The organism is Microbacterium saperdae (assembly GCF_006716345.1).
Classification (GTDB): Bacteria; Actinomycetota; Actinomycetes; order Actinomycetales; family Microbacteriaceae; genus Microbacterium; species Microbacterium saperdae.
The window spans coordinates 558,023-672,015 of sequence record NZ_VFOX01000002.1; the positions used below are offsets into that span (position 1 = coordinate 558,023).

The following is a 113,993-nucleotide window of genomic DNA, read 5'->3' on the forward strand; positions in this document are numbered from 1 at the left end:
CGAGCAGCTGCAGCGCACTGCCAAGTTCACCGTCACGCGCAGCATCCGCCGCGGCTGATCCTCTCCGCGAGGGGTCACGAAACGCCCCCTCCGACCCCCGGGTCGCGGCGTGTCTCGACCCCTCACGGCACCCGGAACCAAATCCACGCAATCCCCGGTCAGACGACGAAACCCGAGCATCCTGCGCGGGCGGGATTTGCCCCTGACCGGCCATTTCGTTACGTTGGAATGCGGGCCTGACGGTCCGAAGACCAGTCCGCGGTCACGTCCTTCTTTCGATGAGCTGTGCTGCGAAGAGGCGTGGGCGTACGGTCGATGCTCTATCGCGGTGGATCCGAAATCCGCCGTCCGCGCCGCCACAGCACCTTTCTCGAAACGGCCGGGAGGATCACCCGGGCGTAACCGAAGCAGGCTCAGCCACCCGAAGGCGAGCCGCAGGGGAAACGTGTCCGAAATCGCTCTTGAAGCGCGCAATCTGTACAAGGTGTTCGGGAAGAATCCGAACGCCGCCGTCCGTCGACTGAAGGCCGGTGAGAGCAGAGCCGACGTCACCGATTCCGGAACCGCCGCCGTCATCGACGCCAGCTTCACCGTGAACCGTGGAGAGATCTTCGTGATCATGGGGCTCTCCGGCTCCGGCAAGTCGACCATCATCCGCATGCTCAACGGCCTGCACGAGACCACCGACGGCTCCGTCATCGTGAACGGCGACGCCATCACCGGCATCCCGGCCTCACGACTGCGCGAGATCCGCCGCGATCGCATCTCGATGGTGTTCCAGCACTTCGCCCTGCTGCCGCACCGCACGGTGGCCGCGAACGTCGCCTACCCGCTCGAGCTCAAGGGTGTCGGCAAAGCCGAGCGCCTGGCGAAGGCCGAGGAGATCCTCGGACTCGTCGGCCTCGAAGGACAGGCCGAGAAGCTGCCGTCTGAACTCTCCGGAGGCATGCAGCAGCGCGTCGGCATCGCCCGCGCGCTCGCGGCAGACAGCGACATCCTGCTCATGGACGAGGCGTTCAGTGCGCTCGACCCGCTCATCCGTCGCGAGATGCAGGAGCAGCTGCTCGAACTGCAGGAGAAGCTGCAGAAGACCATCGTGTTCATCACGCACGACCTCAACGAGGCGATGTTCCTCGGTGACCGGATCGCGGTGATGCGCGACGGTCGCATCGTGCAGATCGGCACGCCGGAGGACATCCTCACGGACCCCGCCAACGACTACGTCGAGCAGTTCGTGCAGGACGTCGACCGCGCCCGCGTGCTCACGGCGGCGAACGTCATGGAGCGCGCTCGCCCCGTCGTCCCCGACACCGCCGGACCGCGCACGGCACTGCGCCAGATGCGCGACGCCTACATGTCGGCCACCTACGTCACCGGCCGTGACCGCAAGCTGCTGGGCATCGTGACCGACCGCGACGCCGTGAAGCTCGTGCGCAACGGCACCTCGACGCTGCGTGACGTCATCAAGCCCGTGCCGCAGAGCGTGAGCGAGGACGAGGTGCTGATGAACCTGTTCGTGCCCTCGGTCGAGTCTCCGCTGCCCCTCGCGGTGACGGATGCCGAAGGCCGTCTGGTCGGCGTCATCCCTCGCGTCACGCTGCTCGCCGCCCTGGGCCCCGGCCCCGGTGCGACCGGTGAGTTGACGCTGCCCCTGCTGCCGATGCCCCAGGCCGAGATCGACGCCGTGCTGGATGACGGATGGACGGCGGATCCGCCCCCTTCGACGAGTTCAGGGACCCAGGCCGGTTTCGGTTCTGGCAGCGACAACATGATCGGGGAGGTGCGCTGATGGATGGTTTCCGCATTCCCATCGGAACCTGGGTCGCGACCGGCGTCGACTGGATCAAGGCCAACCTCGACGGACTGCTCGACGTGGTCTCGTTCGTCGTCAACTTCCTCGTCGACTCGCTCACCCGCGCGCTGCTGAGCCCGCACTTCGCGGTCATCATCGTTCTCGCCGCCCTCATCGCCTGGGTCGTGCGCTCCTGGCAGCTCGCGATCGGCACGGTCGTGTCGTTCGGACTGATCGTCGCCATGAACCTCTGGGTGCCGGCGATGCAGACGCTCGCCCTGGTGCTCGTCGCCGCGGTCGTCGCCGTGCTGATCGCGGTGCCGCTGGGCATCTGGTCGGCGCGCAACTCCTCGGTGCGCGCGGTGCTCAAGCCCGTGCTCGACTTCATGCAGACCATGCCGGCGTTCGTGTACCTGATCCCCGCGATCGTGTTCTTCGGCATCGGCGTGGTCCCCGGACTCGTCGCCACGGTCATCTTCGCGCTGCCTCCCGGCGTGCGACTGACCGAGCTCGGCATCCGCGGCGTCGACTCAGAGACCGTCGAGGCCGGCCAGGCCTTCGGCGCGAAGCCGGGTCAGATCCTGCGCGGCATCCAGCTTCCGCTCGCGATGCCGACCATCATGGCCGGCGTCAACCAGGTCATCATGCTCGCCCTGTCGATGGCGGTCATCGCCGGAATGGCGGGCGCCGACGGCCTGGGGAAGATGGTCGTCGAGGCGATCTCGACCATCAACATCCCCAAGGGTGTGGAAGCCGGCCTCGGTGTGGTGCTGATCGCGGTCTTCCTCGACCGCGTCACGGCCGCCCTGGGCTCTGCGGGCCAGAACCCGTCGTCCCTGCTCGGCGTGCTCGCACGCCGCCGCACGAAGCAGCGCGTCGATGCGGCATCCGCTGCGTCGCACGAGGAGCAGCCGGCCGCCGAGCGCACCCCCGCCCTCACGCCCTGACCCCCCCGCAACACCGCAACACAGCACGCAGCACCGACGAACGAATATCCATACGGAACCAGAAGAGAGATCACTATGAAGAAGAAGATCCTGACCATCGCGGCGCTCGGCGTCGCGGCATCCCTCACCCTCGCCGGCTGCAGCGGCGACGGCGCGGGCGGAACGGGTGGCACCGGCGGCGGCGACGGCGCGACGGGTGACAAGGGCACGATCACGCTGGGCTTCCTGCCCTCGTGGACCGACGGGCTCAGCACGGCGTACCTGCTGCAGGACCAGCTCGAGAAGATCGGCTACACGGTCGAGATGAAGACGCTCACGGAGGCGGGCCCGCTCTACACCGGCCTCGCGCAGGGTGATGTCGACATGTACCCGTCGGCGTGGCCCGACCTCACGCACGCGTCGTACATGAAGAAGTACGGCGACGACATCGAGGACCTCGGCACGTACTACGACAACGCCAAGCTCACCATCGCGGTGCCCGAGTACTCCGAGCTCACCTCGATCGAGGACCTCAAGGGCAAGGGTGCCGACTTCGACGGCAAGATCATCGGCATCGAGCCGGGTGCGGGCCTGACCGAGCAGACCGAGAAGATGATCCCGGCGTACGGCCTCGAGGACGAGTACCAGCTGGTCACGTCGTCGACCGCCGCGATGCTCACCGAGCTCAAGGCCGCGACCGACAAGCAGGAGGATCTCGTCGTCACGCTGTGGCGTCCGTTCTGGGCCAACGATTCCTTCGGCATGAAGGACCTCGAAGATCCCCAGGGCGCCATGGGCGAGGCCGAGGGTCTGCACTTCCTCGGCACCAAGGGCTTCGCGGACGAGTTCCCCGAGGCGGCTGAGCTGGTCGAGAAGATCAAGCTCGATGACGAGCAGTACGGCGCGCTGGAGGACCTGGTCGTCAACGAGTACGGCGAGGGCAAGGAAGCGGACGCCGTGGATGAGTGGCTGAAGCAGTACGGCGACCAGTTCGACTGGGTCGTCACCAGCTGATCTGACCGGCACCCGCCGCGCGGAGACTCGCTCCCGTCGCACTGCTCGTCGTTCCCGGTCCGCCGGGTGTCGAGAAGTGCGACGGGAGCTTCTGCGTGCGGGGCGGAGAGAGCTGTCGGTGTCAGAGCGGCAGCACGATCGTGGCGATGAGACCGCCGCCCTTGCGGGCGCGCAGGCGCACCTCGCCGCCGTGGGTCTTGGCGATGCTCTGCACGATCGCGAGCCCCAGTCCGGTGCCATCGGGACCCGCGGAGGTGCGGCTCGCGTCGCCGCGGTAGAACGGCTCGGTGAGCAGCTCCAGGGTGGCCGGGGTGATCGGGGTACCGGTGTTCTCGACCTCGATGAGGGCGCGTCCGCGTTCACGGCGGCAGCGCACCCACAGCTCGCCGCCGGGCACGTTGTGACGGATGCCGTTCTCGAGCAGGTTCCGCACCGCCCTGGCCAGCAGCACCGTGTCGCCCTCGACCGTGAGTTCCCGCACGTGCGTGTGCACCGCGATCTCCTGGGCATCGAGCTCTTCGATCTGGTCCTCGACGAGCGCGCGGAGCTCGACCGGTTCGACCTCGTCAAGCCCGGTGCGGGCGCGCGCGAGGGCGAGCAGCGCCGTGATGAGGCGCTCGCTCTGCTCGGTGGCGCGCAGCGCCCGCTGCATGTTGGCCTGCAGGTCCGCCGGCACGGCACCCTGTTCGAGAGGGATCTCCAGTGCCGTCCTGGTCGTCGTCAGCGGGGTGCGCAGCTCGTGCGAGGCGTTCGCCACGAAGCGGTCCTGCGCGGCGAAGGCGGACTGCAGCCGATCGAGCATTCCGTCGATCGTGTCGCCCAGCTCCTTGATCTCGTCGTCAGGGCCGGGGAGGTCGAGTCGACGTCCGAGGTCGCGCTCCGAGATGTCGCGCGCGGCGGCCGTGACCTCCCCGATGCGGTCGAGCGAACGCCGGGCGAGCCAGAACGCGATCGCGGCGGCGACTCCGGTGAAGCCGACCAGCACCACGACCGACCACAGCAGCAGACCGCCGCCGACCTCGTCCGCGAGGAACGTCGACTGCTGCAGCACCGCCCCTTCCACGGCGTCCAGCGACAGGCTCTGCATGGGCGTGGCGATCGTGAAGTCGGCGACATCGGCGGTCTCGGCGAAATAGGCGCATCCGGTGCTGATCGTGCCCGACAGCATGCTGCCGTCGGTGAGGGGCGAGACCTCGGTGAAGTCGGAACCATCGGTCGGGCCCGTCCCCTCGGTGAGGGACGCCACCCCGGAGCCGGGGAGACAGCTCGCCGCCGTCGTGTCGATGGCCGAGGCGAACAGCTGCTGCACGACCAGATACTGCACCGTGAGCAGCGCGGCGCCGGCGGCGATGAACACTCCGGCGATGATGATCACCAGCCGGGTGCGGAAGCTCATGCGCCTCATGACGTCCCCACTCGATAGCCGTGCCCGGCCGCGGATCGGATGACCTCGGGCGACCCGAGCTTGCGGCGCAGCGTGTGGACGGCGATCTTGACCACGCCGCGGGTGCGTTCGTATGGCTCATCCCACACCTCGTCGAGCAGATCGTCGGCGCTGACGTACCCGCCTTCCGCAGCGAGCAGCGTCTCGAGCACACCGAACTCCTTGAGTGTGAGCCGGATCGGGGTGCCGTCTCGCTCGACGATGCGCCGCCCGACGTCGAGGCGTACTCCGGCGAACTCCAGGACGGCGGTCGCCCGCCCGGACTGCCCGCGGCGGCCGAGAGCGCGGAGACGGGCCAGCAGCTCGACGTAGGCGAACGGCTTGGCGAGGTAGTCGTCGGCACCGAGGTCGAGGCCTTCGACCCGGTCGTTGAGGGTTCCGGCTGCCGTGAGCATCAGGATGCGGGCCGGGTACTCCTGCGCGACGAGTGTGCGGCAGACGGCATCGCCGCTCAGCACGGGGAGGTCGCGGTCGAGCACGATCACGTCGACATCGTTCGAGGCGGCGGCGGTCAGCGCGCTCGCACCGTCGCGCGCGACGTCGACGAGGTATCCCTCCCGGCGCAGGCCGTCGGCCAACGTGTCCGCCAGATCGGCCTCGTCTTCCACCAGCAGCAGTCGCATGGCACCTCCCGTCTCCGAGGGTGCGCTCTGCGCGGTTAGTTTCCGGTTAGGCGCCGTCATACCGACAGCAAACCACCGCATCCGTAGAACTGACTGCACGTCGTGGATGAGCTGCGACCGCGAGAAAGGGAAAGTCATGTTCGACTCGAAAGCACGCCGTGCACTGGTGGTGATGCCCGCTGTCTTCGCGCTCTTCGCGCTCTCCGCGTGCAGCGCTCCGTCCGGGGGCGACAAGGCGGGTGACGGCGCGAACGACGCGGCCGCCGCCCGATTCGTGAGCTGCCTCACCGACGAGGGCCAGACGGCGAAGATCCTCGAGGGTGGCCAGGTGGGCCTGTTGATGCCGGATGCTCCGCTGGATGGGGAGATGGGCGCACTGAGCACCGGCTCGACATCGCTCAGCGCGGGCGAGGGCGAGGAGATGGCGATGTCGATGATCTTCTCGGACGACGACGGCACCTGGCTCGCATCGACGGCCGCCTCCGGCTATCCGGAGGACGGCGGCCAGCGCGCCGCCTGGGAGGACTGCGAGGAGGAGGTCCCCGAGTTCGAGCAGCCCGAGCCCGACATCTCGGCGTCGGAGGGCGCCCAGACGCAGATGTTCTCGCCCGAGGAGTTCATGGATGCGGGACTCGACTTCGCCGCCTGCGCCAGAGAGAACGGCTTCACCGATTTCGCCGACCCTGATGCCGATGCCATGCTGACGCTGCCCGCCGGCATCACCGAAGACGAGGCGCGCACCCTCCTCGAGGCGTGTGCGGATGCCGCGGGCGACATGCCGCCGATGTTCTCACCGGAGAGCGTCGAGGCCGTCGACTTCGACTTCTACGCCCTCATCGGAGAGTTCTTCGAGGGCGCCTTCATGTCGGCGACGGTCCTCCCCTCCGGGGGCGACGAATGAGCCGTCGGCTGACGAAGGTGCTGCTGCCGGTCGGGGCGCTGCTCGTGGCTGCCGCGGTGGCGCTCGCGGTGCTGCAGCCGTGGAGCTCGGTCGCCGAGTCGCCGGCCGAGGCCGAGGACCCGGTCACCGCCAAGGCCGAGCTCACCACGCTCACCTCCGATCTGCGGTTGAACGGGACTCTGAGCTATGGAGCATCCATCGCCCTGCCCGGCAGAGGGGGGACCATCACGCGTCTGCCGACCGCCGGTGACGTGATCGGCGTCGGTCAGGCGATCTACGAGGTCGACGGGAAGCCGGTGATCGCGATGCGCGGCGACCGCCCGTTCTGGCGCGACCTCGGCGTCGGCGTCGAGAACGGGCCGGACGTGCGTCAGCTGGAGCAGGCACTCGCCGACCTCGGCTTCGGCAAGAACATGACGGTGGACGACGAGTTCACGGCGGTGACGGAGGCCAACGTCAAGGCCTGGCAGAAGTCGCTCGGCGTGACGAAGGACGGCGTCGTGAAGCTGGGTGACGTGGTGGCGATCACGGCGGCATCCGTGCGCGTCGAGTCGGTCACGGCGAAACTCGGGGACCCGGCGGGCACGAGTCCTCTGAAGTACACCAGCACCACCCTGCGCGTCGTCGCCAAGCTCTCCGACGCACAGGCGCGGGAGATCCTGCCGGCGACGCCGGTGACGGTCGTGCTTCCGGACGGCACGGAGGCACCGGCGACGGTGACCGCCGTCGACCCCGGCGGGCAGCCGACAGAGAAGGAGGGAGAGACCACACCTCCCACCGCGAACGTGGAGTTCACGGATCCCGCTGCCGCGGAGGGGATCGGGCTGCGCGCGGTCAAGGTCGTGTTCGCGGCGTCCGAAGTGAAGGACGCACTGGTGGTGCCGGTCACGGCGCTCGTGGCGACCACGGACGGCGGCTACGCGGTCGACGTGCTCCGCAAGAAGGGCAAGGTCGAGCGGGTGGTGGTGGAGGTCGGACTGATCGCCGACACCCGCGTGCAGATCGTCGGCGGCGACCTCGCCGAGGGCGATGCCGTGGTGGTGGCGCAATGACACCCGACACGGTGGTCGAGCTGGTCGACGTGGTCAAGGAGTACCCAGGAAGCCCGCCCCTGCGCGTGCTGCACGGCATGAGCCTCGCGATCGAGCGCGGAGAACTGGTGGCCGTCGTCGGCGCATCCGGATCGGGCAAGAGCACGATGCTCTCGATCATGGGCACCCTCGACGACCCCACGAGCGGCACCGTGCTGATCGACGGGACGGATGCCGCGGCGCTCGCCGAGAGAGAGCGTGCGGTCCTGCGCGCTCGCCGCATCGGATTCGTGTTCCAGCAGTTCTTCCTGCTGCCGGCGCTGAGCGCGGTCGACAACGTCGCGCTCGGACTGCTCTACTCGGGCGTGCCGGCGGCGGAGCGATCCGCACGGGCGGCTGCCGCTCTGGAGCGCGTCGGCCTCGGCACCCGCATGACGCACCGCCCCGGTCAGCTCTCGGGCGGGGAGCAGCAGCGGGTGGCCATCGCGCGGGCGATCGTCGGGGAACCGTCGGTGCTGTTCGCCGACGAGCCAACGGGGGCGCTCGACTCGACCACGGGCGAGCGCATCCTCGAGTTGCTCACCTCGATCGCCGATGCGGGAACGGCGGTCGTGATCATCACGCATGACCCCCACATCGCGGAGCGCACGCAGCGGCAGGTCAGCATCCACGACGGACGCATCGTGAGCGATACCGGATCGCGTGAGAGGGAAGAGGTCGCGGCATGAGACGCAGAGGAGAGCGGATGCCCCGGCTCAGCGTCGCGGACAGCATCCGCACGGCCCTGATCGGCCCCCGCAGCCGCAAGATGCGTACGGCGCTGTCGGCGCTCGGTGTCGCGGTCGGCATCGCCGCGTTGACCGCCATCACGGGCATCGCGGCTTCCAACCAGGCGGAACTGCTGGCGAAGCTCGACGCGCTCGGGGCGAACATGATCGTCGTGCAGCCCGGATACGGACCGGACAACAAGCCGGTCGCGCTGCCCGAGACGGCCGCCGGGATGATCGAGCGGGTGACGGGGGTGGAGCAGGTCGGGGTGCTCGAGAAGGTGCCGGACGGCATCGGCGTGTATCGCAACGACCTCATGCCGAAGAGCCAGGGCAACGGGCTGACCGCCGCGGCGGCGAGCCCCGATTTCCTGGCGTCGGTGGAAGGCTCGGTGGCGAAGGGATCCTGGTTCGACGAGACCGACCGCTCGCTGCCGGTGACCGTGCTCGGGTCCGCCGCGGCCGCGCGCATGGGGATCACGGAGCCGGGCGTGCGGGTGTGGATCGGCGAGCAGTGGTACACCGTGATCGGCATCCTCGATTCGGCCGGTCTCGCCGAATCGATCGACGCGAGCGCGTTCCTCGGCGACCGCTGGGCCGCCGAGCACGTGTCGGCGGCGGAGGATGACACCATCGCCTCGATCTACGTGCGGATGGCCGACGGCGGCACGGGCGAGAAGGTTCGCGACGCGATCGCCCGTGCCGCGAACCCGTCGTCGCCGTACGTGCAGGTGACCGGACTCGGCGACCTCGCCGGGGCGCGGGACACCGCGGACGACTCGCTGCCCGGCCTCGCGGTCGGTCTCGCGGCGATCGCTCTGCTGGTCGGAGGGATCGGCATCGCGAACACCATGGTGGTGGCGGTGCTGGAGCGTCGCGGCGAGATCGGGCTCCGGAGGGCGCTCGGTGCGCGTTCGGGGCAGATCGCGGGCCAGTTCGTGGCGGAGGCCATCGTGCTCGGAGGCCTGGGGGGCATCGCCGGGGTGATCTGCGGAGCACTGGGCGTCGTCGCCTACGCCTCGATCCAGGGGCAGGCGGTGACAATCCCCGTGGTGGTGCTCGTCGGCGGTCCGGTCGTGGCGTTGGTGGTCGGCGTGATCGCGGGCCTCTACCCCGCGATCAGTGCGGCGCGGCTGTCGCCGACCGCGGCGCTGCGGACGGTGTGAGCTCGCGGGTTCGGAAGGAGAACGCGTGGAATGAAGGACCCTTCCGCGCGGAACCTCCTTCATTCCGCGAGATCTCCTTCGTTCCGTGTGGCCGCACCGCCGCACACGTCGGCGGCCGAGCGCGGCGACCTTCGTCTCGCTGCGCTCGCTCAGGTACCAACGGGTCGGTTCCTGAGCGAGGAGCGGAGCGACGAGACGAAGGGCGCTCGGCGACGGTCACCCGACCTTCTTCCGGTAGGCGATGATCGCGAACACGTACGCGACCACGAGGATGCCGACGCACCAGGCGAGGGCGACCCAGATCTCGGTGCCGACAGGCTTCTCGGCGAAGAGCGCCTGGATCGTGTCGACGATCGACGTGACCGGCTGGTTCTCCGCGAACCAGCGCACCGGGCCGGGCATCGTGTCCGTGGGCACGAACGCCGAGCTGATGAACGGCAGGAAGATGAGCGGGTAGGAGAACGCGGTCGCTCCGTCGATCGTCTTCGCGCTGAGTCCGGCGATGATCGCCAGCCAGGTGAGGGCCAGTGTGAAGAGCAGCAGGATGCCGATCACGCCGAGCCAGGCCAACGGGCTCGCTCCGGTGCGGAATCCCATCAGGAACCCGACGCCGAAGATGATCGCGAGGGTGATGCCGTTCGCCGTCAGCGACGTGAGCACGTGGGCCCACAGCACACTCGACCGGGCGATCGGCATGGAGTGGAATCGTTCGAACAGTCCGCTCTGCAGGTCGTTGAACAACCGGAACGCCGTATAGGCGATGCCGGATGCCACGGCGATGAGCAGGATGCCCGGCAGCAGGTAGTTCACGTAGTTCTCGGTGCCGGCGCTCTGCTGGAGGGCGCCGCCGAACACGTACACGAACAGCAGCATCAGCGCGATCGGGGTGACCGCCGTGGTGATGATGGTGTCGGGACTGCGGAAGATGTGCCGCATGGAGCGGCCGGTGAGTGTCGCGGTGTCGGCGACGAAGTGCGTGCTCATGCTGCGTCCTCCTTCTTGGACGGGGCGCCGACGAGGGTGAGGAAGATCTCCTCGAGCGTCGGCTGCTTCTCGACGTACTCGACCTTCGCTGCGGGCAGCAGCTTCTTGAGCTCGGCGAGCGTGCCGTTGGCGATGATGCGGCCCTCGTGCAGGATCGCGATGCGGTCGGCCAGATGCTCCGCCTCATCGAGGTACTGCGTGGTGAGGAGCACCGTCGTGCCGGTGTTCGCGAGTTCCTTCACGACCTGCCACACCTCGAGGCGGGCCTCGGGGTCGAGGCCGGTGGTCGGCTCGTCGAGATAGATGACCTCGGGGTGCCCGACCAGGCTCATCGCGATGTCGAGCCGACGTCGCATGCCCCCGGAGTAGGTGCCGACCTTGCGCGATCCGGCATCCGTGAGGCGGAACGTCGCCAGCAGATCGTCGGCGATCGCGCCGGGGTCGGCCAGGTGGCGGAGCTGGGCGACCAGGACCAGGTTCTCGCGTCCGGTGAGGATCTCGTCGACGGCGGCGAACTGCCCGGTCAGGCTGATCCGCTCCCGCACTCCGAGGGGATCGGTGGCGACATCCACACCCTGCACGGTCGCCGTGCCGGCATCCGCTTTCAACAGCGTCGAGAGGATGCGCACCACTGTGGTCTTGCCGGCGCCGTTCGAGCCGAGCAACGCGAAGATGCTGCCCTTCGCGACCTCGAAGTCGACGCCGCGGAGCACGTGCAGGTCCTTGTAGGACTTCTCGATGCCCCGCACGCTGATCGCGGCGGTCATGATTCCTTCTCCGTCTTCGTTGCCTCTTCGACGGCCTTGATGAGGCGGGCGCGCTCCTTGTCGATCCACTGCTTCCCGCTGTACGCCCTGGCGAAGTTCTCGGCGAACTCGACGGGGTCGTCGCCGACGATCGCGCTGATCGGGGTGCCGTCGATCGCGGCGCGCTCCCACAGGTCGGCGTAGTCGACGATCATCTGCACGAGGGTGTCTCCCTCGGTGATGCCGCCGTAGTACATGAAGTACCGGTGGAAGGCATCCGCCGTCGCGCGGTAGGGCTCGGGCAGAGCGTCGAGGCGAGCTTTCGCCTGCCGGTACTGCTTCTTCTGATCGAGCGATCCGGTGAGGGTTTCGATCCATTTCGCGGCCATGGTCAGTTCTCCTTCTGGATGGTGTCGGTGTGTGTCGTGTTCAGTTCTTCGATGCGCTGGGCGAGGACGTTCCAGGTCTTCCAGAACTCCGCCAGCTCGTGCGTGCCCTGCGCGTTGAGGGTGTACACCTTGCGGGGTGGCCCCTTCTCGCTCGGCACCTTCTCGACGTCGACGAGACCGCGCTGCTCGATCCGCACCAGGAGCGCGTAGACCGTGCCCTCTGCGGTGTCTGTGAAGCCGTGGTCGCGCAGACGCGCGGTGATGTCGTATCCGTAGGCGGGCTGCTCGGCGAGGAGGGCGAGAACGATGCCCTCCAGAGTGCCTTTGAGCATCTCGGTCATCTGCTTGCCCATGGATGCTCCTCTCATTCGATGTTCGGTACTCAGTGATGCTGGGTACTGGTATAAAGTAACACTAGGTACCGGTACTTAGCAACACCGAATACTGAAAGAGCAACGACGGAGGACGAAGGGGGCGGGAAGACGGGGGCGGGGTCAGTGCCGACGCCAGGGCAGCAGTCGCTCCCAGAGCCCGGGCGCTCGGGCGACGACCGTCGGTGCCGCCACCGCGAACTGCACGATCTCCTCGGCCCCGTGGTGCACGACCCGATACAGGGCCGTGCCGATGAGCACGCCGAGCGCGATCGACATCACCGACACGAGTGCGGTCAGGAAGTCGGTGAGGCCGCTGTCGGTGGCGACCGCCTCGGTGAGTCCGACCAGGCCGGCCGCACCCGGCACGAGCAGCCAGAACGCGGGCAGGAACGTGATCTGCGCGGGGACGCCGTGACGCAGCGACGCGATCCAGAAGACGACGAGGGTCATCGCGACCGCGCCGATGAAGCCGCCCATGGTCGGCCCGAGCAGCTCTGCGCCCGCCCACTGGCCGGCATAGGCCACGATCAGCGCGAGCAGCACCCATCCGAACGTCGATGCGGGAGCGGAGAAATGCAGATAGTTCCCGAGGGCGAACACCAGGATGCCGATCAGAGCCACCCACCACGGCAGGAAGGATGCCGCCGCCAGCGGCTCGTACGACCGCGACTCCACGCCGACCACGCTGCCGGCGGCGAGGATGCCGAACGCCAGCAGGGCGAGCTGCACGAAGCCGTAGATCAGGCGCGAGGCTCCCGAGATCATCTGGCCGGCCGCGAGCTCGACGGTCGCCGTCGTCAGCACGCCGCCGGGAAGGAAGGTCACGAGCGGAGCGATGAGCAGTCGGATGGGGTCGCCGATCTCGATGACCTCGGCCAGCAGGAAGACCGCGGAGGCGCACACGAAGGCCGCGGCGATCGGCAGCACCAGTTGCAGGGTGGGCGAGCGCACGAGCTTGAGCAGTCCGATGCCGGCGCCGAGCACGAACGCGACGATCGCGCCCTGCCAGGTGGGGGTGAGCAGCAGGGCGAGGCCGGTCGTGAGCACGGCATGCCCGAAGGTGCGGGTGACCCAGCCGAGGCGCGGGCGCATCGCCCCGATCTCGTTCAAGCGGGCGATGCCGTCGAGTGGCGGGACCGACCCGGTGCGCGCCTGGGCGATGAGCTCGTACAGCGCCGCGATCTGGTCGAAGCGGAACGACGCATTGGTCGCCGACCGGATGGCGACGCGCGACTCCTCGTCGTCGCCGGTCTCGACCAGGATGATCGTCGGCAGCACGACGAAGTCGGTGTCGTCACCCCCGTACGCGGCAGCCACCTCGGTCATGGTGTCGCGGATGCGATCGACCGATTCGGCGGAGGCGTTCATGCCCTGCGCGAGTCCGAGGAGGAACTGGCGCAGGGCCGAGCGTGCGACGGCATCCGGCATGTCAGCCGCCCGTCCCGTCCGACGCGGTCATGTCAGGCGAACAGGAACGAGAGCGTCACTCCGACGATGATCGCGACACCCACGTAGACGAGGTTCGGCAGTTGGAAGGAGTGGTCGAAGACGAACTTTCCCATCTTCGTGGTGCCGGTCTGGTCGAACGCGACGGTCGCGACCTGGCTGCCGTTGGCCGGCAGCGTGTAGATGCCCATGGTCGACGGCCAGAGTCCCACCAGGAGCGGTGCGGGCAGACCGATCGTGATGCCGATCGGCACGATCGCGTTGGTCGCGCTCGATTGGCTGGTCGTGAGCATCGCGACGGCGAACAGGGCGAGAGCGAACAGCAGGGCTCCCAGGAACGCCGAGGAGCCCGAGACGACCGAGCCGAGCCCGTCGACGATGAGCGTCTGGTTCGCCGCGACGAAGGTGTTCGCGAGCCAGGCGATACCGAAGAGGGCGATCGCCCCGACGAGGCCGGCGGGGAACGTCGGCTGCTTCGGCACATCCGCTGCCTTGACCTTGCAGAACACGAAGATCAGGGCCGCGATCACACCCATGACCACCTCGATGATCACGGTGACGCTCAGACGCACGGGGTCGCCGGCATCGTCGGTGCCGATGACGGGGCGCAGTCCCTGGAAGAGCCCGAACAGCACGATCACGCCGACGCCGATCAGGAACAGCGCGGCCGACAACACCGCGGTGCGCGGGAGCGTGGTGTCGTGCGCATCGACCACCGGCGGCTGGATCCGCTTGTCGGCCAGGCGGCGCTGGAACTCGGGGTCGTCCTCGAGGTCCTTGCCGTGGCGCATCATGACGAGAGCGGCGACGAAGAGACCGGCGATGGATGCCGGCCACATGATGAGCAGCAGACCGCCGAGGTCGACGCCCTGCGGCGCGAGCAGCACCACCATCGAGGCCGTGGCCGCGGAAACCGGAGAGCACAGGATGCCGACCTGAGAGGCCACAGCCGAGACCGACAGTGCCCGCTCCGGGCGGATCTTCTGCTGGTACGAGACGTCGTAGATGACGGGGAGCAGCGGGTAGAAGATGTTGCCCGTGCCGGCGCCGACGGTGAAGAGGAACGACATCGCGGGCGCGAGGAACACCACGGACTTCGGTTTGCGTCTGATCACCTTCGCCGCGACCGAGACCATCCAGTCGATGCCGCCGGCGGCCTGCATGGTGGAGGCCGCGGTGATGACCGTGATGACGATGAAGACGGCATCCACCGGGGCGTTGCCCGGGGCTTCGCCGAACACGAAGATGAGGACGGCGACGCCGACCAGGCCCCAGACGCCCAGGCCGATCCCGCTGGTGCGGGTGCCCATGTAGATCGCGAGGATGACGACGATCAGCTGGGCGATCAGGATCCACACGTTGTCGTTCACGACGACGGCCCCTGGGTGACGGGAGCGGATCCGACGAGGATCTCGGTCGCGAGTTCGGTCTCGACGATCCGGCCGCCGATCGCCTCGACACGCAGAGCCAGAGGATTCTCGACCGGACTGATCGCCGTCACGAACTCCGAGTTCTCGAAGTGCAGCGACTGCAGATTGCCGACCGCATAGCCCGTGGCGAGCTCGCCGGTCAGGAGCGAGTCGTGGAACAGTGGTCGTCGCTGATCCTCCGCGTCGTAGTGCGGGCAGAAGCTGCCGTGCAGGAATCCGAGCCCTTCGGGGAGCACCTGGAGGGTCGGGCCGTAACTGTCGGTCGTGCCGCCCTCGAACCAGCAGATGCCGCCGGCGCTCCCGCCCGTGAAGACCACGTTCGAGTCGGGGTCCTCCCACATCTCGCGCATGATCTCGTCGAGGCCCTGCCGCTTCCACACGTCGAGCATGTTGGCGGTGTTGCCGCCTCCGACGTGGATCACGTCGAAGCCCTTCACGAACCCGGCGAGGTCGTCGACCGCGCGATGGAAGAGCGGCAGATGGTGCGGCGCGCAGCGGTCGGAGTCGTACGTGGAGTAGAAGCTCACGATGTACGCCGCGTCGTCCCCGGTCGCCGTGCCGACGAAGAGCACCCGCGGTCTCTTCTTCCTCGTGAGCTCGAGGATGTAGTCGTGCGTCGGATCATTCCGACGCTCCATCATCGCCTTGCCCGCTCCGGTTGCCACCACATGAGACATGAGCCACCCCGCTCTCGACTGCAGATGCGGCCAACATATCGGTGTGCCGGGAGGGCGTCTAGGCCTTCTTGGAAACGGCTGTGAGGTCGGCAGCAGTCATGGACATCTGCGGCGGGGAGGGGGCGATGGTCTCCATTCTTTTACTTGACGACGTAACTTAACCTTGTAAAGATAATCCCGCCACCGTGACGATGCGATGGCGGAAGGAGCCATGATGGCTGCACTCAGACGTCTTTCCTTGGCCGCGGTGGCCGCACTCGTGCTCTCGGGGGCGGTGGTGACGGCCTCTCCGGCGGCGGCCGTGACCGACCATACGGTGACATCTCCTGACGGCGGGACGACCCTCACCGTCCGCAACGAGAACGACGGGACCCTCACCTACAACGTGGTGCAGGACGGGGTGACCGTGATCGCCTCATCGAAGATGGGCGTCGTCACCGCCGCTTCCGACCTGTCGACCTCGCTCGCCTTCGACTCCGAGACGAACACGGCGGTCACGCAGAACTACACGCTGGTCGAGCATTTCAACGGACCGGTCTCGTCATCGGCGAACCAGATGACGTTGCGCTATCACCGGGGAAGCGCCCAGCTCGCCGTCGTCGTGCAGGCACACGACGACGGGGTCGCATTCCGCTACGAGGTGTCCGGCGTCGGGAGCACGAACATCACCCGTGAAGCCACGACCTTCGCGCTCCCGGCCGACACCGGCCTGTGGGCGAGCGACTACCGCAGCGCCCGCGACTACGAGGATGCCTACCCGTACGTGTCCGCCGCGTCGATGGGGACCCGGCACTTCTCGATGCCGACGCTGGCGAGCATCGCGAACAACGCCCGCTGGGCCCTGATCTCGGAAGCGGCGGTGTACGTCAACCCGACGTATCCGGCGACCCGGCTCGACGCACAGGGCAACGGCAATCGCACGCTCAAGGTGCAACTGCCCGGCCCGGACAACGATGTGTTCAACACCTCGACCGCCGCCACGCAGGTCGCGACCAGCGGATCGTTCGTGACCCCGTGGCGCGCGATCGCGGTGAGCTCCTCACTCGACGAGATCGTCAACACGAGCCTGATCACCGATCTCAATCCGGCGCCGGCAGTGGGTACCGACACCTCCTGGATCCGTCCGGGCAAGGCGCTGTGGTCATGGTGGTCGAACGAGGAGAAGGCCTCGGAAGGCGACGACATGGCGCGCTCCCAGAAGGAGTACATCGACATCGCCGAGCAGCTGAACATGCAGTACGTCACGGTCGACTGCTGCTACAACGACACCGACGGGTCGATCGAGCAGCTCGTCGCGTACGGGGCCAAGCGTGACATCGGCATCTTCATCTGGAAGAACAAGGGCGACTATGTCAACGGTGACGGCTCGTACTTCACCCAGGCGCAGCTCGATGCCGCGATGCAGGCCATCGCGAACCGCGGCATCGCCGGCGTCAAGATCGACTTCATGCAGAGCGACCGCCTCGACACGATGGCGCTGTACGACCGGATCGCGAAGGCGGCAATGAAGGCGAAGGTGCTCGTGAACTTCCACGGCAGCACCAAACCGTCGGGGGAGAACCGCACCTACCCGAACATCATCACCACCGAGGCGATCCTCGGCAACGAGCAGTACAAGTACGGGCGTCCCCCGACAGCCGTCGACAGCGCGACGTACCCCTTCACGCGGAATGCGGTGGGAGGGATGGACATGACCCCCGTCATCTTCTCCAACCCGAACCTGCTCACCACGCACGCCCACCAGCTGGCCCAGAGCGTGCTGTTCAGCTCGGCGATGCAGCACTTCGCCGACTCGGCTGCCGCATACGAGACCTGGGTCGGTCGTCACCTGCTCAGCAAGGTCCCCACGGTGTGGGATGAGAGCAAGCTCGTGGAGGGATTCCCTGACGACTTCGCGACCATCGCGCGGCGTTCGGGAACCGAGTGGTACATCGGATCGGTCGCCGACGCGGCACGCACGACCAGCATCCCGCTGACGTTCCTCGGCGCGGGGACGTTCACCGCGACGCTCTTCAAGGACGGGGCGAACGACCGCCAGATCGTCACCCAGACGCTCTCGGTCACGTCGGCCACGACCCTGGCCGTGCCGATCCGCGCGCACGGCGGCCTCACGGTGCACATCAGCGCGACGCCGCTGCCGTTCAGCGGCACCGGCGACCGCGTGCTCGAGGCGGAGGCGAGCGGGAACACGCTCGCCGGCGGCGCGAGCGTCTCGGCCTGCCCCGGATGCTCGGGCGGTTCGAAGGTCGGCAGTCTCGGCAACGGCGCGACGGTGCGGTTCAACGGGGTTCAGGCGCCGGTCGCCGGGGCGTACGTGCTGCGTGTCGGCTATCTCGCCGAGGATCCTCGCTCGTTCACGGTGTCGGTCAACGGCGGCGCGGCGCAGACGGTCTCGCCGCCGCGCTCCGGCAAGGGCAATGCGGGCAACCCGAGCGGATGGGACATCGTGCGCGACGTCGAGGTGCCCGTCACCCTGACGGCCGGCGCGAACACGATCACGATCGGCGGGTCGAGCTACGCGCCCGACATCGACCGGATCATCGTGCTCCGCTCGTATGAGGCGGAATCGGCGGGCAACACCCGCACGGGTTCCGCGGTGGTGGCCTCCTGCACGGGCGCGGAATGCTCGGGTCAGAAGGTCACGGGGCTGACGGGGTCGTCGACCCTGGTGTTCGCAGGGGTGCAGGCGCTGCAGGCCGGTTCGACGACGGTGCATCTCCGATACGCGGCGGCGACGGCCACGACCGCGCAGGTGCGTGTCAACGGAGGATCGCCGATCACGGTCTCGTTCCCGGCCACGGCGAACGCGAACGATGTGAGCACGCAGACCGTGCATCTCCCGCTCACGGTCGGGGCGAACACGATCACGTTCGACGCAGCGGGTGGGACCGGCCCTGATGTCGATCGGATCATCGTCCGTCAGTAGCGCTGCGGGGATATGCAGAAGACGGGGGTCGCGATCGCGGCCCCCGTCTTCTGTGTCTCTTCGCCCCGGACGACTAGTCCTCGACAGCCGTCAGGTGCAGCAGCAGTGCGTTGCCGGGATTCAGGAGCGGCAGCGGGAGCCCCTGCGCGAGCACCGCGCCCGTGACGGTGAGGTCGCCGGACATCCAGGCGGGATCCGCCACCTGGTGACGGCTGGCCGAACCGACCTCTTCTCGCACCCGGACCCGGTACGTGGCCACGGGATCGAGTCCGGGGATCGGGACGCGAGGGGTGTTCGCCACGCCGCTGGTCTCGGTGCGCACCCAGGCGAACAGGGCTTCGTGGCGGTCTGGGCCCACCACGCCGTGCAGCAGCGCGCCGTGATCGACGTCGTCGCCGCGCACCGTGACGCCCGTATGGATCAGGCCGCGCAGCTCGCGGTAGAGCGCGGTCCATCGCGTGATCGCTGCGCGCTCCTCGTCCGTCGCTGTCGTCAGATCCCATTCGAGACCGGCATGGCCGAACAGCGCCGTGATCGCGCGGAACGAGAAGTCCGCGTGGCGATGCGTGGTGTGCGATTCGCCCGGACCGATGTGTGCACCGATGAGCTCGGGCGGCAACAGCGTCTGCGTCCACCGCTGGATCTGCTGACGTTCGATCGGGTCGTTGCAGTCGGATGCCCAGACGCGATCCGTGCGGGCGAGGACGCCCAGATCGGTGCGGGCACCTCCGCTCGCACACGATTCGATCTCGAGACGCGGGTGCCGTCGGCGCAACTCGTCGAGCAGACGGTAGAGGCCGAGAGTGTGCGCATGAACCCGTCGCGCACCGCCCGCGCCGATGGCGGCGTGCAGATCGCGGTTGTGATCCCACTTGACGAAGTCCACACCGCTCTCGGTGATCACGCGGTCGAGCCGGTCGAGCAGATGGGCCACCACGTCATCACGCGACAGATCGAGCACGAACTGGTGCCTCCAGGCGAGCGACGGAGCTTCCTGCAGGAACCACTCCGGGTGCTCTCGCGCCAGTTCGGAGTCGGGGTTCACCATCTCGGGCTCGAACCACAACCCGAACTGCATGCCGAGCGCGTGCACGCGCTCCGACAGCGGTGCGAGCCCCTGTGGCCAGACGTCGGGGTCGACCCACCAGTCGCCGAGCCCGGCATGGTCGTCGCGGCGTCCGCGGAACCAGCCGTCGTCGAGGACGAACCGTTCCACACCCACCTCGGCCGCCGTCGTCGCGAGCCGGGTGAGGGTCTCGAGGTCGTGGTCGAAGTACACCGCCTCCCACGTGTTCAGCAACAGCGGGCGGGGAGTCTGCGGATGATTCGGCCGGGCGCGCATCGAGGAGTGCAGTCGTGCGGTGATCCCGTCGATCCCGGCGTCGCTCCAGGTGGACACGACCTCGGGCGAGGTGTACGTCTCGCCCGGCTGCAGTGCGATCTCTCCCGTGTCGACCAGCTCGCCGCCGCCGAGGATCGAGCGATGGACCCCTGCTCCTTCCGGGAGGCGCTCGACGAGCATCTCCTGGTTGCCGCTCCAGGCGACGTGCGCCGCCCAGACTTCTCCGGCGCGAAAACGAAAGCCCTCCGTGCCCACGAGCGTGAGGAATGAGGAGTCGTGACCCGGGCGACCGCGGCGCGAGGAGCGCAACCAGGTCCCGTCGTTGATCGAGGCGCGCTGGGGGAGGCGCTCCTTCGTCCATCGCCCGGTGAAGTCGAGGATCTCCGTGGCCCGACTCGGCAGGGGCAGCAGTGTCCGGGCGGCCATCACATCCACGCGCGGGGCGTCGCCGATGTGCGAGACCGAGACCGAGGAGTGCAGCACGCCGGCGGCATTGATCCGATAGGAGAGCGCGAGCTCGATCGTGGCGGAGGCATCGCGCAGCACGAAGCGCGCGTGCGTGTCATCGCTCTCTCCGCCGACCGGGGTGAAGCCGTCGAGGATGCGGTCCCCGGCGTGCGCCTCGATCGCCGGCGTGCCCGACCAGCCGTGGGCGCGACCCGCGGTGATCGAGAAGGTGCGGGATATGTCGAAGGAGCTGTTCATCACCGCGGGGCCGGCTGTGGCGAGGATCCCGGGGACATCGGCGTCCCGCAGCTCCACGCCCCAGTGGGCGATCGCGGGTACTCCGAAGGCGTCGACGGTGAACAGGACGCTCACGCCGCCGTCGCGAAGATGCGCGAGGCCGCTGCGGGCGACTTTCTGAGCATCGTGAAGTTTGATACTTGACGTCATGAATTAATGATGCGTATTCTCATCCAAGACCGCAACTCGAACCCGATCGACAACGGAGTCCTTCCCGTGACGCATGCCCTTCCCGAGATCGCCGTGGACGTCATCCACGGCGATCGCCGCGCCATCCTCACCTCGAACGCCGAGCGCCCGACGCTCGTGTGGGAGGTCGCCGGCGAGCGCATCGCGACGGTGGCGCTCGGCGTCGACGTCGACGGTGCCGACCTCGGCATCGGTGCCCGGATCGTCTCATCCGTCGAGAACAGCGTGCGCGAGGAATGGACGGCGGCGTTCGGGAAGTCGACGGGCGTGCAGAGCGCCGTGCACGCCGAGACCACGGTGGTGCTGCGCACGGGGGAGCGGGAGTGGGCGGTCGTGATCCGCGTCGCGGCAGACGGTTTCGCCTTCCGCTACCGCCTCCCTGACGACGCCCGCGTGCTGGGCGATGAGCACACGCTGGTCGGAGTCGCCCCGGAGTCCCGTTCCTGGGTGCTCGAGTACCAGACCTGGTACGAGACGCCTCGGTTCGGTTCCGACCTCGCAGACCTCGTCGCCGGGGACTACGGGTTCCCGCTGCTGCTGGAGGTCGCCCCCGAGCGGTTCCTGCTCCTCTCGGAGTCGGACATCGACGGACGCACCTCGGGTGCGCACGTCGCGTTCGACGGCGAAACCTTCCGGATCGTCGCCGCCGACCCTCTGATCGCCGTCGCGAGCGGGCACCTGACCCCGTGGCGCGTGGGTATCGCGGGAACGACGGCCGAGATCATCGCCTCGACCCTGGTCGACGAGCTCGCCCCCGCTGCCGCCGCCGATGCGTTCGTCGCCCGCCCGGGGCGCGCCGCGTGGTCATGGTGGTCGAGCCAGTACTCGGGTGCGTATCTCGAGGTGCAGAAACGATTCACGGACTTCGCCGCCGAGCAGGGCTGGGAGCATGTGCTGGTCGACTGCGGGTGGGATGCCGCATGGGTGCCCGAGCTCGTCTCCTACGCGAGTGCGCACGGCATCCAGGTGCACCTGTGGAGCTCGTGGAGCGACCTCGACGGCGAGGAGAGCCTGCGCAAGCTGGAGCTGTGGCGCTCGTGGGGTGTCGCGGGGATCAAGGTCGACTTCATGGAGTCCGAGGCGCAGGAGCGCTACCGCTGGTACGACGCGATCATCGGCGAGTCCGCGCGGGTGGGACTCGCCGTCAACTTCCACGGCTCCGTGATCCCCCGCGGCTGGGCCCGCACGCATCCGCACGTCGTCAGCTACGAGGGCATCCGCGGCGCGGAGTACTACGTCTTCTACGGCAATCCGCTCTCGGCAGCGCACAACGTCATCCAGCCCTTCACGCGCAACGTGGTCGGGTCGATGGACTACACGCCGGTCACCTTCAGCGCCCCGGAACGCGAGACGAGCGACGCCCACGAACTCGCCCTCGGCGTCGTCTACGAGAGCGGCATCACGCACTTCGCCGACGATCCCGATCAGTACCGTGCGCGTCCGCTCGCCGCGCGGTTCCTCGCCGAGCTGGCACCGACGTGGCACGAGGTGCGGTTGCTCGACGGGCACCCCGACACGCACGCCACCCTCGCCCGACGGCACGAGGACCGCTGGTTCGTCGGCTGCATCGGGGCCGCGCAGAGCGAGACCGTGGTCTCGTTCGACCCGAGCATCCTGGTCGACGGCCCGGCCGACGTCTGGATCGTCCGTGATGGCGACGCCGGATTGATCGACGAGCGTCGGACGGATGCCGCAGGGGTCATCGAGGTCTCGCTGTCCGCCCGCGGCGGTTTCGTCGCGATCGTGGTCCCCGCGGGGACGGCGGTGCACCGTGCCGAAAGTCGAGTCGCGCTGACACCGCCCACGCACGACGGCGGACTCCGCGTCCTCACCGGAGACCGCGTCGTGATCGAGACCGACGCCGACGGCATCCGTCTTCCCCTCGGATGGACGGCGGTCCGCGAGGGCGACCACGCCTGGTCGGTGGCGCCCACGGCGCCGGTGGCACCAGGCACCCTCGTCGTCGTCACGCTCGAGAAGCCCGGCCATGATCGGGTGCCGGTGACGTCGCATGTGCGGATCGTTGCCCCGTTCGACGGCGGGCCGCACGACGTGTCGGCGCTCGCATTCGTCTCGGCGCGCAACGCGATCGGCCCGGTCGAGCGCGGTCTCGCGAACGGCGGAGGCGACCCCCGTGACGGCGCCGTGCTGACGGTGTGCGGCGAGGTCTTCGCCGAGGGGCTGGGCGTCGCGCAGGAGTCGTCGATCGTGTTCGCGATCCCCGGCCCCCTGCGTCGGCTGACCGGATCGGTCGCGGTCGACGACGAGACCCCGTCAGCCGACGCGCACGCCGAGATCGTGCTCGACGGCGAGGTGGCGGCGCGCTTCGCCCTCGCGGGCGGGAGCGCCCCGACGACCTTCGAGATCGATGTCACCGGCATCACCACCCTGGAACTCCGCACCTCCCCCGGTGCGGCCGAGGAGACGCACGTCGACTGGCTCACGCTGCGACTCGCTGATTGACGACCTGGCAGGGACGCCAGGCTGACCTAGAGGAGAAGAACACATGCGCAGAACGACCACAGCATCCGGTGTGGCAGCTCTCGCTGCCATCGCCCTGCTCGCCGGATGCTCTTCCGGCACCCCGACGGGCGGCGACGCGCAGGGAGGCGATGTGACCCTGACGTACGGGGTCTGGAGCCAGGACGAGACGATGCAGTCCCTGATCGACGCCTTCGAGAAGGAGAACCCGGGCATCACCGTCGACCTGCAGGTCAACCCGTGGAACGACTTCTGGACCAAGCTGCAGGTCGGCGCGCAGGGCGGCACCGCCCCCGACGCCTTCTGGATGCTGGGTGACCGGTTCCAGGTGTACGCCGCGAACGACCAGCTGCTCCCGCTGAGCGATGCGATCGAGGATGCCGGTGTCGACCTGGGCGTCTACCCCGACGCGCTGGTCGATCTGTTCACACTGAACGATGAGCTGTACGGCCTCCCGAAGGACTTCGACACGGTCGGGCTCTGGTACAACAAGGAGCTCTTCGACGCCGCCGGTGTCGACTACCCGACCGCGGATTGGACCTGGGATGACGTCAGCACGGCGGCCGCGGCGCTGACCGATGCGGATGCCGGTGTCTACGGCATCGCCGCCCCGCTGAACCGTCAGGAGGGCTTCTACAACACCGTCGCCCAGGCCGGCGGATACATCATCGAGGATGGAGCGTCGGGCTACGACGACCCGAAGACGCAGGAGGGCATCCAGTTCTGGACCGACCTCGTCGCCGCCGGCTCCTCGCCGACACTGGAGCAGTTCGCCGACACCGAGGCCGTGGCCCAGTTCGAGAACGGCAGCGTCGCGATGTACTACGGCGGCTCGTTCTACGCGCAGCGCTTCTACGAGAACGCTGACCTGCGCGCGAAGATCGACGTCACCGTGCTGCCTCAGGGCACCGAGCGCGCGACCGTGATCAACGGCATCCAGAACGTCGGATACGCCGGCACCAAGCACCCGGAGGAGCTGAAGAAGTTCCTGCTGTTCCTCGGCGGCAAGGAGGCGGCGGAGATCCAGGCCGACACCGGCGCCGTGATCCCCGCCTACGAAGGAACGCAGCAGGCGTGGGTCGACTCGATGCCCGAGCTCAACCTGCAGGCGTTCATCGACGAGGTGCCCTACGGTGTCGTGTACCCCGTGTCCGCCGACACCGCGGCCTGGAACGCGCTCGAAGACGAGTACCTCCCGGCCGCATGGAACGGCACCGACAGCGTCAAGGCGGTCGCCGACAAGCTCGCCGCCGCCATGAACGACGCGCTCGCGAAGGAAGAATGAGCACTCTCACGACCGGGCGGGGCGCTGCAGAGCGCTCCGCCCGCACCACCCGCTCCCGCAGCCGACTTCGGCGCAACGCCCCGGGGCTGGCCTTCATCGCGCCCGCCCTGGTGGGCCTGCTCGCGCTGTACATCGTGCCACTGCTGACCACGATCTATCTCAGCTTCACCAAGACCAAGCCCTTCGGCGGCGAGACCTTCACCGGGATCGACAACTACGCCCGGCTCGTCGCCGATCCGCAGTTCTGGTCGGCTCTCGGCAACAGTGCGGTGTACACCGCCATCGTGCTCATCGGCATCCCGATCAGCATCGTCCTCGCGACCCTCATCCACGCCGTGCGGCGGGGCAAGAACATCTACCGCGTGCTCTTCTTCCTCCCGATCGTCACGCTTCCCGTCGCGGTGGGGATGGTGTGGCGCTACATCTTCAACGGCGAGTTCGGGCTGCTCAACCAGGCGCTCGGAGTCATCGGCATCGACGGACCGAGCTGGGTCGCCGATCCGAGCGTCGCGATCTTCGCCGTCGCGATCGTCGGCATCTGGATGAGCCTCGGGACCAGCATCATCATCCTCGGCGCCGGTCTGCAGGGTGTCCCTCCCGAGCTGATCGAGGCATCGTCCCTGGACGGCGCGGGCCCGGTCCGCCAGTTCTTCGCGGTGACGCTGCCTCTTCTCTCTCCGAGCATCTTCTTCGTCTCCGTGCTCTCGGTGATCTCGTCGCTGCAGATGTTCGACCTCATCTATGTGATGCTCGTCCGTGGATCGCAGGCCGAGACGGCATCCCAGACGATCGTCTACTACTTCTTCCAGCAGACCTTCCTGCGCTTCGACCGCGGCTACGGCGCCGCGATCGCGATCGTCCTGCTGCTGGTCATCATGCTCGTCACGGCCCTGCAGTTCCGACTGCAGAGGAAGGCGGTGTTCTATGGCTGAGACCGCCACTCTGGTCGCTCCCCACTCCGCGCCCGGTTCGCACGGGGCCCGACCGGCGGGACGCCGTCGCCGCCGCTCGCAGTGGCCGCTGCACCTCGTGCTCATCGTGTGCGCCTCGCTCATGGTGCTGCCCTTCGTCTGGCAGCTGCTGACGGCGTTCAAGTCGGTGGCGGAGTCGCGCGCCGTGCCGCCGGTGCTGTTCCCCGAAGTCCTCGACTTCGGAGCGTTCGAGCGCTTCTTCGCGACGGTCCCCTTCGGCAGCATGCTCGGCGTATCGGTGCTCTCGCTGCTGTTGCGCGTGGCCGGTCAGCTGCTGATCTGCACGCTCGCCGCCTACGGGTTCGCGCGCTTCCGCTTCCCCGGTCGCGACGCGCTGTTCCTCTTGTTCCTCGTCATGCTGATGGCGCCGAGCCAGCTGTTCCTGATCGCCCAGTTCGACCTGATGAAGGCGTTCGGGCTGCTGAACACCGTGCCGGCGATCGCGATTCCGGGGATCTTCTCGGCGTTCGGCACCTTCCTGCTGCGGCAGGCGTTCCTGGCATTGCCGAGCGACTATGAAGAGGCGGCCAGGCTCGACGGGGCGAACGCTTTCCAGGTCTTCTGGCGCGTGATGCTGCCGATGGTGGGCCCGACCGTCGCGGCGCTGGCCGTGCTCACGTCGCTCTACTCTTGGAACGACCTGCTCTGGCCGCTCATCGTCACCTCGTCGCCCGACACCATGACGCTCCCGGTCGGTCTCGCCAATCTCCAGGGCCAGTACGGCACCGACTACCCGACGTTGATGGCGGGGTCGTTCATCGCCTCCCTGCCCCTCGTCGTGATCTTCATCGCCCTGCAGAGGCAGTTCTTTGCGGGCATCGCCTCCAGTGGTCTGAAAGGCTGACGTTGTGAATCGCATACCGGTGACCTCGCCCGCTTCCGTGGCGGTCTTCCGTCGCATCCTCACGCACGGCCCACTCGGACGCGTCGACATCTCGCGCGCCACGGGGCTCTCGCAGGCAGCCGTGACGAAGGCGGTGACTCCGCTGATCGGCGCCGGGTTCGTCGTCGAGACCGACGATCCGCGCGCGGCGCCGACGATCGGTCGTCCGATCAGCCCGCTCGCGGTCGCCCGTGATCGCGCCCACATCATCGGGATCAAGATCACCGCCGAGCGCACGTACGGCGTGTTGACCGACCTCGGTGCGAGCGTGCTCGCACGCACCGACGAGGTCAACCGCAGCTCGGCGGTCGACCATGTCATCGAGGCGGTGCGCGCCGTGGTCGACACTCTGAGCGCGGCCTCTCCCACGCCGGTCGACGGCATCGGCGTCGCCGTGTCGGGCGACGTGGATCGCGAGAGCGGGATCGTGCGCGACTCGCCGCTGCTCGGATGGCACGGCGTGCCGCTCGCGCACATCCTCGAGGAGTCGATCGGTATCCCGACGATCCTCGAGAACGACGTACGCGCCCTGACCACCACCGAGGTGCTGTTCGGGTCCGGCCGGGATGCCGACTCGTTCGCCGTCGTCACCATCGGCACGGGTATCGGCTGCGGACTCTACCTGAACGGCAAGGTCGTCCAGGGGGCGCACGGTGTCGCCGGAGAGATCGGTCACCTGCCGCTCGGCCCGGTGGACGCGGTCTGCAGCTGCGGTCGGCGCGGATGCGTCGAGGCGGTCGCATCCACCGCCGCGATCCTGAACGACATCCGTGCGGGGCACGACGACCCCTCGCTGACCGTCGAGGACGCCTTCGCGCTCGCACACGCCGACGACGCGGTCGCCCGAGCCGCCTTCGAACGCGCGGGCGGGGTGATCGGATCCGCACTGGCGGCGCTGGTGAACCTCACCGGCCCTGAGCTCGTCGTCATCGCGGGCGAGAACGTCACCGAGTACGGTCTCTACGAAGACCGGTTGCGCGAGACCTTCGCCGAGCACGCCTTCGGTGCCGCGAGCGACTGTGCGATCGTGCTGCGTCCGCATGTGTTCGACGACTGGGCGCGCGGTGCGGCGGCCTGTGTGATCGAGGACATCGCGAGCGGGATCGCGACCGGGCGGTAGATCGGCGTCGGGAGGAGAATTCGGTCTCGGGAGGAGCCTGAGCCGAGGATCGTCCTCCCGAGGCGGAGAACTCCTCCCGACCGCTCGCCGAAGCGGCGGTCAGCCCCGGGCGCCCGCCGCCTCGACCAGGCCTTCGAGACGGCCGAGGGTGCGCGAGCGCAGCGGCTCGGGGCGGATGCCGAGGGCTTTCGCGAGCTCGACGGCGAGGGCGGCGTGGCCTGTGGCGTTGGGGTGGAAGGGGTCGTCCATCAGGCCCCAGGGCACCCGGCCGCCGCCGAGCTCGGTGAAGCGGGCGAGCTGGTCGACCAGGATCACGTCGTCACGTGCGGCGACTGCGCGCACGGCGTCGGCGAACTCGACGACGCGGGCGCGCTCCGGGGCGTTCAGGGCGTCGATCGACGGAGGGGTCTGCAGCACCGGGACGGCGCCGAGCGCCCGCACCCGCGAGACGAACTCGTGCAGCGACGCCGCGTAGTCGTCGGCCGAGATGATCGGCCACACGCCGCCCGTCGACATGTCGTTGGTGCCGATCATGAGGGTCACCACGTCGGGTCGCCACGACGAGACCCGTCGCTCCCAGTCGCCCAGGATGTCGACGATGCGGTGACCGCTGATGGCCGAGTTGATGACGATGTCGCGCACGCGTCCGAGCTCCCCGCGGATCAGCTCGTGCAGGTGCTCCGGGTAGCTGCGCCCGCCCTGCGTGTGCACGAGGCCGTGCGTGATCGAGTCGCCGGTGATGACCCAGTTGAGCGGCTCCGCGCCCGCGAGAGCGTCGGCGAGCCGGCGAAGATCGGATGCGGCGGAGGCGGGGGATTCGGCGTTCGGCACGAGGTAGAGCCTATCGGCCGCCCCGCTCCGGGTCCGGATGCGAAAGACTGTTCTCATGACTTCGCCTGTGCTCGACGCCCTTCTCGCCCGCATCGTCGAGAGCGGCCTGCTCGACGAACCCGTGGCCGAGAACGGTCTGGTCTACGGCCGGGCGAGCATCGACGCCGCGGGCACCGTGGTGACGGTGAACGTCGACCCCGAACTGGAGGACCACGGTGACGACGTCGACCTCGACGCACTGCTCGAGGCGATCTCCCGCATCCTCTCGGTGAACGAGACGACCTGGCGGGCGGTGATCGACGAGGTCGTCGCCGACATCGAGGACGCGGTGGACGACGAGCCGGTGATCGAGCAGGTCGAACTGCGCGATGACCTGGAGGCGACGTCCGCCGTCGTGTTCGCTGACGCCGTGCTGCTGGCCTTCGACGCCCCGCGCCAGTTCCCCGACTCGCGGATCCTGGTGCAGCTGGATGAGGACCTCGAGGTCTCCGGCATCGAGGTCAGGGACCGTGACGGCGTGGAGACCGTCGAGTTCGATTCGCTCGACGATCTCCTCGACCACATCAGCGGTGTCGACGAGGACTGACCCCGCAGGTCACAACCACTTCTTGTACTTGAAGACCCCGTAGAGCGCGACGGCGAAGGCCGCCATCGCACCGAGCGCGAGCGGGTAGCCGGCGGCCCAGTGCAGCTCCGGCATCACGTCGAAGTTCATGCCGTAGACGGTGCCGACCAGGGTCGGGGCGAAGATGATCGCCGCCCACGACGAGATCTTCTTGATCTCGTCGTTCTGAGCGAGGCTCACCTCGGACTGGCGCCGCGCGACCAGCGCGGACTGCACGGTGAGGGCGTTGTCGAGGATCGCGCGGAACGAGTCCACACGCTCGTTCACGCGGATGGTGTGGTCGAGCACGTCGCGCAGCGACCGCTGCAGCTCCTCATCGATGCGGTACTTGTCGGAGCCCCGACGCAGCCACTCCAGCATTCCCGTGAGCGGATGCACGGCCCGCTGGAAGTTGATCACCTCGCGCGACAGTTCGTAGATACGACGCGAGAGGGCGTCGTCGTCGCTGTCGCCGAAGAGCTCGTCCTCGATCTCGTCGATGTCGTTGAGGAGCCCGGCCACGATCGGCTCGTAGCCGTCGACGACCTCATCGAGGATCGCGTACAGCACGGCCTCCGGCCCCATCGCGAGCAGGTCGGGGTTGGCCTCCATGCGCTTGCGCACGGCGACGAGGTTGGGGGATTCCGCGTGCCGGATCGTCACCACGAAGTCGGGGCCGATGAACAGGTGCAGCTCGCCGAACTCCACCGACTCCTGCTCATCGCGGTAGCGGGCGGGCCGCAGCACGGCGAAAAGGGTGTCGCCGTAGCGTTCCACCTTGGAGCGCTGGTGACCGGAGAGCGCGTCTTCGACGGCGAGCGGATGCAGGTCGAATTCGCGCGCGACCGACTCGACTTCCTGCGGGCTGGGTCGGTACAGGCCGATCCACGCGGTGCCACCGACGGCATCCAGGATGCGGTAGGTGTCGTCGAGGTTCTTCGGGGTCTCCACGCGACGTCCGTGGACGTACACGCCGTTGTCGATGAGGGCCATGATCAGGCTCCGTTCTCGCGCGCGCACGCCCGGAGAGGGTCGTGCGCAGAATTCGTCAGGGGGCGGATGACGCCGTCGACGGCTGCGGAGAAGGACGTGCGATCGCGGAGCGGATGCTCAACGGGCGATCACAGGGAGTCGCGACGCAGCGGTGGCGGCGCCGTAACTATCATCGGACATCGCCATCACCGCCTTCCGGACTCTCCTCGGGGTCAGATGACCCAACGGCCGAGCATACTCCTGGTTCCTGAGCATCCGCACCTGGGGCCACGCAGCCGGGGCGGCTGCTCAGGCCAGAGCGACGACCTCGCCGCCGCGCGATGCGGAGGCCTGGGCGGCCTTCACGATCTCGACGGTGCGGATACCGACGCCGGCATCGGGCTGCGGCTGCCGGCCCTCGCGCACCGCGGCGACGAACTCCTCGAGCAGCAGCGCGTCGAGATCGGCGCCGACCGGGTCCCAGGTCTCTCCCCGCGCATCGTGGCCGGCGACGCCCTTGGCGAAGGGGCTGACGGTGACGGTGCCGCGCTCGGCGACGATCTGCAGCGTGAGGCCGCCCCAGGTCGGCGAGCTGAGCGGCCAGCTCCATGAGCAGTCGATCGTCGCGATGACGCCGCTCGGGTACTGGATCGTGACGAGGCCGCCGGTCTCGACGGCGAGGTCGCGCTGCGCGTGCAGGATGCCGTTCGACACGGCCCGCACGGACTGCGCCCGCTCGCCCAGCAGCTCATCCAGCAGGTCGGCGCAGTGCACGACGTGATCGACGAGCGCGCCGCCGCCGGCCAGTTCCGGATCCGTGAACCAGGCGCGGTCCTGGGGGAGGGTGCCGTTGTTGATGCCCGTGACGCCGAGGATGCGGCCGAGCCGTCCGCTGCGCAGCTCGCCGATGGCATCGCGCACGGCCGGGGCGAAGCGCACGGGGTACGCGACCATGAGGATCACGCCCGCTCGCTCGCAGGCGGCGCGCATGGCCTCGGCGTCTTCGACGGTGGTGGCCAGCGGCTTCTCGCACAGCACGTGCACGCCGGCGGCGGCCGCACGTTCGACCAGGGCGCGGTGGCGTGAGTTCTCTGCGGCGATCACGACCGCATCGGGCCGCCAGGCGAAGGCCTCGTCGTAGCTGTCGACGTAGGCGACGCCGAGCTGCGCGGCGAGCTCGGCGCCACGGGGCGCGTCGTCGGGGGCGCTCGTGCCATCGGGGTCGGCGGCGATGAGCTCCACCCCCGGCATGCTCTTCAGCGCGTGCACGTAGCTGAGCGCGTGCGTGTGCGCGAACGACAGGACGGCGATGCGCAGCGGGGTGGCGGCGTTCATCGGGTGGCCTCCTCGGCCTCGGAGACGGGCAGGGAGACGGGCAGGGAGACCGCGGCGCCGGCGGCGATCGATGCATAGGCGGCTTCGGCGACGGCGACGGCCTCGATCCCATCTGCCGGAGTGACCAGGGCATCGCGCCCCTCGCGGATCGCCGCCACGAAGTCGACGATCTCGGCGTAGTACGGGCTCTCCTCCGGCGACATCGGCGGCAGGTAGTCGGCGGCGGTGCTGTCGAGCACGGCATCCGTGCGCAGCGTGTGGTCCTCGGCGCTGTCGTAGCGCAGACGGCCCTCGGACCCGGCGACCTCGACGCTGGTGCGGAACGGCATGCCCGGTGCGACCCAGCTGCCATGGATGTGACTGATCACGCCGCTGCGGTGCGTGAGCACGACGTGCGAGGTGACGGGAGCGGGCACGCGGTCGTCGGCGGTCGGGGGGTTCTGCACCGCGTAGACCGCGGCGACGGGCCCGGCGAACCAGATCGCCTGGTCGATGTCGTGGATCATCAGGTCGCGGATGAGCCCGCCGCCCGTGCTCTCGGAGAAGAACCACGGCGTCTGCGGCGCGGAGCCGGCGCGGCTGAAGCGCTGCACCGCGACGGTGCCGATGCGTCCCGACTCGATGCCCTGCTTGATGCGCCGGTACTCGCCCATGTAGCGCACCACGTGCGCGGGGAAGAGGCGGACGCCGGCGTCGGCGGCTGCCTGCGCGACCGTCGCCGCGATCTCGGCGGTGGCCGCGAGCGGCTTCTCGCAGATCACGTCGCGGCCGCGGGCGATCGCGCGAAGGGCGAAGTCGGCGTGGGTGCTGCTGGGGGTCACGATGTCGACGATGTCGACCAGCTCGATCAGCGCGTCGACGTCAGCGACGACCGTGAAGCCGTACTCCTCGGCGATCTCCTCGGCCCCGACCAGGGACGTCACGTATCCGACCGCGCCGAGCGCGCGCCAGGCGTCGGCATGCACGCGGGAGATCCCGCCGGCGCCGATGAGTCCGACCGTCAGGGTGCTCACTTGTTCTCCTCGGGGGAATCGGGGGACGCCGCGGATGCTGCGGAGTCGTGGGGATGTTCTTCGGGGGGCAGGGGAGTGATCGGCGGCACGGGCATGTCGTCGATCCGGTAGATCGGGCCGGAGTGCCGCTGGAACGCGTGCACGAGTGCGCCGTGCGCCGCCGCATCGGCACCCAGGCGGGCCTCGGCGAGCGGCACCTGGAAGGGGAGGCCGAGGTGGCGGGGCAGTGCATCGCGGAGCGGGTCGAGCAGCTGCTCGTGCGCGGCCGAAAGTCCGCCGCCGATCACGATCATGGCCGGGTCGACCGTCATGATCAGGGTCGCGATGCCGTGCGCGAGCTCGTCGATGAACGCGTCGAGCTCGGACTGCGCCTCCCCGTCGCCCGCGCGCGCGGCTTCGAACACCTCGGCGGCGGTCGGTGCCGTGCGCCAGCTGATCTGGCCGGTCTCGGTGTCGAGACCGCGGAAGGCCAGGCGGCCGATGTCTCCGGCGGCGTTGTGGATGCCGCGGCGAGGGCGTCCCCCGAGGATCAGGCCCATCGCGATGCGGTTGCCGACCGAGAGGTAGATCACGTCGTCCACGAGCTGGGCGACGCCGAGGTGGTGCTCGGCCACGGCGGCCAGACGCACGCCGTTGTCGACCGCGACGGGGCATCCGAACGCCTGACGCAGCTGCGCGCCGATGTCGACGCCCGACCATTCCGGGATCACGACCGAGGTCGTCACGCGCCCGGAGTCGTCGACGATGCCCGGCAGCGAGACGCCGATCGCGCGCACGTGCGACGCCGGGATCGACGAGGACGAGAGGGAGCGGCGCACGTCGTCGATCACGGCGGCCAGTTTCGCTGCGCCGTCATCGTGCGCCGCGACGCCGGGGTAGCTGTGCTGGGCGATGACGTGCCCGGCGAGATCGGCGAGGACGACTCGCACGCTGGCGACGCCGATGTCGAGGCCGACGACCGTGCCGGCGGCGGAGTGGAAGGAGTAGCGTCGCGCGGGCCGCCCGGCGCCGACGCCGGCGCGCACGGGGGTGTCGATGATCGTACCGGCGTCGCTCAGAGCGGTCACGGCGGTCTCGACCGATGTCCGCGAGACCTCCAGAGACCTCGACAGCTCGTTCACGGTGGCCGGTCCGACGTCGCGAAGATGCAGCGCCGATCGGGTCACGATCGACAGCGGGTTCAGCACGACCATGTGCGGTCCTTCCTTCTTCGCCGTCTGCGGTGCGATCAAAATAGCACACCGGATTTTTGAATCAACTTGCGCTGGTTTCGGCCCGGAAACACAACCGTAACAACCGCGTGCAAACCTGCACTTGACCAATTATCCCACGCTGGTGTCATAATAGGACGACCCAGCACGGCATTAGCAAAGGAGCACCATGCGCGTCAGCAAGTTCACCGGCGTCGCCGCAGGCATCGCGGCCGCCACGTTGTTGGCCGGATGCTCGGCCGGCGGCGGCAGCACCCCGTCCGGCGAGCAGGACATCACCGTCTGGCTGTACCCCGTGATCGCCGATGAGGCGGTGCACAAGGACTTCTGGGACACGACGATCGCCGCGTTCGAGAAGGACAACAAGGACGTCAACGTGAAGTACGAGATCTTCCCGTGGGCGAATCGCGATGAGTCCCTGCAGACGGCGATCGCGGCCGGCAAGGGTCCCGACCTCGTCTACCTCGTGCCCGACCAGCTCGCGGCGTACCAGAAGTCGATCCTCCCGCTCAACGATCTGCTGAGCGAGGAACGTCAGGGCGACCTGCTGCCGAACGTCAAGACCTCGGTCACGATCGACGGCGACATCCTCGGTGCCCCCGTGCTCACCAGCGCGCAGCCGCTCATCTGCAACGCCGCGGCGTTCGAGGCGGCCGGCGTCACCGAGTACCCGGAGACGTGGGACGACATCATCGAGATGGCCCCGAAGTTCACCGAGAAGGGGATGTACGCGCTGAACTATCCCGCCTCGGCCGAGAACACCCTCAACCTCACCTACTACCCGCTGCTGTGGCAGGCCGGTGGCGAGGTCTTCACGAAGGACGGCGACGTCGGCTTCGACAGCAAGGCCGGCGAGCAGGCGCTCACCTTCATCACCGACCTGGCCGAGTCCGGCGCACTCGACCCCGAGGCGCTGACCACCAACGTCCCGCTCGAGCAGACCGCGATCGCCCAAGGCAAGGTCGCCTGCACCTGGAACAACGGCGTGACCGAGGTCGCACCGTTCTGGGGCGAGGAGAACGTCAAGGTCCTCGCGCCGCTGACCGACAAGAAGACCGTCGCCTACGGCACCGTCGGCTCGCTCTCGGTGCTCAAGGGCTCCAAGGCTCCTGAGGCCGCCGCGGCCTTCGCGGAGTACGCCACCAGCGCCGACGTCATCGAGCCCTACCTCACCGCTGCCGGGTACTTCTCGGCGCTCAGCACCACCGAGCCGCTGTACGCGGACGACCCGCTGCTGGGCGAGGTCGAGAAGTACGTGCCCGACACGACGGTCGGCGAGCTCAACGCGAGCTCGCGTGCCCTCATGGGTGTGCTCGCCCCGGAGATCCAGGCGGCCCTCCTCGGCCAGAAGGCCCCGGCGGATGCGCTCAAGGATGCTGCGGCCGCCGCGGCACCGCTGCTGAAGAAGTAAGCAGGATCGGGGGCGTGCGGGAACCCGCCGCACGCCCCCTCTCTCCTTCTCTCCTGAGAGGTATCGACTGATGACGACCGCAACCACGGTGAAGAGGCCCGCAGGCCGCGTGACCAGGGTGCTCGCCCGACGGGAAGCCCGGGTGGCGTTCCTGTTCGTGCTCCCCGCCTTCCTCCTGTTCATCGCCTTCCGATTCGGGCCGAGCATCGTCGGTGTCGCGCTGAGCCTGTTCGACTACGACATCACCGGCGAGATCGCCTGGCGCGGTCTCGACCACTTCCAGCGCCTGGTCGCCGATCCACTGTTCTGGCGGGCGCTGGGCACCACGGTGATCTACACGCTCTTCGCCGTGCCGATCTCGCTCGTGCTCTCCACCGTGATGGCGTTGGGCGTGCGCCGCGCGTTCCGCGGAGCCCGCTTCTTCCGCTCCATCTTCTTCCTGCCCGTCATCACCTCCCTGGTGCTCGCCGGATCGATCTTCGTCTGGATCTTCTCGGCGAACGGCCCCTGGTCGGCGCTGATGTCGCCGCTGGGTCTGGGCGGATCGTGGCTCGGCAGCACGGTCCTCGTCATCCCCGCCATCATCGTCGTGGGCGTCTGGTCGCGATTCGGCTACGGCATGATGATCATGATCGCGGCCCTGCAGGACGTCCCTCGCGAGCTCGAAGAGGCGGCGCTGGTCGACGGCGCGAACGCCTGGCAGCGGTTCCGCTGGATCGTCCTCCCCTACCTGCGCCCGACCGTGTTCTTCCTCGCGGTCATCGAGACCACCGCGGCCTTCCAGGTCTTCGACGTGATCTACGTCATGACCCAGGGTGGACCGGCCAACGCCAGCTACTCGCTCGTCTACCTGCTGTACGACCAGGGCTTCCGCTACTTCGACTACGGCTATGCGGCCGCCGTCGGTGTCGCGCTGTTCATCATGACCCTGGTCGTCGCCCTCATCCAGCGCCTCGTGATCGGAAAGCAGAAATGACCGCTCTCCTGCAGCCGCCATCCGCGACGAAGACCCCGGAGACCCCGACGCCGTCGTCGAGGAAGCGCCGTTCGTTCCGTGCCCTCGAACCCACCGGCTGGGGCGTGGCGGTGCGCTGGGTCTGGCTGAGCCTGGCCGGCATCCTGAGCTTCTTCCCCTTCTACGCCATGGTCGTGCTGAGCCTGAAGCCCGGCAAGGTCGTCGAGCTCCCCGGATCGCTCCTGCCCTGGAACGACATCTCCTTCGACGCGTACGAGCAGGTGCTGGCGGGGCAGAACATCCTCGGATGGCTCGGCAACACCCTCATCTACTCGCTCGTCTCGGTCGTCGCGGTGCTGTTCCTCTCGGCGCTCGCCGGGTACGCCTTCGCCAAGAAGCGCTTCCGCGGCAAGGAGGTGATGTTCTGGTCGTTCCTGGCCATGGTCATGGTGCCGTTCCACGTCACTCTCATCCCGACGTTCATCCTGATGGCGAACCTCGGCGGCGTCGACACCTACTGGGGACTGATCCTGCCCTCGCTCGCGAACGCGCAGGCGGTGTTCCTGATGCGGCAGTTCATCCAGGGACTTCCCGACGAGCTCTTCGAGGCCGCGCGCATCGACGGCGCCGGGGAGTTCCGCATCTTCCTGCGGATCGTGCTGCCGCTGTGCAAGCCGATCCTCGCGACACTCGGGATCTTCGTGTTCCTGTGGCACTGGAACGACTTCCTGTGGCCGCTCATCATCGCGAAGTCCAACTCGATGTTCACACTCACCGTCGGCATCTCTTCGCTGCAGCAGCAGAACGTCCCGCTGAGCACCATGCTCGCCGGGTCCGTGGTCGCGCTGCTGCCGATCTTCCTCGCGTACCTCATCGCTCAGCGGTACGTGCAGGAAGGCGTCGCCGGTACCGGGATCAAGGGCTGAGAAGAAGGGAAAGCACGACATGACTCAGCACAGTTTCAGCACGCAGCACGACTTCGCTTCCGAGGCGGAGCTCGAAGAGGCTCTCGCCACCCCGAGCACCGGACTCGTCGAAGACCTCTCCCGCGGTGCGGGCGACCTCGTGATCCTCGGTGCGGGCGGCAAGATGGGCCCGACGCTGGCGATGCTCGCGCGACGTGGGCTGGACGCCGCGGGGCGTCAGGGCGACACCGTCTACGCGGTCTCCCGCTTCGGCGACGCAGCGATCCGCGCGCGCCTGGAGGCGGCGGGGGTGAAGGTCGTCTCGTTCGACCTGATCGAGAACGACGACTTCTCGTCGCTGCCGGATGCCCCCAACGTGGTCTTCATGGTCGGCGCGAAGTTCGGCGCCGCGACCAACGCCTCCTGGGCATGGGAGGTCAACGCCGCGCTGCCCGACCGCGTGGCGCGCCGCTACCGTGACAGCGCGATCTCGGTGCTCTCCACCGGCAACATCTACCCGTTCGTGCCCGCCTCCTCGGGCGGAGCATCCGAAGAGGTCGCCCCCGCACCCATCGGGGAGTACGCGCAGTCCTGCCTCGGACGCGAGCGCGTGTTCGAGTTCGGTGCCCAGGAGCGCGGCACCAAGGTCGCGATCATCCGCCTGAACTATGCGGTCGACCTGCGCTACGGCGTGCTCGCCGACATCGGCAGCGCCGTGCACGCGGGCGAACCCGTCTCGGTCGCCACCGCGAACGTCAACGTGATCTGGCAGGGCTACGCGAACGAGGTCGTGCTGCGCAGCCTGGTGCACGCGTCGACCGAGCCGTTCACGATCAACCTCACCGGTCCCGAACTGCTGAGCGTCGAGTCGATCGCCCGCCGCTTCGGGGCCCTGTTCGACCGCGAGGTCACGCTGGTCGACGAGCCGCTGCCGACCGCGCTGCTCAGCGATGCGCGCCGCTGCATGGCGCTGTTCGGCTACCCGTCCGTGCCTGCCGAGTCGCTCATCCGCATGCAGGCCGACTGGATCGCCGGTGGTCTGCCGATGACGGCCAAGCCCACCAAGTGGGCCGTGCGGGACGGGAAGTTCTGATGCCCGTGCCGACTCTCCGCCCCGAGGCGGCGGCGACACTCGCCCGCGGCGCCGTGATCCCCGCGCATCCTCTCGCGCTCACCGCCGACCGCCGCCTCGACGAGCGCCGGCAGCGCGCACTCACGCGCTACTACCTCGATGCGGGTGCCGGTGGCATCGCCGTCGGGGTGCATACGACGCAGTTCGAGATCCGCGACCCGGAGCACGCGCTGTTCGAACCGGTCCTCGCGCTCGCCGCCGAGGAGATGGATGCGCGCGCGAGCGCCGATGTGGTGCGCATCGCCGGCGTCACGGGAGGCACGGCGCAGGCGGTGGCCGAAGCGGAGCTGGCGCGCGACCTCGGCTACGACGCCGTCCTCGTGAGCCCGCGCGTCGCCGGGGCCGACGATCAGGCGCTGCTCGACCGTGCCCGCGCGGTGGGCGACGTGCTGCCCGTGGTGGGCTTCTACCTGCAGACCGCGATCGGCGGACCGGTGCTCGACCGCGAGTTCTGGCGCGAGTTCGCCTCGATCCCCGCGGTCGTCGCCGTGAAGGCAGCGCCGTTCGATCGCTACCGCACGCTCGAGCTGGTGCGCGGTGTCGCCGCCTCCGGTCGCGCCGACGAGATCGCCCTTTACACGGGCAATGATGATGCGATCGTCGCCGACCTGCTCTCGGAGTTCCACGTGGACTCCCCGTCCGGCCCGCGCACGCTGCGTTTCGTCGGCGGGCTCCTGGGGCAGTGGGCGGTCGGCACCCGCGCCGCCGTCGCTCTCCTCGAGCGGACGCGACTGTCGATGGAGGGGGACGCCACCGCCTACCGTGATCTCGGCTTCCTCGCCTCCGACATGGTCGACGTCAACCAGGCCGTGTTCGATCCGGGCAACGACTTCCAGGGTGTGATCGCCGGGGTGCACGAGATGCTCCGGCAGCAGGGGCTGCTCGACGGTGTCTGGTGCCTGGATCCCGCCGAGGGGTTGTCGCCCGGGCAGGCGGAGGAGATCGAGCGGGTGCGGCGGGCCTACCCCGCTCTGAACGACGACGACTTCATCGCCGAGAACCTCGACGCCTGGCTGCGTTGATCGGAACCGAGAGGGATGACATGAGTGCACCGCGCATCATCGCCGTGGTCTCCGCAGAGCTCTGCACGGAGTTCTTCTCGGACGCCGACCTCGAGCGGCTTCACACCCTCGCCGCGCACCTCGGCGGATCATTCGTGCGTGTCGACCGCCTGGCGGATGCCGTGCTCGAGGAGGCGCGCATCGTCATCACCAGCTGGGGCATCGGACCCTTCGATGCCGCGACGCTCTCGGCCCTGCCGCGGCTGGCGCTCGTCGCGCACACCGGGGCATCGCTCAAGGCTTTCGTCACCGAGGAGCTGTTCGACCGCGGCGTGGTCGTGACCCAGGCCGGTGCCGGGATGGCGCGTCCGGTCGCCGAGGTCTCTCTGACATTCACGCTCGCGCTGCTGCACCGCGTGCCGGAGATGCACAACGCGCTGCGCGAGGGCGAGGGCTGGTACGACGCCGAGCGTGCCGGGGCGCAGCACGAGATCCTGGGGGCGCCGATCGCCGTGATCGGAGCCTCTCGCACGGGGCGGGCCTACCTGTCGCTGATCCGTGCCCTCGGCGCCGAGCCGCTGCTGGTCGACCCCACGCTCGACCCCGCGACGGCGGCCGGACTCGGGGCCGAGCTCGTCTCGCTCGATGAGGCGCTGCGCCGGGCGCAGATCGTCGCGGTGCACGCCCCGACTCTTCCCGAGACGCATCACCTGATCGGTCGCCGCGAGCTGGCGCTGATGCGCGACGGTGCGGGTCTGGTCAACACGGCCAGATCGTGGCTGGTCGACGAGCAGGCGCTGATCGATGAGCTCCGCACGGGTCGCCTCAGTGCGGCGATCGACGTGTTCGACGAAGAGCCGTTCGCCGCCGACAGCCCGCTCCGGTCGCTCCCCGGAGTGCTCCTCACTCCGCACCGCGCCGCCGGGACCGCGGAGGGGCGCCGTCGTCAGGGGCGCATCGTGGTTGACGAGGTCGCGGCGTTCGCCGAGGGCCGCCCGCTCGCGCACACGATCGATCGCGACCAGCTGTCGTCCATGGCATGACCGGGTCAGGGTTCCGCGTCGCGTTCGCCGGGCTCGCGCACTCGCATCCTTCGACGGATGCCGCCAACGTGCGCGCCCTCGGCGGCGAGGTCGTCGCGGTGCAGGACACGGATGTGCATGCGAGCGCCGAGTTCGCCCTGCGTTTCGGTGGTGCGGCGGTCGGTTCGGTCGAGGAGCTGTGCGCGCTGCGCCCCGACCTCGTGATCGCCACGCCCCGACCGCAGGAGGTCGTGCCGCTTCTGCGCGCGCTGTCGGCCGATGGCGCGGATGCTCCGGTGTTCCTCAACAAGGTGATCGCCGCGACGACCGGTCAGCTCGCCGCGCGCGACCGCGCGATTCAGGCGGGGCGGGGCGCCGTGGGCACGAGCTCGCCCCTGCGGTTCGCCCCGGCGCTCATCGCCTTCGCCGCGGAGGTCGGGGCGGCCGAGGTGCTGAGCATCCGCGTGCAGGCGCAGCACGACAACACCGCTTTCCAGCTCCCGGGGCGCTCCTGGCAGGACGACCCGCACCTCGGTGGAGGCACCCTGGTGACGGTCGGCGTGCACGCCTGGGAGATGCTCGACGTCGTGCTCCCCGGAGCGGAGCTGCGTGCCGCGCGCGGGTGGACCCGCCGGAGCGCCGAATCGACCACGCGCTCGGAGGATGCGGCCGGTGTGAGCGGGCTGCTGCGCGTCGAGGGGCAGGCGGACGACGTGCCGGTCGAGGTTCTCGTGAGCGGCGTGCCCGGCCCGGACGCCTACTCCATCGAGCTCGTCACCGCCGCCGGCATCCGCTCTGTCACGTTGCCGACGGCCGACCCGAACGAATCGCTCGGGTTCCACGGACTCGTCCGTGCGCTGCGCGCCGCCGCCGCGGCGGGCGAGGTCGTCGCGCCGTGGGCGGACGCCCGCCTCGTCGTGGCGAACACGATCCGCGCGGCGGAGGCGGCGCGAGGGCAGGACCCCCGGGCTCCTGAGGCTCAGGCCCCCTGGACTCCGGAGCCTGTCGAAGGGGTCCCCTGACCTCGCGACCACCGTACGGAACGAGCTTCCGGGCATCCGCTCGGAGAGGCAGCTGGGGATCTGGGGACTGACCGGAGAACGCGTCCGCCCGGAAGGGTGGGCGCACGACCGCGGCGACGATGCCGCAAGGAGGATCACCATGACGTATCAGGAGAACACCGAGACCGCGGCCCTGCGCAGCCGACGGATGCTGCTCGCCGGCTTCGGCGCCGCGGCGCTGGGCGGAGTCGCCGCGGTCACCACGACCGCGCCGGCCCAGGCGTCCGGCCCCCTCGTTCCGCAGAGCTCTTCGGGCTCGAAGTCCGTCGCAGGTGCCGGTACGGCATCCGATCTCGCGAAACTCAAGGGCAAGGCCGGCGATCTCGTGCGCACCGCCGGCTATGCGGCAGCGGGCGACGGCGGCGACGGACTGTACCGCTTCGTGAAGAAGGATGCACCCGCGGTGAACGGCGGCACGGTACTCGCCGCCCGCAATGAGGGCGTCTGGGTGCTGGTGCATGCGGGCGTCGTCGACTTCCGGCAGTTCGGCATCGCCGACGCCTCGAAGCCGGCCGACGATGCACTCGACGCGATGGTGAGCGATGTCACGATCCACCGGATCGAGGCGCACACCGATCTGAACTTCGTGCGCCGCCACCGTTTCACGCGCTCGAATCTCGCGTTCGACTTCGGCAATCACCTCATGACGACCACGGGGATCGAGAACGCGCCGAAGGACGATCCTTTCGCCGCGGTGATGTTCTTCCGTGGGGAGGTGACGGATGACGTGCAGGAGGCGCGTCTGGGCGAGAACGTGCCCGACCTGGCCGACATCTTCCCCGTCGCGGACTCCTCGTTCTTCTCGGTCGGCACCTGGTACGCCGCCGAGGTCAACGGGCTCGCCGGTCGATGGGAGCGCGAGCTGCAGCGGCTCGTGCAGGTGACGCAGATCGTCGACGGCACGCACATCCGCGTCAACTACAAGAACGGCTGGCCGCTAGGCAAGGACCGCACGATCACCTGGCGCCGGGTCGTGCCGGTGCAGGACATCACGGTGTCGAACCTGAAATTCCTCGGCACCGGGACCGACGAGTACACCGGATCGCATCCGCTGGCCTTCGAATACGCGGTGCGCTGCGACGTCGACCACATCGACGGCACCGGCACCTTCTGGCCGCTCATCCAGCGACGCTGGAACACCTACTTCACGACCGAGAGCTGCACCCTCAAGAACCCGACCTCGGTGACCTGGGGCGGCGCCGGTTACCTGACCCAGCAGATCTACTGCCTCTACGGCTACGTCGCCAACTGCCACACCGCGAACGCCCGGCACCTGAACGACTTCACGGCGAGCGCCTACTGCCTGGTGGAGAACTGCCACGGCGACGGCGACGACCAGGGACCGTTCGTCACCCATGGGCAGTACGAGCACGACCTGACCTACACCGGCAACTCCGGGCTCATGACCTTCGCGAACTCCGGCGCGGCCTGGGGGTCGGCGGCGAAGCGCATCACGGTGCGCAAGCACGTCTGCTCGTGGTTCGTGGCGCGGGTGCGCATCACCGACCTCACTCTCGAAGACGTACAGGTGATCGGCAAGCCCTCGCTGTCAGGATCCGGGATGCTGTGGATCAACGCCGACGGTGCGCAGCTGCGCGGATGCACGGCATCGGACACGCTGATCATCACGCAGGCTTCGGATGCATCGGCACGACCGACCGTGATCGCGGACTCGCACTTCACTTTCGTCGCGCCGGGTGAGCTCACGAATGCCACCGTGAAGACGCCGGTGACCTTCGTCGACACGGTGCTGAGCGGGGTCGGGGGCATGAAGATCGCGGGGGTGGGAGCGGTGACCTTCCGCGGTTCGACGTTGACCGCCGCGGAGGATGCCGGGCCGGTGGTCTCGTCGTCGGAACGGCTCCGTTTCGAGGGCTCGACCCTGCGCAACGCCCGGATCGCGGCGGCGCGCGGTGAGACGCAGACGGTCGAGATCGCCGGCTCGGACGTCGTGAACAAGGGCGGCACCGGGATCTCGCGCACCGGGAGCGGGGATCTGCATCTGACCCTGTCCGACAGCACGTTCCGCGCGGAGGGCGCCGCCACCCACGTCGCGGTGAAGACCGGCGTCACGCACTACCGCGCGGTGGGCAACCGTTTCGAGGGCGGGGCGGTCGAGCTTGCCGACGGTGCGTTCGGCGCGGAGTCCACCCTGCTGCACACCGGCAACGTCGAATCGGGCGTCGCCCGCACCGCGTTCCCCGCCGAGGGCGACCGCGTGGTCGACACCGCGAACCTCGTGGTCTGAGTCGCGCTCCGGGGTCGAAGCCCGGCCGTGTCCCTGCATCCGCCTCGCACGTTCTGAAGGAGAACTCCCGTTCTGAAGGATCACATGCCGATTCGGCACCTTCAGAACGGGAGTTCTCCTTCGATTCGTGTGCGGGGGTTCAGCGCGGGGTGAGCCCCACGAGCTCCGCGCTGCGCTGCCAGAGGGCCTCGGCGAGGGCAGCGTCGTCGGTCTGCGGGTTCACGCGGTTGCTCAGGGTGCGCTCGTCATAATAGGCGCCCGAGAACCAGGTGTCATCCGGTGTGCCGTCGATGAACCAGCGCAGGGTTCCGCCACCCTTCTCCGCACTGATGAGCAGGAGCCGCTTCAGAGGGGTGCGGTAGACGAGCCGCATGATGCTGGATGACTCGGAGGCGAAGTTCGTGCTCACGGTGCCGGGGTGGAAGGCGACCGCGCGCAGTCCGTCGGCATGGAACTTCGTGTGCAGGCTCTTCGTGAAGAGCACGTTGGCGAGCTTCGCGTCACCGTACGCCTTGTTGGCGCTGTACTTCTTCGCGTTGTCGAGGTCGTCGATGTCGATGTGTCCGAACAGACGGTGGGCGACGCTCGAGGTGTTGATGACCGCCGCGCCGGAGCGCAACAGCTGCGGGAGCAGCAGGTTCGTGAGCAGGAACGGCGCCAGGTGGTTGACCTGCAGCGTCTTCTCGAACCCGTCGACGGTGGGGGTCCTGTCGCCGAAGATGCCGCCCGCGTTGTTCGCCAGCACATCGATGCCGTTCTCGCCCACCTCGGCGGCGATCTGCGCCGCGAGCTCTCGCACCTCGTCGAGCCGTGCGAAGTCGGCGGTGAAGTGGGTCGCGCCGGTCTCGACGGCGACGGCTCTGGTCTTCTCGGCGGATCGGCCGACGAGGATCAGCCGGTGGTCCGCATCGGCCAGCTGTCGGGCGGCCGCGGCGCCGATGCCGTCGGAGGCGCCGGTGATGACGATCGTCTTGCGGGTCATGGGCGTGGTCAGGCCTCGGGGGTGGGTGCGGATGCCGAGGGCGTGATGCGCTCGACCGCCCGGGTGACGTGCTCGGCGATGACGTCGCGGGCACGGTCGGGGTCGCCGCTCGCGATGGCATCCACGATCACCCGGTGGCTGCGCACGTGCTCCTCCTGCTCGTCCGGGCCGAGGGCGGCGTTCGCGGCGTGCAGGAATCCGGCGATCCGCCCCCGCAGCTGTGCGCTCAGTTCGTCGAGGAAGCGGTGTTCGGCGAGGTCGGCCAGGGCTTCGTGGAACAGCCGGTCCTGGCGCAGCACCTCGGCGATGTCGCCGGGGGCGGCCGCGTCCATCGCTGCGACGATCGCGGTCAGGCGCGCGGCCGACTCCTCGTCCCAGCGCTCTTGCACCCGGATTGCCATGAACTGCTCCAACACGATCCGCAGGCTGGAGATCTCCTCGAGGTCCTGGGCGCTGAGCTGCGCGACGCGGGCGCCGCGGCGCGGTTCGCGCGTGATCAGGCGCTCCTCGGCAAGGCGGGTCAGGGCTTCGCGCACCGGGATGTGGCTGACACCGAGCCGGTCGGCGAGCTTGCGCTCCACCAAGCGCTCCCCCGGCGCGAGTTCACCGGAGTGGATGGCCGAGCGCAGCTCGTCAGCGACCTGTTCGGCGATGTTCTGGTCTGACACGCTCCGCACGGTGACTCTCCTGTCTGTGCCGTGAACCGAGGGGTTCCCGGGCATGTTCCTGCATCGACCGATGCTATGGCAGATTTGGGGCGTTGGCGGGATGACCCGTCCGCGGAGCGTAACGAGAACGTAACCGCATCCGCCCGATTCGCACTAGACGAGGATCGGGTTTTGCTACATGCTATAGCGAAACCCTTCACAACCCGAAGCACCATCTACCCCTTGGAGGCACCATGTCTCGTCGCCGTTCCTGGCTGGGCGGAGCAGCGTTGCTCACCGTCGCCCTCATGACTGCCGGCTGCAGCAGCTCGCCCTCGACCCCCGACGGCCAGGCGCAGGAGGGCGGAACCCTGACCGTCGCCGCCGCGCAGGGCATCCCCCAGCTCAATCCAGCGATCCGCACCTTCGCCTGGGAGGAGGTGCTGTTCCCGCTGCTGTGGAACGGCCTGACCAAGACCGACGAATCCGGCGAGATCGTCGGTGACCTCGCCGAGAAGTGGGAGGTGTCCGACGATCAGAAGACCTGGACCTTCACCCTGCGCGACGGCGTCACGTTCTCGAACGGCGACCCGTTCACGGCGGACGACGCGGTGGCGTCCTTCGAGTACTACCTCGACCCCGAGACCGCGACCCAGGAGAAGAACAAGATCTCGATGGTCACTGATGTCACGGCATCCGATGAGAAGACCGTCGTGATCACCCTCTCGGAACCGATCGCCACGTTCGCGGCCGGCATCGTCTGGGTGAAGATGCTGGATGTCGACGCGCTCGACACCATCGACAAGGAGCCGATCGGCACCGGCCCGTACGTCGTCGACAAGTTCACCCCGGATGACAGCCTGACGCTGGTGCCCAACACCGAGTACTTCGGCGAAGCGCCGGCGCTCGACGAGATCACGATCGTCAAGGCGGCCGAGTCCACGGCTGCCGTCACCGGTCTGCGCTCCGGCGACCTCGACGTGCTGTGGTCGGTGCCGCAGGGCGACGTCGCCGGGCTCGAAGGTGGCGGCGACATCGCGCTCGTGACCCCCGACAACCCCAGTCAGTGGCCCTCGTGGGAGGTCGACACCCAGTCGGCCCCGTTCGACGACGTCCGTGCGCGGCAGGCTCTCGCCTACGCGACCGACCGGGAGGCCATCCTCGAGGCCGCGTACTACGGGCAGGGCACCGTCTCGCCCACGAACAACGCGCTCGGCGAGGTCAACCCCTGGTTCGGCGGCGACCTGACCGACTACTCCTACGACCTCGACAAGGCCAAGGAGCTGTTCGCCGAGGCGGGCGTCACCGAGGGCAGCACGCTCACCTGGTGGGGCATCGCCGGCCAGTACCCGGAGTGGAACACGAGTGGTGAGATCCTCCAGGCGAGCCTGAAGGAGATCGGCATCACGCTGAAGATCGACAACAACGACATCGGCACCTGGGTCGACTCGTTCTACCCGGCAGGTAAGAGCTTCCCCGGCTACATCGTGCCGAACTTCCAGTCCACGCCGCCCGAGCCCGCGTACTCGCTGAACTTCTACCTCGAGGGTCGATGCGAATGCAACTGGGTCGATCCCGACTTCCAGCAGGCGTTCGCGGATGCCGTCGCCGAGCCTGACGAGACCGCCCGCGCCGAGAAGTGGGGCACCGTGCAGACCATCATCAACGAGCAGGTCCCGCTGATCGTGCCGCTGCAGTCCACCGTGGTCACGGCGACCAGCACCAAGGTCGACGGCGTGTGGGTCGAGGGCGGCGGACAGCTGCACCTCGAGAACGCGCAACTGAAGGGCTGACGTGGCCCTGTCCATCCTTCGGCGGGTGGCGATCAGCATCGCGATGCTGATCGCCACCTCGCTCCTCGTCTTCGTGGTGCTCCGGCTGCTGCCGGGCGACCCCGTCATCACCCGACTCGGTTCGACACCGGGCGTCGACGCCGAGATGCTGCAGCGCCTCCGCGAGGAGGCCGGTCTCGATGCCCCGATCATCGAGCAGTACCTGCGCTGGATCGGCGGAGTCTTCACGGGTGACTTCGGCCAGTCGTACTTCAATCAGTACTCGGTGTCCGAACTCATCGCGCAGCGGTTCCCCGCCACGATCGAGCTCACCCTCATCGGCATCCTGCTCGCGGTGCTGATCGCGACCCCCGCCGCGGTGATCGCGTCGTTGCGTCCGCTCGGTGTCGTCGACCGCATCCTCACGGCGATCTCGACCGCGGGCATGGCGCTGCCGCAGTTCCTGATCGGCATCGTGCTGATCGTGGTGTTCGCGGTGCAGCTCAAGGTGCTGCCCGCGCGCGGCTACACGCCGTTCAGCGAGGACCCGGGCGACAACCTCGTGCGCATGATCCTGCCGGCCCTGACACTCGCCTTCGCCGCGGCGCCGCTCCTCATGCGCTTCCTGCGTGCATCCATGGTCGAGGTGCTCGATGCCTCGTACATCCGCACGGCGAAAGGCAAGGGACAGTCCGCGAGCGGCGTCGTGCTCGGTCACGCGCTGCGCAACGCGCTGATCCCCGGACTCACCATGCTCGGCCTCATCGTCGGCTACACGCTCGGCGGTGTCGTGATCGTCGAGTACGTGTTCGGAGTACCCGGGCTGGGGTCGCTCGCGATCGACGCCGTGTTCAAGCGCGACTACGCGGTGCTGCAGTCGGTGGTGCTGCTGATCTCGGCGATGTTCATCCTCACCACGCTCATCGTCGACCTCCTCTACGGAGTGCTCGACCCGCGTCTTCGTGCAAGGAGCAGCCGTGGCTGACACCCTCACTCTCGCGCTGCGGTCGACGCGGCCGCGCCGCCGGCTCGCACTCGCCTCCTGGATCCCGCTGGCTCTGCTGGCGCTCATCGTGCTGGCGTGCGTGCTTGCGCCGATCATCGCGCCGTTCGATCCGTCCGCCCAGTCATCCGACCGCTTCGCCGGTCCCTCGGCAGTGCATCTGTTCGGCACGGATGAGCTCGGGCGCGATCTGTTCAGCCGCGTGCTCTACGGCGGGCAGCTGACGATCTTCATCGCGGGAGGAGCCACGCTGGTCGCGATGGTGCTCGGCATCGCGTGGGGCATGACCGCGGCGTTCGCCCGCGGTCTCTGGGACGAGATCCTGATGCGGCTCGCGGACACGGTCATGGCGATCCCGCAGATCCTGTTCGCGCTCGTGTTCATCTCGGCGTTCGGTGCAGATCCGGTCAAGCTGGCCGTGATCATCGGCATCCTGCTCACCCCGACGACCGCGCGACTGGTGCGATCCTCAGTGCTCAGTGAGCTGCAGGAGGACTACTTCACGGCGGCGATCGCCTTCGGATCGAAGCGCAGCCGACTGCTGTTCGCAGAAGTGCTCCCGAACGCGCGAGGACCGATCGTGGTGCAGGCCGCCATCAACGCCGCCAACGCGATCCTGCTCGAGGCCTCGATGAGCTTCGTCGGTCTGGGCATCGCTCCGCCGGAGGCGACCTGGGGAACGCTCGTTCAGCAGGGCTACCAGAAGATGTACCAGTCGATCGGGTACGTGCTCTTCCCCGCGCTCTTCATCTTCGTGACCATCTGGCTGCTCAACGTGCTCGCCGACCAGTTCGGCGGCGATCGGAAGGGGAAGGGACGATGACCGATGTCTCGCCCGTCCTGCAGGTGCAGGACCTCACCGTCTCCTACGGCGACGCGATGCCGGTCAAGGGCATCAGCTTCTCCGTGCGCCCGGGGGAGCGGATCGGCCTGGTCGGCGAGTCCGGGTCGGGCAAGTCGCTCACGGCGCTGTCGATCATGCGGCTCAACGACGGCGCGACGCTCGGCGGCAGCATCCGTCTGCGCGATCGGGAGCTGCTCACCCTCACCAAGCGAGAGATGACGCGCGTGCGCGGCGGCGAGATCGCGATGGTCTATCAGGACCCGATGTCGTCGCTCAATCCGGTGCGCACGATCGGGCACCAGCTCGTCGAGGCGATCCGTCTGCACGACCGGGTCTCGAAGGAGGCGGCACGGGCAAGGGCGGTCGAACTGCTCACAGAGGTCGGCGTGCCGCTGCCAGAGGAGCGCCTGGCGCAGTACCCCCACGAGTTCTCCGGTGGCATGCGGCAGCGCGTGATGATCGCGATGGCGATGTCGTCGCGCCCTGCGGTGCTGATCGCGGATGAACCGACCACGGCGTTGGACGTCACGACCCAGTCGCGCATCATCGACCTGCTCGACAAGCTGGCGGACGAGCACGGCACCGCCGTGATCCTGATCACGCACGATCTGGGCGTGGCGGCCGGCTTCTGCGAGCGCATCCACGTGATGCGCCATGGACGTGTGATCGAAGAGGCGCCCGTCGACACGCTCTACGCCGCGCCGGAGCATCCGTACACGAAGGCGCTGCTGGGGGCGGTGGTCGATCTCACGATCGACGTGCACCAGCCGATCCGCACCGCCGCCGAAGTGCTCGAGAGCGGTACCGAAGCGGTGACCGAGGCGGGGTCGATCAGCGCGATCGACCAGGCGCGCGAGAGCGGCGACGTGCTCGTCGACGTGGAGGGCCTGTCGAAGGTGTTCACGCTCGGCTCCGGGCGACGGGTCACGGCGGTCGACGACGTGTCGTTCCAGATCCGCCGCGGCGAGACCGTCGGGCTCGTGGGCGAGTCGGGGTCGGGCAAGTCGACCGTCTCGAAGGCGGTGCTCGCCCTCGGGGGGATCGACGCGGGAGCGGTGGTCTTCGACGGTCACCGCCCGCACGAGATGCGAGGCGAGGACCTGCGGCAGCTGCGGCGGCGGATGCAGATGGTGTTCCAGGACCCGTTCTCGGCGCTGAACCGGCGGCAGACGGTGGCGCAGATCATCGAGGCGCCGCTGCTCGCGCACGGCATCGGCACCCGCGCCACGCGCGCCGACAAGGTGCGTGAGGCGATGCACCGGGTGCGGCTGGACGAGGAGTTCACGCACCGGCTGCCCCGATCGATGTCGGGTGGGCAGTGCCAGCGCGTGTCGATCGCGCGCTCGCTCGTGCTCGAGCCGGAGTTCCTGGTGCTCGACGAGTCGGTCTCAGCTCTCGACGTGTCGATCCAGGCGCAGGTGCTCAATCTGCTGCGCGAGCTGCAGGCGGAGTTGGGTCTGACGTACCTCTTCATCAGCCATGACCTCGCCGTCATCCGATACATGTCGTCGACGGTCGCGGTGATGCAGCACGGGCGCATCGTCGAGATCGGCGCCCGCGACGCTCTGTTCGCGAATCCGCAGCACGAGTACACGCGCGGGTTGATGGCCGCGATCCCCGTGGCCGACCCCGTGCGCGAGCGTCGACGGCGTGCCGATGCGGCAGCGCTGTGGCACGCTCAGGGAGTGGGCACGGGCGTGATCCCGGCTGCATCCGCCGCGGGAAGGGGCGCCTGATGACATCCACCGCGATCGGCGACCGCATCCGCATCCCGCGCACCCGCGCGCGCATCGGCATCGCACGGCGAGACATCACTCCGCCTCTCGGCATCCGTGCCAAGAACTGGGGTCCGGCCGATTGGGAGCGCTCTGAGGGGGCGCATCGCCCGTTCGAGCTGACCGCCCTCGCGTTGACCTCCTCCGACGATCGCCCGCGGGTGCTGCTCGCGGTCGACGGCACCTGGTGGCGCCGCGTCGCCGATGAGCAGGGGGTGCGCGGGGCGATCCTCGCGGGTCTCGGGCTCGAGCCCGACCAGCTGATGCTCTCGCTCTCGCACACCCACGCCGGTGCCGTGCTGTGCGCGGCCGACGCGCACCTGCCGGGAGGGGAGCTCATCCCCGGATATCTCGAGGCGCTCGCCGTCGCCGGGATCGCGGCCGGGCGCGAGGCGCTCGACACCGCGCGCGATGGGCTGATCGAGTGGACGAGTGGTCGCTGCACGCTGGCGGCCGACCGTGAACTCGACGTCGACGGTCGCGCGCTGGTCGGCTACAACCCTTGGGGCACGGCGGATGACACCGTGACGATCGGCCGCATCAGTGTCGATGGCGTCGTGCGCGCCACGCTCGTGAACTACGCGTGCCACCCCACGACGCTCGCCTGGCAGAACCGCGAGGTCTCGCCGGACTACGTCGGGGCGATGCGCGAGATCGTCGAGTCGGCGACCGCAGCGCCGTGCCTGTTCGTGCAAGGTGCATCGGGCGAGCTCGCACCCCGCGAGCAGTACACGGGTGATGTCGGGGTCGCGGATCGCCACGGACGCTCCCTCGGGCACGCGGTGCTCGCGGCCCTCGACGCGCTGCCGGCGCCCGGTGACGAGCTGACGCTCGAGGGCGTCGTGGAGTCGGGTGCCCCGCTGGCGATCTGGGCGGGGCGATCGGTCGACGGCGGCGAGGGGGCCGCGGTGTCGTTGTCGAGCGTCGAGCTGCCGCTGCGCGATCTGCCCACGATGGACGAGCTCGCGGAGGAGTGGAAGGACATCGACCCCCGCTCGCGCGAGGAGCGGCTGGGGCGGGCCCGCAACCTGCGCGACGGGTACATCGAGGGTCCGACCGTGCAGCATCCGGTCTGGGTGTGGCGGCTGGGCGACGCGATCATCGTCGGGCACCCCGGCGAGGCGTACTCACTGCTGCAGACGACGCTGCGAGACCGGTTCCCCGAAACCCCGATCGTCGTGATGAACCTCACGAACGGGCCGGGTTTCGTGTACTTGCCGACGCGCGACGCCTATGACCGGGGGGCGTATCAGGCCTGGCAGACGCCGCTCGCACCCGGTGCGCTGGAGCTGCTCGTGAAGCACGCGGCTGCCGCGATCGCGGATGTGCTCGACCGATAAGCGCCTCGACCACTAAGCTTGCTATAGCAAATCTTCGCACCCATCCAGGAGACTCATGACCGCTCAGGCACCCGTCGCCATCATCACCGGAGGCTCCGCCGGCATCGGCTGGCAGATCGGCCAGCGCCTCGCCGCCGACGGCTACCTCGTGGTCGCCGCCGACCGTGTGCCCGGACTCACGGCGGGCGACAACCCGGCCGGCATCCTGTGGCGCGAGCTCGACGTCACCGACCACGCCGGCGTCGACCGGGTCTTCGGAGAGATCGAGGCCGAGCTCGGACCGATCGAGGTGCTCGTCAACAACGCCGGCATCCAGCGGCACCGCGGCATCGAGGACCTGAGCTGGGACGAATGGTCGGCCGTGGTCGACGTGAACCTGCACGGAGTCTTCTCCGCGCTGCAGGCCGCGGGCAAGCGGATGCTGGAGCGCGGCGAGGGTCGCATCGTGAACATCTCCTCGATCTCGGCACGAGGTTCAGCGGGGCGCGCCCCGTACTCCACGACCAAGGCCGCCGTGATCGGTCTGACCTCCACGGCCGGCGCCGAATGGGCGTCGCGGGGCGTCCGGGTCAACGCCGTCGCCCCCGGCTACATCGACACCGGCGTCTTCCGTCAGGGCGTCGAGCAGGGCACGCTGAGCCTCGACACGATCCTGTCGCGCATCCCCGCGCAGCGCCTGGGCGACGCGAGCGAGATCGCCGCGGCCGTCAGCTTCCTGGTGTCCGACCAGTCCCGCTACATGAACGGCCAGACGCTCTACGTCGACGGCGGATTCATGGTCGACTACGGCATCCCTCTCGCGAAGAAGCCCGAATGACCGAGATCACCCGCATCCGCACGGCCACCGCCGTGCTCCCGCTGCCCGCGCCGCTGCAGCTCGGGGCCATGACCGTCACGCGCCGCGAGTACAGCGCCGTGCAGGCATCCGATGCCGACGGCACGACCGGCGTCGCGTACTGCCTCTCGCGCGAGGCGCCGATGGCCGAGATCGTCGAACGCCTGGTCGCCGCGCATGCCCTCGGCGCGGATGCCGACGATCCGACCACGACCTGGGAGCGGATGCTGCGCGGCAGCGCGATCGTCGGACGCGTCGGCCTGGTGCGACGGGCGATCGGTCTGGTCGACATCGCGCTGTGGGACATCGCCACCCGCCGTGCGGGTGTGCCGCTGTGGCAGCTGCTCGGCACGGGCGATGCGCCGCGGGACTCGATGCTCGTCGCCGCCTACCCCTCGCCGAGTCGCCCCCCGCGCGAGGTCGCGGATGAGGTGCTCGCCCAGGCGGGCGGCTGGTCGCAGGTGAAGATCTCGCGGGCGGCGGATCCCGCGTACATGCGCGAGCTGATCGCGCTGCTGAACACCGAGCTCCCGGCGAGCACCGGGCTCGTGGTCGACGTCGGTTTCGGATGGCCGGATGCCGACACCGCACTCGCCGAGATCGCGCAGTGGGGCGACCCGCGGCTGGCGTGGCTCGAAGATCCGTTGCTCCCCGAAGACGCGGCGGGGTGCGCGCGCATCCGTCGGGAGTCCGGGCTCGCGGTCTCGGTCGGCGACGAGGTCACCGACCCGGCCGTGCTTCGTGCCCTCGTCGAGCAGGACGCCGTGGATGTGCTGCGCCTCGACGTCGTCGCGATCGGCGGCGTCACGCCGGCCCGCGAACTGATCGCATGGGCGGCCGACCGTGGCGTCCCGGTGTCCGGTCACGTCTACTCTGAGGTCACCGCACACCTCGGCATCGGGGTCGAGACCTTCGCCCGGGGTGTGAATCCCTACGATCCCGCCCCGTCGTTCATCGTCGGCGGTCCGACGTACGACGGTCGTGTCCGGCCGACGGATGCCGCCGGTCTCGGCTTCACGCTCGACCCCACCGTCTTCGACTTCGAGAGGGACTGAGATGACAGACTCCGCACGCAGCGTCGTGGTGACCGGCAGCGGCAAGGGCATCGGCCGTGCGGTCGCCGAACGGCTGACCGGCGACGGCTGGATCGTCGTCGGGCTCGAGCGCTCGACCGGCTCCGGAACCGTCGAGGACGGCATCGTGGCCGAGGTCGTGCTCGGCGACTCGGCCGACAGGGCCGCGCACCAGCGGGCCGCCGAGGCGGCGCAGGCGCGTGCGCCACTCGCCGGCTGGGTCAACAACGCCGGCATCACGAAGCGGACGCCGCTGCACGAGCTCGACGAAGACCTCGTGCGCGAGCTCGTCGGGATCAACGGCTTCGGCTACCTCTGGGGATGCTCGGCCGCCGTGACGGCGTTCCTCGACCAGGGCATCGCCGGGGCGATCGTGAACATCGGCTCGATCCACGGCCGCGCCAGCTCGATCGATCACGCCGCCTACGAGTTCACGAAGGGTGGCATCGACGCGCTCACCCGCAGCCTGGCCGTGACGTACGGCGGGCTCGGCATCCGCGCCAACACGGTCGCTCCCGGCGGCGTGCGCACGCCGCACCTGGAGGCGCAGATCGCCGCATCGGCCGACCCGGTGGCCGCGGAGCGCGCGCTCACCGAAGGGCCTCCGATGGGGCGCATCGCCCGCGCCGAAGAGGTCGCCGCGGTCACCTCGTTCCTGCTCTCCGACCAGGCGCCGTATCTGACCGGGCAGTCGATCGCGGTCGACGGCGCGTGGACGGCATCCTTCGGGGGCGTCGCGGTCGACCCGGCGCTGCGCGCGAGGTTCGACCGGGGCTGATCCGGCTCGCGCGTCCTGAAGGAGAAATCTCCGGATGAAGGCCGTTCTGTCCGGCGGGGTCCTTCATTCCGCGAGATCTCCTTCAGGGCACGAGGTCACGTCCGGAGGGGAGGGCGGCGCGCGATGCGAGACCGGGGAATCCGGTTCACCGCAGATACGCGTCGACGAGCAGCGCACCCCGGATGACCCGCAACTCGTCGATGATGCGGGCGATGCTCTTCGTGCCCACCGAGGACAGCGCCAGGTCATGCGGACCCAGCGGCTCGAGCTTCCCGGTACGGATCCGGATGACCTCCCACCCCGCGGCGCGGAGGGCGCGGTCCTTGCGCAGATCCGCGTCCTGCCGCTTCCCGACGTGCTCGAGGCCGTGCCGCCCGACGGTGTCGTACTCGAGCGCGATGCGCAGTTCCGGCAACACGATGTCGGGCCACACCTCGGTGTGACGGAAGAACGGTCTCGAGACCTTCACGGCGTTCACGGATGCATCGAACTCGATGAGGGCCACGAGGCCGGAGCGAAGGCGGCCCTCCGCCGCGGAAGCGGGACGCGGGGCGCATTCGCTCACGAACGCGGTCCCTGCCGGGACGTCCGGGGTCTTCGTGCAGAGTGCCGGCGCCGGGCGACGGGGCGTGCGCGGAAGCGGGCGCGCCTCCCCGAGGACGACCGGCTGCGGGCGGGCGAGCGCGGAGCATTCAGGGCACCACGCGGAGCGGCGCCGCACCTGTCCCGGACGCTCGCGCTGCTCCGTCGGAGTGGCGGCGAACCGATGGCCGGCCGTGCACTCCCAGCACAGGAGCACGTCGGCGGCGAGAGGGACCTGCGACAGGACGATGCCGTGGTTCAGCTCCGGATGGTACTGCCGGATCAGCTCCGGATACGCCGCCCAACCGGAGCGGTAGGTGCCCACGTCATACGGAACCGCGCGACCGCGGGAGAACTGCCGTCGCGCCCACCATTGCTTCACCGGTTCCGGCACGCGCCGACCATACCTGCCGTCACGGACACCGGTTCTCGACCGTCGATGCCGGGCCGGTGTCCCCGGTCCGTGCGACGATCCGCGTGTCGACGGGAGGACGGGATGCGCGGGGAAGCGACGGTGCTGCACGCCGACCTCGATGCGTTCTACGCGTCGGTGGAGCAGCGGGATGCGCCGGCGCTGCGCGGTCGACCCGTCATCGTGGGTGGTGGAGTCGTGCTGGCGGCGAGCTACGAGGCGAAGGCGCGCGGGGTGCGCACCGCCATGGGCGGTCGGCAGGCGCGGGAGCTCTGCCCCGATGCCGTCGTCGTGCCGCCGCGCATGGACGCGTACTCCGCCGCCAGCAAAGACGTGTTCGCCATCTTCCGCGACACCACCCCGCTCGTCGAGGGTCTTTCGATCGACGAGGCGTTCCTCGAGGTCGGGGGCCTCCGACGGATCGCCGGGTCCCCCGAGCAGATCGCCGCGCGGCTGCGCGAGCGCGTGCGGACGGAAGTGGGGCTCGCCATCTCGGTGGGAGTCGCGCGCACAAAATTCCTCGCGAAGGTCGCCAGCGCCGTGAGCAAGCCGGATGGCCTGCTGGTCGTGGAGCCGGCGCGCGAGGAGGAATTCCTGCTCCCGCTTCCGGTGGAGCGGCTGTGGGGCGTGGGGGCGGTGACGGCCGAGAAGCTGCACCGCTACGGCATCCGCACGGTCGGCGAGCTCGCCGAGTTGGAGGCCGCGACCGCCGAGCGGATGCTGGGCAAGGCGACGGGCGCTCACGTGCACGCCCTGGCCCGGCTGCGGGATCCGCGGCCGGTCGACACCACCCGGCGCCGTGGATCGATCGGGTCGCAGCGTGCCCTCGGCATCGGTCCCCGCTCTGCCGAGGAGCTCGACCTCATCCTCACGCGGATCGTCGACCGGCTCGCTCGACGCCTCCGCGATGGCGACCGCGTCTGCCGCACCGTCGTGCTGCGGTTGCGCTTCGGTGACTACTCGAAGGCCACCCGCTCCCGTTCGCTCCGTTCCTCGACCGATCGCACGGCCGTGTTGCTCACCATGGCCCGAGCCCTGCTCGCCGCCGCGCAGCCCGAGATCACGGCTCGTGGCATCACCCTGATCGGCATCTCCCTGTCGCACCTCGACCGCGTCGAAAGCGTGCAGCCCGAGCTGCCGATCGACTGGGGCGACGAGGCGCGCCTCGACACCGTGCTCGATACCCTGCGCGACCGCTACGGTGCGGCTTCGGTCGCGCGCGCGGCTCAACTGGGTCGCGACGAGGGCTGGTCCTCGCCGATCCTCCCCGAGCACGAGTGACGCGCCTCGGACGCGCACATTCTGAGGGAGAAAGCTCCGTATGAAGGCCGTTGTGCCCTGTGGGCTCCTTCATTCTGGGAGATCTCCCTCATTCCGAGAGATCTCCTTCATTCCGGGAGCTTCCCCGGAACCCGGGCGAAGCCGCCGCGGCTCAGGCCTTGAGCATGGAGGCGCGCGCGATGAGGCCGTCGACCACGTCGAAGGTCGCGATGGTCTCGGTCGCGACGCCGGCGTTGATGACCTGCTCCTGCGCCACGACCCACCGGCTGCCGAACAGCACGCTCGTCTCGATCACGCAGGAGAGTTCGGGGTTCTGCAGCCGCGGCTCATAGAACTCCCGGATCGCGGCCGTGCCCACCACGGGCTCCGCTGCGACTCCGGTGATCACGGCATCCGCGGCGTAGGTCGCGACGAAGGCGTCGAGGTCGTGCGCGTTGAAGGCGTCGAGCTGAGCCTGCACCGTGTCGAGGGCAGAACGGTCGCTGCGCTCAGTCAATGCGCACACCGCCGTTGACGTCGTAGGTGGCGCCGGTGATGAAGCCCGCACGCGGGGAGGCGAGCGAGGCGATGATCCAGGCGACGTCGGCGGGCTGTCCGAACGCGCCGAGCGGGATCGAGGCGGCGAGCTTCTCGCGGCGCTCGCCCTGCAGCTGGTCGGTGATCGCGCTCGCGACGGGTCCGGGGGTCACGGCGTTGACGCGGATGCCCTCGCTCGCGAGGTGCCGGGCGAAGCTGCGCGTGATCGCGAGCAGAGCCCCCTTGCTGGCCGCGTAGTGGATGCCGGTCTGCAGGGCGCCGACCTGGCCGGCGATCGAGGCGATGTTGACCACGGAGCGGTCGCCATCCGCGGCGCGCAGCAGGGGAAGCGCCGCGCGCGTGAGGAAGAACGTGCCGCGGGCGTTCGTCTCGAGCACGAAGTCCCACTCCTCGAGGTCGATGTCCTCGTACGCGGTGTACGGGCAGACTCCGCCGTTGTTGATGAGCACGTGCAGGGAGCCCCAGGCCGCGGTGATCTCGTCGATCAGGGCCGCGGTCGACTCCGGTTCGCGCAGGTCGAGACGCGAGACGTGCACCTCCGCGGCGCCGGCGGCCCGGCATTCCTCGGCGACGCGGGCGGCTTCCGTCTCGCGTCCGGTGTACGTGATCCAGAGGGCAGCGCCCTCGCGGGCGAGTTCGAGGGCGGCGGCCGTTCCGATACCGGAGCTGGCTCCCGTGAGGAGTACGCGACGAGCAGTCATGCGTCGATGCTATAGCAAATTGCGTCCGTGGGTGCGAGTCGAAACGCAGGCCATTCGTTCGCGGGCGGCGAGTCGACGAGAGGCGCGCCGCCCGCCGCATCCGTTCGTCTGGGTTTTGCCCCGGGTGACCCGCACGGCCAGCGCTGTACATCTCTTTGCTAGATGCTATAGCATCGCTCTCATGCCCGAGCCCTACATCCTCGTCAGCGACTGCGACCTGCCCGGAACCGTCATCGAAGACACCCTGCGGCAGGCTGGACTGCGCGCCGAGCGCGCCGCGTCGCCCTCGCTCGACGACCTCGCCGTGCTCGACGCCGACGCCGAGGGGCTCGTCGTCCAGTGGGCGCAGATCACCGGTGAGGTGATGGATCGCCTGCCGAACCTCCGCATCATCAGCCGCGTCGGCATCGGCTACGACATGGTCGATGTGGAGGCGGCGACGGCCCGCGGCATCGCGGTCGCGAACACCCCGAGCTACTGCATCGAGGAGGTCGCTGCGCACACCGTCGCCATGATCATGACGCAGGCACGCGGGCTCCCCGCCTACGACCGCGCGGTCCGCGCCGGCACCTGGAAGGCGGTCGATGCGCGCCCGCTCGCCGTGCGACCCTCGACCACGACCATCTCGGTCCTCGGCTTCGGCCGCATCGGATCGATCGTCGCCCGCGGATGTCGGGCGCTGGGATTCCGTGTGCTCGTCGCCGATCCGTACGCCTCCGCCGACGCCGTCCGCGATGCCGGATGCGAGCCGGTCGAGATCCCGGATGCCGTGGCGCAGGCCGACATCCTCACGCTGCACGTGCCGCTGACCGAGGCGACCAAACACCTGATCGATGCCGCGGCCTTGGCGACCATGAAGCAGGGCGCCGTGGTGGTGAACACCTGCCGCGGTCCGCTCATCGACGAGGAGGCGCTCGCCGCCTCCCTTCGCACCGGGCACCTGGGCGCCGCGGCGCTGGACGTCTTCGCGGGCGAGCCCCTCGCTGCCGACTCCCCGCTGCGCGACCTCGACGAGGTGCTGCTCACTCCCCACGCGGCCTGGTACTCGCCTGAGGCGCTGGCCGATCTGCCCGTTCATGCGGCGCAGAACATCATCCGCTATCTGGCCGGCGAGTCCGTGCCGATCGTCAACCCGACCTACGCCGCCGCGCGCTGACTGAAGGATCTCTCATGGAACTCATGCGACTCGGAGCCGTCGGCGACGAGCATCCGTTCGTCCGCGACGAGGCGGGCACCGTCTACGACCTCGCGCCGGTGACCCGCGACATCGACGGGGCGTTCCTGGCGTCCGACGGCATCGCCCGGGTGCGTGACGCGCTGGAGCGCGGGGTGCTGCAGCCCGCCGATGTCGATGGCCTGCGCGTCGGGCCCCCGGTCGCGCGGCCCACCGCCGTGATCTGCATCGGCATGAACTACGCCGCCCACGCGGCCGAGTCCGGCTCGGAGCCGCCCGAGCATCCGGTGATCTTCTTCAAGCACCCCAACACGGTCGTCGGCCCGGACGACGTGGTGCTGCTGCCTCCCGGCGCCGAGAAGGTGGATTGGGAGGTGGAGCTGGCGATCGTGATCGGCAAGACCGCCCGGTATCTGCCGTCGCCGGATGCCGCGGATGACGTGATCGCCGGGTACACGATCTCGAACGACGTGTCGGAGCGTGCGTACCAGCTCGACGTCTCGGGCGGACAGTGGTCGAAGGGCAAGTGCTCCGAGACGTTCAACCCGCTCGGTCCGGTGCTGGTCCCGGCCGACGAGGTCGACCCGCAGGCGCTGCGCCTGCGATCGTTCGTCAACGGCGAGCCGCGGCAGGACTCCTCGACCGCCGACATGATCTTCTCGGTGCGGCAGATCGTGCACGAGCTCAGCCAGTACCTGGTGCTGGAGCCGGGCGACGTGATCAACACCGGAACCCCGCAGGGCGTCGCACTGTCCGGGCGCTTCCCGTACCTGCAGGACGGCGACGAGATGACGATCGAGATCGAGGGTCTCGGACGGCAGCAGCAGCGCACCGAACGGGTGCGTCTGGGCTGACCGAACCGGGACGGGCGGCGGCCTGTGCCCGTGTCACGGCTCCTTCGCTGGGTGTGCCGTGGCTCGGGCAGAGGCCGCCGCCGCGTTCGGTGCGTCGAGCGGGTGGAGTCAGCCGGCGAACGGCGTGACGGGGATGCCGTGAACCCCGGGCCGCACCGAGAACACCGATCCGGCCGGGGTGCCGTGGTCTGCGGGCAGCCCTTGCGCGGATGTCGTGATGTAGAGCGTGCCCAGGTCGTCGTCGCCGAAGGTGCATGCGCTCACCTGCGGCACGGGCAGCGCGATGGTCGCGACCAGCGCGCCCGAGGAGTCGTAGCCGTGCACGGCGCTGCCGCCCCAGAGGGCGACCCAGACGCTGCCGTCCGCGGCGACGGCGAGGCCGTCCGGCAACCCCTGCTCGTCGGGGATCCGCGCGAACACGCGCCGTCCCCGCAGCTCGCCCTCGGCCACGTCGAACACGTCGATGCGGTGCGAGAGGGTGTCGACGTAGTACGCGCGCTGCCCGTCCGGTGAGAAGCCGATGCCGTTGGAGATGGTCGTCCGTGGCAGCACGGTGGTCACGGCGAGATCGGTGTCGAGGCGCAGCACGATGCCGGCATCCGCTGTCGCGTCGTACGCCATGGAGCCGGCGAGCAGGCGGCCGCGCGGATCACAGCATCCGTCGTTCATGCGCACCCGCGGGTCGTCCAGCAGGGTCGAGACGGCGCGGAACTCCTCATCGACCGCATCCGCGAGATACAGCGTCCGCGCACCGACGGCCACCACGCCGCCGTTCGCGCGGGGGCGGGCGAAGGCCAGGTACTCGTCGTCGATGTGCTGCCGGGTCACGCCATCGGCGCGCAGCGTCAGCAGGTCGCCGGCGTCTCCGTCCACCCAGCGCAATCCGCCCCAGGCCGTCGACCACACGGGGGCCTCGGCGTGGTGCGCAACCGGGCCGGTGACGTTCTCCGGAGTCATGCGCGACTGCGCGCGACGTAGACGGTGTTCGACGACATCCCGCCCGTGACGGCGTTCTCGAAGTCGACCACATGCGCTGTGGCGTCATCGAACACGGCGTCCATCTCGACCATGAATTCCTGGTCGGGCGGATCGTCCGACCACAGTGCGAAGACCCCGCCGGTGGCGAGGTGCCGGTCGAGCGCGCGGAGCCCGGCGGCGTCGTAGAGGTCGGCGTGCGTCGGATCCAGCTGGTGGCGCGGCGAGTGATCGACGTCGAGCAGGATGGCCGAGTATCCGGGGTGCCCCTCGGCTGGTGCCGAGCGCACGAGTGCGAAGAAGTCGTCCTCCACCAGGCGCGTACGCGGGTCGTCGACGAGCTCCGCCGACACGGGCAGCAGCTTCCGCTCATGCCAGCCGATCACCGCGCCGAGCCGATCGACCACCGTGAGCGAGCTGACCCGCGCATCGCGCAGCGCGGCGACGGCGGTGTAGCCGAGCCCGAGGCCTCCCACCAGGACCGAGAGGTCGTCTCCGGACACCGCGGCGAGCCCCAGGTGCGAGAGTTCCTCCTCGGCCACCGTGAACAGGCTCGACATCAGGTACTCGTCGCCGAGCTTGACCTCGTAGATCTCCTGCCCGACGGCGGGCTCGGTGCGCCGACGCAGGGTGAGGTCGCCGATCGGGGTCGTCTGCCAGTCGAGTTCTTCGAACCGGGTGATCACTGCGGCATGCCTCCATCGTTCGCCCTGAGCGGGCGGTGGCGCGGGAAGATCCCGCGGCTGTCCTGGGCCTGTGTCTCAGGCCTGTCCGTCGCGGAAGCCCTGCCCGGTGCGGGGAGCCTGTTCGTTGCGGAGGGGGAGTGGGACCCGCTCGGGTTCCGTCGTGGTCGCTGCGGGGTCGGCGGATGCCGGGGGCACCGGGGGAGCGGCAGGCGCGGTGATCTCGCGGGCGACCTGCTTCTCGAGCACCGTGACGGCATCGTCGCTCAGCAGGATCAGGCCGTCGAGCTCTTCGCGCACGCGCTTGTACGCGACGTTGCGCTCAGCCTGTGTGGCGGACTCGTCGACAGCGACCTTCAGCAGCTGCTGCGCACGTTCGAGGCGCTTGCGCTCCGGCTCGGTGAAGGTCGAGTCGCGCAGGCGGCGGGCATCCTTCTCGGCGATCTCGAACGCCACGGCGTAGTCGCCGACCGCCTGCAGGTACTCGCCGACCTGCTGCTCGCTGATCTTGGCCTCCGCAGAGGCCGGGCGCAGCGCATCCGCCTTCTTCTTCGCCCGCAGGAACGCGGCGGTCAGCGGCTGGCGGCCGTCGCTCATGGCGGGGAACGCGATCAGCTTCGCCACATCGAGTTCGTAGTCGAGCCAGTGTGCCGTGATCTCGTCGTGCTCGGCGAACAGGCGCACGAGCAGATCGTTGGACGGGACGGATGCCGTGGTGTCGACGAACGTCGGTCCGCGCCGCTTCGCCTGCTGGGTCAGCGCTCGTGCCTCGATCTCGGCGGTCTTGAGCTGTGCCTTCATGCGGAGGGTCTCCAGGCGGCGCTCATGGCGGCGCTTCGAGTTGCGCTCCCACGCCTTCGCGGCACCGCCGGCCACGCCCATGATGGGGAAGATGACCCACCAGGGCACGGTGCTGAGCCATGCGAAGAACGGTTCCATGATGTGCTCAGCCTACTGCGGAGGTCCGCGGGTTCCGAGGGGTGATGCGCCTGCTCTCGCCTGCACGACCTCGCGGATCGCCTCCGCCCCGCCTCGTCCGGAGCCGATCTGTCGGCGCGGCGCGAGGCATCTCCACTGCTGTGCTCGTCCGCCCGCCGCATCGGCGGCGAATCTCCTCTTCCGCAATCGCTGGTCATTGATATAGTCAACGCAATTGACTTGCACGTTGTATCCGAGAGTTGGACGATGATGACCACATCCCCCGCATCGATGACGGTGGACTGCGACGGCATCGAGATCGCGGCGGATGTCCGCGGATCGGGCCCCGCCGTGCTGCTGCTGCACGGATACCCCGAGACCAAGGCCATGTGGCGGGAGGTCGCCGAATCGCTCGCGGTCGACCACACCGTGGTGGCGGCGGATCTGCGCGGCTACGGCGACTCCGCGAAGCCGCGGGGCGAGCACTACGCCAAGCGCGACATGGCACGGGACCAGGTGGCGCTGATGCGCACGCTCGGCTTCGAGCGGTTCGCTGTCATCGGGCACGACCGCGGCGCCCGGGTCGGCCACCGGATGGCGCTGGATCATCCGGATGCCGTGTCCGCACTCGCCGTGCTCGACATCGTGCCGACCCTGCACATGTTCGAGAACGTCGACAGGGCGATGGCCACCGCGTACTTCCACTGGTTCTTCCTGGCCCGCGCGGACGGGATGCCCGAGGCGCTGATCACCGCCGACCGAAAGACCTGGCTGCGCAGCCGCTTCACGGGCCGCCGCCACGACGGTGACCGTCTGCCCGACGCCTACGACGAGTATCTGCGTTGCTTCGACGTCGACACGGTGCACGCATCCGGTGCGGACTACCGCGCCGCCGCGACCGTCGACCTCGAGCACGACCGCGCCGACCGCGCCGCGGGACGAACGGTCACCTGTCCGGTCCTCGCGCTGTGGGGCGCGCACAGCTACGTCGGACGCCACTTCGACGTGCTCGCCACGTGGCGCCCGTACGCCCCCTCGGTCACCGGGCGTGCGATCGATGCCGACCACTATCTGGCGGAAGAGGCGCCGGATGCCACGGCCACCGCTCTGCGGGAGTTCCTGGGCGCGACGGCGGTGGCCGCATGAGCGCCCGCGAGCAGGCGATCGAGCGCCTCGACCAGCTGGTGTCGATCGAGACCCCGACCGGCGACGTCGCGGGTCTCGCGGCAGCGCAACAGCTCGTGCGCTCCTGGCTCGACCCCGTGCTGGGTGCGCAGGGCGTGCTCGAGACCGTCGACGGCGTCTCGCACCTGCTCTGGGCGGGAGGTGAGACGCCATCGGTGCTGCTGCTCGGTCATCTCGACACCGTGTTCCCGAAGGGCACGATCGACGAACGCCCGTTCCGCCTCGATGGCGACCGCGCGACCGGACCCGGCGTCTTCGACATGAAGGCGGGCATCGTGATCATGGCCGCAGCCCTCGCCAGAGTGGCGCGCCCCGGTGAGGTCGCCGTGCTGCTCACGAGCGATGAGGAGGTGGGGTCGCTGACCTCGCGCACCCTCATCGAGCGCGAGGCGGCACGCGCCGGAACCGTGCTGGTGCTGGAGCCCAGTCTCGACGGGGCGCTGAAGATCGCCCGGCGCGGTGGCAGCATCTACCGCCTGGAGCTCACGGGGCGCGCGGCGCACGCCGGACTCGAACCGTGGAAGGGGCGCAGCGCCCTCACCGAGCTCGCCCATCACGTGCTCGCCCTCCCGGCGCTCGCAGATGACGAACGCGGCACGACCGTGAGTCCGACCGTGGCGCGCGCGGGCACCGTGACCAACGTCATCCCCGAGCACGCCGAGGTGCGCATCGATGTGCGCGCCTGGACTCTCGACGAGTTGGAGCGGGTGGATGCCGAGATGCAGGTGCTCGAGGCGCACACCGAGGGCGTGAGCGTGGAGGTCATCGGCGGCATCAACCGTCCGCCGATGGAAGCCAGCTCCTCGGCGGAGCTGCTGACCTGTGCGCGGCTCGTGTCGGAGCGGCTCGGTCATCCCGAGGTGGAGGCTGTCTCGGCAGGAGGCGCCTCGGACGGCAACTTCACCGCCGCGGTCGGCGCGCGCACGCTCGACGGCCTCGGCCCGCGCGGCGCCGGCGCACATGCCGACCATGAGTGGGTGTCGGTGGAGTCGATGGTCGAGCGCATCGATCTGCTGGCCGGGATGCTCGACGAGCTCGCGCGATAGGGCGTACCCGGCATCGGGAGGAGTTCTCGGGTTCGGGAGGAGCCTCGGGCGCAGATGCTCCTCCCGACGCGGAGATCTCCGCCCGAGTCCGCAGGCCGGAGCCCGCGCGTCAGGCCCCGGGAGCGTGCCGCTCGATGCTCTCCAGCAGCAGGTCGAGAGCGGCCTCCCACGCGCGGGGGTCGCGTACACCGGGGAGGCTCTCGCCGGCCCAGGTGATCTCGGGGAACTCGGCGGGGTCGAGCCGCCGGTAATCCATCTGCCAGGTCAGCTCGTCGGCATCCTGCACGTCGGCGGGCAGCGCGGTGAGTGCCGCCTGGATGCTGGACGCGGAGCGGATGAGCTGACCGAGGGCGCGCGCGTAGAGTGCGGCCTGCTCGGGGCCGTAGCCGCCGCGGCGCAGCGCGCCGATCGAGAACTCCATCGAGGAGAAGTCGGTCGGGCGGCGCAGCGCCATCTGCAACGCGAACTCCGGGTAGCGCATGTAGTGGTCGTGGATCAGGTGCGCCTGTGTGCGCAGGTCGGCGAGCCAGTCGTCGGTCGCCACCATTCCGCCGCTGTACGAGCGGGCGCGCAGGGTGTCGATCAGAGCGAGCAGCAGCTCGTCCTTGTCGCGGAAGTGCCGGTAGATCGACGTCGGGTGGGCGCCGAGCTCTTCGCCGATCGACTGGAAGGTGAGGCGGTCGAGCCCCTCGCGCTCCACGACGCGGTCGGCGGCGGCGACGATGATCTCGCGGCTGAGCGAGTCGCGTGCGCGGCGGGGGCGTGCGGTGCCCTTCGCGGATGCCGGCGCCTTCGCCGATTCCGTGGCCTTCCGAGTCGCCATCGAGATACTCCGTTCGCTGTCGTCACCGGGTCTCGGTCACGCAGACATCACGGTACCCCACCGTCGTCAGGGTGTCTGACAAGGGCATGGGCAATGCGCGAACCGGGGTGCCGCGCCGGTCCGAGCACAGCGGTGGACAAAAGAGGCTCACGCTGAAGGAGTCGTCAACCCCCAAAAGGTGACGAACCAATATTTTGGTATGCCGGTGCCCTACTCTGGCGTCAGCAGAGAGGTTTGTGGTCCGGGGAGGGAACATGATCGATCCCCGCAGCGATGCGGAGTTACTGAGCGCGCTTCGCGACGGCGATCGAGGGAGCTATGCCGCACTGTGGCATCGCCATTCGGATGCTGCCCGCCGTTACGCGTATCGGCTCTATCCGGCGCGTGTCGACGACCTCGTCTCGGAGTCCTTCCTCGCGATCTACCAGCAGGTCACCACGACCGACAAGGGTCCGCAGTTCGCCTTCCGCTCCTACTTGAAGACCGTGATCCGCAACACCGCCATCGCCTGGCGCAAGGATGCGGAGCGTGTGCTGACCAGTGATGACCTGGATCAGGTGGAGGTGCGCGACGGGCTCAGCGCCCTGGAGCAGCAGGCCAGTTCGGCGGATGTGCTCGCCGCCTTCCAGGCCCTGCCTGAACGGTGGCAGCGCGTGCTGTGGCTGGCCGAGGTCGATGAAGCCGACCGACCGGATATCGCCAAAGAGCTGGGGATCAAACCCAATGCGGTGTCTGCACTGCAGCGGCGAGCGCGCACGGGGCTGAAGTTCCAGTGGCTGAGCCGACAGATTCCGGTCTCGCTCCGCGATGACAGGTCGCACGTCGCGCGTTTGATCCCGCAGTATCTGACCGAGCCGAACAATCTGACGGTCGGCATGGAGGTCACGGCCCACCTCGAGGACTGCGCCGTGTGCACCGACCTCCTGCACAACACGCGCGGCGGGGCGGCGCGCCTGCAGGGCAAGACTCTCGCGGTGCTGTTGGGCGCCGCAGGACTCGGCGCCCCGACCGTCTCGTCGCTGTCGTCCGGCACCGCCGCCGTCGCCGCGTTCGCGGGGCTCTCCGGATGGCTCTTCGCCGGAAGCCTGGGCGTCGCCACCGTCGGCGGGATCCTGGCCGCGGCTCTCGTCGTCGGCCCGCTGTCCTCATCGCAGGCCGAGGCGCTCCCGGTGGTCGCGGAGGCACCCGCAACGGGAGTGTCGGATCCGGAGCCGGATCTGGTGCGCTCTCCGAGCCCGGACCAGATCCCGCCCCGCGCACCGGTGACGGCCCCTGTCGCACCGACGACCGGACGGTGGGTGACCGATCCGAGCATCCCCTCGGCCGGTCTCTCCGACGATCCCGACCAGTATTTCCCCACGACTCCGACCTCCCCGAAGCCGGCAGATCCCGGCACGCCGGGACCGGGCACGAATCCGGAGTCCCCGCTGTCTCCGGGGGTCACCAGTCCGCCTGCGTCCACCGGCTACATCTCACCGATCATCACCGGCCGCACGACGCCGGGCGAGAGCGTCGTCGTCGCCCTCGCGTCCCAGCGCTACACGCCGACGGTCGCGGACGACGGCAGCTGGAACTTCGACACCCGCGCGCTGCAGTACGACGCAGGGACCTACGACTACGAGGTGTGGTCCTTCGACGAGACCTCGCAGTCGGCCGTCACCGCGGGCACCTTCACCGTGATTCCGATCCAGGTGCAGGGGCTCGAGGAGCTCACCGGAACGGAGGACATGACCGTCCCCGAAGCGCAGACCACAGGGGTGGTCATCGCGGTCACAGGACCCCCGAACGGTCGGGTGTTCATCACCTCGATGGAGGGCCACTCCGCCACCATCGATCTGGACCAGAACGGGTACACGCGCAAACGACTCCTGATGGATGCGGCGGGCTGGTACTACTTCACCATGCGGGCGCTCGACAGCGACGGGTACTGGGGGCCGGCCTACGAGAAGGCCGTGGACGTGTACGACCCCGACATCATCTTCGATCCCTGGGGTGGCGGTCCCGACAGCATGACCTTCGAGCTCGTCGATCCGTAGTCGCCAGCGTCACGCTTCCGCAGCTCCGCACTCCTTCTGTTCGGGGTTCATGGAGTCCTCCCCGACTTCACGATCCCGGTTCGAGGCAGGGTCGTGACGCTCTCCCCAGCATCACGGCCCTGGCTCGTCACGCACATCTCATCCGGCGATCGTGCCGGGTCGTTCGTGCGCCGAACGGTCCTCGGCGCGAGTGCGGCGTGCGGCTCAGCCTTCGCGGATGGTCATCCTCGAGATCTTGTCTCCGGCCACGTCGAACGTGAAGGCACTCACGCCGTTCGCATGAGTGCTGCGCCAGTCTCCGACGACGACCGTCTGCTGTCCGTGACGGGTGATGCTGATGACGCGGAGCGTCCCGGCGGAGCCGATGAACTCGCGATCACTCCAGCGGACGATGGCTTCGGGACCGACGAACTCGCGCCCCCAGTCGTCGACAACGCCGTCGGTCGCGAAGGCGGCGATGAACGCCTCCGCATCGTGCGCGTTCACGGATTCGATGAAGTCCGCCAGCAGGGGCGGCAGCGATTCGGTCATGGTTTCCTCCGTTCCTGAGGGACTCGGCGTCCCGGCGGATGTGTCGACATCGGTCGGTCCTCGCCTCGCCGCTCCGCAGAGAGGCGAGGACCGACTCGGGTCATCAGTCGACCTCGACGGCCTTCCGCCGTGCGCGTCCCGCGAACAGGATCATCGCACCCAGGGCGAGAAGTGCGCCGGCCGTTCCGACCGCGATGCCGGGAAGGGTGCCACCGGTCGTGGCCAGCTCCCCCTTCGGCCCGGGAGTCGGCGTCGGGTTCGTCGGTGTGACGGGGGCGTCTTGGATGGTGACGGTCTGTGCGGCGTCGTCGATGTCTTCGTGGACGGCGACGGGCTCGCCGGTGGTGTCGGTTCCTTCGTGGAGGCGTTCGAAGGCGACGAGCGTGGTGCCGGCGTATCCGGTGGGGATGGTGAAGGAGACGTCGATGGAGCCGTTCGCGGTTTCCGGGGTGAAGGTGGTGGATCCGGTGATTCCGGTGGCGGTGCCGTCTGCCTTGTTCTGCAGTTCGCCGGTGAGGGTGTACTCGGTGCCGGGGACCAGGTTCTGGTAGGCGACGGTGTCGATCACGGTGCCGCCGTTCCAGGGAAGGATCCGGTCTCCGTCGGCGGAGTCGACGAGCGACGTGCCGATCGAGGGCTCCGGGACCACGGTGGTGGTCCACTCGACGGTGGCCTCATCCGTGGTCGTCGCCGTGCTCGGTGCGACCAGGATGATCGTCTGGGCATGGGCTTCCGCCGTGGGCGTCGGCGCGGTCCGCGCCGGTACCGAGATGATCTTGCCGGTTGCGTTCGATCCCTGCGCCGTCACGGACACGGTGGCCGCACCCGCGGCGGTCGACCCGCGGAGGTCGAGGTAGAGAGCCTGGCCGTCGACGACGGCGTTCGCATCGATCGCATCGCCATCGGCGTCCACGAGTGACACCGTGGGGTCGACCGCCACGCTGACGGTGGGCTGGTCGGTGTGCACGAGGAACGGGCCGACCAGCGAGTCGGCGGTCTGCGGAGCGCTGGGGGCATCGATGGTGGCAGTGACCTCGAAATCGGCCGGGGTCATCCCGGCGCTCGCGTTCGCGCCGTTCACCAGATGCCAGTAGGCGGCCTCCGAATCCGGAGTCTCCCATGCCCAGGCCGCGTCGAAGTCGAGATCGGTGTAGCGCCAGAGCGCGTACTGGGCGGCCTCGATCGCGTCGTTGCGGGAGATGCCGGGGACACCCGCTGCCGCGCCGAACTCCTCGAGGGTCAGCGCGGGGTAACTGTGGGCGAGCACCCAGAGCACCTTGCCCTGGACCGCTGGGTCGGTGAAGTAGTTCGCGCCGAGGTAGTCCTCGGCGTTGCCGACGTACCCTTCGAGCTGCGTCCGTGCGGAGACATCGTGCTCGATGCAGTAGGCCCAGAAGTCGGGATCACCGGTTGCCGGGATCTCCGACCAGATCGGGAACACGCCCGTGCCGCCGTAGCCCTGCTTGTCTCCGATGTAGACGGGGTCGCCGGCGTCGACCGCAGCCTGTGCGGCCGAGGGGGCGAGCAGTGCGCTCAGCGCGAGCACGCTCGCACCGATCCAGCTCCCCACCCGGCTGATGTGCTTCTTCCTGTGATTCACGATGTACTCCCTGCGCTCTCGCCCTGGACCTCCCCCGGAGGGCGGTTCAGGCGCATTCTCGATGGACGGACATCGGAGAACAGGGGGAGTGTTTCCGCGATCCTCACTGAAGGAGTGCGGGGACGACGAAAAGTGATGCGCCGACCAGATGGAGTCGGAGAGGTCGTTCTCCCTGGCGGTTTCGACGCCAGGGAGAACGCGGTGCTCATCGTCGCGTCAGCGGAGCTTGACGTCGATCGTCTCGGTGAAGGGATCGATGTCGATGTTGGTCGTGATCGAGTATCCGGATCCGGACGGACCCGTGGGCCGGAACTGGATGCGGATGTTGGTGATGTCGTTCCCGGTGATCACGGCGGTGATCGAGCCGTCGGGGTTGGTGGTGGTGACGATTCCGGTGGCGTTGACGACCTGGAGGGTGACGCCGGGCTCCGGAACGATCATGACGCTGGTGCCGGCGGGCAGGAGAGCGAGGTTGCCGTCTGCATCGCTGCCCTCGACCGTGAAGTTGGTCACGTTTCCGCTGACCACGCTCACGGTGGCGCCGGTGGCCCAGAACGTCGCTGCCGGGGTTCCTGTGGATGCGGCGGCCAGCGGTGTGGCGACGGCCGCAGCGACCACCGGCACCGACCAGGCGGCGCCCTTGACGACGGTGCGGCGTGAGACGCCGTGAGCGCGGGGGTTCTCCTGCATGATTCGTGTCCGATCTGGCTCCGGAGAGCCGCTCTATGGGTTTCGAGAGACGGCGGGGTGAGGGTCGAGGGACTTCAGGCCGCCCACGTCAAGGAGTCCTCACCGCGCGCAAAGTGACGGCGAGGGCGAGACGACAGCGGATGCATCTGCGCGATGACGCTAGCCAGTGTTATAGTCAACGACACTGGCGATCACGAGGAGAGAGCAAGGATGCTGCACACCCCGGAAGAATCCATGACCGAGACGCTCGATGAGCGCTTCGCGGCTCCGTACCTCCTGACCGTGCGCCCTGCCGCCGGCGCGGACGATCTCGCCCTCGTGGTCGAGAACCACCCCGAGGGGGCCCGTGGGCGCATCTGGCGCGCTCCGGATGCTCCGGGCGAGCTGCTCCCGTTCGACGTGAGCACGGGGGCGATCGTCACGCCTGACGGGCGCTGGGTCGTCGACCTCGACGACGGCGGCGGGTCCGAGGTGGGCACCCTGGTGGCGCTGTCGCTCGACGGATCCGAGCGCGTCGAGCTGACGCCGGGGCGCGAGCCCTACGTGCTGCGGGGGATCGACATCTCCTCCGACGGATCCGCCCTCGTGGCCACGGTCGTCGACGAGGAGGGGTTCCACGTGCTCGTGATCCCCGCCGCGCCCTGGGGGGAACCGAGAGTCGTGTACTCGAACCCGGTGGAAGCGTGGTTCGGTCTGGGTGCGGCTGACGCCTCGCTGGTGTCGATCGACACGACCGACCACAATCCCGGCATCCGGCGTCCGCTGATCACGGTGGTGGACGCTGCCACGGGGGAGACCGTCGCGAAACTCGACGATCTCCCCGACGGCCCGGTCCGCGCCGTGCGCTTCTCCTCCGTCCCCGGCGATGACCGGCTGCTGCTCAACACCGAGGGCAGCGGCTTCTCGCGCCCCGCTGTCTGGCACGTGCGCACCGGGGATCGGGTGGATTTCGACCTGCCGGAACGGGCAGGAGAGGTCATCGCGCTCGACTGGCACAGCGCGAGCGGTCATATCCTCGCGCTGCACGTCGACGGCGGCATCCATCGACTCATCGAGATCGATGAGGCGGACGGCTCGGTGCGGACCGTGCTCGAAGGCGGGAGCTTCGCGGAGCCCGACGTCGCGAACCTGCATCCGTTCTACTGGACCTCGTACTACGCACCCTCCGGCGTCGTCCGCGCATTGCGATCGAGCTGGGATGTGCCGCTGCATGTCACCGAGGTCGCCGCCGACGGCGCCGAGACCACGCTGATCGAGCCGGCGCGAGTGCCCGCAGGCCAGCCGCTGAGCTCGACCCTCGTCACCAGCGCCGACGGCACCCGCGTGCAATTGTGGTCGGGGCGCCCTGCCGGTCGCGAGCCCCTCGGCACGATCCTCGAGATCCACGGCGGGCCGATGCTCGTCGCGGTCGACCACTACAACCCCTCCGCCCAGGCGTGGCTCGATGCCGGCTTCGCGTACGCCTCGCTCAACTACCGCGGCTCGGTCACCTTCGGTCGCGCCTTCCGGGAGGGCTTCTGGAACGTCGGCGGCGATCGCGAGATCGAGGATGTCGCGGCCGCGATCGCGTGGCTGCGGGGGCAGGGTCTCGCCGACCCCTCATCCACATTCATCACAGGGGCCTCGTACGGCGGGCACATGACCCTCTTGAGCGTCGGCCGTCTGCCTGAGCTGTTCGCGGGCGGGTTCGCGCACGTCGCCGTCGCCGACTGGTCCGTGACCATCGACGCCATGAATCCCGCCGTGCGCACGGTCTGGAGCTCGTGGGTTCCGCCAGAGCTGGTCTCACGCTTCTCCGCGATCTCGTATCTGGACGACGTGACGGCATCCGTCTGGATCAATCAGGGCTCGATCGACACCCGCACTCCCGTGATCGGTGTGCAGGGCTATGTGGCCCGTCTGCACGCCAGGGGCGGCGATGTCCTGCTCGAGATCTTCGAAGGCGGGCACGAACCGACCGGGCTCGAAGGCGCCGTCAGAGACCAGCGTCGGATGCAGGAGCTCGCGCTCCGGACGCTCGCCGGACAGCGGTGGGACAGCGCAGATCTCGCGCCTAGTCATGAACATTGACTAAAGTGCTTGCTATCTTTTCCGGTCAGCTCTAGAGTCAGACCACTACCCGCACCACAGCACCTCCTGCACTGTCCCTTCGTCGCACGCTCACTGGAGATCCGTCCATGTCGAAATCACTGCATCGCACCGTCGTACCCTCTTCCCGCCGCGCGCTCGTCGCGGCACTGGCCGTCACCGCCCTGATCGGCTCTCTGGCCGCCTGCACCTCCTCGCCCACGAACCCCGAGCCCAGCGAGGTCGCCATCGTCGACGGCGGCGAGATCGTGATCGGCGCGGAGCAGGAACCCGACTGCGCCGACTGGATCGCCACCTGCGGCGGTTCGATCTGGGGCACCTGGATCATGCAGATCCCGACCCTCCCCGGTGTCTTCCAGACGCGTCAGTCCGACGGCGAATGGGTCCCGGAGCCCTCCGACCTCGTCACGGGTGAGCCCGAGGTCGTCGTCGCCGACGACGGCACCCAGACCATCACCTACTCGATCAACCCCGAGGCGGTCTGGTCCGACGGCGAGCCGATCACCTCGGCCGACTTCGAGTACACGGCCCTGCAGATCCGCGACGGCGACGACATCTTCGACAAGACCGGCTACGACCGCATCTCCGCGATCGACGCCAGCGACCCGGCGACCGTGACCGTGACGCTGGACTCGCCGTACGCCGGATGGCGCACGCTGTTCAGCGTCTACGGCATCATGCCGGCGCACCTGCTCGAAGGGCAGGACCGCGCGGCTGTGATGGCGGACGGATACGACTTCAGCGGCGGACCGTGGAAGATCGAGAACTGGACGCGCGGCACCTCGGTCACCCTCGTCCCCAACGAGAACTACTGGGGTGAGAAGCCGCACCTCGACAAGGTCACCTTCCTCTTCCTGCCCGACACCACGGCGGCGTTCCAGGCCCTCAAGAGCGGACAGGTCAGCGTGCTGTACCCGTCTCCGCAGCTCGACGCCCTCACCCAGATCGACGCCGGCCTTCCCGGCATCCAGTCGCAGGTCGACGCCCGCAGCGGCAACCTCGAGGCGATCTGGCTGAACAACGCCGCCGCCCCCTTCGACTCGGTCGCGGTGCGTCAGGCGCTCGCCTACTCGATCGACCGCGACGCCATCGTGAAGCGCCTGTTCGGCAGCCTCGGCATCGACAAGGCGCAGCAGAGCTTCAACTCCCCGATGGTGGCCCCGTTCGCCTCCGACGACTTCTCGCAGTACGGACTCGACCTCGACAAGGTCGACGAGCTGATGGAGGGCGACGGCTGGAAGAAGAACTCCGACGACGTGTGGGCGAAGGGCGGAGAGACGGCGACGTTCTCGATCAAGACCCTGGCCGGCAACAAGCGTCGCGACCTCACGGTGCAGGTGCTGCAGTCGCAGCTGGCGGATGCCGGTTTCGAGATGACGATCGACCAGGTCACTCCGGCCGACCTGTTCGGCACGATCGCTCCGCAGGGCGACTTCCAGGCGGGCATCTGGGCGCTCGTGGACACGTTCCCGGACCCCACGCTCAGCTCGACGTTCTCGTCTGTGAACATCCCGAGCGAGGCCAACGGCTTCTCCGGCATCAACTTCTACCGCACCGACATCCCCGGACTCGACGACCTGCTGGGCCAGGTCGACAGCGAGATCGACACGGATGCCCGCATCTCGGTGTCGCACGAGGCCGATGCGCTGATCGCCGAGAACGTGCCCTCGCTCCCGCTCGACACCGTGCCGAACGTGCTGCTGTGGAGCGACAAGGTCGGCGGCCCGGAGATCAACCCGGTCGACGGTCCGTTCTGGAACCTCGCCGAGTGGGGCCTGGCCGGCTGAGGCCGACCGGGAACGACGGCCAGGACAGAGACGGGGCGACGACGTGATCACCTTCATCACACGACGAGTGCTGTACTCGGTGCCGGTGATCCTCGTCGCCTCGTTCATCCTGTTCTGGGCGGTGCGGTCGACGTTCGATCCGCTCGCCAAGCTCCGGCAGGCGCACGACCCCGCGGTCATCGCGCGCGAGATCGAACGGCTCGGACTGGACCGCTCGATCCCGGAGCAGTACTTCCTCTGGCTCCGCTCGCTGATCGTCGGCGACTGGGGGCTCAGCACGCGTACCGGCACCCCGGTGCTGCCGTTGATCGGCGACGCGCTGTGGCCGACGCTGCAGCTCGCGTTCTGGGGACTGCTGGTCGCCGTGCTGATCGCCGGAGGCGTGAGTGTCTACTCGGCCGTGCGCCAGTACTCCTGGGGTGACAACCTGCTCACCGGCGCGTCGTATCTGGGCATCGCGATGCCGGCATTCTGGTTCGGACTGATCCTCATCCAGACCTTCGCCGTCTGGCCCAAGGAGCAGTTCGGACTCAGCGAGCCTCCCCTGTTCTTCATCGGACTGCAGTCGCCGGGGCAGACCGGAGTGCTCGACTACATCCGGCACCTGATCCTCCCCGTTGCCGCACTCATGATCGCGCTGGTCGCCTCGTGGAGCAGGTTCGGCCGCGCAGCGATGCTGGATGCGCTGTCGAGCGACTACGTGCGCACGGCCAGGGCGAAGGGCGTGCCGCGACGGCAGGTCATCTGGCGGCACGCGGTGCGCAACTCGCTCGCCCCCTTCGTCACGGTCGTGGCCCTCGACGCCGCGATCCTGATCGGCGGGCTCGTGGTGACCGAGCAGATCTTCGCGATCCCCGGCATGGGGCGACTGTTCCTGCAGTCCCTGGTCGCCGGCGACGTCTACGTGCTGCTGCCCTGGATGATCGTGGTCGCGGTGGCCGTCGTGATCTGCAACCTGATCGCCGACATCGCCTACGCGGTGCTCGACCCGAGAGTGAGGCTGTCATGAGTGGAGCAGGCATCGCCGGGCGCGAGGAGCTGCTCGCCGAGCAGGATCCGCAGAAGGCGCCCACCCGGCAGCTGTTGAAGGGGTTCCTGCATCATCGGCTCGCGGTGACGAGCCTGATCGTGCTCGTGCTGCTGCTGATCGCGTGCTTCGGTGCGGCGTGGATCGCGCCCTACCCTCAGGGGCAGCAGGACCTCCTCACCGGACCGACCCCGCCGTCGGGCGCGCACTGGCTCGGCACCGATGAGCTGGGCCGCGACTACCTCAGCGAGATCCTGTTCTCCGGGCAGATCTCCCTCGCGATCGGACTCGCGGTGGCGCTGCTGGCCACGGTCGTCGGCACCGCGCTCGGCGCGATCGCCGGCTACGTGGGCGGATGGATCGGCGAGCTGATCATGCGCATCACCGACCTGTTCCTGATCGTGCCCGCGATCGCGCTGCTGGCGGTGATCCTGCAGGGTCTCGGACCCTCGCCGACAACGATCGTGCTGGCGCTGACCGCGCTGGGGTGGACGTACATCGCCCGTGTCGTGCGCGCCCAGGTGCTGTCGCTGCGCGAGAAGGACTTCATCGACGCGGCCCGCGGCATCGGAGCCTCCGGCCTGCGCATCCTGGTGTCGCACCTGCTGCCGAATCTCGCCGGTGTCATCGTCGTCGCGATGAGCCTTGCGGTGGCCTCCTCGATCATCGCCGAGTCGACGCTCAGCTTCCTCGGCTTCGGGGTGCAGCCCCCGCAGACCAGCTGGGGCTCGATGCTCAGCCAGGCGGCCGGCTACGTGGGCACTCCGCAGGTGTACCTGTTGTACTTCCCCGGCCTGTTCATCCTCGTCACCGTGCTGTGCGTGAACTTCATCGGCGACGGACTGCGCGATGCGCTCGATCCCCAGGGGAAGAACCTGTGAGCGCCGCGGCCATCCTGCTCGAGGTCGAGGACCTCTCGATCAGCTTCCCGACCGACGTGGGCCTGGCCCGCGCGGTCGAGGGCGTGTCGTTCGTGCTGCGCGAGGGCGAGACCGTGGGGATCGTCGGCGAGTCCGGATCGGGCAAGTCGATGACCGCGATGGCGATCATGGGGCTGCTACCGAAGAAGGCGGTCGTCACCGGATCGATCCGGTTCCGTGGCAAGGAGCTCGTCGGACTCTCGGATGACAAGCTGCGCGAGATCCGCGGCAAGGACATCGCGGTCGTGTTCCAGGATGCCCTCACGGCCCTGAACCCGGTCATGCGCGTCGGTGAACAGCTGGATGAGGCCGTGCGTGTGCATCGTCCGGACACCACCGCGTCCGAACGGCGCGCCAGGGCGATCGAGCTGCTCGACGTCGTCGGCATCCCTTCGCCTGAGCTGCGTGTCGACCGCTACCCGCACGAGTTCTCGGGCGGAATGCGCCAGCGCGTCATGATCGCGATGAGCATCGCGAACGAACCCGACCTGCTGATCGCCGACGAGCCGACGACGGCCCTCGACGTGACCGTGCAGGCGCAGGTGCTCGAAGTGCTGCGCGAGGTGCAGCGCCGCACCGGCACCACCGTCCTCCTCATCACGCACGACCTCGGCGTCGTCGCCGGCACCGCCGACCGGGTCATGGTGATGTACGCCGGGGGACTGGTCGAGACGGCCGACGTCGACCCCCTGTTCTACGAGACCGCGCATCCGTACACCGCGGGGCTGCTGGCCTCGCTGCCCCGGCTCGACCGCCGCTCCTCCCGTGAGGAACGGCTGTACCAGATCGCCGGCCAGCCCCCGGTGGCGACCGCGTGGCCTGTCGGATGCCGGTTCGCCCCGCGCTGCGCTCATGCGGTCGCCGGTCTCTGCGATGCCGCGACGCCCCCACCGGTCGCGGTCGGCGAAGGGCACACGGCCGCCTGCGTGCGGGTCGACGAATGGCAGAAGGAGGCGGTCCTGTGAACCAGCCCGTGGTGGACTCGCCCGTGAAGAGCACGAGCCTGACGGTGACGAACCTGGTCAAGGAGTATCGCGTCGGCGGAGGCCTGTTCGGCCGCACGCGCGACATCGTGCAGGCGGTGTCGGAGGTGAGCCTGTCGATCGACGGCGGCCAGACCTTCGGACTCGTCGGCGAGTCCGGATGCGGCAAGTCCTCGCTCGGGCGCAGCGTCGCGCGCCTGCAGTCCAGCGACGGCGGATCGATCCTGCTCGGCGATCAGGACATCACCCGTGTGGAGGGCGGCGGCCTGCGGGCGCTGCGGCGCCGGGTGCAGTTCGTGTTCCAGGATCCCTACGCCTCCCTGAACCCGCGCAAGTCCGTGCGGGCCACGCTCACCGAACCGCTCGTGATCCACGGGCTCCATCGCGGCAACCACGAGCGCCGTGTCGAGGAGCTGCTGGCGCAGGTCGGGCTCAACCCCGCGCACGCCGACCGGTTCCCGCACGAGTTCTCGGGCGGACAGCGTCAGCGGCTCGGCATCGCCAGGGCGCTCGCGGTCGAGCCCGAGGTCATCGTGCTCGACGAGCCGGTCAGCGCCCTCGACGTGAGCGTGCAGGCCGGAGTGCTGAACCTGCTCGACGACCTGCAGCGCGACCTCGGACTCACGTACCTGTTCATCGCGCACGACCTGTCGGTGGTGCGGCACCTCAGCGATCGCGTCGGGGTCATGTACCTGGGGCGCCTGGTCGAGGAGGGACCGGTCGACGAGCTGTACGAGCGGCCGCTGCATCCCTACACGCAGGCGCTGCTGTCGGCGATCCCCGTGCCGGACCCGCGCACCGAACGGGCGCGCGAGCGCATCGTGCTCACGGGAGACGTGCCGAGTCCGGTCTCTCCCCCGAGCGGATGCCGCTTCCGCACACGCTGCTGGAAGGCCACCGAGATCTGCGCCGAGGTCGTTCCCGAGCTCGCCGCCCCGGTGCACCTCGCGTCCGGCGACACGCACCGCGTCGCCTGCCACCACCCCGCCGAGCGCGACGTGCTCTGACCCGGCGACCTCTCACGGCCCGATCTCCCCACATCGAAGGAACCACCCATGACGACCACCCACCGCATCGCCGTGATCGCCGGAGACGGCATCGGCACCGAGGTGATGCCCGAGGGGCTGCGCGTGCTGCGCGCCGCGGCCGCCCGCTTCGACATCGCGCTCGAGTTCGAGGAGTTCGACTTCGCGAGCGCGGCCTACTGGCAGCAGCACGGGCAGATGCTGCCGGACGACTGGTTCGAGACCCTGCGCGGATTCGACGCGATCTACTTCGGCGCGGTCGGCTGGCCCGACGTGGTGCCTGACCACGTGAGCCTGTGGGGGAGCCTGATCCAGTTCCGCCGCGCGTTCGACCAGTACGTGAACCTGCGGCCGGTGCGGCTGATGCCGGGTGTCGTCTCTCCGCTCGCGGGTCGCGAGCCGGGCGACATCGACTTCTACGTCGTGCGCGAGAACACCGAGGGCGAGTACTCCTCGATCGGCGGGCGCATGTTCGAGGGGACCGACCGCGAGTTCGTGCTGCAGGAGACCGTGATGACGCGCACGGGTGTCGACCGGGTGCTGCGCTACGCCTACGATCTGGCGCAGAGGCGCGAGGCGAAGCATCTGACTTCGGCGACCAAGAGCAACGGCATCTCGATCTCGATGCCCTACTGGGACGAGCGCGTCGCGGCGGTCGCTGCGGACTACCCCGACGTGCGGCAGGACCAGTTCCACATCGACATCCTCACCGCGAACTTCGTGCTGCATCCGGACTGGTTCGACGTCGTGGTGGCCAGCAACCTGTTCGGCGACATCCTCTCGGACCTCGGGCCCGCCTGCACCGGCACGATCGGCATCGCCCCGAGCGCGAACATCAACCCCGATGGCCTCTTCCCGAGCCTGTTCGAACCCGTGCACGGCTCGGCCCCCGACATCGCGGGTCGGGGCATCGCGAACCCGATCGGCCAGATCTGGTGCGGCGCCATGATGCTGGAACACCTCGGATACCCGGATGCCGGTGCCGCCGTGCTCTCCGCGATCGAGGACGTGCTCGCCCGCGGAGCCGACGCGGCCCCCTTCACGCCCGACCTCGGAGGGACGGCCACCACGGTCGAGCTCGGTGCGGCGATCGCGGAGGTCGTCGCGGGGTCCTGAGGCTCTCAGCCTTCGGTACTTCGCGTTCGGGAGGAGTTCGCGCATTCGGGAGGAGGAATCTCCCGAAACCCTCCTCCCGAGCGTGGATTTCCTCCCGAGTGATGCGTGGGCCGCTCAGCCCTTCGTCAGATCCTGCGCGAGCATCACCAGGATGCCGCTGGGGCCGCGGAGGTAGGTGAGCTTGTACACGTCCTGGTAGTTCGCGACGCCGCGCAGCGGGTGGCATCCGTGTGTCGCGGCGATCGCCAGCGACTCGTCGATGTCGTCGACGGAGAAGGCGACGCGGTGCATCCCGATCTCGTTCGGCAGCGTCGGCTCCGTCTCGATGGCATCCGGATGGATGTACTCGAACAGCTCGATCTGCCCCTGCCCGTCCGGCGTCTGCAGGACGGCGATCTTCGCGTGGTTGCCGTCGAGTCCGACCGCGGTCGACGCCCACTCCCCGCTGACCTCATCGCGCCCGAGCACGGTGAGGCCGAGGTCGGTGAAGAAGGAGATGGTGGCTTCCAGGTCACGCACGGCGATGCCGACGTTCTCGAGTCTGATGGGCATGGGAGGGATGCTACTCGCGAGCGCCGCCCGTGCACAGCTAGCGCCCGAGCTTCTCCGCACATGCGACGCAGTACTCCGCGAACGGCCGCACGGCCAAACGCTCGGCCGGGATCGGCCTCCCGCAGTTCGCGCAGACGCCGTAGGTACCGGCATCCATCCGGGCCAGCGCGTCGTCGACCTGGTGGAGTTCGGATGCGGCGGCCTCGGCGAGCCCGGTCAGGCGCGACCACTCCGACGACAGCGTGACGCCTTCGGGGTCGTGCTCGTCGTCGTCGTTCGAGCCCGCGCGGTCGTGTGTGAGCTCGGCGAGCACGGCAGAGGTGGAGGCCACGCGCGCCTGGGCCTGCGCACGGAGGTCCGTGAGGAGGGTGCGCAGGTCGGTGGTCATCCGCCCACTGTAGGACGGGGATCCGACACCCGGGCCGGGAGTGCGCGACTCAGCCGAGCAGCAGCGTGATCACGGTCGCGCCGCCACCGCCGAGGATGAGCGCGATGATGACGGTCCAGGCGACGATGCGGATGCGGCGGTTACGGCGCTCGCCGAGATCGCCGTAGTCCTCTTCGTTCGGGTTCTGACGGCTGACGTCGCTCATGCGCTGACCGGCTCGGTGACGGTCGGACCGAAGTACGACGGAAGGGTCGCGGCCGAACGCTCGCGAAGTTCAGCGGCCGAGACTGTGAAGACGCCCTGCACTTCGAGCTGCGGTTCGCTGTCGGTCACGCCGATGCGCGCCACGGGGTAGCCGCGGCCTTCGCACAGCCCGCGGAACTTCACGTCGTCCTCACGGGGAACCGTGACGATCACGCGACCGGTCGACTCGGAGAACAGAGCGGATGCGGTGTCGACCCCGTCGCGCTCGATGATCTCGTTCAGCCACACGCGGGCGCCGACGCCGAAGCGCGTGACACCCTCGGCGAGGGCCTGGCCGAGGCCACCCTCGGAGACGTCATGCGCCGAGGAGATGAGCCACTCGTCGCGGGCTGCCGCGAGCAGGCCGGCGAGGCGCTTCTCTCCGGCGAGGTCGACCTTCGGGGGCAGACCGCCGAGGTGGTCGTGCACGACGTCGGCCCAGGCCGAACCCGAGAGCTCGGTCGAGGTGGTGCCGAGCAGGTAGATGTTCTGACCGATGTCCTGCCATCCCGAGGGGATACGGCGGGAGACGTCGTCGATGATGCCGAGCACGCCGACCAGCGGGGTCGGGTAGATCGGCACATCGCCGGTCTGGTTGTAGAACGAGACGTTGCCGCCGGTGACCGGGGTGCCCAGCTCGTAGCATCCGTCGGCGAGACCGTCGACCGTCTGCCCGAACTGCCACATGACCTCGGGGTTCTCGGGAGAGCCGAAGTTCAGGCAGTCGGTGATCGCCGTGGGGGTCGCGCCGGTGACGGCGACGTTGCGGTACGCCTCGGCCAGCGCGAGCTGCGCGCCCGCGTACGGGTCGAGCTGGCAGTAGCGGCCGTTCGCGTCGGTCGAGATCGCGAAGCCGAGACCGGACTCCTCGTCGACGCGGATCATGCCGGCGTCGTCGGGGAAGCTCAGGGCCGTGTTGCCGAGCACGAAGTAGTCGTACTGGTTCGTGATCCAGCTGGTGTCCGCGAGGTTCGGCGAGGCGACCAGGTCGAGGAACTGCTCGCGCAGCGTCTCGGGGTCGTTCGAGCGGGGGAGGTTCTCGGCGGCATCCGCCTGCAGCGCGTCGATCCACGTCGGGTACGCGACCGGGCGGTCGTAGACCGGGCCGTCGACGGCGACGGTCGACGGGTCGACGTCGACGATGCGCTCGCCCTGCCAGTCGATGATGAGGCGGCCGTCTCCGGTGACCTCGCCGAGCACCGAGGTCTCGACGTCCCACTTCTCCACGACCGCGAGGAACGCGTCGAGCTTCTCGGGGGCGACGATCGCCATCATGCGCTCCTGCGACTCCGACATGAGGATCTCCTCAGCCGTGAGCGTGGGGTCGCGCAGCAGGACGTTGTCGAGCGAGACCTTCATGCCGCTGTTGCCGTTGGCGGCGAGCTCGCTGGTCGCGCACGAGATGCCGGCGGCACCGAGGTCCTGGATCGCCTCGACGAGCTCGTCGCGGTAGAGCTCGAGGCAGCACTCGATGAGCACCTTCTCGGCGAACGGGTCGCCGACCTGCACCGCGGGGCGCTTGGTGGGACCGCCGTCGGCGAACGTGTCGGACGCCAGGATGCTCGCGCCGCCGATGCCGTCGCCACCGGTGCGGGCGCCGAAGAGCACGACCTTGTTGCCGACGCCGGTCGCGTTGGCGAGCTTGAGGTCTTCGTGGCGGAGCACGCCGACCGCGAGCGCGTTCACGAGCGGGTTCGCCTGGTAGACCGCGTCGAACACGGTCTCGCCGCCGATGTTCGGCAGGCCGAGGCAGTTGCCGTAGAAGCTGATGCCGCTGGTCACGCCGTGTACGACGCGGGCGGTGTCGGGGTGGTCGATCGCGCCGAAGCGCAGCGCGTCCATGACCGCGACCGGGCGGGCGCCCATCGAGATGATGTCGCGGACGATGCCGCCGACGCCGGTCGCCGCACCCTGGAAGGGCTCGATGAACGAGGGGTGGTTGTGCGACTCGGCCTTGAAGGTGACGGCCCAGCCCTCGCCGACGTCGATGACGCCCGCGTTCTGGCCCATGCCCACCATGAGGCGTTCCTTCATCTCGTCGCTGACCTTCTGGCCGAAGCGACGCAGGTAGTTCTTACTGCTCTTGTACGAGCAGTGCTCACTCCACATCACGGAGTACATCGCCAGCTCACCCGAGGTGGGGCGGCGGCCGAGGATCTCCTTGATGCGCTCGTACTCGTCGGGCTTGAGTCCGAGGGCCGCGTACGGCTGCTCCTTCTCGGGCGTCGCGATCGCGTTCTCGACAGAGTCGGGGACGTGCTTGTGGGAAGGTGCAGGGGCGGTGGTCACGCGCACTCCAAAGGAAGGGGCCGGCGGGGCAGCTCCAGTCTACCGGCGTGGGGGTCCCGCCGGATTTCCGCGTCGCGAGCGCCGCGTGAAGGGGTGTCGTGTGCCGCGAGAGGTCGGTGCGGAATCGTTGCGCGCCGTTCCGTACTGCTCTGTCGGGGGCCCCTATGGTGACGGGTATGCGCCTGCGTTCTCTCGCCGTTCTCGGTGTCGTCACGGTCCTCCTGCTGACCGGATGCGCCCCTGAGGTCGAGGTCTCTCCGAGTCCCTCGGCCTCGGCGCCCAGCCCGTCCCCGACTCTGACTCCCACCGAAGAGCCGATCGTCGCCCCGACAGCCGCGTTCGACGTGACCTGCGACGACGTGAACGCGGTGGTCGCCGGTCTGTTGGGTGCACCCGTGGGAGCGGAGAAGGACACTCTGGGGCTGACCTCCTCGCCGGGTTGGTACCCGGGACCTGCCCAGTACATGATGCAGAGGGCGGGTGGCATCGCCTGTTCGGCCGGGGATGGGGAGACGTTCGATCCCGACTCGTCCCCTGACGCCTACTGGGAGATCGCGATCGTCCCGGATGCGCAGACGATCATCGACGGCGCGATGAAGCGGCAGGCGGGTGGCAACGCCGACCTCACCCTCTGGTGCGATGAAGGGCTCTGCGTCATGACCCTCCGCGAAGGCGATGTGCTGCTGACCGGGACGATGACGTCGCCCGCTCTCGTGAAGGGCGACGAAGATCGTGTCCGCGCCGCGTTCGAAGGCATCCTGGCATCGGCCGCCGGCACACTCCGAGAGTTCGAGTACGGCCCGAGTGAGATCGCCGCGGTGCAGTGCGAGGCGCTGCTCACGGCGGAAGAGGTCGCCACGCTGCTGGGCACACACGTCGAGATCGTGGACTTCACCAAACTGGGCGGGTGGGGGATCCCCGCCGAGGTCTACTTCGTGAATGACGGCGGACGGTTGTGCATGTATGCCGAGGGACTGGACGTCTACAACGACGCCACCCTGATCACACTCACCACGCTTCCCTCCGGGGCATGGGCGTTCGAGAAGCTCGACGGCGGGACCCCGGTCACCGTCACGGGCGCGGACGCCGCGCTCAAGGGAGTCGACTTCACCGGCCGGTCCGTGCTCGATGTGCGGGTCGGCCTCGACTGGCTCCGGTTCAGCACCGCAGACAGCGCGATCGCTCCGTCGCTCGTGCCCGTGGCGGAGATGGCCGTCGAGCATCTGACCCGGGGACGGCCCGCTCCGCAGTGATCGCGCGCATCGCGGCCGGCATCTCGTTCGGCGCCGTCGCGACGAACCGCGGACTACGACGCGGGTGCGGTCGCGGCGACGAGTCTTTCCGATAGTGTGCGGGCGGCGTCGCGCAGCGGTTCCGGTCCCACGATCGTGAAGGCCGCATCGAAGCGCTGGACCGCGGCGAGCACCCCGGTCCACGACCACGAGCCCACCGTGATCCGACACGAGCCGTCGTCGATCTCCTCGAGCGTGCCGTCGCCGATCCAGGGCGCGACCTCGCGGGCAGGGAGGTCGATCACGAACGCGCCGGTGCACGGCCAGCGGTCCTCGGTCGACGAGCCCTTGGAGCGCGCCGCCAGGTAGGTCTGCGCATCCGCCGCAGGCAGCGGCCTCGGCGCGAACGACGGCCCCGTCGGGATACGCGGATGCACGCGGTCGAGCCGGAAGGTCCGCCAGTCGTCGGCATCCAGATCCCAGGCGAGCAGGTACCAGCGCCCCTCGCGAGCGACGACGGCGTGCGGTTCGGTGCGTCGAGCGGGCTGGTCGTGTGATGCCGTGCCGGTCGCGGAGTCGTAGTCGAAGCGCAGCACGAGGCGGTCGCGCACCGCAGCGCTCGCCGCCTCCAGCACAGCAGGATCGACCCTGATCGTGTTCTCGGCACCCGTGAAGCGGATGCCGTCGACGCGGTGCCGCAGCCGCGAGGGCATCACCTGCCGCACGGTCGCGGGTGCGCGGGCGGCGGCTTCGTCGATGTCGATGCCGCTCGACGGAACGCTCTGCAGGGCGACCGCGATGGCGACGGCCTGATCATCGTCGAACAGGAGGGGTGGCAGTTCCGACCCGGCCGCGAGTCGGTAGCCGCCGTCGGGCCCCTTGAGGGCGCCGATCCGGTAGCCCAGTTCGCGCAGCCGGTCGACGTCGCGGCGCACGGTGCGCGGACTCACCTCCAGCCGTTCGGCCAGCACGTGTCCCGGCCAGTCACGCGGCGTCTGCAACAGCGAGAGCAGCGTGAGCATGCGCGAGGAGCTTCCCGTCATGTCATCCATTGTGCGGCCAGTAGAGGACCGAAACTGACCGCTTCTTTTGTGATCGTTGATCTCGACGGCGAATCCGAGTGGCGGAACGCCCGCAGAAAGAGGACATCTCATGACCCTTACGACCACCACCCACCTGAACTTCCGCGGCGTCGCCCGACAGGCGCTCGACTTCTACCAGTCCGTGTTCGGCGGCGAGGTCACCGCGGCGACCTACGGCGACTTCGGCATGCCCGCCGGTGTGCCGGGTGCCGACAAGATCGTGTTCGGGCAGCTGCAGACCGCTGACGGCATCCGCCTGATGGCCTACGACATCCCGGGGCAGGACGACCCGAATGCCGCCGCGACAGCCGGATCGACGCACCGCGAGAACGGTGCCACGATCACGGACCGCACGTTCTTCCAGTCCTTGCGCGGAGACTCGCTTGCGCAGATCACCGGCTACTGGGACGCACTCGCGGAGGGCGCCGTGACCGTCGAGCCGCTCGCGGCATCGGCCTGGTCGGCGGGCTTCGGCATGCTCACCGACCGCTTCGGCGTGACCTGGGTGCTCGACGTGCAGGCCGGCTGAGTCGGAGCGCGGCGAGTGGGTCGCGGCATCCGCGGGTTCCTCCGTCGGCGCGTCCACGTGCGCTTCCGTCGGAGAAGTGCGCCTTCCTCGGCCGATTCAGCGGCAGGAGGCCGACGGAGGCGCACATCTCCGCGCGAAGCGACCGCAGACGCCGCGGCTCACCCGGCGTTGCCGCTGCCGACCGCGCCGCCGAGAAGTCTGCGGCGGCGTGGCCGGGAGCGCCCCGCCGCCGCGCCCGCGGTCTCGTCCCCGGCGTCACGAACCGCAGCCACCCCGCGCGTCACCTGCATGAGCGTCTCCGCTGATCGGGCGACCTCCGCGGCTGTCGGGCGCTCGCTCGGGTCCAGGCGCGTCATCCGCTCGATCAGGACGCGCCAGTCGTCGTGGATGCGGTCGGGGATGGCGGGAGGGTTCATGACCCGGGCGGTCGCGGCACCGCGTCCGGTTCCGTTCGTCGGATAGGCCGGAGACCCCGTGAGCGCCTCGAGCGCGACCAGGCCCAGGCCGAAGATGTCGCCGGCGGTGCCGGGCTCGGCGTCACGCAGCAACTCCGGGGCCAGGTACGCGAAGGTGCCGAGCACGATGCCGGGTGAGGTCATGCGGGGGCTGCCGACTTCGCAGGCGATGCCGAAGTCGGCCAGCTTCGCCGTCCACGGGCCGCCGAGCGAGTCGCGGGCGAGCATGATGTTCGACGGCTTCACGTCGCGGTGGATGATGCCCGCCGCATGCACGACGGCCAGGCCCTCGGCGAGATCGCGGGTGAAACGCGCGACCTGGCGCGGGCGCATCGGCCCGCTGGTGAGCCGTCGGGCGAGCGTGGGGCCGTCGACGAACTCCATCACCAGATAGCGCGGGCGTCCGGGGATCAGCTGCGCGTCGTACAACGTGACCAGAGCCCGGTGATCGACGGCGGCCAGCAGTGCCTTCTCGGTGTGGGCGCGATCGGCGGATGCTGCAGCGCGGTCGTCCTCGTGGATCATCTTGATCGCGACCGGGCGCTCCATGCGGGTGTCCATGGCGCGGTAGACGGTCGACATCCCGCCGCGTCCGACGCGCTCCTGCAGCAGGTAGCGGTCGTCGAGCAGCGCGGTCGTGGCCGAGACGGCGTCGAGCGTCATCGCGGGGTCCTCGCGGCGGCATCCTGGTGGGGCATGCTCCGAAACTAGGTCGGATGCCCGGACTCGTCTGCTCCCTTGACTCCGCAGCGCGGACGTGGATAGGCGCCGCGCTCGAAGGGAGGATGCGCCCGTTATCCGCCGACACGTGAGGTGCGGGGCGCGACCGGCATCCGTAGATTGGTCGAGTCCCGCTGTGAAGGAGCCGTCCCATGACCCAGATCCAGACCACGTCCTGTCGGTCCTGTCTCGGCGCAGCCTGAGTCCTGCCATGGTCGAGTCCTTCCCGTCCGATCCGTTCGACGCCCGTTCGCGCGTGCAGCTCGATCGGCCGCACAGCCGCAAGTGGAGCTTGCATCCCGGACGGATCGGCGCCTGGGTCGCGGAGATGGACTTCGGGGTCGCGCCCGTGATCGCGGAGGCTCTGGCACGCGCGGTCGCGGACGAGAACCTCGGCTACCTGTCGCCCCCGGTGGCGGCGGAGCTCGGCGAGGCCACGGCCGACTGGATGCGCGACGAATACGGATGGGCGGTCGATCCGGAGCGCGTGCATCACGTCGCGGATGTGATGGCCGCACTCGGCGTGGCCGTGCGGGAGTATTCGCCCGCCGGGTCGGCCGTGATCGTGCCCACCCCGGCGTACATGCCGTTCCTGACATATCTGCCGTCTATCGGGCATCCGGTGATCGAGGTCCCGGGGGTCGAGGTCGACGGGCGCTGGCAGCACGACCTGGAGCGCATCGATGAGGCCTTCGCCGCAGGTGCACGCACACTCGTACTCTGCAACCCGCACAATCCCACCGGCACGATCGCCGGGCGTGAAGAGCTCGAGGCGATCGCCGAGATCGTGGAGCGGCACGGCGGACGGGTGTTCGCCGACGAGATCCACGCGCCTCTGCGTTTCGACCGGGCGCCGTTCATCCCCTACGCCTCGATCTCGGATGCCGCGGCCGGCCACACCGTCACCGGGACCAGCGCCTCGAAGGCCTGGAACATCGCGGGGCTCAAGACCGCGCAGCTGATCACCTCGAACGATGCCGACCAGGAGCTTTACCGTCGGTTCGGTTTCGCGGTGCACCACGGGGCGTCGACGCTCGGGGTCGTGGCCTCGACCGCCGCCTACCGGCAGGGCAAGCCCTGGCTCGACGAGGTGATCGGGTACCTCGACGGATCGCGGCAGCAGCTGGCATCACTCGTGCAGGAGCAGCTACCCGGCGCGGTGTGCCGCATTCCCGAAGCGACATACATCGGGTGGATCGACGTCAGCGCGCTCGGCATCGCGGGCCCTCCGGCGGAGTTCTTCCGCGAGCAGGCCGACGTGGTACTCACCGAAGGGCGACTGCTCGGACGTGGATATGAGGACTACGTGCGGATCGTCTTCGCGACGCCGCGACCGATCCTGGAAGAGGCCTTCGCGGCCATGGGCGACGCCGTGCGAGGGCGCGGATAGGCAGCATCCGTCGCAGAGGGCGCGAATGGTCGCCTCAAGCTCGCTTATCCGGCGAGTTGCGACCTCGCCCTCGTGGCAAACGTCGCGAAGTGCCGCAATGCGGCAGGGGATGCGACCATCTGGGACCACTCCGTCGCGCGGGACGCGGCGACGAGCGAGCGCGAGCCGCCACGGCATGAGAGAAGCGCACGCCCGGGGGGAGGACGTGCGCTTCCTATCCCCAGATGGGGATGGCGACGGATGCCGTGTTCGGGTCACGGCATCCGTCGGGTCTCACGAGGCGTCGATGCCGCGACGACGACGCATCGCGACGAACGCGCCGCCGAGCGACAGCAGCACCATGCCGATGAGGACGCCGCCGATCGGCAGTTCTCCCCCCGTCGAGCTGAGCTCGTCATCGCCCGGATCCGTGACGCCGCCGGTACCCGGGGTGCCGCCGTCGCCGGGGACAGCTGCCGCGACGACCGCAACCGTGGCCGCGCTCGTGACGGAGCCCGTGCGGAATCCCGCGAGCGAACCGGTCACGGTGACCGAGATGCGCGCCCCGAGCGCACTCGCGGGGATCGTGAAGGTCGCGGCGGGGTCCGCGGCACGAGCCGTGCTCACGACGGGCTCGCCGTCGATCGCCCACTCGTAGCTGAGCTCTGTGCCCTCGGGCCAGCCCTCGGAGCTCGCGGTCAACGTCTGTCCGACGACGGCCTTGCCGGTGATGGTCGGCGCCGTGGTCGGTGCAAGGACCTGCATGACGTTGGCCTCGGCGACGCAGGTGTCGCACGTGCCGCCGAGAGTCGCGACGCGGCCGGTGACCGAGAAGGCGCCGCCGGGGGCGGTGTCGATCACGGTCGCGCGGAAGGTGAGCTCAGCCGTGGCGGCCGGAGCCGTGTCGACCGGAACGTTCCAGGTCAACGTGGTGCCGTCGAGCGTCGCTCCGGTGGGGACGGGATCGAGCGTGGCGCGGGTCAGCAGTTCGCTCAGGTCGACCGTGATGACCGACGACGCCAGCGGCACGAGGCCGGTGTTGGTGGCGGCGACCGTGTAGGTCACGGTGTCGCCGATCGCGAGCGGGTCCGCACCGGCATCCGCCACGGAGAGCGACAGCTTGTCGGGCCAGGCGGGCTTGCCGGGCTCGAGGATCCAGTCGTTCCACAGGGCGGTGATGTCGCGGCCGGAGATCTCTTCGGCGAGAGCCTTGAGGTCGGCGGCGGCGCGGCTCTGACCGGCGAAGCGGGTCTGCCATTCCCTGATCAGCGAGAAGAAGGCGTCGTCGCCGAGGGAGATCTTCAGCGCCTCCCAGAACTGCGCGCTGCGCGTGTAGGTCTGGTAGCCGTAGAGGTCTTCCGAGGCGGTCTGGGCGCCGGGAGGGGTGTTCCAGTTCGCGCTGGTCGACGCCGTGCGGTTCCACGAGGAGTAGTAGGTCTGCTCGGTGCTGGCGCCGCTGCCGAAGCCGGCCGCGCTGTTGTAGTGCGTGGGGCCCCAGGTGGCCATGCCCTCGCCGATCCAGATGTCGGTCCAGGTGCGCGGGGCGACGTTGTCGCCGTACCACTGGTGCACGAGCTCGTGGATGAGCGTGTTGCCGTTCACGGAGTTGGCGCTCGGGAAGAACGAACGGTCCTGCGTCTCGAGTGCATAGTTCACGCCGCCGGGCACGCTGTCGACGATCACGCCGGTGCTGTTGCCCGGGTAGGGGCCGTAGACCGACTCGAGGTTGCGGGTGATGGCCTCGAGCTGCGTGACCCGGTCGCGGATGGTGGTCTTGTTCGTGTCGCTCAGCCCCGCGTCGATGAACGACCAGGACGGGATGCTGCGGCCATCCGTCAGCGTGATGGAGCCGTTGATCACCTCGAAGCGCCCGATCGCGATGACCGCGAGCTCGGACGCCATCTGCTTGTCCTGACGCCACACCCAGGTGGTGCGGTCGCCCGAGACGGTCTTCGACTGCAGCTCGCCGTTGCTGGCGACGGCCGCGTCGCCCGTGACGCCCGAGGCGTTCGCGAGCACCGAGGGGGCGTCGACCGAGATCGTGTAGGTCGCCTTGTCGCTCGGAGTGTTGTTGTGAGGGAAGCCGGTCATCATGCCGATGGGCTGTCCGAGCAGGATCGCCCCGTCGTTCGTGCCGTTCCATCCTTCGTAGCTGCCGTCGGTATCGACGTGGCGCTCGGGGGTTCCGCTGTACGTGACGGCGACCGTGAACTCGCCCTCGACCGGGGTGGCCGGAGTGACGATGAGCTTGTACTTGACCGCATCCGCGTCGATGTCGCGTTCCCACGTGGCGGGGGTGCCGTTGACCGTGACCGCGGAGATCGTCATGCCCTCGAAGTCGAGCGAGAAGCTGCGCAGCGGCGAGAGCGCCTTGGCGGTCATGGTGGTGGTCGCCGTCGTGATGTCGCCGGTGATGAGGCCGTCGGCGACGCCGGTCGGGCTCCAGGCGAGCGACACGTCGTAGTTCAGGGCGTCGTAACCGCCGTTGCCGACGTTCGGGAACATCGCGTCGCCGGAGGTGCGGGGTCCGTCGATGGGGCCATCGGCTGCGGCGGCGGGGACGGAGGTGACGAGGAGGGAACCGGCGAGCAGCGCGGTGACCGGGAGGGTCGCGAGCATTCGCCGACGGGCGGGGGAGGTCAGTCGGAGCATGGGTGCTTTCGGGTTGGCATGGCGAGGGCGACCGGTCACGTCGTCGTGGTGCGGGGCGGGCTTGTGGCCCTGAGGGATACGTATGAAACGTATGGAACGTATGTTTCGGCAATATATCGCGTTGCTCACGGTTCGGTTGCGGTGAGACTTTCTGTCGTGCGACCGGGGGAATTGATCGACTCTGTCCAGGATCTGGGGCAGCAGGAGGTGGATCGATGGAGTTGGCACCTGTCGTCGTTCTGAGGCCTGCGTCACGGCACGAGGTGTCAACTTCGACGGGTGGATCGATGGAGTTGGCACCCGTTGTCGCTCTGAGCCCGGGGATGCGGCAAGAGGTGTCACCTTCCGCATCCGGAGCCTGCCCTGGCCGTGCTAACGTCGTGGCGATCGTGATCCGAGTGCAGGAGGTGAGACCCATGAACGCAGCATCCGTAATGGGCGCTCCCCCGCAGTGCACGATCTCGCGACACCTCTAGTCGCGACCGGGAGCGCTTCACAGGCAATCGCGAAAGGCGACTCCCATGAACACTCCTTCTCTTTCTTCTTCTTCACGCGCCTTGGTTCTCGGTGGTGGTGGATCGACCGGCAACGCGTGGTTGATCGGCATCATCGCCGGACTGTTCGACTCCGGCGTCGATGTCACATCGGCTGACCTGACGATCGGCACCTCTGCCGGCGCGACGGCGGCCGCGCAGATCGCCGGCGCGAACCCGTCGGAGCTGTATGCGGCGACCGTGGTGCCGATTCCTCCGCGTCCCTCTCGCGGATCGGTCGTCGACCACATGGATCGGATGCATCGCCTCATCGCCGCGTCGTCGGATGCCGCCGAGCTGCGCCGCCGGCTCGCCGCCTCGGCGCTCGACATGGCTGCCGCCGATAGCCCGCGACAAGAACAGTGGCGGGAGATGGTCAGCGTGAGATTCGCCGTGCACGCGTGGCCGGAACGCCGGATGCTGCTCACCGCGGTCGACGCCGAGACCGCGGAGCCGGTGGTGTTCGACCGCGACAGCGGGGTGGATCTGGTGGACGCCGTCGCCGCGAGCTGCAGCAGCGGCTTCGCCTATCGGATCGGCGACCGGCGCTACATCGACGGCGGTTTCCGGCGCAACGAGAACGCCGACCTCGCCGCCGGATACGCGAAGGTGCTGGTGCTGCCGCCGTTCGGGGGCCGCGCGCTCACCCCGCCCGCGTGGGGCCTGCAGCTCGACGCGCAGGTCGCGGAACTGGGCGCGGGTGGCAGTGAGGTGCTGGTCGTGAGCCCGGGCGAGGAGACCGAGCACCTGTTCTTCGAGAACGCGATGGATGTGTCGCTGCGTGCGCCCGCTGCGGAGGCCGGGTATGCGCAGGGGCGTGCGGTGGCGGAGGGAGTGGGGGAGTTCTGGGGGTGAGGGGGTGCTATCGGCCTGCGAGTTCTTCTTCCTCCGGGAGGGCGCTGGTTGTCGGGTAGCGCCCCGACAGGACCATCAACGCGCGGCGCCAGTAGGGCTCGGCGACAAAGACCGGCTCCTGCCGCCGGACAGCGGCGGATGCGAGCACGGTGGTGATGAAGGAGCTCATCCCGAAGATGGATCCGGCCCACGGGGCGCTAGGAAGCACCGCGAAGGCTCCGATGAAGCCCGCCGCGACGACGAGGAGTGGAGCGAGTGTCAGCATCCAGCGATGCGGCCCGGTGGCCCGCGATCCGAACATCAGGCCCGCGCTCACCCCGAGAAGCGCCGCAACGGTGTTGATCAGCATGCGTCGTCGTCCTCTTGTCGTTGAGGCGGGCGGGGATGGCCCCAACCTCTTGTGAGCAACTAAAGCACGCATACGAGGGCACAGTCCTGGGGGATCTGAGCGGACTTGGGTGGCGCGCTTTCGCGGCCAGCGCCGTCGGCATCCCCCGCCCTGGGTCTATCCCCGCAGGCCGCCCGAGCGATACGGTGCAGGCATGGATGCGACACAGGATGCGGCGCAGGAGCGCTCCGAGGATGCTCGATTCGACGACGTCATCGTAGAGGAGGCCGAGCTGCGTGCGAGCCAGCGGCGAAACGCCCGCAGGTTCTCATGGGGCGTCGCCTGGGTCGTCCCGGTGCTCTCCCTCATCGTCGGCATCTGGCTGACGAGCGCCAGGACCATCGAGCAGCTCAATGACTTGGGCGATGGCACGTTCGACGTCACCCTGTTCGTGGTCTGGCCGGCCGGTCTCGTGCTGCTCGGCGTCGGGGTTCTCGGGGTGGTCGCCACGGCCATCGCCACGGCGGTGCTCTCGACCGACCGCTGAGCATCCGTCCGTTGCCGCTGCGTCGTTAGCGCTGTATATCGGACAGGGCGCCTCGTTCTGGTTTCATGACACGAGCACGCGCGTTGAATTCTTCCGCGCGATGAGGACGGCAATCAGAAGGCAGGAGTCATGGACAAAGGCGTGTTCGCGAACGAGACGGTGACTCTCACGGAGCGTTACTCGCTGCAGCCGATCGCTCGCCAGAACGCGGATGCGTGCTTCGCGAGCTGCCAGGATCCCGACATCCATCGCTGGCTTCCTTTGCCGCAGCCGTACACGCGAGCGTTCGCTGAGGAGTGGTGCGCAACCGGTGCGGAGGAGTTCCGTTCGTCGGGGCAGGGGATCCACTACGCGATCTGCGACGGTGACACGATGGTCGGCTGCATCTCGTTCAAGAATGTGCGGTGGCGGGAGGATGTCGTCGAGATCGGCTACTGGCTCGATGCCTCAGCGCGAGGCCGAGGCCTGGCGACGGGGTCGGTGTCAGCGCTCGCCGATGTCGCCTTCGCGCGGGGCTTCGAGCGAGTCGAGCTGCGGATCGCCACCGGGAATGAACTGTCGATCGGTGTCGCGGAACGTGCCGGTTTCGTGCATGAAGGTGTACTCCGCTCGGCGGGCATCATCCACGGCGGCAGGGTCGACCTTGGCATGTACTCGAGGGTGACGGCCGACACTGCCCGTTGACGCCAAACGCCCCCGCCGTTCGGGTCGGCGGGGGCGTCGGCTTTGCGGGTGCGGCTTACTGCACCGACCATCCTCCGTCGGAGGCGAGGATGGCGCCGTTGATGTTCACGGCGTCGTCCGACAGCAGGAACGTGATCGATGCGGCCAGGTGCTCCGCCGTCGCGACGGTCGGGATCGCCTGCTGGAACGGAGCCAGTCGTCCAGAGCCGTACTCCGACATGTTCGGGGGCATCGGGATGCCGGTGGCCACGCCGCCCGGGGCGACGGAGTTCACGCGGATGCCCTTCGGCCCGTACATGAAGGCCGCGGACTTCGTGACGCCGATGATGCCGTGCTTGCTGGCGGTGTAGGCGTTGCCCGAGGCGTTGCCGCGCAGGCCCGCTTCGCTCGAGACGTTGAGGATCGAGCCGCGGCCCGCTGCCTCCATGATCGGAAGCACCGCGCGCATGAGCTTGAACGGGGCGGTGAGGTTGATCGCGATGACGCGGTCCCACACGGCATCCGTCGTCTCGCCCGCGGGGGAGAAGTCGTCGTTGATGCCGGCGACGTTCGCGAGGGCGTCGATGCGGTCGCCCGCGGCGGCGAGCACGGCGTCGATCGCGTCCTGCTTGGTGAGGTCGCCCGGGACCGTGGTGATGTCGGCATCCGGGAGCTCCGCCTTGAGGGCGTCGAGCTTCTCGGCGGCGATGTCGCTGGCGATCACGCGTCCGCCTTCGCGGGCGATGCGGGATGCCGTGGCCTTGCCGATGCCGGATGCCGCGCCGGTGACGATGACGGTTTTGCCGGCGAAACGTCCGGTCGTGGGCTTCTCGGTCCAGCCGGAGGTCTCGTCATCCGCGGGGATCTCGCCGCCGTTGGCCGCGCGCACGAGGTCGTCGACGATGGACTGCGGCATCGCGCCCTGGCTCATCGCGACGAGCTGCTGCAGCGGGAGGCCCAGCACCGGGGTGAGCAGTTCGGGGTCGGCGCCCGTCTTCTCGAAGAGGCTGCGGATGAGCGGACCGCCGGTGGGGTCGTTCAGCCATTCGCCGATGGTGGAGTGAGCGGTGAGGGCCATTTGTTCTCCTTGTTCGAGTTTCGCAACGGTGCGTCTACTTATGTTTCAGTGTACGCCTGAGTACGCTCGGAAGGTGCCTCGTCCTCGCAGTGAAAAAGCGCGCCAGTCCGTTCTGGACGCGATGCGCGCCGCCCTGTCTGCCGGTGGCTACGAGGCCGTGACGATCGAGGGGCTCGCGGAGTCCGCCGGGGTGTCGAAGCAGACCATCTACCGGTGGTGGGGGTCCAAGGCTGCGATCCTCGGGGAGGCGTTGGTTGAGGGCTCAGTGCCGGGAGCGGATGTCGCCGTGCCGATGACTTCGGACCTCGGGGTCGACCTGCGGGCGTGGTTCTCGGCGATGTCGGCGGGGCTGGCTCGTCCCGAGGGTGTGGCGCTCGCGCGGGCGCTCATCGAGGTGACGGCGGCCGATCACGCGCTGGGGCTCGTGCTGAACGAGCGGCTGGCTGCGCCCATCCGCGAGTGGGTCACGGAGCGGGTCGCGCGCGGGCGTGCGGCCGGCGATGTGCGGTCGGACGTGGATGCTGCCGCGATCGCGGATCAGTTCATTGCGATGGCGAGCTACGCCGCGCTGATCGGGCAGCCGTTGAGTCCGGAGCGGGTCGAAGAGACGGTCGTGCGGTTGCTGCGGGGGATTGCGGCGGGGTCGCGCCCGTAAGAGGACGCTGGTGATCGGACCAAGCGGTATGGGCGTGCCAGTTTGGGTCAGGAGTGAGTCAGCTATTCGAGGGTCTTCGCGAAACGACTGAGTGCCGTGTTGTAGCGTTCCTTCGTATCTTCAGGAATTGACCACGTGATCTCAAAGACGATCTTCACTTCCTCGCTCCCCGCAGCCTCGTCGCTCACTCGGTCCATTCGGTCTTTGAAGCTCTCCACGAACTCGCGGATGGCGTCGACGGGCTGGCTTGCGTATTCAGAGAGCGACCGGAGTACCTCACGACCTTCTTCACCCCAGGTCACGGCGGCGCGTAGGTCGTAGCTCCATCGGAGAAGTTCTTTGTAGATTGAGATGAGGCGATCGGCCAAATGGAGGATAAGGTCCGGGTCGCCATCTTCGCCATGGGCACCGATGGCGCGAACGAGCGGGGGGCCCGCTAGTAGGGCATCAAACGACGATGTGATGGAGGTGAGGCGGGCCAGTTGGAGACGGGCATGGCCAATAAGCGATTCATTGGGTACGGGTTCTCCGATAGAAGCGTACTGAATCGCGTGATCGTTGTACTCGGCGCTGAGCTGGCTCAACTTGTTGCTCAGCCAGAAACTGAAGAGCAAGTACTCCCAGCCATCGGGTCGCTCTCCCATCAAGACGGTCAACTCTTGATCAGTTCGAGGCACCCTGCCATTGAACTGGCGGTTCCCGGTTTCCTCTGTCAATCGGAGCTTCGCGCGAACCGCCGTGGCAATTCCGCTGGGCCCCTCAGCAATTCCGTCGAGGTAACCGATCGTTTCCCGAACTCCTGGTAGTGGTGTGGAGTCAAGCCGCACGGGAAGAACGTAAGGAGATGCAGTCGTGAGAGCTCGAGCAAGAACGCTGCGGCGCTCCATTCGAGTCCATGCTTTCGAGGCGTAGTTCCCCGAAATGAACATGATCGCATATCGCGCACGCTTTTCGTAAACATCCGAAAAGTACTCTGTCAGGTCAGTACCCCAACTCGATACCTTCGCATCCTCGTCGTAGAAGACGGAAAAGCCGTCAGCTTTCATCAGATGCACAACCTGCTCGACGAACGCTCGGTCTTCGCCCGCGAACGTCACTGCAACGTCAAAGTCGTAGGCCGGCTCACTCACACCATGATTCTGGCAGAGCGGATGACTTCTATCTCGGCTTGGCGATGCTGCGCGTATGCCGATCCCGAGCGCGGCGGAGGCTAATCGGGGAACGGGAGGCCGAACGGCTGGTCGAGGGGCTCGGCCGGAAGTCGGGGATGTGCGACGAGGCCGTGCTCAATGTGGTCGCCCGGGCGTTGCGAGGGCTAGAGCGAGCCGGGTTCATCGTGCCTGATGCGGCGATGGCGGAATACTTCGCGAGTGCGCGGCTGATTGCGGATGCTGAGCTCGCCGGGGTGCCGGGCGAGTCCGCTGAAGCTGCGGTGCGGTACTTCGTGCTGGGGTCGGGCTGGTGGAGCCATGGTTGTTGGCGTTGCGGCGAGTTGCGCAGCAGGTGAGCTCGGGGGAGCGGTTTGGACAGGGCGCCGGCTATCTCGCGAGAACCGTGGATAGGTGCGCCCGCAGCGCTGGATCGCATACATATACGTACGTCCCCCGTATACCGCGAGTCAGGAGCACCCCGTAGATGTTCCTGATGAACGTCAGCAGGTCATCGTCCCCAAAGGCATCCTTGAGATGCCCCGTGTTCTCCTTGCCCTTCTTGTCCCGGTAGCTCTCGCGATCGGCAACGATGCGCCCAGTTTCGGGGTCGAGGCGTAGGTCCGGCCCGATGATGACGCCGGCGTAGTTGAGGTCGTATCCCTGAACAGTGTGGATCGAGCCCACCTCTTCGAGGGAACCTGATGAGTTGATCCAGTCCTTGTCGGTACCGTTCCACCGCATGCGCACGCCGTCGAGCTCGATGTCGAAGGCTCCTGGATTCTTCCTCGACGCCCAGTCCCATGCGTAGCCGGCAACGAGCCGCGAGAGCCCGACCTCAGCATCCTTCTGACGGATGGCTGCGCGCATCTCGCTGAGATCGTCGAAGAGTCGGAGCTCGTACTCGCCAAGGTCAGGGAGCGAGGGTGATTCGTCTCTCAACAGACCCCGGACAAACTCGACGTAGTCGGCGCCGGCCTGCACGCGCATCTGAGTGGTCAGCCGGAAGAAGCGGTGGGCGTCTCGGGCCTCCCCTAGTTGGGCTGCCAGGATCATCGGCGACAGGTCGTGAGGTCGCACGCTCTGCTCGCCATCGACGAGCAGGAGCTGATGACGGCTTCGAGCTTTGATCCAGTCGAGTTGGGTGAAGCGGGGGTCGTCCTCCCCGAACAGGGCTGCATTAATGTCGCGGAATTTCTTGTTCTGCACACCCGACGCCTGGTTCGCGCGCTGTCCGAGACGATGAGTCTCATCAACAAGTACGAGGTCGAAATCAGCATCCGACTCTCCGAGCTGGAACGGCGACATCACCATTCCGGCATCAAGTTTCGGAGTCTTTCTGAACACCTTCTTGACTGACTCGCGTAGCGACTGCTGGGGAATGACGAGCGCCATCCGGAGAGTTCTGAGGAGTTCACGGTTTTCGGGGACGAAGAACTCCGAAAACATGGAGTCCGGCTCGATCCCGTCGTGATCCTGGTAATCGCGAATGTCCGCGAGAAGCTTCATCAAGAAGATCGCGATGATCGTCTTCCCGGTTCCAGGATTTCCCTGGACGACGAGCGTCGATCGAGCGCCGGAGTGCTGGAGGTCCTCGAGGAGGCCTTCGACAATGTCCATGATCGCGATCGCCTGATCGTCGGTGAGCGCTTTGAAGGGCGACAGCTTGAAGAGGTCTGAGTTCTCGATCTGCGGGATGCTGCGTGAGAAGAGCCCTTCCGCTCGCAAGGCTTCGAAAACATCGCGGAAAGACTCTCGATAGAGATCGCGATCGTAGTACTGCGCGTCGGTCAGGCCGTCGTTGCCGTTGAGGATGCGATATCGACCATCGCCCGAGAACCAGCGGATGAGGTGCGACTCGAGGTCGAGGCACACCGACTTGTTGAAGGTGTGATCAACGACGACCCGGATCGACTCCAGGGCTTCGTTCTTCTTAGACCCTGCGAGGTGCTGGCGCATCCGAGTTGAGGCGCTCACTGTCTCGCCGACGTAGAGACCGGGAGAACTGCGCCGGGTGTCGCCTTCGAGCATGTAGACGACAGGCCAGTTGGTGTGCCTGGCGTCGTCCCGCGCCCAGGCATCCACTGACTCGCGGCGGAATGGAAGCCGCTGGATGTCGAATTCGGTCACTCGGGAGAATCTCCGAGTTGGGTGTACTTCGTCATTCGGCCCTTGGCGAGTTCGACGGGGTACTTGGCCTTCGTTGACTCCAGCTTCTTCATCACTATCTCGTCCAGGTCGGCGCCGATCTTGTTCGCGAGGTGGATGCAGTACGTCACGACATCAGCGAGCTCGGCCTCTACCTGTTCCTGGTCGAAGCCCGGCGACCACTGGAAGCACTCGAGGAGCTCACCGGCCTCGATAGAGATGCTCTTGGCAAGGTTCTCTGGCGAGTGGAACTGATCCCAGTCGCGCTCGTCTACGAATGCGCGGAGAGCAGCCAGGGTCTCGGATGAAGGCATGATGCGACGCTAGCAGGGGCGCGGTGGCGTCTAGCCAGAAGTCTCCCGTGGTCGCAGAACAATTCCTGAGACCCAGCCGGCTACCGGTCTCTATGCGCCGGTCGAACTTGAGTCAGTCGGAATCCTGTTACCGTGCTCCCGGAGGCATCCGTGAGCGAGAGTCGTGTGATCGAGGTCGTTGCTGCCGTCATCGAGCACGATGGAATGGTCCTGGCATGCCGCCGTCGCCCTGAGAAGGCTGCGGGTGGCAAGTGGGAGTTCCCTGGTGGAAAGCAGGAGCCCGGCGAAACCCCCGCCCAAGCTCTGGTGCGCGAGATCTCTGAAGAGCTAGAGGTCGCGATACGTGTAGAAGGGTACCTCCGCACTGACGAGACAACCGTTGGCGACGACGTCATACGTTTGACGTGCATGCGGGCGCGATTGATCGACGGTCCGCCGGAGCGGAGCTCCGACCACGACGACCTCCGCTGGTTGGCTCCTGAAGAACTCCCGAGCATGGATTGGGCCGCACCGGATCTTCCCGCTGTCGCTGAACTTGCCGGCCGTCCAACTACTGAATGACCGCGAAAGCGTTGTCGTCGCGCACGATCAGCAGGATTCCCAGTTCGAACAGGAGTGCTTCAATGTGTGCCACAGGGCGCCCGGGAAGCAGAATGACAGGCGTGGCGCCCCGCCCTGAGAGTCGTACAAGCCGCGCGTAGTCGAGCACCTGTCCTATCGCTGCCCGCACGAATTCGCGCGCCGAGGACTTCTTCGCCTCGACGACCCAGCCAGACTCCTCGACATACAGGTCCGGTTCGATTGTGGCGCCGGCCGAGTGAAGTTGCAGACGTAGAGGAGTCTTTCCCTGGTTGCTGATCCACTCGCCGAAGTCGCGTTGAAGTTCAAACTCAATGCGGGACACGGTTCTCGGTCCGGGCGGCGCGGGAGCTTCGATGACCAACGGCGAAAAATCGGGCGGCGTCCACGGAGATTCCTGCACGGTATCTGTCGGTGTTGTGAGCGCGGGTTCAAGCTCCTCCATGTCGGCGTCTACGGGAATCAGGTTGAAAATGATCCCGTCACGGAGGTTCTTCTTCGAATCGGTGATCCGCTTGACGCTATAGGACGGCTGCCCTGTCGTGAACTCACCTATGTACGTGACCGAGGTGTTGCTTTTCGTGAACAAGCGAATCGGGCGCCCCTTCTCCGCTGCGTCTCGCAGAGCGCCGTTCCCATTCTTGAAGTGTTGATGCCCGACCTGTCCTTGGCCGGTGTACGCGAAGGACCCATCCGCTTGGAGCCCCTCGTACTTGTCGTACCCATGTTGGGCTGCGCTTCCGGGGTTGGTGACAATCAGGATGTCGGGTACGGACTTCGGGGTGATAATCCCACTCTGACGCTGCCCGCCGTACGCGGCATGGAGTTCCTTTCTGAGCACGGTGTCACCGATTTCCAGCGTCCAGATTCGTCGATCCGTGCGGTGCCCCGAGAGCCGAGCACGTAGGGCGTCAGCCCATTCGTGATCCAATTCCGGGTTGCGCGGTTCTTCCGAGCGCTCACCAAAATCGCGAAGAAGATCACGAATGCTGCTTTGACGAACGTTCAGTTCAAGTGACAGCTGTGCAATGGTGAGACCCACGAGACGCAGCATACCGATATGCCGGACGACATTCGCGCAATAACAAACCAGCAACACCGACGCCTTGTCTCACAGCGTTCTGCCAGGATTAGCGCATGACAACACCGAATGAGACCCCCGCCGGTTGGTATGACGACGGCTCGGGCCGTCAGCGCTGGTGGGATGGTCAGCAGTGGGGAGTGTTCGCGGATGAAGCCAGGGTTCCGGCTGTCGCGACGGCCCCGGCCCCGCTAGCAACGGGCGCGACGGGCCCCAAGAAGCTCAATGTGCTGGCACTTGTCGCAGCCATTGTCGCCGTGGTCGGCTTCATCTTCGCGTGTATTCCAGGCGCACTGATCCTTGGCTGGATTCTCCTGCCGATCGCCTTCATCTTGAGCATCGTGTCGCTGTTCCTCAAGGGCGACAAGAAGTGGCTCGGGATAGTCGGATTGATCCTCTCCATCGTCGGCACAATCGTCGGTGTCTTCGTTTTCCTCGGAGTCGTAGCGACATCGTTCGATGATGCTTTTGGCGGTGGTGACACGACAGTCACGCAGCTCGACGACGCGGAGGATGATGACGCTCCTGCCGACGACGAGCCTGCTGATGCAGAGCAAGGCACTCGAGAGAACCCGATCGCGATCGGGGCCGAGATCAGCAACAGCGAATGGGTGGTCGTTGTCAACTCGGTGAATCCCGACGGCAACGCCATCGTCTCTGATGCCAACCAGTTCAACGAAGTTGCTCCGTCCGGATCTCACTACGAGATCGTGAATTACACCATCACGTACAAGGGTGCTGACTCGGCCTCTTCGTCTGAAGTCACGGTAGACGTCGTGACGTCAGCGGGCAACGTGGTCAACAGCTTCGACAGCATGGTTGTGCTCTCGGACGAGTTCGGCTTCGAGGAGCTCTTCGCCGGCGCGGCAGTTACCGGTTCGCAGGCATTCCTGGTCCCCGATGGCGAAACCATCCTCGTTCGCGTGAGCCCTGGCTACTTCGCGGACGAGGTTTTCGTCAAGCCGTAACGGCCTGATCGATTGCTGAGGCCCCGAAAGCAGATGCTGTCGGGGCCTCAGCTGCATCGGTAGCTGTAGGCCTACTCAAACCCACCCGTCAACCGCCCCCGCATCCGCTGACTGCTCTCATTCATCCCAACGATCTCCACCGTCTTCCCCAGCGCCTGATACTTCGTCTCGATCGCATCCAACGCTGCAACGGTCGACGCATCCCACACATGCGACCCCGACAGATCGATGACCACCCGCGACGGATCGTCCGAGTACGAGAACAACGTCGTCAGGTCGTTGCTCGACGCGAAGAACAGCTCCCCGTCGACCACATAGCGAGCAACAGAACCAGAGACAGAACGCGACACCGTCACGAAGTGCGCCACCCGCCGCACGAACAGCACCGACGCGACCAGCACCCCGCCGACAACTCCGACCGCGAGGTTGTGCGTGATCAGCACCAGCACAACAGTCGCGACCATCACGAAGGTCTCGCTCTTCGGCATCCGCTTCAACGTCGACGGACGGATGCTGTGCCAATCGAACGCCCCGATCGCGACCATGATCATCACGGCGACGAGGGCTGCCATGGGGATCGTCCCGACGAAGTCGCCGAACACCACCACCAGCAGGAACAGGAAGAGCCCGGCGCAGAACGTCGAGATACGGGTCCGCGCGCCCGAGGCCTTCACGTTGATCATGGTCTGACCGATCACGGCGCAGCCGCCCATGCCGCCGAAGATCCCCGACAGCACGTTCGACACTCCCTGCGCCCACGCCTCACGGCTCTTGCGCGAGTGGGTGTCGGTGATCTCGTCGACGAGCTTCGCGGTGAGCAGCGACTCCAGCAGTCCGACGACAGCGACTCCGAGCGCGAACGGAGCGATGATCGTGAACGTCTCCCACGTCAGCGGCACGTTCGGGATGAACAGCTCCGGCAGGCTCCGCGGCAGCTCGCCCTGATCGCCGACGGTCGGCACGGTGATCGCGAACGTCAGCACGACGCCCGTCACGATCACGACCGACACCAGCGGCGCCGGCACGATCTTGGTGATCTTCGGCATCACGATCATCACGAGGATCCCCAGCGCCACCAGCGGATACACCAGCCACGGCACATCGATCAGCTGCGGGAACTGTGAGCTGAACACGAAGATCGCCAGCGCGTTCACGAACCCGACCATGACGCTGCGGGGGATGAACCGCATCAGCTTCGCGACGCCGACCACACCGAGGATCACCTGGAAGATGCCGGCGAGGATGACGGTCGCGATGAAGTAGTCGAGCCCGTACATCGGTGCGACCGGGGCGATCACGAGCGCGACGGCTCCGGTCGCCGCGGTCACCATCGCCGGACGCCCGCCGAGGAACGCGATCGACACCGCCATGATGAACGACGAGAACAGCCCGACCTTCGGATCGACGCCCGCGATCACCGAGAACGCGATCGCCTCGGGGATCAGTGCGAGCCCGACGACGAGTCCGGCCAGCACCTCGCGCGTCAGCATCCGCGGGTTCTTCAGCGCCGTCAGCACAGAGGGATTCGCCCGATAGCGGGCACGATCATCGACCGTCGTCACAGACATGGATGCTCCAGGGGAAGGCGCCTCGAGAATGAGGCAGACGTTCCAGCGTAGAGCGGATGCCGCGGGGGTCTCGCCGGCGCCTGTCTCGTGCGGGTACCGGGATCCTTTGTGGGAAGTGTCCGTGCGACCTGAATCGCGCCCGAGAGACTGTGCGCTCGGCTCGGCCATGTACACCTGCGTCGGCCAGATCTCCTGCAGAGGGCCGAGGGACGCGCGCATGGCCGCGCGAAGCGCCCGTCCCGATCCCGGATGCCCGAAGATCTCCTGAGATCTCCCTCTGGTCTACCGCGATCTACTCGTGTAGCGTTCGAGCAACCGCACCGGCGGATGACGCGTTCGAGGAGGAACGGCGATGACGAAGAAGGCCCTGAAGACGGTTGTGCCGAGAACCCTGTTGGCGGCGTTCCTGGCCATGGTGCTGGTCGCGGTCGCGGCTCCATCCGCGGTCGCTGCCGGATCCTGGTCAGCTCCGACTCCCGTGTACGCGGCTTCCTCGATCCAGAGCCCGGGTTACGCCTACGCCCCGTCGGCCATCGCCGGCTCGACCGAGCGGTCCTTCGTGTGCCACAGTCGCGCCGCCGGCGATGTGCGCGACGACATCTACCTCGTGAAGCGCACCGGATCGACGGTGACGTCGAGCACGTCGGTGCTGACGGCATCCGCGTCCGGCTGGGACTCGTTCCACATCTGCGACCCGAGCGTGGTCAGGGTCGACGCGACCCTCGCCGGGCAGGACTACGACTACGCGATGTTCTACCTCGGCAACGATCAGAACTGCTCCTGCCACAACCAGATCGGTGTCGCGTACGCCAACGGCCTCGACGGTCCGTGGGTCAAAGCTCCGAACCCGGTCATCGGCTTCCAGGCCGGGGCGAGCTCGTCCGAGTGGGGTGTGGGACAGCCGAGCGCCACGACCATCGATGCCGCAGCGGGAACGGTCCTGCTCACCTGGACCGAGGGATACTCGACCGGGACGGTCGCGAAGCTCGGGCAGGTGAGCCTGCTGTCGGGCACACCGACCGTGTCCGGTGTCGGCGCTGTTCCCACGGCCGGTCTCCTCGACAGCTCGGGCGCTGCGGACTTCCTCAACAACTTCGACATCGCCTACTCGCCGCAGCGCGACAGCTTCTACATGGTGCGCGAGATGCATCCGTATCCGACGACGAGTCCGAACTACATCTCCACCGCGGTGCAGGTGCTCAGCATCTCTGGCGCGGGCATGTGGTCCGGCACGGGAACCTGGGCGGTCGAGGGGCTGATCGACGCCTCGGTGACCGGGGCATCGCGCAGCCACAACCCGGGTTTCCTGCGCACGCAGTTCGGCACTCTCCCTGACGAGTCCCAACTGACGGTCTTCGTCACGACCTCGGCTCTCGACCCGAACTCGCTCTGGTCCTACGCGATCGTGCGCACGACTGCGAGCCTCTGACAGATTCACGACTGCTCGCCGCGCGAGCTCTCGTGCGACATCGTCTACTCGAGTAAACTGACTTGAGTGGCGCGACAGAAAGGAATGCGATGACGCATGACCACCCGGCGCCGCACAGGCGTCCGCTTCGATGGCTGGTCTCGGCCATGACAGCCGCCGCTCTCGGTACGGCACTCCTCATCGGGGTCGCTCCCGCCACTGCTGACACGGTATCCCCCGACGTCGACCCACCGGCTCCTGTCTCGACACAGCAGCTCGCCAGTGATGCGTCGCGCACACGGGCGACGGTCGCGTGGGACGCCTCGTCGCTGCAAGAGGTGTACGCACCGGCTGACGGCTTCTACTCCTACGCTCCGTCTGTCGTTCGCGACGGCGACACCGAGTGGATCTGGACATGTCACAACGACGAGTTCCGCGTGATCAAGGACCACATCTACCTGACGAAGATCGTCGACGGCGTCGTGGTCGATTCCCGGTCGGTGCTGCAGGCGTCGGCCGCGCCGGCATGGGACAGCTTCCACGTGTGCGACCCGAGCGTCGTCGAGGGGAAGTTCCGCTATCTGGGTGTGAAGTACTCGCTCGCGATGTTCCATCTGGGCAACGACCTCGACGCGAGCGCGCACAATCAGATCGGTGTCGCGTTCGCGAACAGTCCGGAGGGCCCGTGGGTCAAGCTCCCCGAGCCGATCGTCACGTTCGACCGCGCCGATCAGTGGGGCGTCGGTCAGCCCACGGCGGTGATGATGCCCGGCAAACCGGGCACGGTTCTGCTCGGCTACACGCAGGGCGACACCTCGACGCGCGCATACGTAACCGAGGTGGATCTGAAGAAGGCCGAGTCCTTCACGACGACCACGCCCGTGCAGCTGCCGACCGCGGGCCTGACCGGTACCGACGGCGCAGCCGACTATCTCAACGGTTTCGATCTGGTCTTCGACAAGAAGGGTGATCAGTTCCTCGCGGTGCGCGAACAGCATCCGTACGCTTTCGACAACCCGTGGTGGATCGGGCCCGCTGTGCAGGTGGTGACCATCCCGCAGCGCGATCTGCTGCGCGGACGGGGAACCTGGGCACCCGTCGGCGACGTGAACGAGTCGCTGACCGGCTTCGACCGGAACCACAACGCCGGCTTCGCGCGCGACTGGACAGGACATCTCGCGGCGAAGAACGAGGTGTCGGTCGTCTTCACGACGAGCTGTTCGAGCCTGCCGACGATCGACGATCAAGACTGGAGTCTCGCCACCTGTGACTCGCTCTACTCCTACGATCTGTGGTCGATCGATGGTGCCCTGAACAGACGACGATGAGCAGCTGCGGGGCCGACCCCGTCGCCGAGTCGGCCCCGCACACGTCCGAGCCCTGACCAACGGCTATCCTTTTCCCCAGCAGAAAGCGCCCCATGACACTCCCTCACGAAAACGCGGCCCCCCGCCCCGCCACCCGCACCGATGTGGCGAAGATGGCGGGCGTGAGCGCGGCCGTGGTGAGCTACGTCGTGAACAACGGACCCCGTCCGGTCGCGGCCTCCACCCGCGAGCGGGTGGAGGCCGCGATGGCACAGCTCGACTACCGGCCCAACGCCGTGGCGCGGGCGCTCAAGCTCCGCCGCGCGCAAGCGGTCGGGGTGGTCGTGCCAGACGTGAGCAACACGTTCTTCGGGGCGCTGGCGCGCGAGCTGTCGAACCAGGCCTTCGAGACCGGCTACGCACTTCTGCTCGGCGACGCCGACAATGACATCGAACGCGAGCGCGCACAGATCGAGTCGCTCGTCAGCCATCAGATCGACGGCCTCATCATCACGAGTCTCGAGCCCGGATCCGTCATCGACGCACGCGGCACCCGCACCGTGTTCCTCGGGCAGCGCACGCGTCCCGGCCAGACGTCGATCATCGTCGACAACGTGGGCGGGGCTCGCATGGCCGTGGAACACCTCGCCGGGCACGGACGTCGGCGCATCGCACATCTCGGCGGCCTCGAAGGGCTGCCCGGTGCCGAGGAGCGAGTCCGGGGCTGGCACGACCAGTGCGCGGAACTCGGCCTCGACACCGACGACGGGCTCCTCGTCCGCTCGGAGTTCACCCGCGCCGGGGGACTCGAGGCGGGACGGACGCTGTTCGCGGGAGCGCAGCATCCGGATGCGGTGTTCGTCGCCTCCGATGTTCAGGCCTTGGGGCTGCTGGCTGCTGCGCGTGAGCGCGGGATCCGCGTGCCCGAAGACCTGGCCGTGATCTCGTTCGACGGCACGGATGACGCCGTCTTCAGCGATCCGCCCCTCACCGCCGTCGAACAGCCGATCGCCGCGCTCGCCGCGGCCGCGCTCGACGCGGTGGTCGGATCGCAGCAGGTCGAGTCATCGATCGTTCCGGTGTCTCTTGTGATCCGGTCGTCCTGCGGCTGCGCTCACGATCAGCAGTGAGCGCTGCAGAGCGCAACACGCGCGGCTAGCCCCGCAGCCATCGGTCGAGCTCGTCGCTCGTCGGGTACGACGACTGCGTGCCCGGCCGTGTGGCGGCATGGGCGCCGACCTGAGTAGCGAAGAGGGTCGCCGACTCCAGCGTGTCTCCGGAGGCGAGTCGCGCGACGAGAGCGCCGGTGAATGCGTCTCCGGCGCCGCTCGTATCGACCGCGGTCACGACGCGGCCGGGCGCACGGAAGACGCCGGATGCGGTGACTGCTGCCGCGCCGTCGGCTCCGAGCGTGACCACCAGAGCCGGCACGTCGAGTCGGGCGCGTGCCTGCAGCAGCGCGGTGTCGGAGGAGCTGTCGACGGAGGTACCCAGGGCGTCGATCAGTTCGTGCTCGTTGACGACCATCACGTCGATGGAATGGGCGAGAGCGTCGGGGATGCGGCGGTACGGCGACGGGTTGAGGACGAAGCGCGCGTGTGCCGCGAGCGCCAGATGCGCGGCGGCGATCACGGCTTCGTCGGGGATCTCGAACCCGCTGAGAACCCAGGCTGCGTCGTCGCTCACCACGTCGTCGGCGGTGACGGTGGCGTTCGCTCCGGGGGAGATGACGATGAGGTTCTGGCCCTCGTCATCGACGAAGATCACCGCCTCGCCGGTCGCGTCACCCGCCCGCCGGTGCACGCCCGTCACATCGACACCGGACTCGGCGACCGCATCGAGCAGCAGCGTGCCGGCGGCATCCGCTCCGACAGCTCCGACCAGACGCACGTCCGCCCCGAGCCGGGACGCCGCGACCGCCTGGTTGGCACCCTTGCCGCCGGAGGCGACCGCATGGCCGGTGGCATGCAGCGACTCCCCTTCTCGCGGGAGGCGACCGAGGGAGTAGGTGCGGTCGAGATTGAGGGATCCGACCACGACGATCTGTGCGTTCATCCCTTGAGTCCTGTCGTCGAGAGCGATTCGGTGTACTGCTTCTGGAAGAACAGCAGCAGGATCATGGGGATGATGCTGAGCACGAAGGACCCGGCCATGATCTGTCCCAGATCGACCGTGAACATCGTGCTGAGGTTCGCCAGCGCGATCGGGGCGAGTTGGCGTTCCGGAGAGGTGCCGATCAGCAGCGGCCACAGGTAGGCCTGCCACTGCGATAGGAACAGCATCATGCCGGCGCCGATGAGCGCCGGCTTCGACAACGGGAGCACGATGCGCCACAGCGTGCCGAAGGTGCCCAGGCCGTCGATCTCCGCGGCTTCCATGAGCTCCGACGGGATGCCGAGGAAGAACTGCCGCAGCACGAAGATCGCGAACCCGTTGGCGAGCGCGGGAAGGATGAGCCCCGCGTAGGAATCGGAGAGGTTCCACCCCTGGAAGAGCGAGGAGAGGGGGATCGCGATCGCGTCGAACGGGATCATCGCCACGATCACGATGAAGCTGAACACCACGCCCCGCCCGCGGAACCGCATGGTCGCGAGCGCGTAGGCGGCGGGGATCGCGATGAGAAGTCCGAACAGGATCGTCGCCCCGGCGACGAAGAAGCTGTTGAAGAGACCGAGCACGAACGGTCCGCTCAGGAGGCCCGTGTAGTTGGTGAGCTCGCCGCCCCAGGGGATGAACGCCAGCCACGACAGCGGCGTCATGTTGTCGACGTAGGTGTTGCCCGGTCGGGTCGATGAGACGAACACCCACCAGAGCGGCAGGAAGATCGCGACGGCGATCAGGCCTCCTGCGATGGACAGCGTGATCGTGGCGCCCCTGGATCGCCTCATGACTTCTCCTCGCGAAGCAGACGGAACTGGATGGCGACGATGATCGAGAGCAGGAGCATCAGGACGACGACCTCGGCCTGCCCGACGCCCAGATCGTTCAGCAGATACGCCCGGTTGTAGATGTCGTACATGATGAAGTTCGTCGCGCCGTTCGGGCCCCCTTTGGTGAGCACCTGGACCGGCGCGAAGACGAGGAAGGAGCCGACCGTGCAGGCGATCAGCACGAACGACATCGGCCGCTTCAGCAGCGGCAGCGTGATGGCGAAGAGCCGTCGCCACCATCCGGCGCCGTCGAGTGCCGCGGCTTCGTACAGGCTCTCCGGAATGTCCTTGAGGCCGGCGATGATGAAGATCATCCAGTAGCCGATCGCGCCCCAGGTGACCATGATCCCGATCGAGAACGCGGCCTGGTTGGCCGAGGTGAGGAACGGCTGCGGCGGCAGGCCGATCGTCTCCAGGATGCTGTTGACGAGACCGTCCGGCTGGAGCGCGGTCGACCAGATCAGCGCGACGACGGCACCAGGGACCGCCGCGGGAACGAAGATGAGCGAACGCCACAGCCCCACGAGCGGGACGTTCTGCACGGTCAGCAGGGCGAGTGCCGCCGACAGCACGACGATCGCCGGGTTCAGGACCAGGTTGAACAGCAGGGTCACGCCGAGCACGGCGTGGAAGCCGGGGTCGGTGAACAGGTAGGCGTAGTTCTCGATGCCCGCGAACGACGTGGTGCCCGTGGCGAGCGACGTGCTCTGGAAACTCTGCCCGACGGCCGTGATCATCGGGAGCACACGCAGGAAGAACAGCGCCAGCAGAGCCGGGGCGAGCATGAGCAGCGCCATGGCTGTGGTGCGTGCGGCGCGGCTGCGCCGGGTGGGTGTGCGGCGGTCGGGGGTTCGGAGAGCGGCGGAACCCGTGGGTCCCGCCGCTCCCGCCCGACGCTCTCGCGTCGTGGTGCTCATCTGTCCTACTTCAGTCGGGCGATCTGCTCGGTGATCTCTTTGTCGGCCTGCGCCGCACGCTCCGCCGGGTCGGACCCGTTGCGGATGTCGGAGAACATCTGGTTGGCCCCGGGTTCGAACACGCTGTAGCCGACGACGACCGGCCGGTGCACCGCGTTGTCCTGCAGCTGGTACTCCATGATGTCGCCGAACGGCGCGGAGGACTCTCCCGCCGTGCTGCTGACCCGCTCGGCGTACTGGGCGTACGCGTCCTTCGTGGTGGGAGCGATACCGGCGACCTCAGCGGACTGGGCGTTGCCGGTGGCGTCGATCGTGATGTAGCGGAGGAACGCTTCGGCGGCGTCCTGGTTCTCCGACTTCTCGGCGATCGCGACGCCCCAGGAGTCCGTCGCCGTCGCCCGCTCGCCACCGTCGAAGTAGGGGGCGGGAGCCATGCCCCACGCGATGTCGCCGTCTTCGTTCACGGCCACGCCCCAGGGGCCGGAGATCATGAACGCGGCCTTGCCCGTCTGGAACAGCGCGCCGTTCTTGTCGTTCGTGATGCCGCGCGGAGACAGGCCCTCCTCGAAGAGGCTGTGGTACCAGGTCAGCGCGCGCTGCCATCCGTCGTTCGAGAAGTCGACGACGCCTTCATCATCGATGCCGTCGCCGCCTCCGGCGGATCGACCGAGCATCTGCAGCTGGTAGTACGAGTCCCACTGGTCGAACAGGAACGGGTATTCGGCCACTCCGGAATCCTGCACCGTGCGGGCGGCCTCCGTCAGCTCCTCGTACGTCCACGGATCGCTCGGGTCGGTCGACGGCGGCTCCACTCCGGCTGCGGCGAGCAGATCGGCGTTGTAGTAGAGGAACTGCGACGTCGTCCAGGGCTCGATCGCGCGCAGTGTGCCATCGACCTCGCGCGCCGTGACCATGCTCTCCGATACGGATGCCGCCAGGGCGTCCTCTTTGAGAGCACTGAGGTCGGCGAGGAAGCCGCGGTTCGTCCAGTCGAGCAGCCCGCCCCCGGCATCCACGACCATCACGTCGATGCCGCCGCCTCCGCCGCCGAGACGCTGGTTGATCGTGCTCGTGTACTGCGCGTAGGGGATGTTGAGCTGCTTGACGGTGATGTTCGGGTGCTCCTTCTGGAACGCCTCGATCACCGGCGTCCAGGTCTCTGCGGGATCGGCGTTGGCGAAGGTGAGCGTCACCGCGCCGTCGCTGTCGCCGCCCGCAGACTCGCCGCCCGCGCAACCGGTCAGGGCGAGGGCGAAGATGGTGAATCCGGCGACGACGGTCGCACGCATCGGGTTCGTGTGCATGTGCTGGTCTCCTCGTTGAGTGTGATGCAGGTGTCAGGTAGGGGTGGAAGCGGACGCGCGCGGACCGACTGTCGTGTCGATCGATGCGGTCTCGGTGGAGGCGTCCGCCGCGGCGAGGATGCGATCGACGATCGCGGTGCCGACGGCGTCGACGTCCATGTCCGTCACGATCGAATGGAGGCCGTCGGGGTCCGGCTCGAAGAGTGTGCGGCCTTCGGGCGTCACGGTCACCGTTCCGGCTGCGATCTCGAACAGGTCGGGGCGGGCGAGCGTGAGCACGGCGATCGGATCGTGCGGGACGTTGTAGTCCTGCTCGGCGAATGCCCAGAACCTGGTCATCTCGGCCGCGACCATGGCGCCGAGTGGGCCGGCCGCGCCGATGCGTGCAAGGACGTCGCTGCCGAGGCGCACGCGCTCGGTCTGCTCGAGGCCGACGGCGAGCACCGGGACGCCAGATGCGAAGAGGGAACGTGCGGCATCGATGTCGCACTTGATGTTGTGCTCGACGATCTCGCGGCGGAAGTCGCCGCCCATGATGACGACCTGGCTCACGCGATGACCTGGCTGCCGCGTGACGGCGGCCGCATTGGTGAGCGGGCCGATCGCGACGACCGTGGCGCTCGCGCCGAGCAGGTCGATAGCGGAGAGCGCGGAATCGAACACGTGGCCGTCGAGGTCGGCGATGGTCGATCCCTCGTGGCCCGGCCACCAGACGGGGCGACCCGACTGCGTCTCCGCGTTGCCGGCGGCGATCGGCGGAGGCGTGAGACCAGCCGCGTGGTACGTGGCAGCGACGATTCGTGCGCGAAGCCCGACATCGCCGTAGACGGTGGCGACCCCGACGACGTCGAGCTCCGGCGAGCCGAAGATCATGGACAGGGCGAGGAGGTCATCGACATCCGTGCCGATGTCGGTGTCGAGGACGAATTCTCTCGACGGACGACCGAGGTTGCGGTCTGCCGTCAGCGGTGACTGGCTCATGTGTTCCTTACGCGACGGGACCCTCGGGTGGGTCTCGAGAATGGTGCTGATACCGCGATGCTACTCGAGTAGATAACGGGTTGCAAGATGCAATCTACTCGAGTTGAATGCGGCTTCTTCGGGAGGAGGACGGATGTCAGGACCGTAGTTGAGCGATGGTCCGCGAGTCAGGCCTTCCACCCCGTCCGCACCTGCGCCATGATGGGACGACCGACCTCCAAGGAGACCGTCTTGTCACTCGCTCAGACCCCACCGCAGACCTCCGCACTCGCCGGAGCCCCGGTGATCGCGAGGATTCGACGGGTTCTGATCCTCGCGGTGGTCGCCGCCCTGGTCTACCCGATGTTCATGGTCGCCAGTTCCGGGTACTGCCCGGGCGGCGTGGACGGAAACGGCGGCTTCATCGATGCGTCCGGCCAGCCGGTGGACGAGGCTCTCCCGTGCGTCCAGCTGACGCTCGGTCCCAGCCCTCTGGTCTACGTCGGGATCGCGCTGATCGTCCTGCTGGCTCTCGGCCGCGTGCTGAGGGCATCCGACGAACCCACTGCCCTGCGCACGCTGGACCGCGCCGCCATCGGAGTCGGTGCGCTCGTGGTCGTCGCGGTCATCGTCTCGGTGGTGTGGTTCAGTCTGATCCCGCTCGACCAGTTCTCCTCGGGCTCCATTTCCGTGTTCAGCCCGTTCCCGTTCGGCGTCATCGACGTCGACGTCACGCCCATGACCGAGTCCTGAGTCCGGGGTGAGGCGAGGCCGAGCAGAGGATGGTTTCGCAGTGAGAGCGTCGGCGACCGCTTCCTGCCGAGATGAGAGCGTGCGCGCACCACGCGCCGTCGCCACTCTCCTCGCCATCGTCCTCAGCGTCACCGGATGCTCTGGGATGCCGGGAGGGGGTCCCCTGCAGATCGGCGGAGATCCCGGGGCATACTGCGTTCCTGGTGATCCCGACCGCGAGATCGGATTCGGCGCTGCCGGCCTGCTCGCCGGCGACGCTTCCGCAACGATCGCCTCTGTCGATCTCGTGGATGCTGACGGGCTCCGCCTGGCGAGTGCGTACGTAGCGCCGCTGAGCGAGGGTCAGGTGGGTTTCGGCACGTTCTTCCCCGAGGACGAGGATTCCGAAGGCTGGTCGAACCGGGATGACCCTGCCGGGTATGTGGTCGAGCCGGGGGACAGCGTCAGCGTGATCGTGATCGCGGCCCGCATCGGAGCATCGGACGGAACGGCGTCGAAGATCCGTGTCACCTACGACATCCGAGGAACGACGTATGACGCGTTCACATCGACCGAGATCGCGATCAAGGAGAGCTGCCCCTGAAGCGGGCGCCTCAGATCAACCCGGGTTGATCGCCCCGCCTACCGCCCCGCCCGCACCCGCAGCCCGAACGCGACCGCCGCCAGCGCGATCACGACGACCCCGTACCCGACGCACACGGCCTCGAGTCCGACGACGCCCACGAGTGCTCCGGCGACCACGGCCGGAACGCCGAAGGCCAGGTACGCGAGGAGGTAGATGACGGCGAAGGTGTCGGCGCGCTGGGTGGCCGGGATGCGCGGTGCGAGCGAGCCGACCACTCCCGAGAACGCGGTGCCGAAGCCCATGCCCGTGACGGCGGCGGCGACGAGGTAGAACGGCAGCGACTCCACCCCGAGCGCGATCAGCGACAGCAGGGTGCCGACGGCGAGGGCCGAGGTGCCGAACAGCACCATCGACCGGGCGGCGATCTTCCGCAGCACGAACGCGGTCACTGCGCCGACTCCGGCGAGCAGCACGACGCCGAGTCCCTGCCAGACGTGA

Annotated in this window: 106 protein-coding genes (2 of these 106 running past the window's edge); 59 read left to right on the forward strand and 47 right to left on the reverse strand. The window is 68.3% G+C overall.

Annotation, left to right across the window (positions count from 1 at the left end; all coding sequences use genetic code 11):
- The 4 genes from FB560_RS17305 to FB560_RS17320 all read left to right on the forward strand — a co-directional run.
- Positions 1–58: the 3' end of a class I SAM-dependent methyltransferase gene (locus tag FB560_RS17305; RefSeq protein WP_141873877.1), read on the forward strand. 1,079 nt of this gene lie to the left of the window's left edge; only the last 58 of its 1,137 coding nucleotides appear in the window; the start codon falls outside the window, past its left edge; it ends in the stop codon at positions 56–58.
- Positions 59–445: 387 nt separating this feature from the next.
- Positions 446–1,789: a quaternary amine ABC transporter ATP-binding protein gene (locus FB560_RS17310; RefSeq protein WP_229672965.1), complete on the forward strand. Its 1,344-nt coding sequence runs from the start codon at positions 446–448 to the stop codon at positions 1,787–1,789.
- Positions 1,789–2,739, forward strand: coding sequence for an ABC transporter permease (locus tag FB560_RS17315; protein ID WP_141873879.1), 951 nt, complete (start codon positions 1,789–1,791; stop codon positions 2,737–2,739). Before FB560_RS17310 ends, FB560_RS17315 begins: the two co-directional genes overlap by 1 nt.
- Before the next feature lie 75 nt (positions 2,740–2,814).
- The gene (locus FB560_RS17320; protein ID WP_141873881.1) at positions 2,815–3,732 is read left to right on the forward strand and encodes a glycine betaine ABC transporter substrate-binding protein; all 918 of its coding nucleotides are present in this window, start codon (positions 2,815–2,817) and stop codon (positions 3,730–3,732) included.
- 121 nt (positions 3,733–3,853) lie between these two features.
- Here FB560_RS17320 and FB560_RS17325 read toward each other — a convergent pair whose 3' ends face one another.
- Together FB560_RS17325 and FB560_RS17330 are read right to left on the reverse strand one after the other, a co-directional pair.
- Entirely contained in the window at positions 3,854–5,128 is a 1,275-nt protein-coding gene (locus FB560_RS17325) for a sensor histidine kinase (RefSeq protein WP_170198196.1), read from the reverse strand.
- A 5-nt stretch (positions 5,129–5,133) separates the two neighbouring features.
- Entirely contained in the window at positions 5,134–5,799 is a 666-nt protein-coding gene (locus tag FB560_RS17330; RefSeq protein WP_141873885.1) for a response regulator transcription factor, read from the reverse strand.
- A gap of 136 nt (positions 5,800–5,935) precedes the next feature.
- Between FB560_RS17330 and FB560_RS17335 the strand changes: the two genes are divergently transcribed.
- The 4 genes from FB560_RS17335 to FB560_RS17350 are packed head-to-tail and all read left to right on the forward strand — an operon-like array spanning position 5,936 to position 9,664.
- Positions 5,936–6,700, forward strand: coding sequence for a hypothetical protein (locus FB560_RS17335; RefSeq protein ID WP_141873887.1), 765 nt, complete (start codon positions 5,936–5,938; stop codon positions 6,698–6,700).
- A complete protein-coding gene (locus tag FB560_RS17340) occupies positions 6,697–7,752 on the forward strand; it encodes a peptidoglycan-binding protein (RefSeq protein ID WP_141873889.1) in 1,056 nt (351 codons plus the stop codon). Before FB560_RS17335 ends, FB560_RS17340 begins: the two co-directional genes overlap by 4 nt.
- The gene (locus FB560_RS17345) at positions 7,749–8,459 is read left to right on the forward strand and encodes an ABC transporter ATP-binding protein (protein WP_141873891.1); all 711 of its coding nucleotides are present in this window, start codon (positions 7,749–7,751) and stop codon (positions 8,457–8,459) included. The genes FB560_RS17340 and FB560_RS17345 overlap by 4 nt, the downstream gene beginning before the upstream one ends.
- 17 nt (positions 8,460–8,476) lie before the next feature.
- Positions 8,477–9,664: an ABC transporter permease gene (locus FB560_RS17350; protein ID WP_170198197.1), complete on the forward strand. Its 1,188-nt coding sequence runs from the start codon at positions 8,477–8,479 to the stop codon at positions 9,662–9,664.
- A 216-nt stretch (positions 9,665–9,880) separates the two neighbouring features.
- Here the strand turns inward: FB560_RS17350 and FB560_RS17355 are convergent, their stop codons facing one another.
- The 7 genes from FB560_RS17355 to FB560_RS17385 form a co-directional block, all read right to left on the reverse strand.
- Positions 9,881–10,648 carry an ABC transporter permease gene (locus FB560_RS17355; RefSeq protein ID WP_141873896.1) on the reverse strand — a complete coding sequence of 256 codons (768 nt, stop codon included), beginning with the start codon at positions 10,646–10,648 and terminating at the stop codon, positions 9,881–9,883.
- Positions 10,645–11,418, reverse strand: a complete 774-nt coding sequence (locus FB560_RS17360; RefSeq protein ID WP_141874606.1) for an ABC transporter ATP-binding protein — start codon at positions 11,416–11,418, stop codon at positions 10,645–10,647. Before FB560_RS17360 ends, FB560_RS17355 begins: the two co-directional genes overlap by 4 nt.
- Complete coding sequence (locus tag FB560_RS17365) at positions 11,412–11,783, reverse strand: DUF1048 domain-containing protein (RefSeq protein ID WP_141873897.1); 372 nt, start codon at positions 11,781–11,783, stop codon at positions 11,412–11,414. The genes FB560_RS17360 and FB560_RS17365 overlap by 7 nt, the downstream gene beginning before the upstream one ends.
- A 2-nt stretch (positions 11,784–11,785) precedes the next feature.
- A complete protein-coding gene (locus FB560_RS17370; protein ID WP_141873899.1) occupies positions 11,786–12,136 on the reverse strand; it encodes a PadR family transcriptional regulator in 351 nt (116 codons plus the stop codon).
- Between the two features lie 141 nt (positions 12,137–12,277).
- A complete protein-coding gene (locus FB560_RS17375; protein ID WP_141873901.1) occupies positions 12,278–13,585 on the reverse strand; it encodes a threonine/serine exporter family protein in 1,308 nt (435 codons plus the stop codon).
- 32 nt (positions 13,586–13,617) lie between these two features.
- Positions 13,618–14,973, reverse strand: a complete 1,356-nt coding sequence (locus FB560_RS17380; RefSeq protein ID WP_141873903.1) for an anaerobic C4-dicarboxylate transporter family protein — start codon at positions 14,971–14,973, stop codon at positions 13,618–13,620.
- On the reverse strand, positions 14,970–15,710 hold the full coding sequence (locus FB560_RS17385; protein ID WP_141873907.1) for a Type 1 glutamine amidotransferase-like domain-containing protein: 741 nt from the start codon (positions 15,708–15,710) through the stop codon (positions 14,970–14,972). Before FB560_RS17385 ends, FB560_RS17380 begins: the two co-directional genes overlap by 4 nt.
- A gap of 214 nt (positions 15,711–15,924) precedes the next feature.
- Here FB560_RS17385 and FB560_RS17390 point away from each other — a divergent pair, with 214 nt between their 5' ends.
- Entirely contained in the window at positions 15,925–18,636 is a 2,712-nt protein-coding gene (locus FB560_RS17390) for a glycoside hydrolase family 97 catalytic domain-containing protein (RefSeq protein WP_170198199.1), read from the forward strand.
- A gap of 73 nt (positions 18,637–18,709) precedes the next feature.
- Here FB560_RS17390 and FB560_RS17395 read toward each other — a convergent pair whose 3' ends face one another.
- Positions 18,710–20,872, reverse strand: a complete 2,163-nt coding sequence (locus tag FB560_RS17395; protein WP_141873911.1) for an alpha-galactosidase — start codon at positions 20,870–20,872, stop codon at positions 18,710–18,712.
- Between the two features lie 9 nt (positions 20,873–20,881).
- Here FB560_RS17395 and FB560_RS17400 point away from each other — a divergent pair, with 9 nt between their 5' ends.
- From FB560_RS17400 to FB560_RS17420, 5 genes are read left to right on the forward strand one after another with little or no spacing between them, the layout of a single operon-like run.
- Positions 20,882–23,374, forward strand: coding sequence for a glycoside hydrolase family 97 catalytic domain-containing protein (locus FB560_RS17400; protein ID WP_170198200.1), 2,493 nt, complete (start codon positions 20,882–20,884; stop codon positions 23,372–23,374).
- A 43-nt stretch (positions 23,375–23,417) separates the two neighbouring features.
- Positions 23,418–24,677, forward strand: coding sequence for an ABC transporter substrate-binding protein (locus FB560_RS17405; RefSeq protein ID WP_141873915.1), 1,260 nt, complete (start codon positions 23,418–23,420; stop codon positions 24,675–24,677).
- On the forward strand, positions 24,674–25,609 hold the full coding sequence (locus FB560_RS17410; protein WP_141873917.1) for a carbohydrate ABC transporter permease: 936 nt from the start codon (positions 24,674–24,676) through the stop codon (positions 25,607–25,609). Before FB560_RS17405 ends, FB560_RS17410 begins: the two co-directional genes overlap by 4 nt.
- Positions 25,602–26,492: a carbohydrate ABC transporter permease gene (locus FB560_RS17415; RefSeq protein WP_141873919.1), complete on the forward strand. Its 891-nt coding sequence runs from the start codon at positions 25,602–25,604 to the stop codon at positions 26,490–26,492. The genes FB560_RS17410 and FB560_RS17415 overlap by 8 nt, the downstream gene beginning before the upstream one ends.
- Before the next feature lie 4 nt (positions 26,493–26,496).
- On the forward strand, positions 26,497–27,651 hold the full coding sequence (locus tag FB560_RS17420) for an ROK family transcriptional regulator (protein WP_141873922.1): 1,155 nt from the start codon (positions 26,497–26,499) through the stop codon (positions 27,649–27,651).
- 99 nt (positions 27,652–27,750) lie between these two features.
- Here the strand turns inward: FB560_RS17420 and FB560_RS17425 are convergent, their stop codons facing one another.
- On the reverse strand, positions 27,751–28,482 hold the full coding sequence (locus FB560_RS17425; RefSeq protein ID WP_141873924.1) for an SGNH/GDSL hydrolase family protein: 732 nt from the start codon (positions 28,480–28,482) through the stop codon (positions 27,751–27,753).
- Positions 28,483–28,537: 55 nt separating this feature from the next.
- On the opposite strand from FB560_RS17425, the gene FB560_RS17430 reads away from it, so the two are divergent.
- Complete coding sequence (locus tag FB560_RS17430; RefSeq protein ID WP_141873925.1) at positions 28,538–29,068, forward strand: cytochrome C5; 531 nt, start codon at positions 28,538–28,540, stop codon at positions 29,066–29,068.
- Positions 29,069–29,077: 9 nt separating this feature from the next.
- Here FB560_RS17430 and FB560_RS17435 read toward each other — a convergent pair whose 3' ends face one another.
- From FB560_RS17435 to FB560_RS17450, 4 genes are all read right to left on the reverse strand, one after another.
- Entirely contained in the window at positions 29,078–30,079 is a 1,002-nt protein-coding gene (locus tag FB560_RS17435) for a magnesium and cobalt transport protein CorA (RefSeq protein WP_141873927.1), read from the reverse strand.
- A gap of 288 nt (positions 30,080–30,367) precedes the next feature.
- On the reverse strand, positions 30,368–31,393 hold the full coding sequence (locus FB560_RS17440; protein WP_141873929.1) for a Gfo/Idh/MocA family protein: 1,026 nt from the start codon (positions 31,391–31,393) through the stop codon (positions 30,368–30,370).
- Positions 31,390–32,406, reverse strand: coding sequence for a Gfo/Idh/MocA family protein (locus tag FB560_RS17445; RefSeq protein ID WP_141873931.1), 1,017 nt, complete (start codon positions 32,404–32,406; stop codon positions 31,390–31,392). The genes FB560_RS17440 and FB560_RS17445 overlap by 4 nt, the downstream gene beginning before the upstream one ends.
- Positions 32,403–33,599: an ROK family transcriptional regulator gene (locus FB560_RS17450; RefSeq protein WP_141873933.1), complete on the reverse strand. Its 1,197-nt coding sequence runs from the start codon at positions 33,597–33,599 to the stop codon at positions 32,403–32,405. The genes FB560_RS17445 and FB560_RS17450 overlap by 4 nt, the downstream gene beginning before the upstream one ends.
- Positions 33,600–33,786: 187 nt before the next feature.
- Between FB560_RS17450 and FB560_RS17455 the strand changes: the two genes are divergently transcribed.
- The 8 genes from FB560_RS17455 to FB560_RS17490 all read left to right on the forward strand — a co-directional run bounded on the left by FB560_RS17455 (position 33,787) and on the right by FB560_RS17490 (position 43,352).
- Positions 33,787–35,028 carry an ABC transporter substrate-binding protein gene (locus tag FB560_RS17455; protein ID WP_141873935.1) on the forward strand — a complete coding sequence of 414 codons (1,242 nt, stop codon included), beginning with the start codon at positions 33,787–33,789 and terminating at the stop codon, positions 35,026–35,028.
- Positions 35,029–35,098: 70 nt separating this feature from the next.
- Positions 35,099–36,004 (forward strand): carbohydrate ABC transporter permease, encoded by a 906-nt coding sequence (locus FB560_RS17460; protein WP_141873937.1) that lies wholly within the window; start codon positions 35,099–35,101, stop codon positions 36,002–36,004.
- On the forward strand, positions 36,001–36,909 hold the full coding sequence (locus tag FB560_RS17465) for a carbohydrate ABC transporter permease (protein ID WP_141873939.1): 909 nt from the start codon (positions 36,001–36,003) through the stop codon (positions 36,907–36,909). Before FB560_RS17460 ends, FB560_RS17465 begins: the two co-directional genes overlap by 4 nt.
- Positions 36,910–36,928: 19 nt before the next feature.
- Positions 36,929–37,981 (forward strand): NAD-dependent epimerase/dehydratase family protein, encoded by a 1,053-nt coding sequence (locus FB560_RS17470; protein WP_141873940.1) that lies wholly within the window; start codon positions 36,929–36,931, stop codon positions 37,979–37,981.
- Complete coding sequence (locus FB560_RS17475; protein ID WP_141873942.1) at positions 37,981–39,042, forward strand: dihydrodipicolinate synthase family protein; 1,062 nt, start codon at positions 37,981–37,983, stop codon at positions 39,040–39,042. Before FB560_RS17470 ends, FB560_RS17475 begins: the two co-directional genes overlap by 1 nt.
- A 20-nt stretch (positions 39,043–39,062) precedes the next feature.
- Positions 39,063–40,064, forward strand: a complete 1,002-nt coding sequence (locus FB560_RS17480) for a hydroxyacid dehydrogenase (RefSeq protein WP_141873944.1) — start codon at positions 39,063–39,065, stop codon at positions 40,062–40,064.
- On the forward strand, positions 40,061–41,065 hold the full coding sequence (locus tag FB560_RS17485) for a Gfo/Idh/MocA family oxidoreductase (protein WP_141873946.1): 1,005 nt from the start codon (positions 40,061–40,063) through the stop codon (positions 41,063–41,065). Before FB560_RS17480 ends, FB560_RS17485 begins: the two co-directional genes overlap by 4 nt.
- Positions 41,066–41,204: 139 nt before the next feature.
- Positions 41,205–43,352: a peptidase C14 gene (locus FB560_RS17490; protein WP_141873948.1), complete on the forward strand. Its 2,148-nt coding sequence runs from the start codon at positions 41,205–41,207 to the stop codon at positions 43,350–43,352.
- A gap of 139 nt (positions 43,353–43,491) precedes the next feature.
- On the opposite strand, the gene FB560_RS17495 is transcribed toward FB560_RS17490, so the two are convergent.
- A complete protein-coding gene (locus tag FB560_RS17495) occupies positions 43,492–44,334 on the reverse strand; it encodes an SDR family NAD(P)-dependent oxidoreductase (RefSeq protein ID WP_141873950.1) in 843 nt (280 codons plus the stop codon).
- Between the two features lie 8 nt (positions 44,335–44,342).
- A complete protein-coding gene (locus FB560_RS17500; RefSeq protein WP_229672969.1) occupies positions 44,343–45,002 on the reverse strand; it encodes a GntR family transcriptional regulator in 660 nt (219 codons plus the stop codon).
- A gap of 233 nt (positions 45,003–45,235) precedes the next feature.
- Here FB560_RS17500 and FB560_RS17505 point away from each other — a divergent pair, with 233 nt between their 5' ends.
- The 8 genes from FB560_RS17505 to FB560_RS17540 are packed head-to-tail and all read left to right on the forward strand — an operon-like array spanning position 45,236 to position 54,401.
- Positions 45,236–46,774 carry an ABC transporter substrate-binding protein gene (locus tag FB560_RS17505; protein ID WP_141873954.1) on the forward strand — a complete coding sequence of 513 codons (1,539 nt, stop codon included), beginning with the start codon at positions 45,236–45,238 and terminating at the stop codon, positions 46,772–46,774.
- Positions 46,775–46,799: 25 nt separating this feature from the next.
- Positions 46,800–47,738: an ABC transporter permease gene (locus FB560_RS17510; protein WP_211350004.1), complete on the forward strand. Its 939-nt coding sequence runs from the start codon at positions 46,800–46,802 to the stop codon at positions 47,736–47,738.
- Positions 47,731–48,579, forward strand: coding sequence for an ABC transporter permease (locus tag FB560_RS17515; protein ID WP_211350005.1), 849 nt, complete (start codon positions 47,731–47,733; stop codon positions 48,577–48,579). The genes FB560_RS17510 and FB560_RS17515 overlap by 8 nt, the downstream gene beginning before the upstream one ends.
- Positions 48,576–50,336 (forward strand): ABC transporter ATP-binding protein, encoded by a 1,761-nt coding sequence (locus FB560_RS17520; RefSeq protein WP_211350006.1) that lies wholly within the window; start codon positions 48,576–48,578, stop codon positions 50,334–50,336. The genes FB560_RS17515 and FB560_RS17520 overlap by 4 nt, the downstream gene beginning before the upstream one ends.
- Complete coding sequence (locus FB560_RS17525) at positions 50,336–51,715, forward strand: hypothetical protein (RefSeq protein WP_141873960.1); 1,380 nt, start codon at positions 50,336–50,338, stop codon at positions 51,713–51,715. The genes FB560_RS17520 and FB560_RS17525 overlap by 1 nt, the downstream gene beginning before the upstream one ends.
- A 55-nt stretch (positions 51,716–51,770) precedes the next feature.
- Positions 51,771–52,532: an SDR family NAD(P)-dependent oxidoreductase gene (locus FB560_RS17530; protein WP_141873962.1), complete on the forward strand. Its 762-nt coding sequence runs from the start codon at positions 51,771–51,773 to the stop codon at positions 52,530–52,532.
- On the forward strand, positions 52,529–53,605 hold the full coding sequence (locus tag FB560_RS17535; protein ID WP_141873964.1) for a mandelate racemase/muconate lactonizing enzyme family protein: 1,077 nt from the start codon (positions 52,529–52,531) through the stop codon (positions 53,603–53,605). Before FB560_RS17530 ends, FB560_RS17535 begins: the two co-directional genes overlap by 4 nt.
- A 1-nt stretch (position 53,606) precedes the next feature.
- Positions 53,607–54,401, forward strand: a complete 795-nt coding sequence (locus FB560_RS17540; protein WP_141873966.1) for an SDR family NAD(P)-dependent oxidoreductase — start codon at positions 53,607–53,609, stop codon at positions 54,399–54,401.
- A 145-nt stretch (positions 54,402–54,546) separates the two neighbouring features.
- On the opposite strand, the gene FB560_RS17545 is transcribed toward FB560_RS17540, so the two are convergent.
- A complete protein-coding gene (locus FB560_RS17545; protein ID WP_141873968.1) occupies positions 54,547–55,377 on the reverse strand; it encodes a zinc-ribbon domain-containing protein in 831 nt (276 codons plus the stop codon).
- 102 nt (positions 55,378–55,479) lie between these two features.
- On the opposite strand from FB560_RS17545, the gene dinB reads away from it, so the two are divergent.
- The gene (gene dinB, locus FB560_RS17550; RefSeq protein WP_141873970.1) at positions 55,480–56,676 is read left to right on the forward strand and encodes a DNA polymerase IV; all 1,197 of its coding nucleotides are present in this window, start codon (positions 55,480–55,482) and stop codon (positions 56,674–56,676) included.
- 151 nt (positions 56,677–56,827) lie between these two features.
- Here dinB and FB560_RS17555 read toward each other — a convergent pair whose 3' ends face one another.
- Both FB560_RS17555 and FB560_RS17560 read right to left on the reverse strand, forming a co-directional pair.
- The gene (locus FB560_RS17555; protein WP_141873972.1) at positions 56,828–57,172 is read right to left on the reverse strand and encodes a nuclear transport factor 2 family protein; all 345 of its coding nucleotides are present in this window, start codon (positions 57,170–57,172) and stop codon (positions 56,828–56,830) included.
- Positions 57,165–57,914, reverse strand: coding sequence for an SDR family NAD(P)-dependent oxidoreductase (locus FB560_RS17560; protein WP_141873974.1), 750 nt, complete (start codon positions 57,912–57,914; stop codon positions 57,165–57,167). The genes FB560_RS17555 and FB560_RS17560 overlap by 8 nt, the downstream gene beginning before the upstream one ends.
- Positions 57,915–58,095: 181 nt before the next feature.
- On the opposite strand from FB560_RS17560, the gene FB560_RS17565 reads away from it, so the two are divergent.
- Positions 58,096–59,070: a C-terminal binding protein gene (locus FB560_RS17565; RefSeq protein WP_141873976.1), complete on the forward strand. Its 975-nt coding sequence runs from the start codon at positions 58,096–58,098 to the stop codon at positions 59,068–59,070.
- Positions 59,071–59,084: 14 nt separating this feature from the next.
- Positions 59,085–59,942 (forward strand): fumarylacetoacetate hydrolase family protein, encoded by an 858-nt coding sequence (locus FB560_RS17570; RefSeq protein ID WP_141873978.1) that lies wholly within the window; start codon positions 59,085–59,087, stop codon positions 59,940–59,942.
- 108 nt (positions 59,943–60,050) lie between these two features.
- On the opposite strand, the gene FB560_RS17575 is transcribed toward FB560_RS17570, so the two are convergent.
- The 3 genes from FB560_RS17575 to FB560_RS17585 all read right to left on the reverse strand — a co-directional run bounded on the left by FB560_RS17575 (position 60,051) and on the right by FB560_RS17585 (position 62,539).
- Positions 60,051–60,899 carry an SMP-30/gluconolactonase/LRE family protein gene (locus FB560_RS17575; RefSeq protein ID WP_141873980.1) on the reverse strand — a complete coding sequence of 283 codons (849 nt, stop codon included), beginning with the start codon at positions 60,897–60,899 and terminating at the stop codon, positions 60,051–60,053.
- Positions 60,896–61,603 (reverse strand): polyamine aminopropyltransferase, encoded by a 708-nt coding sequence (locus FB560_RS17580; protein ID WP_141873981.1) that lies wholly within the window; start codon positions 61,601–61,603, stop codon positions 60,896–60,898. The genes FB560_RS17575 and FB560_RS17580 overlap by 4 nt, the downstream gene beginning before the upstream one ends.
- 75 nt (positions 61,604–61,678) lie before the next feature.
- Positions 61,679–62,539, reverse strand: a complete 861-nt coding sequence (locus FB560_RS17585; protein ID WP_141873982.1) for a hypothetical protein — start codon at positions 62,537–62,539, stop codon at positions 61,679–61,681.
- Between the two features lie 246 nt (positions 62,540–62,785).
- On the opposite strand from FB560_RS17585, the gene FB560_RS17590 reads away from it, so the two are divergent.
- Together FB560_RS17590 and FB560_RS17595 are read left to right on the forward strand one after the other, a co-directional pair.
- Positions 62,786–63,664 carry an alpha/beta fold hydrolase gene (locus FB560_RS17590; protein WP_141873983.1) on the forward strand — a complete coding sequence of 293 codons (879 nt, stop codon included), beginning with the start codon at positions 62,786–62,788 and terminating at the stop codon, positions 63,662–63,664.
- Positions 63,661–64,749, forward strand: a complete 1,089-nt coding sequence (locus FB560_RS17595; RefSeq protein WP_141873984.1) for a M20 family metallopeptidase — start codon at positions 63,661–63,663, stop codon at positions 64,747–64,749. The genes FB560_RS17590 and FB560_RS17595 overlap by 4 nt, the downstream gene beginning before the upstream one ends.
- A 109-nt stretch (positions 64,750–64,858) precedes the next feature.
- Here FB560_RS17595 and FB560_RS17600 read toward each other — a convergent pair whose 3' ends face one another.
- Complete coding sequence (locus tag FB560_RS17600) at positions 64,859–65,572, reverse strand: TetR/AcrR family transcriptional regulator (RefSeq protein WP_141873985.1); 714 nt, start codon at positions 65,570–65,572, stop codon at positions 64,859–64,861.
- 254 nt (positions 65,573–65,826) lie between these two features.
- Between FB560_RS17600 and FB560_RS17605 the strand changes: the two genes are divergently transcribed.
- Positions 65,827–67,608, forward strand: coding sequence for an RNA polymerase sigma factor (locus FB560_RS17605; RefSeq protein ID WP_141873986.1), 1,782 nt, complete (start codon positions 65,827–65,829; stop codon positions 67,606–67,608).
- Between the two features lie 204 nt (positions 67,609–67,812).
- On the opposite strand, the gene FB560_RS17610 is transcribed toward FB560_RS17605, so the two are convergent.
- The 3 genes from FB560_RS17610 to FB560_RS17620 all read right to left on the reverse strand — a co-directional run bounded on the left by FB560_RS17610 (position 67,813) and on the right by FB560_RS17620 (position 70,429).
- Positions 67,813–68,139 (reverse strand): nuclear transport factor 2 family protein, encoded by a 327-nt coding sequence (locus FB560_RS17610; RefSeq protein ID WP_141873987.1) that lies wholly within the window; start codon positions 68,137–68,139, stop codon positions 67,813–67,815.
- 103 nt (positions 68,140–68,242) lie between these two features.
- Positions 68,243–69,739 carry a VaFE repeat-containing surface-anchored protein gene (locus FB560_RS17615; protein ID WP_141873988.1) on the reverse strand — a complete coding sequence of 499 codons (1,497 nt, stop codon included), beginning with the start codon at positions 69,737–69,739 and terminating at the stop codon, positions 68,243–68,245.
- 216 nt (positions 69,740–69,955) lie between these two features.
- On the reverse strand, positions 69,956–70,429 hold the full coding sequence (locus FB560_RS17620) for a hypothetical protein (RefSeq protein WP_141873990.1): 474 nt from the start codon (positions 70,427–70,429) through the stop codon (positions 69,956–69,958).
- A gap of 210 nt (positions 70,430–70,639) precedes the next feature.
- Here FB560_RS17620 and FB560_RS17625 point away from each other — a divergent pair, with 210 nt between their 5' ends.
- From FB560_RS17625 to FB560_RS17655, 7 genes are all read left to right on the forward strand, one after another.
- Complete coding sequence (locus FB560_RS17625; protein ID WP_141873991.1) at positions 70,640–72,499, forward strand: S9 family peptidase; 1,860 nt, start codon at positions 70,640–70,642, stop codon at positions 72,497–72,499.
- Between the two features lie 107 nt (positions 72,500–72,606).
- Positions 72,607–74,304: an ABC transporter family substrate-binding protein gene (locus FB560_RS17630; RefSeq protein WP_141873993.1), complete on the forward strand. Its 1,698-nt coding sequence runs from the start codon at positions 72,607–72,609 to the stop codon at positions 74,302–74,304.
- A 43-nt stretch (positions 74,305–74,347) separates the two neighbouring features.
- Positions 74,348–75,313, forward strand: coding sequence for an ABC transporter permease (locus FB560_RS17635; protein WP_141873995.1), 966 nt, complete (start codon positions 74,348–74,350; stop codon positions 75,311–75,313).
- The gene (locus tag FB560_RS21005) at positions 75,310–76,212 is read left to right on the forward strand and encodes an ABC transporter permease (protein ID WP_141873997.1); all 903 of its coding nucleotides are present in this window, start codon (positions 75,310–75,312) and stop codon (positions 76,210–76,212) included. The genes FB560_RS17635 and FB560_RS21005 overlap by 4 nt, the downstream gene beginning before the upstream one ends.
- Entirely contained in the window at positions 76,209–77,216 is a 1,008-nt protein-coding gene (locus FB560_RS17645) for an ABC transporter ATP-binding protein (protein WP_229672972.1), read from the forward strand. The genes FB560_RS21005 and FB560_RS17645 overlap by 4 nt, the downstream gene beginning before the upstream one ends.
- A complete protein-coding gene (locus FB560_RS17650) occupies positions 77,213–78,241 on the forward strand; it encodes an ABC transporter ATP-binding protein (protein ID WP_325058568.1) in 1,029 nt (342 codons plus the stop codon). The genes FB560_RS17645 and FB560_RS17650 overlap by 4 nt, the downstream gene beginning before the upstream one ends.
- A 48-nt stretch (positions 78,242–78,289) precedes the next feature.
- Positions 78,290–79,375, forward strand: coding sequence for a tartrate dehydrogenase (locus tag FB560_RS17655; protein ID WP_141874004.1), 1,086 nt, complete (start codon positions 78,290–78,292; stop codon positions 79,373–79,375).
- Between the two features lie 114 nt (positions 79,376–79,489).
- Here FB560_RS17655 and FB560_RS17660 read toward each other — a convergent pair whose 3' ends face one another.
- From FB560_RS17660 to purL, 4 genes are read right to left on the reverse strand one after another with little or no spacing between them, the layout of a single operon-like run.
- Positions 79,490–79,927: a VOC family protein gene (locus FB560_RS17660; protein ID WP_141874006.1), complete on the reverse strand. Its 438-nt coding sequence runs from the start codon at positions 79,925–79,927 to the stop codon at positions 79,490–79,492.
- A gap of 37 nt (positions 79,928–79,964) precedes the next feature.
- Positions 79,965–80,315, reverse strand: coding sequence for a TraR/DksA family transcriptional regulator (locus FB560_RS17665; protein ID WP_141874008.1), 351 nt, complete (start codon positions 80,313–80,315; stop codon positions 79,965–79,967).
- Between the two features lie 49 nt (positions 80,316–80,364).
- Positions 80,365–80,520, reverse strand: coding sequence for a hypothetical protein (locus FB560_RS20755; RefSeq protein ID WP_170198201.1), 156 nt, complete (start codon positions 80,518–80,520; stop codon positions 80,365–80,367).
- The gene (purL, locus tag FB560_RS17670) at positions 80,517–82,847 is read right to left on the reverse strand and encodes a phosphoribosylformylglycinamidine synthase subunit PurL (protein ID WP_141874010.1); all 2,331 of its coding nucleotides are present in this window, start codon (positions 82,845–82,847) and stop codon (positions 80,517–80,519) included. The genes FB560_RS20755 and purL overlap by 4 nt, the downstream gene beginning before the upstream one ends.
- A gap of 176 nt (positions 82,848–83,023) precedes the next feature.
- Between purL and FB560_RS17675 the strand changes: the two genes are divergently transcribed.
- Positions 83,024–84,100 carry a hypothetical protein gene (locus tag FB560_RS17675; RefSeq protein WP_141874012.1) on the forward strand — a complete coding sequence of 359 codons (1,077 nt, stop codon included), beginning with the start codon at positions 83,024–83,026 and terminating at the stop codon, positions 84,098–84,100.
- Positions 84,101–84,153: 53 nt separating this feature from the next.
- Here the strand turns inward: FB560_RS17675 and FB560_RS17680 are convergent, their stop codons facing one another.
- Positions 84,154–85,122: a helix-turn-helix transcriptional regulator gene (locus tag FB560_RS17680; RefSeq protein ID WP_141874014.1), complete on the reverse strand. Its 969-nt coding sequence runs from the start codon at positions 85,120–85,122 to the stop codon at positions 84,154–84,156.
- Between the two features lie 109 nt (positions 85,123–85,231).
- Here FB560_RS17680 and FB560_RS17685 point away from each other — a divergent pair, with 109 nt between their 5' ends.
- Entirely contained in the window at positions 85,232–85,690 is a 459-nt protein-coding gene (locus FB560_RS17685) for a VOC family protein (RefSeq protein ID WP_141874016.1), read from the forward strand.
- A gap of 158 nt (positions 85,691–85,848) precedes the next feature.
- On the opposite strand, the gene FB560_RS17690 is transcribed toward FB560_RS17685, so the two are convergent.
- Positions 85,849–86,808, reverse strand: a complete 960-nt coding sequence (locus FB560_RS17690) for a serine/threonine-protein kinase (protein WP_170198202.1) — start codon at positions 86,806–86,808, stop codon at positions 85,849–85,851.
- 268 nt (positions 86,809–87,076) lie between these two features.
- On the opposite strand from FB560_RS17690, the gene FB560_RS17695 reads away from it, so the two are divergent.
- Positions 87,077–88,255, forward strand: a complete 1,179-nt coding sequence (locus FB560_RS17695; RefSeq protein ID WP_141874020.1) for a MalY/PatB family protein — start codon at positions 87,077–87,079, stop codon at positions 88,253–88,255.
- 273 nt (positions 88,256–88,528) lie between these two features.
- On the opposite strand, the gene FB560_RS17700 is transcribed toward FB560_RS17695, so the two are convergent.
- Positions 88,529–90,886 carry a M1 family metallopeptidase gene (locus FB560_RS17700; RefSeq protein WP_141874022.1) on the reverse strand — a complete coding sequence of 786 codons (2,358 nt, stop codon included), beginning with the start codon at positions 90,884–90,886 and terminating at the stop codon, positions 88,529–88,531.
- A gap of 521 nt (positions 90,887–91,407) precedes the next feature.
- Here FB560_RS17700 and FB560_RS17705 point away from each other — a divergent pair.
- The gene (locus FB560_RS17705; RefSeq protein ID WP_141874024.1) at positions 91,408–92,274 is read left to right on the forward strand and encodes a patatin-like phospholipase family protein; all 867 of its coding nucleotides are present in this window, start codon (positions 91,408–91,410) and stop codon (positions 92,272–92,274) included.
- Positions 92,275–92,281: 7 nt separating this feature from the next.
- Here FB560_RS17705 and FB560_RS17710 read toward each other — a convergent pair whose 3' ends face one another.
- Entirely contained in the window at positions 92,282–92,623 is a 342-nt protein-coding gene (locus FB560_RS17710; RefSeq protein WP_141874026.1) for a hypothetical protein, read from the reverse strand.
- A 193-nt stretch (positions 92,624–92,816) separates the two neighbouring features.
- Between FB560_RS17710 and FB560_RS17715 the strand changes: the two genes are divergently transcribed.
- Together FB560_RS17715 and FB560_RS17720 are read left to right on the forward strand one after the other, a co-directional pair.
- On the forward strand, positions 92,817–93,149 hold the full coding sequence (locus FB560_RS17715; protein ID WP_141874028.1) for a hypothetical protein: 333 nt from the start codon (positions 92,817–92,819) through the stop codon (positions 93,147–93,149).
- A gap of 129 nt (positions 93,150–93,278) precedes the next feature.
- Complete coding sequence (locus FB560_RS17720) at positions 93,279–93,833, forward strand: GNAT family N-acetyltransferase (RefSeq protein WP_141874030.1); 555 nt, start codon at positions 93,279–93,281, stop codon at positions 93,831–93,833.
- Between the two features lie 55 nt (positions 93,834–93,888).
- Here the strand turns inward: FB560_RS17720 and FB560_RS17725 are convergent, their stop codons facing one another.
- Positions 93,889–94,890 (reverse strand): SDR family NAD(P)-dependent oxidoreductase, encoded by a 1,002-nt coding sequence (locus tag FB560_RS17725; RefSeq protein ID WP_141874033.1) that lies wholly within the window; start codon positions 94,888–94,890, stop codon positions 93,889–93,891.
- Positions 94,891–94,963: 73 nt separating this feature from the next.
- Here FB560_RS17725 and FB560_RS17730 point away from each other — a divergent pair, with 73 nt between their 5' ends.
- Positions 94,964–95,545: a TetR/AcrR family transcriptional regulator gene (locus tag FB560_RS17730; protein ID WP_229672974.1), complete on the forward strand. Its 582-nt coding sequence runs from the start codon at positions 94,964–94,966 to the stop codon at positions 95,543–95,545.
- Positions 95,546–95,607: 62 nt separating this feature from the next.
- Here FB560_RS17730 and FB560_RS17735 read toward each other — a convergent pair whose 3' ends face one another.
- The gene (locus tag FB560_RS17735) at positions 95,608–96,675 is read right to left on the reverse strand and encodes a toll/interleukin-1 receptor domain-containing protein (RefSeq protein WP_170198203.1); all 1,068 of its coding nucleotides are present in this window, start codon (positions 96,673–96,675) and stop codon (positions 95,608–95,610) included.
- Between the two features lie 38 nt (positions 96,676–96,713).
- Between FB560_RS17735 and FB560_RS17740 the strand changes: the two genes are divergently transcribed.
- Positions 96,714–97,052 carry a hypothetical protein gene (locus FB560_RS17740; RefSeq protein WP_229672979.1) on the forward strand — a complete coding sequence of 113 codons (339 nt, stop codon included), beginning with the start codon at positions 96,714–96,716 and terminating at the stop codon, positions 97,050–97,052.
- Positions 97,053–97,083: 31 nt separating this feature from the next.
- On the opposite strand, the gene FB560_RS17745 is transcribed toward FB560_RS17740, so the two are convergent.
- Positions 97,084–98,823, reverse strand: a complete 1,740-nt coding sequence (locus FB560_RS17745) for a DUF2075 domain-containing protein (RefSeq protein ID WP_141874037.1) — start codon at positions 98,821–98,823, stop codon at positions 97,084–97,086.
- Positions 98,820–99,155: a nucleotide pyrophosphohydrolase gene (locus tag FB560_RS17750; protein WP_141874039.1), complete on the reverse strand. Its 336-nt coding sequence runs from the start codon at positions 99,153–99,155 to the stop codon at positions 98,820–98,822. The genes FB560_RS17745 and FB560_RS17750 overlap by 4 nt, the downstream gene beginning before the upstream one ends.
- 165 nt (positions 99,156–99,320) lie before the next feature.
- Here FB560_RS17750 and FB560_RS17755 point away from each other — a divergent pair, with 165 nt between their 5' ends.
- Entirely contained in the window at positions 99,321–99,716 is a 396-nt protein-coding gene (locus FB560_RS17755) for a (deoxy)nucleoside triphosphate pyrophosphohydrolase (RefSeq protein ID WP_267901925.1), read from the forward strand.
- Here the strand turns inward: FB560_RS17755 and FB560_RS17760 are convergent.
- Positions 99,706–100,776, reverse strand: a complete 1,071-nt coding sequence (locus FB560_RS17760; RefSeq protein ID WP_229672980.1) for a hypothetical protein — start codon at positions 100,774–100,776, stop codon at positions 99,706–99,708. The two genes, FB560_RS17755 and FB560_RS17760, sit on opposite strands and share 11 nt — an antisense overlap.
- Before the next feature lie 95 nt (positions 100,777–100,871).
- Between FB560_RS17760 and FB560_RS17770 the strand changes: the two genes are divergently transcribed.
- Entirely contained in the window at positions 100,872–101,783 is a 912-nt protein-coding gene (locus tag FB560_RS17770; RefSeq protein ID WP_229672984.1) for a DUF2510 domain-containing protein, read from the forward strand.
- Between the two features lie 71 nt (positions 101,784–101,854).
- On the opposite strand, the gene FB560_RS17775 is transcribed toward FB560_RS17770, so the two are convergent.
- A complete protein-coding gene (locus FB560_RS17775; protein WP_141874044.1) occupies positions 101,855–103,351 on the reverse strand; it encodes a SulP family inorganic anion transporter in 1,497 nt (498 codons plus the stop codon).
- A 352-nt stretch (positions 103,352–103,703) separates the two neighbouring features.
- On the opposite strand from FB560_RS17775, the gene FB560_RS17780 reads away from it, so the two are divergent.
- The 3 genes from FB560_RS17780 to FB560_RS17790 all read left to right on the forward strand — a co-directional run bounded on the left by FB560_RS17780 (position 103,704) and on the right by FB560_RS17790 (position 107,196).
- On the forward strand, positions 103,704–104,780 hold the full coding sequence (locus tag FB560_RS17780) for a hypothetical protein (RefSeq protein WP_141874045.1): 1,077 nt from the start codon (positions 103,704–103,706) through the stop codon (positions 104,778–104,780).
- Between the two features lie 89 nt (positions 104,781–104,869).
- Complete coding sequence (locus tag FB560_RS17785) at positions 104,870–106,087, forward strand: hypothetical protein (RefSeq protein WP_141874046.1); 1,218 nt, start codon at positions 104,870–104,872, stop codon at positions 106,085–106,087.
- A 92-nt stretch (positions 106,088–106,179) separates the two neighbouring features.
- Entirely contained in the window at positions 106,180–107,196 is a 1,017-nt protein-coding gene (locus tag FB560_RS17790) for a LacI family DNA-binding transcriptional regulator (RefSeq protein WP_141874047.1), read from the forward strand.
- Between the two features lie 25 nt (positions 107,197–107,221).
- On the opposite strand, the gene FB560_RS17795 is transcribed toward FB560_RS17790, so the two are convergent.
- From FB560_RS17795 to FB560_RS17815, 5 genes are read right to left on the reverse strand one after another with little or no spacing between them, the layout of a single operon-like run.
- On the reverse strand, positions 107,222–108,121 hold the full coding sequence (locus tag FB560_RS17795) for a ribokinase (RefSeq protein ID WP_141874048.1): 900 nt from the start codon (positions 108,119–108,121) through the stop codon (positions 107,222–107,224).
- A complete protein-coding gene (locus tag FB560_RS17800; protein ID WP_141874049.1) occupies positions 108,118–108,954 on the reverse strand; it encodes a carbohydrate ABC transporter permease in 837 nt (278 codons plus the stop codon). The genes FB560_RS17795 and FB560_RS17800 overlap by 4 nt, the downstream gene beginning before the upstream one ends.
- The gene (locus tag FB560_RS17805; protein ID WP_141874050.1) at positions 108,951–109,913 is read right to left on the reverse strand and encodes a carbohydrate ABC transporter permease; all 963 of its coding nucleotides are present in this window, start codon (positions 109,911–109,913) and stop codon (positions 108,951–108,953) included. Before FB560_RS17805 ends, FB560_RS17800 begins: the two co-directional genes overlap by 4 nt.
- Before the next feature lie 5 nt (positions 109,914–109,918).
- Entirely contained in the window at positions 109,919–111,217 is a 1,299-nt protein-coding gene (locus FB560_RS17810) for an ABC transporter substrate-binding protein (protein ID WP_141874051.1), read from the reverse strand.
- A gap of 33 nt (positions 111,218–111,250) precedes the next feature.
- Positions 111,251–112,198: a nucleoside hydrolase gene (locus FB560_RS17815; protein ID WP_141874052.1), complete on the reverse strand. Its 948-nt coding sequence runs from the start codon at positions 112,196–112,198 to the stop codon at positions 111,251–111,253.
- Between the two features lie 231 nt (positions 112,199–112,429).
- Here FB560_RS17815 and FB560_RS17820 point away from each other — a divergent pair, with 231 nt between their 5' ends.
- Complete coding sequence (locus FB560_RS17820; RefSeq protein WP_141874053.1) at positions 112,430–112,930, forward strand: hypothetical protein; 501 nt, start codon at positions 112,430–112,432, stop codon at positions 112,928–112,930.
- A 79-nt stretch (positions 112,931–113,009) separates the two neighbouring features.
- Positions 113,010–113,513, forward strand: a complete 504-nt coding sequence (locus FB560_RS17825; protein ID WP_141874054.1) for a hypothetical protein — start codon at positions 113,010–113,012, stop codon at positions 113,511–113,513.
- A gap of 38 nt (positions 113,514–113,551) precedes the next feature.
- Here FB560_RS17825 and FB560_RS17830 read toward each other — a convergent pair whose 3' ends face one another.
- Positions 113,552–113,993, reverse strand: partial view of an MFS transporter gene (locus tag FB560_RS17830; RefSeq protein WP_141874055.1) — the end only. The gene runs 797 nt beyond the window's last position; 442 of the gene's 1,239 nt are visible here — the last part of the coding sequence; the start codon falls outside the window, past its right edge; its stop codon occupies positions 113,552–113,554.

Coding starts and splice junctions, on each gene's coding strand:
- FB560_RS17315 (WP_141873879.1), top strand. CDS start 1,789: ATGGATGGTTTCCGCATTCCCATCGGAACCTGGGTCGCGACCGGCGTC.
- FB560_RS17320 (WP_141873881.1), top strand. CDS start 2,815: ATGAAGAAGAAGATCCTGACCATCGCGGCGCTCGGCGTCGCGGCATCC.
- FB560_RS17325 (WP_170198196.1), bottom strand. CDS start 5,128: ATGAGCTTCCGCACCCGGCTGGTGATCATCATCGCCGGAGTGTTCATC.
- FB560_RS17330 (WP_141873885.1), bottom strand. CDS start 5,799: ATGCGACTGCTGCTGGTGGAAGACGAGGCCGATCTGGCGGACACGTTG.
- FB560_RS17335 (WP_141873887.1), top strand. CDS start 5,936: ATGTTCGACTCGAAAGCACGCCGTGCACTGGTGGTGATGCCCGCTGTC.
- FB560_RS17340 (WP_141873889.1), top strand. CDS start 6,697: ATGAGCCGTCGGCTGACGAAGGTGCTGCTGCCGGTCGGGGCGCTGCTC.
- FB560_RS17345 (WP_141873891.1), top strand. CDS start 7,749: ATGACACCCGACACGGTGGTCGAGCTGGTCGACGTGGTCAAGGAGTAC.
- FB560_RS17350 (WP_170198197.1), top strand. CDS start 8,477: ATGCCCCGGCTCAGCGTCGCGGACAGCATCCGCACGGCCCTGATCGGC.
- FB560_RS17355 (WP_141873896.1), bottom strand. CDS start 10,648: ATGAGCACGCACTTCGTCGCCGACACCGCGACACTCACCGGCCGCTCC.
- FB560_RS17365 (WP_141873897.1), bottom strand. CDS start 11,783: ATGGCCGCGAAATGGATCGAAACCCTCACCGGATCGCTCGATCAGAAG.
- FB560_RS17370 (WP_141873899.1), bottom strand. CDS start 12,136: ATGGGCAAGCAGATGACCGAGATGCTCAAAGGCACTCTGGAGGGCATC.
- FB560_RS17375 (WP_141873901.1), bottom strand. CDS start 13,585: ATGCCGGATGCCGTCGCACGCTCGGCCCTGCGCCAGTTCCTCCTCGGA.
- FB560_RS17385 (WP_141873907.1), bottom strand. CDS start 15,710: ATGTCTCATGTGGTGGCAACCGGAGCGGGCAAGGCGATGATGGAGCGT.
- FB560_RS17390 (WP_170198199.1), top strand. CDS start 15,925: ATGGCTGCACTCAGACGTCTTTCCTTGGCCGCGGTGGCCGCACTCGTG.
- FB560_RS17395 (WP_141873911.1), bottom strand. CDS start 20,872: ATGACGTCAAGTATCAAACTTCACGATGCTCAGAAAGTCGCCCGCAGC.
- FB560_RS17400 (WP_170198200.1), top strand. CDS start 20,882: ATGCGTATTCTCATCCAAGACCGCAACTCGAACCCGATCGACAACGGA.
- FB560_RS17405 (WP_141873915.1), top strand. CDS start 23,418: ATGCGCAGAACGACCACAGCATCCGGTGTGGCAGCTCTCGCTGCCATC.
- FB560_RS17410 (WP_141873917.1), top strand. CDS start 24,674: ATGAGCACTCTCACGACCGGGCGGGGCGCTGCAGAGCGCTCCGCCCGC.
- FB560_RS17415 (WP_141873919.1), top strand. CDS start 25,602: ATGGCTGAGACCGCCACTCTGGTCGCTCCCCACTCCGCGCCCGGTTCG.
- FB560_RS17430 (WP_141873925.1), top strand. CDS start 28,538: ATGACTTCGCCTGTGCTCGACGCCCTTCTCGCCCGCATCGTCGAGAGC.
- FB560_RS17435 (WP_141873927.1), bottom strand. CDS start 30,079: ATGGCCCTCATCGACAACGGCGTGTACGTCCACGGACGTCGCGTGGAG.
- FB560_RS17440 (WP_141873929.1), bottom strand. CDS start 31,393: ATGAACGCCGCCACCCCGCTGCGCATCGCCGTCCTGTCGTTCGCGCAC.
- FB560_RS17450 (WP_141873933.1), bottom strand. CDS start 33,599: ATGGTCGTGCTGAACCCGCTGTCGATCGTGACCCGATCGGCGCTGCAT.
- FB560_RS17455 (WP_141873935.1), top strand. CDS start 33,787: ATGCGCGTCAGCAAGTTCACCGGCGTCGCCGCAGGCATCGCGGCCGCC.
- FB560_RS17460 (WP_141873937.1), top strand. CDS start 35,099: ATGACGACCGCAACCACGGTGAAGAGGCCCGCAGGCCGCGTGACCAGG.
- FB560_RS17465 (WP_141873939.1), top strand. CDS start 36,001: ATGACCGCTCTCCTGCAGCCGCCATCCGCGACGAAGACCCCGGAGACC.
- FB560_RS17470 (WP_141873940.1), top strand. CDS start 36,929: ATGACTCAGCACAGTTTCAGCACGCAGCACGACTTCGCTTCCGAGGCG.
- FB560_RS17475 (WP_141873942.1), top strand. CDS start 37,981: ATGCCCGTGCCGACTCTCCGCCCCGAGGCGGCGGCGACACTCGCCCGC.
- FB560_RS17480 (WP_141873944.1), top strand. CDS start 39,063: ATGAGTGCACCGCGCATCATCGCCGTGGTCTCCGCAGAGCTCTGCACG.
- FB560_RS17485 (WP_141873946.1), top strand. CDS start 40,061: ATGACCGGGTCAGGGTTCCGCGTCGCGTTCGCCGGGCTCGCGCACTCG.
- FB560_RS17490 (WP_141873948.1), top strand. CDS start 41,205: ATGACGTATCAGGAGAACACCGAGACCGCGGCCCTGCGCAGCCGACGG.
- FB560_RS17495 (WP_141873950.1), bottom strand. CDS start 44,334: ATGACCCGCAAGACGATCGTCATCACCGGCGCCTCCGACGGCATCGGC.
- FB560_RS17505 (WP_141873954.1), top strand. CDS start 45,236: ATGTCTCGTCGCCGTTCCTGGCTGGGCGGAGCAGCGTTGCTCACCGTC.
- FB560_RS17520 (WP_211350006.1), top strand. CDS start 48,576: ATGACCGATGTCTCGCCCGTCCTGCAGGTGCAGGACCTCACCGTCTCC.
- FB560_RS17525 (WP_141873960.1), top strand. CDS start 50,336: ATGACATCCACCGCGATCGGCGACCGCATCCGCATCCCGCGCACCCGC.
- FB560_RS17530 (WP_141873962.1), top strand. CDS start 51,771: ATGACCGCTCAGGCACCCGTCGCCATCATCACCGGAGGCTCCGCCGGC.
- FB560_RS17535 (WP_141873964.1), top strand. CDS start 52,529: ATGACCGAGATCACCCGCATCCGCACGGCCACCGCCGTGCTCCCGCTG.
- FB560_RS17540 (WP_141873966.1), top strand. CDS start 53,607: ATGACAGACTCCGCACGCAGCGTCGTGGTGACCGGCAGCGGCAAGGGC.
- dinB (WP_141873970.1), top strand. CDS start 55,480: ATGCGCGGGGAAGCGACGGTGCTGCACGCCGACCTCGATGCGTTCTAC.
- FB560_RS17560 (WP_141873974.1), bottom strand. CDS start 57,914: ATGACTGCTCGTCGCGTACTCCTCACGGGAGCCAGCTCCGGTATCGGA.
- FB560_RS17565 (WP_141873976.1), top strand. CDS start 58,096: ATGCCCGAGCCCTACATCCTCGTCAGCGACTGCGACCTGCCCGGAACC.
- FB560_RS17570 (WP_141873978.1), top strand. CDS start 59,085: ATGGAACTCATGCGACTCGGAGCCGTCGGCGACGAGCATCCGTTCGTC.
- FB560_RS17575 (WP_141873980.1), bottom strand. CDS start 60,899: ATGACTCCGGAGAACGTCACCGGCCCGGTTGCGCACCACGCCGAGGCC.
- FB560_RS17585 (WP_141873982.1), bottom strand. CDS start 62,539: ATGGAACCGTTCTTCGCATGGCTCAGCACCGTGCCCTGGTGGGTCATC.
- FB560_RS17590 (WP_141873983.1), top strand. CDS start 62,786: ATGATGACCACATCCCCCGCATCGATGACGGTGGACTGCGACGGCATC.
- FB560_RS17595 (WP_141873984.1), top strand. CDS start 63,661: ATGAGCGCCCGCGAGCAGGCGATCGAGCGCCTCGACCAGCTGGTGTCG.
- FB560_RS17600 (WP_141873985.1), bottom strand. CDS start 65,572: ATGGCGACTCGGAAGGCCACGGAATCGGCGAAGGCGCCGGCATCCGCG.
- FB560_RS17605 (WP_141873986.1), top strand. CDS start 65,827: ATGATCGATCCCCGCAGCGATGCGGAGTTACTGAGCGCGCTTCGCGAC.
- FB560_RS17610 (WP_141873987.1), bottom strand. CDS start 68,139: ATGACCGAATCGCTGCCGCCCCTGCTGGCGGACTTCATCGAATCCGTG.
- FB560_RS17620 (WP_141873990.1), bottom strand. CDS start 70,429: ATGCAGGAGAACCCCCGCGCTCACGGCGTCTCACGCCGCACCGTCGTC.
- FB560_RS17625 (WP_141873991.1), top strand. CDS start 70,640: ATGCTGCACACCCCGGAAGAATCCATGACCGAGACGCTCGATGAGCGC.
- FB560_RS17630 (WP_141873993.1), top strand. CDS start 72,607: ATGTCGAAATCACTGCATCGCACCGTCGTACCCTCTTCCCGCCGCGCG.
- FB560_RS21005 (WP_141873997.1), top strand. CDS start 75,310: ATGAGTGGAGCAGGCATCGCCGGGCGCGAGGAGCTGCTCGCCGAGCAG.
- FB560_RS17655 (WP_141874004.1), top strand. CDS start 78,290: ATGACGACCACCCACCGCATCGCCGTGATCGCCGGAGACGGCATCGGC.
- FB560_RS17660 (WP_141874006.1), bottom strand. CDS start 79,927: ATGCCCATCAGACTCGAGAACGTCGGCATCGCCGTGCGTGACCTGGAA.
- FB560_RS17665 (WP_141874008.1), bottom strand. CDS start 80,315: ATGACCACCGACCTGCGCACCCTCCTCACGGACCTCCGTGCGCAGGCC.
- FB560_RS20755 (WP_170198201.1), bottom strand. CDS start 80,520: ATGAGCGACGTCAGCCGTCAGAACCCGAACGAAGAGGACTACGGCGAT.
- FB560_RS17675 (WP_141874012.1), top strand. CDS start 83,024: ATGCGCCTGCGTTCTCTCGCCGTTCTCGGTGTCGTCACGGTCCTCCTG.
- FB560_RS17680 (WP_141874014.1), bottom strand. CDS start 85,122: ATGACGGGAAGCTCCTCGCGCATGCTCACGCTGCTCTCGCTGTTGCAG.
- FB560_RS17685 (WP_141874016.1), top strand. CDS start 85,232: ATGACCCTTACGACCACCACCCACCTGAACTTCCGCGGCGTCGCCCGA.
- FB560_RS17690 (WP_170198202.1), bottom strand. CDS start 86,808: ATGACGCTCGACGCCGTCTCGGCCACGACCGCGCTGCTCGACGACCGC.
- FB560_RS17695 (WP_141874020.1), top strand. CDS start 87,077: ATGGTCGAGTCCTTCCCGTCCGATCCGTTCGACGCCCGTTCGCGCGTG.
- FB560_RS17700 (WP_141874022.1), bottom strand. CDS start 90,886: ATGCTCCGACTGACCTCCCCCGCCCGTCGGCGAATGCTCGCGACCCTC.
- FB560_RS17705 (WP_141874024.1), top strand. CDS start 91,408: ATGAACACTCCTTCTCTTTCTTCTTCTTCACGCGCCTTGGTTCTCGGT.
- FB560_RS17710 (WP_141874026.1), bottom strand. CDS start 92,623: ATGCTGATCAACACCGTTGCGGCGCTTCTCGGGGTGAGCGCGGGCCTG.
- FB560_RS17715 (WP_141874028.1), top strand. CDS start 92,817: ATGGATGCGACACAGGATGCGGCGCAGGAGCGCTCCGAGGATGCTCGA.
- FB560_RS17720 (WP_141874030.1), top strand. CDS start 93,279: ATGGACAAAGGCGTGTTCGCGAACGAGACGGTGACTCTCACGGAGCGT.
- FB560_RS17725 (WP_141874033.1), bottom strand. CDS start 94,890: ATGGCCCTCACCGCTCACTCCACCATCGGCGAATGGCTGAACGACCCC.
- FB560_RS17750 (WP_141874039.1), bottom strand. CDS start 99,155: ATGCCTTCATCCGAGACCCTGGCTGCTCTCCGCGCATTCGTAGACGAG.
- FB560_RS17770 (WP_229672984.1), top strand. CDS start 100,872: ATGACAACACCGAATGAGACCCCCGCCGGTTGGTATGACGACGGCTCG.
- FB560_RS17775 (WP_141874044.1), bottom strand. CDS start 103,351: ATGTCTGTGACGACGGTCGATGATCGTGCCCGCTATCGGGCGAATCCC.
- FB560_RS17780 (WP_141874045.1), top strand. CDS start 103,704: ATGACGAAGAAGGCCCTGAAGACGGTTGTGCCGAGAACCCTGTTGGCG.
- FB560_RS17785 (WP_141874046.1), top strand. CDS start 104,870: ATGACGCATGACCACCCGGCGCCGCACAGGCGTCCGCTTCGATGGCTG.
- FB560_RS17790 (WP_141874047.1), top strand. CDS start 106,180: ATGACACTCCCTCACGAAAACGCGGCCCCCCGCCCCGCCACCCGCACC.
- FB560_RS17795 (WP_141874048.1), bottom strand. CDS start 108,121: ATGAACGCACAGATCGTCGTGGTCGGATCCCTCAATCTCGACCGCACC.
- FB560_RS17800 (WP_141874049.1), bottom strand. CDS start 108,954: ATGAGGCGATCCAGGGGCGCCACGATCACGCTGTCCATCGCAGGAGGC.
- FB560_RS17805 (WP_141874050.1), bottom strand. CDS start 109,913: ATGAGCACCACGACGCGAGAGCGTCGGGCGGGAGCGGCGGGACCCACG.
- FB560_RS17810 (WP_141874051.1), bottom strand. CDS start 111,217: ATGCACACGAACCCGATGCGTGCGACCGTCGTCGCCGGATTCACCATC.
- FB560_RS17815 (WP_141874052.1), bottom strand. CDS start 112,198: ATGAGCCAGTCACCGCTGACGGCAGACCGCAACCTCGGTCGTCCGTCG.